This window comes from Microbacterium sp. MAH-37, from assembly GCF_009758255.1.
In the GTDB taxonomy this organism is placed as follows: domain Bacteria; phylum Actinomycetota; class Actinomycetes; order Actinomycetales; family Microbacteriaceae; genus Microbacterium.
This window is the reverse complement of the sequence record NZ_WSEN01000010.1, coordinates 54,402-169,744: the sequence shown is the minus strand read 5'-3', so window position 1 is coordinate 169,744 and position 115,343 is coordinate 54,402. Positions and strand designations below refer to the sequence as shown.

The window sequence follows — 115,343 nt, the reverse complement described above, 5'->3', positions numbered from 1 at the left end:
TGGTCGACGCCGTCAGCGCGTACGACGTGGGCTCGCCGGTGGACGGCTCGAACCGCATCGGCCCGCTGATCGGCCCGGCCGAGGGCAAGCTGCTCTCCGCACTCACCACGCTGCACCCGGGTGAGTCCTGGATGCTCAAGCCCGAGAAGCTCGACGAGGCCGGACAGCTCTGGCGCCCCGGCATCCGTGACGGTGTGAAGCGCGGATCCGAGTTCCACCGTGTGGAGTACTTCGGCCCGGTGCTCGGCATCATGACCGCCGACAGCCTCGACGAGGCCATCGACATCGTCAACGACATCGACTACGGCCTGACCAGCGGCATCCACTCGCTCGACGAGGACGAGGTGCAGCAGTGGCTGGCCCGCATCGAGGCCGGCAACGTGTACGTCAACCGCGGCACCACCGGTGCGATCGTGCAGCGCCAGCCGTTCGGCGGCTGGAAGAAGGCCGCCGTCGGCGCCGGCTCCAAAGCCGGTGGCCCGAACTACCTCGTCGGTCTCTCCGAGTGGACGGATGCCCCGGTGGAGTCCGCGACCGCGCTCGATGAGCTCGGCTCGTCGGCCGTCGCCCTCGTCAACGGGGAGGACGCGGCATGGCTGCGCGGTGCGCTCGCCACCGACATCGACGCTTGGGCGTCGGAGTTCGGCGTGGTGCGGGACGCCACCGGACTGACCACGGAGCAGAACCTGCTGCGGTACCAGGCCGTACCGGTCACGGTGCGCTACGAGGGTTCCCGCGTGGCGGAACTGCTCCGCGTCGCGGCCGCCGGTCGTCGTGCCGGCTCGCGCGTGACCGTGAGCACCGCCTCGGTGCTGCCGGCTGCAGTGGCGACCTGGCTCGGATCTCACGACGTGGTCGTCGCCTACGAGGACGACACCGCATGGGCCGCGCACGCGCAGCGCCTCGCGGCCACCGACGGCCGGGTGCGTCTGATCGGGGCCTCCGCGGCTTCGACGGCTGCGGCCGTGAACGGTTCGCCGAGCCTCGCGCTGTACGCGAACCCGGTCGTCGCGGCCGGTCGCGTGGAGCTGCTCACGTTCCTGCGCGAGCAGGCCGTGTCGATCACCGCGCACCGCTTCGGCACCCCGCACCGCTACGACGTGCCGGTGCTGCAGCCTGTGCGCTGACCCCTCTCACACGACGCCGCCCCGGCATCCTTCGCAGGATGCCGGGGCGACGTCGTATGCGCGCGCGTGCGCGGCCCGCGGGAGCCGGACTCCGGCGAGGTAGTCAGTCCACCGCAGCAGGGATCCCGCGGGAGTTCAGGAGTGCAGTGAGAACGCGAGCGTCTCGCCGGCGCAGCCGGACACGTCGAGCGTGAGGCGTACGCCGTCGCCGTGACGGGCGAGCGAGACCCGTCCGGCATCCGCGCCCTTGACCCGTGACACGGCCGTGCCCGCGACATCGACGACCAGCGTCGACGCCGACTGCGTCGGGTCACTCACCGAAATCCGCGCCATGCCGGGTGTCTTCCGCGCGATCACGCACGCGGCACGGTCGGCGGTGAGATCGCCCGCGGAACCCGCCCGCCAGAACGCGGCGGCAGTGACGAACGACGAGTGCCGGATCGCCTGGGCGACCTCGTCGTTGCGGATCACCTCGGCCTTCGGCGCAGCTGCTGCCTCCTGCGTCGCCGCAGCATCCGCCCCGGGCAGCACAAGATAGGCGTAGCCTCCGGATGCCGCGGAGCCGGTGCCGTGCGAGATGTGCAGAGTGCCGTACGAGCGGCGCTGCACGACCTCGGTGCCTGCGGCGGCGCCGGTGTTGATTCCCCGCCAGCTGCCCTCCCTGGTGCCGACGCCGGCGACCAGACGGGCGTCATCGAGGAAGACGTAGCCGCCGGTGCCGTCCAGGTGCGCCCATCGCGGGTTCGTCACAGCCGTCTCCGAGGCGATCTCGGCGCCGTCGACGACGAGCGTGCGCGCCGCCTTGCCGAGGTTGCGGTGCTCGACGACCGTGCGCACCTCACCGGAGCTGTCTGTGGAGATTCCGGTGCCGAGCGCGACGATCCCGTCGGGCAGGGTGAACCACGCCTTGCGGGCGACGAGACCCGTGCCGCCGGGCGCGACGAGGTGCATCGCCGCGAGGGCGGTGTCCTCGAAGGTCACGCCGCCCGTCCACTCGTTCGCCGGCGTCTGCTCACCCCATTCGCCCTCCGGGTTACGCGGCAGCGGGGTGAGATCCACGGTGGTGCCGGGAGGGGCCGCGAGATCGGATGTCGGCCAGAACTCGTCGTCGAAGTGGTCGTCGTCGTCGCGAAGGTACAGGTAGGTCATGCCCTGGCTGGTCTTCACGCTCGTGAAGTTCTCGGCCTCGGTGCCCTCGTGCCAGGCGATCCGGTTCGAGCACATCGCCACGCACAGCGCCCAGGAACCGTCGGCCGATCGGTGCACCAGCCGGTCCATCGCGGGGAAGAACCGCGGCCCGGTGGGGTCGGCGACGGGTGCCACGTCGGAGCCGAGCAGTTCCGTCACCAGCGACAGCCGCACGATGCTGGTGGTCGCGGTGATGTTCGCAGCCGTGTTGCCCTCGATCCACTGCCGGCACAGCCCGCGCCAGCGTGCAGCCGTGATCGGGTCGGCGGACTGCGCCAGACGCAGTGTGTGCTCGATCAGGTCGTTGCCGTCGGTGACACTGCGCTCCGCGAAGCGGGACACCGCGCGTCCCCGGACGGCGTCCATCATCTGACCGCGGTACATCAGCGGGGCGAACGAGCGCTCCACGACGCCGGTGATGTTGCTTCGGGTGGGATCGGTGACATCGAAGGAGGTGCCCGCCAGCAGCGCGAAGAGCTTCGCGAGGCCGCCCAGCAGCACGAGCCCGTAGGTTCCGGTGTAGCCGATGGTGGAGTGCTGGACGAACGAGCCGTCGCGGAAGAACCCGTTGCCCTCTGTGACGTACTGCCAGGTGTCACTGAGGGCGGTCACCGCACTGTGCAGCAGGTCGGCGTCGGGCTGCACGATCGACCGGACGATGATCCCCTGGCAGATGTCGACGCGGTTGGCGCCGTCGGAGGGCTTCGGGCCGGTGGGATGCTGCTGCAGCCGAGGATCGCGCTCGGGGAGGAAGTGATCGATCGCGCCGCAGTAGGCGTCGATCTCGTCGGCGGACAGGTGCTCGTGCAGGATCGCCATCGTGTTGGCGAGCGGCTGGGGCGCGCCGATGTTCCACGACCACCAGTTGCCCCACCACGTGGTGCCGGTGTTGTAGATCTTCTCGTGCATGTGCGCGAGGCCGCGCAGCGCGGCGTCGCGCACCGTTGCAGACCCCTCGTGCTTCGATCCGGGTGTCGCCCACGATGTCGCGAGCGAGAGGATTCCGACGTAATTCATCCTCATCGCGTTGGACTTCGCGATGTCGGTGGCGCCGATGGCCCAGTCCTGGTCCGAGAAGAATCGGGTGGCGGTAGGGCTGACCTTGGCCAGGAGAGCATCTGCCGCCCTGTCCTGCCTGGCGATGACGCTGACGAAGGCCGCGGGGTTCGCCGCGATGATGCTGCGCCCGGTCAGTGTCTCGACCCAGCGGAGGCGGAGCGCCTCGATCTCGGGCACGTCGACGGCGAGCGGACGGACGGCGGCGGAGGCGGACAGCGGGCCGGACTGCGCGAGCAGAACGGCCGCCGCGGCGAGTCCGCCGAGCTGCAGCACGTTCCTGCGGGAGGGGGTGAACATACGATCTCCTTCGGTCGATGCCAGCGACGCTAGAAGGAGGAGAGACGAGGAATCAATGTTGATTCCTCGTGTTCCCGGCCCGTTGACTGGCAGCGATGAACGAACCCGATGCGAGACCGAACATCCTGGTCGTGATGGCCGACCAGTTCCGCGCCGCGGCGATCGAGCCTGGCGGTGACCCGGTCGCGACCCCTCACCTGGACCGCCTCGCTGCCGCGGGCTGCGTGATGAGCCAGGCGGTCAGCTCTTATCCGGTGTGCAGCCCGCATCGGGCGATGTTCCTCACCGGCTTGCGCCCGGAGCAGAACGGCGTCACCCTCAACGTGCACTCCGAGTCGGCGGAGGACGGCGTGGGCCTGCGTGACGGGCTGCCCACCTGGGCGAGCGTGTTGCGGGATGCCGGCTATCGCACCGGTTACATCGGCAAGTGGCATCTCGAGCCGCCGGCGCCTGACGACGAGCGATTCGGGGAGGGGCGCCGAGACGACGGGAAGGTCTGGGACGCGTGGTCGCCTCCGGAACGACGGTTCGGCTTCGACTTCTGGTACTCCTACGGCGCCGCCGACCGGCACCTCGCGCCGCACTACTGGACGGCGGATGCCGGGCGCGAGGCGCGGATCGACGTGGACGCCTGGTCAGCGGAACACGAGGTCGATGTCGCGCTCGAGTTCCTCGCGTCGCAAGGCGAGGAGCCCTCTGCACTCATGGTGTCGCTGAACCCGCCGCATCAGCCGTTCGACCAGGTGCCGGAGCGCTACCGCCGGCTGTACGCGGGGCGCACCGCGGAAGCGCTGCTGGTGCGCCCGAACGTGCCGCACGGAACCGCGATCGCCGATGAGGCGGCGGTGATCGCCCGTGACTATTTCGCCGCGATCACCGGGGTCGATGAGCAGATCGGACGACTGGCCGACGCGGTCGAGGCATCCGGCCGGCCCACGGTGCTGCTGTTCACCGCGGATCACGGTATGCAGCTGGGCAGTCACGGTCTGCTCTACAAGAACGTCGCCCACGAGGAGTCGGTGCGGCTGCCGTTGATCGTGCATGCACCGGGAATCGTGCCGCCCGGCGTCTGCCACGCGACGATCTCCTCGCTGGACTTCGCCCCGACGATCCTCGGACTGGCCGGTGCGGATGCCAGGGCCTTCCCCGGGAGGGATCGCTCGCCGCACGTGCGCGGGGAGGTCGACGGCGGGGCGGCAGCCGCCGTCTACTACCGGTACGCCTCGCGCAGCGATCCGTCCAGCGCGCGCGGTCTGCGCGGCCCGGACGGCAAACTCATCGCCACGTGGCATCCCGAGCGCGGACTCGCGGTCGAGTTCTTCGACCTCGTCGCGGATCCCTACGAGATGCGCAGCAGCGCGGATGCCCCAGCGGCGGCGGACCTGGCCAGGGCGCTGCTCGCCGAACTGGCCGCCGGCGGCGATGCCTGGGCCGGCCGGGCCGCGCTCGCCGCGATGTACGGGGACTGACTGGCGACCTGATCAGTCCCGCGCCGGCAGTCCGACCTCGGCGCGCCAGCGCTCATGCGCTTCGGCCAGCTCGCGGACGAGGTCTGGTCTGGCATCCGCGAGGTTGCTCGCCTCGCCGCGGTCGGCGGTGAGATCGGTGAGGAACAGGCCGTTCCCAGTCTCGGTGTGCTCGGTCCGGGCCACGTACCGCGCCGTGGGGTCGTCGCCCGACACCGAGAGCAGCTTCCAGTCGCCGCGGCGCACAGCCCACTGCCATCCGCAGTCCCAATGCAGTTCACGAGCAGAGCGCAGTTCACGGTCGGCGTCGCCCGCGGCGTCCGCGAGGGGCCGCCGCAGATCGATCCCGTCGCCGACGTGCTCGGTCCCGGCCGCCGCGGCGAACGTCGCCGCGAGGTCGAGCGCGCTGACGGGATCCGAGACCACCGAGCCGGCCGTGGTGACGCCGGGCCACCGCACCAGGAACGGCACGCGGATGCCGCCCTCCCAGAGCGTGTACTTCGTGCCGCGCAGGTCGCCGTTGTCGCCGTAGTTGCACTGCGATCCGCCGTTGTCGGTGAGGTAGACGACCATTGTGTCCTGGCCCTCGACAGCCGCGAGCAGTCGACCGATCGCGCGGTCCATCAGTTCGAGTTGGGCCAGGTAGTAGGCGCGTCCGTCCGGCAGGTTCGGACTGATCGCGCCGTCGTACCAGTCGAGATACTCGGATGCCCCGGGATGCCAGTCCTCGAAACCCTGCAGACCCCGGGCGGCCAGCTCCTCGTCCGGCAGCTGCCAGCAGAAGTTGTGCACGGCGTTGAACGCGACCATCGCGAAGTACGGCTCGTCACCGGCACCGCCGATGAAGTCGATCGCGCGATCGGCGATCTCGTCCGTGGTGAAGCCGTCGAACTCGGCGGGTTCCTCTCCTGACCAGAACGGCTGAACGCCCATCGGGCCCGCGGCCTCGCCGTACTCCTCGACCGCCGACGCGGAGTGGTGCCGGTAGTGCAGGCGCCCCATCGACTGTCCGGCCAGACCGTAGAAGGACTTCTCGAAGCCGTGATGCGGCGGAGCGCCGCGGTCGGCGGAGGTCTCGTCGCCGTAGTGCACCTTGCCGAAGTATCCGGTGACATAGCCCGCCGTGCGCAGCGTCTCGGCGATCGTCTGAGCGGTGCCGATGTGCGCGGAGTCGAACCACAGTCCGCCCCAGCGCTGCTGGTACTGCCCGGTGATCATGCCCGCGCGCGACGGTGAGCAGATCGGCGCGGTGACATAGGCGTCGGTGCAGGTGGCACCCTCCGCAGCGAGCCGGTCGAGCACCGGCGTCTTCACACCGGGAGTGTCGTGCGCGGAGCGGTCGGCGTAGCCGTGGTCGTCCGAGACGATCAGCAGGATGTTCGGGCGGGTCACGGGGCCTCCTGGGTGCGGGTGCTTCTGTTCAGCGTAGGACCGGCCGGCGGTCGGCCGATGGGAGCCGGACGCGGTTCCGATCGGCGTCGGCGCCGAGTTCTGCTCCCATCCGGGGCGTTCACGCGCCGGCGAGGGCGCCGTCCCACCCCGGCGGGGCGAAGGCACCCACGGGGTCGTCGCCCAGCGGTGTCCGCTGTCCTGCGCCCCAGACCGGCAGCGCGGCGCCATCGGCCTGCCGCGTGGCGTGCTCCGCGAACCAGCCGTGCATCCGCTGCCGCAGCTCGGCCACCTCGCCGGCGCGCGCCGGGGCGTCGATGAGATTCGTGCGCTCGCCGGGATCCGTCTCGAGATCGTAGAACTCATGCGGACCGTAGGGGAAGCGATGCACGTACTTGCGGCACGTCGTGCGGATCATCCGCACAGGACCGTACTCGCTGTGCACCACGACCGCGCGATCCTCGTCGGATTCCCCGGCCGGAGAGTCCGTGAGCAGGGGCGCGAAGCTTCGGCCGGGGCCCTCCTCGAACGCGGCCCGGTCGATCCCGGCGAGCTCCAGCAGGGTCGCCGGGAAGTCGTAGGCGCTGAGGAGATCGTGCACGACCCGCCCCTGTGCCACACGCCCCGGGGCGGAGACGATGAACGGCACCATGACCGACTCGTCGTACATGTTCATCGGGAAGGTGCCGTTGCCCTTGCCCCAGATGCCGTGCTGGCCGCAGTTGAAGCCGTTGTCGCTGAGGAAGACGACGATCGTGTCCTGCTCCAGGCCGTGCGCGCGCAGCCGGTCGAGAACACGTCCGATCGCCGCATCCATCGCCGTGACCGCGGCGAAATAGCCGATCAACGCCTCGCGGGCGTCCGGCTCGCCGCCGATCGGGCCGCCGCCGAGCGTCTGCAGCCAGGCATGCGGCTCCTCCTGAGGACAGCTCTCGAATGCGCAGTCGCGGTACAGCTCGGTGAACTCGTCTGGATGCTGCCCGGCGAAGGGCTTGTGCGGGGCGGTGAAGTTCACTGCCAGGAAGAACGGGGCGTCCTGTCCCGCCTCCTCGTCGAGGAACGAGATCGCGTCATCGGCGATCGCATCGGTGAGATAGCCGGTGGCGACCTCCGGCTCGGCCCCGCGCAGCATCGGGGCGTCGTGGTACGGACTGCCACCGCCCTCGAGCGCGTACCAGTGCACGAATCCGCGCCGCGGCGCGTCGCTCGCACCGAGGTGCCATTTGCCGGAGAGGCCGAGCCGGTACCCGGCATCCGCCAACGCATCCGTGTACGTCGGCTGCCCGGCGAGGAGGTCGACGCTGTCCGGACCGGTGTTCGGACCGTCGAGGTAGTCGTGCACCCCGTGGGTGGAGGGGATGCGGCCCGTGAGCAGACTCGCCCTGGCGGGGGAGCACACGGGCGAAGCGCAGAAGAACCTGTCCAGCCGCGTGCCGCTGAGGGCGAGCGCGTCGAGGACGGGCGTGCGGATCTCCGCGTTGCCGGCGGCGCCGAGTGCCCACGGGCCCTGGTCGTCACTGAGGAAGACGAGGATGTTCGGGTGATCGCTCACGCCGGCACCGATCCGAGCAGGCTCGCGGTACCGGTCTCCGCAGAACGGTAGCTCGCGAGGATCAGCTCGACGACGTGCCGCGCGTGCTCCAGGGGCACCGCCGGCGTCCCGCCGCCGACGACCTGCAGGAAGTCTGCCAGCTGGGCGGTGAATCCGGTCTGGATGTCGTGATCGGTCGGCTCGTGCAGCACACGCGTACGCCCGTCGACCCGCACGGTGGTGCCCGAGCGGGGGTCGGCCTCGACGACGCCGCCCTCGCAGACCACCGTCAGACTGTCGCTGCGCGTCGGAGGGTCGCTCACCACGGCGATCGCGACGCCGACCCCGTTCTCGAGTCGCAGCCGCAGGACGCCGTCGGTCTCCACCGGGGAGCCGAAGCGGTTCGCGACGGAGGCCGAGATCTCGGCCGCGGGTGCTCCGCCGAACCAGAGGGAGCGGTCGAGGCAGTGGGCGCCGATGTTGAACAGCGCTCCGCCGCCCGCCACCTCGCGGGAGAAGAACCACGGGGAGCGCATGCCCGGCCGGTAGTCGGTGCTGCGATTGTCACGGATCAGCTGCACGGCGCCGAGTTCGCCGGACGCGATGAGGGCGTGCGCGGCGGTCTTGTCGGGCAGGAAGTGCTGGATGTGGCCCACCGTCAGAGAGACTCCTGCGCTCGCGCAGGCCTCGGCGATGCGGTCGCAGTCCGCCACCGACGTGGCCATCGGCTTCTCGACCAGCACGTGCTTGCCGGCCTCGGCCGCCTCGACGGAGATCGGAACGTGCAGCGCATGCGGGGTGTTCACGATCACCGCGTCCACGACATCCGCCTCGAGCATCCGCCGATGCTCGGTGAACACCCTCGCCCCGGGGGAGACGTCGGCGGCCCGCCGAGCCGCCGATTCGTCGATGTCGCAGACCGCGGTGAGCTCCGCCCCGGCGAGGACGGCCGCCGCGCGCACGTGGAACGGCGCGACCGCCCCGGCTCCGATCAGACCGATGCGCATACTTCTCCTTGTTCCGTGGCTCGCACTCAGGACTCGCGCGCGCCGCAGGAACGACGGATCACGATCCTGGGCCGGAGCCTGATCTGATGCAGGGGACAGTCGTCGCCCTCGATGAGCCGACGCAGCAGCACATCGGCCGCCATCCGTCCGATGCGGTACTTCGGCGGGGCGACCGCGGTCAGCGGCACCTCCGCCAGGTCGGCCACCTCGTCGTCGTACGAGACGAGCGCGATGTCCTCGGGCACCCTCAGGCCGTCGCGTCGGATGGCGCCTTCGAGCAGGGTCGCCTCGCGGTCGCCGAACACGAGTGCCGCCGTGGCCTCGAAGTCCCGGATGCGCCGGTAGGCCGACTGCGCCGAGTCGGCCACCCAATCGGCCTTGGACTGCGCGAACTCCAGTGAGCCGGCCAGGCCGAGATCGGCCACGGCGTGCCGGTACCCGCGGACGACGCCCGCCTCGGTCGGAGTGCGCTCGCGAGTGAGGAGAGCGATGCGGGTGTGGCCGAGGGCTGCGAGATGCCGCACGGCGTCGTAGGCTCCGCCGCGATGATCCGAGCAGACGTGCTCGGTGGTGTCTGCAGGGCCGAGATCAGGCAGGCTGCGCTCCACCAGCACGACGGGAACCGGGAGTTCCATGAGCTCTCGCGCTCGGGCGGCGGGGTCCTCGATGCCGGTGAGCGTCGGGGCGATCAGCAGGCCGTCGATGCCGCCGTCCAGCAGCGAGGCGATCGCGGGGGCCTCCCGTTCGCGGTCGTAGCGGTAGGTCGACAACTGCAGCGTCGCGCCCGCGGCGGACAACGACTCGTCGATGCCCTGAAGCACGCGCGGGTAGTACAGCTGGGTGTCGGGGAGCAGCACGCCGATTCGCCTGCGAGCCTTCTCGTCGCGAGGGCGGATGTGCGCCACGAAACTGCCTGCGCCCTGACGGCGCACCACGATGCGCTCGGCGACGAGTTCGTCGAACGCCCGGCGGACGGTGGTGAGGGAGAGGCCGGTCTCCGTCGCGAGCTGCTGCTCGGTCGGCAGCTTCTCGCCGGCGGTCCAGGTGCCGGCGAGGATGCCGCGCCGCAGCTGGTCGGCGAGCACCTCGAACTTCAGCGCCTTGGCATCGGCATCGCGCACCACGGATCCTCGTCGATCGGTCATGGCGCCTCCTCTCGTGGCAGTTCTCTCATTCTCCTGTCGCAAAAGAGAGGAATAAAGAGGGATTCATCTGTTTGGTTGCGATTCCTCTGCCTTGTTCGGGGATTGTGGAGGCGGATGCAGAACATTGAAGGGAGGAATCTTCGCAATACTCATTGATTGCTCCTTTCCTGGCGGGCGATAGTCGTGCACGGATCGGCGACGTGGCCGCTCCCGAACGAAAGGAAACCCGATGGCGAAGATCCGAAAGCTCTCCGCACTCGTCGTTGTCGGCGCGCTGGCGCTGACCGCCGCGGGCTGCGCATCCACCCAGGGCGGCGACTCGAGCGAGGGCGGCTCGCTCACCTACTGGTCGATGTGGAAGGAGGGCGAGGCGCAGCAGAAGGTCCTCGCCTCCGCCATCGACGACTTCCAGAAGGAGACCGGCATCACGGTCGACGTGCAGTGGCAGGGACGTGACAACACGAAGAAGGTCGTCCCCACGCTGAACACCAACAAGGTGCCCGACCTCATCGACGGCTCGTTCGCCAAGCTCGCGCCGGTGCTCGCCGAGAGCGGTCAGGCGAAGGCCCTCGCTGACGCCTACGCCGCCGAGGTGGACGGAGAGAAGGCCGCAGACCTCATTCCGAAGGCCTACCTCGCCGGCGACATCCTCACCCGCAAGGGCGAGGATGCGCCGTGGATGCTGCCCTACTCCCTCACCAGCGACGCGATCTGGTTCAATGCGGCCACGCACCCCGACCTCGTCTCGGCCCCGCCGGCCGACTGGGGCTCCTTCATCGCCGAGCTCGACAAGCTCAAGGCGGCGAACGAGGTGCCCATCGCCATCGACGGCGACGTGTCGGGCTACAACGCCTATTGGTACACGGCCGCGATCGTGCACATCGCCGGCCCCGGCGCCCTGAACAAGATCGCCGCCGACAAGACCGGCGAGGCGTGGGATGAGCCGGAGGCGCTCGAAGCTGCGGAGATGGTGCAGCAGCTCGTCGACGGCGGCTACTTCATCCCCGGCTACAACGCCAGCAAGTGGCCTGCGCAGCAGCAGGCCTGGGCGGGCGACAAGGCCGCGCTGCTGTTCAACGGCACCTGGATCCCGACCGAGACCGGGACCTACGCGGCAGACGGCTTCGAGTACTCGTCGTTCCCGTTCCCGACGGTCGACGGCGGCGAGAAGGTCGCGCGCGCCGACTTCGTCGGCTTCTCGGTGCCCGCCAGGGCGAAGAACTCCGAGAACGCGCAGAAGTTCGCGACCTTCTTCCTGCAGAAGAAGTACCAGGACGCGCTGGGCACCGACGCGAAGATCCTGCCCGTCCGCCAGGACGCTGCGACCAGCCCCGAGATGGAGACGGTGAAGGCGGCTCTCGACTCCGCCGACGCGTTCTACCAGCAGAACGACGGCATAAGCTTCCCCGGCTACTCCGAGAAGCTGTTCTGGCCGGCCGCCGACCAGCTCATCCTCGGGAAGATCTCCGCGAAGGAGTTCGTCGAGACGATGAAGTCGGGTCAGACCGACTACTGGAAGCAGAACTCATGACCCAGACGGCAGCAATGCCTGGAGTCGTCGCCGGACGGGGTGCCTCTCGGGCATCCCGCTCCGGCGGCAACGCCATCGACAAGGCGCGCAGGCGGCTGTTCGTGCCCTTCGTCGGGCCGGCTCTGCTGTTCTACAGCGTGCTGTTCGTGGGACCGGCGGTCTACGCGATCTGGATCGGCTTCAACAAGTGGTCCGGAGCCGGTCCGATGGAGTTCGTGGGCCTCGGCAACTACGTCCGGCTGTTCTCGGACAAGCTGTTCCTGAAGTCGTTCGGCAACACTCTGCTGCTGCTGTTCGTCGTGGGCGCCGCGATCTTCATCGTCTCGTTCGGTCTGACCCTCGTGCTGCGCGACATGGCAGGACGCAAGATCGCCCGATCGGTGATCTTCTTCCCCCACCTGGTGAACGCGATGATCTTCGGGGTCCTCGCCGGCTTCGTGCTCAATCCCGGCGGCCTGGTGAACACCCTGCTCGGATGGCTCGGTGTCACCGACCCGCCCGCATGGCTGGCGCAGGACAACCTGTTCCCGTTGATCATGGTGATGCTCACCTGGATCACGACCGGCTACTACACGACGATCCTCATGGCCGGAGTCGACCGCATCCCGCCGTATTACTACGAGGACTGCGCGCTCGCGGGTGCCAACGCCTGGCAGCGCCTGCGGTACGTGATCCTGCCGCTCACCTGGGACGTGTTCGGCACCTGCGCGGTGCTGTGGACGATCTCGTCGGTGAAGATCTTCGAGATCATCTGGATCTTCGGCGGATCCACCGGACAGGGCATCCCGCCGACCCAGACCTGGAGCACGGCGGTGTACACGTACGTCACGGCGTTCTCCGGTGAGTCCATTCCCGCGTACGGCATGGCCAGCGCCTCCGCGATCCTCTCGCTCGCGCTCGTGTCCGTGCTCGTCGTCCTGCTCCGTCGCGTGATGAAGCGCGACGCGATCGAGTTCTAGGAGTGCTCATGACCTCTGCACAGGTGCTTCCCGAAGAGATCACGACCCGCACCCTGGTGACACCGCCGACCGGGCGCCCGCATCGCCCGCGTCGGCGTGGAGCGGCGATCGGCCACGACCGCAGCATCGTCCGTGGCATCGGACTGGTGCTGCTCTGGGCCTTCGTGGTGCTCAACGTCGCGTGGATGGTCTGGATGGTGATCCAGGCGTTCCGTGACACCCGTTCGATCCTCAGCGATCCATGGGGTCTGCCGACCTCGCTCGACCCGACCAACTTCGTGACTGCCTGGACGGTCGGCGACTTCGCCACGGCGACCCTGAACAGTGTCGTGACGACCGGGGTCTCCTCGTTCCTCACCGTCGCGATCGCGGCGCCGGCCGCCTACTATCTCGGTCGTGTCGAGAACCGGTTCACCAGCTCGCTGACTCTCTACTTCGTGCTCGGTCTCGGCATCCCCGCACAGGTGATCCTCATCCCGCTGTTCGTGATGCTGAACGAGATGTATCTGACCGACAGTCTGATCGGGCTCAACCTCGTCTACATCGGTGTCTCGATGCCGTTCACCGTCTTCCTGCTGATCGCTTTCTTCCGGTCGCTGCCGGCGGAACTCGAAGAGGCGGCGGCGCTGGACGGCACCACGGCGTTCGGCACGTTCTGGCGCATCACGCTGCCGCTCGCCAAGGGCGGCATCCTGACCGCCTTCGTGCTGCAGGTGATCTCGCACTGGAACGAGACGCTGCTCGCGCTGACGCTGCTGCAGTCCACCGACAAGTACACCCTGCCCGTGGCTCTCATCTCGTTCATCCAGCAGCAGACCTACTCCGGTGCGGACTGGGGCGGACTGTTCGCCGGGCTCTGCATCGTCGTGCTGCCGATGCTCGCGATCTACCTCTGGCTGGGGCGACGCCTCACCGAGGGGCTCACCCTGGGAATGGGCAAGTGAGCGCTGCGCCGCAGCCGAACATCCTGGTGGTGATGGCCGATCAACTCGGGGCTCACGTCATCGACAGGGACGAGGGATGGGCCGATACGCCTCACCTCGATCGGCTGCGGGCGCGGGCGGCCGAGTTCGGACGCGCCTACGTCACCTTCCCGCTCTGCGTGCCGTCGCGTGCGTCGTTCCTGACCGGACGGATGCCGCACGAACTGGGCATCGCCGGGAACCGGCGTGCGGAGCGGTCGCCCACGGAGACGGGCGCGCGTCCGGACAGCCTCGGACACCTTCTGAGCGCTGCCGGGTACCGCTGCGCCTATGCGGGGAAGTGGCACGCCACCGAGGCCAGCGCTCCGCCGGACGCCGGATTCGAGGTGGTGCGGCCGTTCGGCGATCGCGGGCTCGCCGAGGCGTGTGCCGACTGGCTGCGCGGGCGCCAGGGGGCGGAACATCCCTTCCTGCTGATCGCGTCCTTCGACGATCCGCACACGATCTGCGAGTACGCCAGGCGGCAGCCGATGCCCTACGGCGACGTCGAGCGCTGCGACGTGCGGGACGCGCCGCCGTTGCCGTCCAACTTCCTCCCGGCACCGTTCGAGTCCGAGGCCGTTCGGCACGAGAAGCACGCGGCACAGCACGTGTACGGCACCGCGGCCTACACCTCGGACGAGTGGCGCGAGTACCGAGCGGCCTACCGTCGGCTCGCGGAGCGGGCCGACGCATACCTCGGTCAGCTGCTGGACGCGTTGGACGAGGCAGGCCTGACAGATTCCACCCTCGTCGTGTTCACCAGCGATCACGGCGACGGCGACGCCGCCCACCGGTGGAACCAGAAGACTGCGTTGTTCGAGGAGTGCACCCGGGTGCCGCTCATCGTGAGCGGCCCCGGCGTCGTTCCCGGCGGCAGATCGGGCCTCACGTCGGCCGGACTCGATCTCCTGCCCACCCTGCTGCGCGCCGCAGGAGCAGCAGCGCCGCACGGACTGCACGGCAGGCCTCGTGCGCTGGATGCGGGGGAGGATCCGTCGGATCGCGTGATCGCCGCCGAGACGCGCTTCGAGCGTGCGGATCCGCCGCTCACCCGCGGTCGCGCGATCTGGTGCGGGGATCACAAATACGTGGTGTACAGCTGGGGGCGGTATCGCGAGCAGCTCTTCGATCTGCGGAACGACCCCGGCGAACAGCGCAACCTCGCTGTCGAGTCTCGCTTCGATCGTCTGCGCGACGAGTTGCGTGCGAAGCTGCTGGCCTGGTGCCGGCAGACCGGTGACGAGGAGTTCCTCAAGTTCGTCCCGCTGCCGGCGGATGCTCCGGAATCGGTGCGAGAGGAGATCTTCGCGATTCCGTACTGAGGCGGTGCTCGGCGGTCGCGTGACCGCCGAGCGCTTCAGACCAGCGGCAGGGCGTCGTCATAGGCCGAGGTCGAGACCGGGGGCACGTCGCCGAACACCCGGGTCGTCCCCGGCTCGGTCCGCCAGGTCGGCCAGCCGGGGTCGTCGCCGGTGATGAACGTGACGGCGGCGGCGTGCATGTCGTCCGCGAGCCCCTGCGGCGGACGATCTCCGGCCAGCGCGGCGACGCGCTCCGAGCCCAGGCAGTCCCACCAGAACGGCACGTCGAGGCAGTGGCTCGACCAGCCGGTCTTCGGGGACGCCCACGCGAAGCGGTAGACCCAGGTGGCGGCAGTCGCCCTCGCCTCGGCGACCCGCACGACCAGTGAGCGGAACACGGTGTCGGTGACGAAGCGGCCGAAGGTCGCCGCAGTGCCCTTGCGGCGCTGCGGTCGGTTCGCGACGAGCCAGGAGCGGCGCAGCGCCCTCGCCGGCCGGAGCAGACGCAGCGCGACGGAGGCCGGCACGAACCTCAGGGCGCGGGGCGCGGCATCCATCGCCGGAGTGAACTCGTCGTCCGTGGCGCCCAGCAGCAGCGGCTTGTCCGCACCGACGCCCGCGGCGAGCGAGTCGACGGTGGGGCGCTCGATGAGTTCTCCGTCGACGACGGGACCCCAGGGCAACCCGTCGAAGAGCACGGCCGTCGTCGCCTTGAGACCGGTCTTGCCGAGCAGCGAGGCCTCGTACTGCTTCCGGGTGAGGGCCTTCTCGGTCGCGGACCGGAAGCCGTCGAGCGTGGGCTCCACTCCGACCAGCCCGGCGAGCAGCGCGCTGCGCTTCGCCACGATGCCACGCGGAAGATCTCCCAGGGCGCCGGAGATCGAGATCGCGGAGTGGAACAGGTGCTGCGCCGCCGTCATCCCGAGCAGAGTCAGCACTGCGCCGCCGCCGGCGGACTGCCCGGCGATCGTCACCCTGGCGGGGTCGCCGCCGAACGCGGCGATGTTGCGCTGCACCCACTCCAGGGCCGCCACCCAGTCGCGCACGCCGCGGTTGTCGGGGGCGCCGTCGATCACGCCGAAACCGTCGAAGCCGAGCCGGTACGAGACGGTCACGGTCACGACGCCGTCGCGGGTGAAGGCGCGGCCGTCGTACCAGGGGCTCGCGGGGGAGCCCGAGGAGTAACCGCCGCCGTGGATCCAGACGAGCACGGGCGCCGCACCGTCGAGGGCGGGGGTGAACACGTTGACGTTCAGAGTCGATGAGCCCTTGACCGACGGTTCAGGGATCAGCGCGTTCGGCTCCTCGCGGCGCTGCGGCGTCGCTCCGTAGGCGGTCGCGTCGCGGACCTCGGCCCAGGGCTCGACGGGCTGCGGTGGCAGGAACCGGCGCCGACCGGTCGGCGGCGCGGCGAACGGGATACCGAGGAATGCCGCGTCCTGTGCGCGGCGGATGCCTCGCACAGGACCGGACTCGGTCTGGACGATCGGTGCTTCGCTCATCGCCTCCAGTATGGTCCTCACCGGTATGACACGAAGTGTCGCGGCATCCGAGACGCTGTGCCAGACTGTTCCGGACGAAACGCGAGGATGCACGTTGACCAGACCTCTCGCAGGACCCCAGACCCTGCTGCGGACGATGAACGCACGAGCGATCCTGGAGGCGCTGGCCAGACGCGGCGCGCTCACCAGGGCCGAGCTGATGGCGGAGACCGGACTGTCACGCACCGCCGTCACGCAGGTGCTCCGGATGCTGGAATCACGCGATGCCGTCGCATCCGCCGGTAAGGAGCGTGCGACCAAGGGGCCCGCCGCAACCCGCGTCGGACTGAATTCGCGGCTGGGCGTCGCTGCCGCGATCCACATCGATCACCACGACATCCACGTCGTCCTGCTCGACGCCACCGGAGCGATCCGCGCTGAGGCGCACGGCCCGCTGCCCGTCGTCGTCGATCGCGTCGAGGCGATCGCCGCGCTGCTGGACGAGTGTCGTGCCACCGTGGTCGCACCGGTGCTGGTCGCGGTCGTCGCCGTGCCCGGGATCGTGCGCGCAGACGGCGAGATCCGCGACGACCAGGGCCCGGACGGCGGAGCCTTCCGCGCTGCGCTCGCCGAGCGACTGGGCTGCCCTGTGCGCATCGAGAACGACGTGAACCTCGCGGCGCTCGCCGAACTGTCCGGCCCGATCGGCGCCGAGCAGCAGGGCTTCGCTCTGCTCCTGCTCGACGACGGCCTCGGCGCCGCATACATCGTCGACGGTGCACTGCACCGCGGAGTCTCCGGGATGGCCGGCGAGGTGAACTACCTGCCGCAGTCGCCGCTGCCGGTCGGCGCGCCGGTGCTCGGGCACGCCGTCACCGCCGACCTGGCACTGGTCGCCGGGCGCGAGCCGTCGCTGCCGCTGCCCGCGCATCTCGAGGCCGCAGCATCCGGTGACGAGAGCGCGCGGGTGATGGCCGCCGAGGTCGCCCGCCGGCTGGTGCTCATCGCCGGATCGATCACGCTCGTGCTCGATCCAGGGCTGATCGTCCTCGCCGGCGACGCCGCGCACCCGGTGCTCTTCGAAGCCGTGGGTGCCGCTGCCGAGGAGTTCGACGACCAGCTCCCCCTGTCGTTCGCGCTGTCCGCCTTCGGCGCCGAGGCCCCGCTGGTCGGCGCCGTGCACGAGGCGGCCGATGCGCTGCGCGCCACCCTGTTCACTCGCATCGTCACACCCGAATCCAGCAGAACGTAGAGAACATGCCCGTACCCCTCACCGATCGCCTCGGCCTGCCTGCCGGTGCCAGGGCGATCATCCTCAACGCCGACGACTTCGGCATGTGCCGCGCAGCGAACCGGGCCATCACCGGCCTGCTCTCGGACGGACACCTCGACTCGACCACCCTGATGATGCCGTGCGCCTGGGCGCCAGACGCCGCCGCGTTCGCGGCATCCCGCACCGACCTCGACGTCGGCGTGCACCTCGTGCTGACCAGTGAGTGGACCGGGTACCGGTGGCGGCCGCTCACGGGCAGCGGCTCCTCACTCGCGGACGCCGACGGGTACTTCCCGCACACCTGTCTCGAGGTGGAGCAGCAGGCGGCGGAAGCGGATGTCGCGGCGGAGATCGCCGCGCAGCTCGAGGCGGCGCTCGCCGCCGGCATCGACGTCACCCATCTCGACAACCACATGGGCTCGGTCTACGGCCTCGAGACCGGACGCGACTTCCTCGCACAGGTGCTGCCGCTCGCCGCCGCACACGGGCTGCCGTTCCGGCTGCCGCGCTACGGCACGGGTCTCGAGGTCGACCCGGCCATGCAGCCGCTGATCGATCGTGCGGCGGCCGCCGCGGATGCCGCGGGCGTGGTCATCCCGGATCGCGCGTGGACGCACCCGTTCGAGCTGGCTGGCGAGGGCGCCGACGACGAGGAGACCTATGAGCAGGTGCGTGAGGGATTCCTCGAGCTGCTGCGAGCCGTGCCGGCGGGAGTCACGGAGATCTTCCTGCATCCGATGGTCGATGACGACGAGCTGCGCGCGACGGTCGACTATGCGGCACCCAAGCGCGGATACGAGCTGCGGCTGCTCACCGACCCCGCGGTCGCCGAGGCGATCGCCGACGAGGGCCTGGTGCGCATCGGCTGGCGCGAACTGAGGGACGTGCAGCGGGCATGACCCTCGTCACCGGCATCCGCGACCGCCGTCTCGACGGCGCGCCGACCCGAGCCCAGAGCATCGCCTTCGGAGCATCCGGCTTCCCGATCCAGCTGATGTCGCAGACGTTCTCGGCGTTCGTCGTCTACTTCTACGTCGCGCACCTGGGCGTGCCCGCGGCATGGGTCGCGGTCGCGATGATCGCGCACGGCATCCTGAACGCACTGCTGAATCCGGTGGTCGGGGCGCTTTCCGATCGGCTGCGCACGCCCTGGGGGCGGCGCGTGCCGTGGATCGGACTCGGGATCGTGCCGCTCGTGGTCGCGTTCGCGCTGATCTGGATGCCGCCGGCGCTGCCGGTCGGCGGGCTGATCGCCTGGTTCATCGTGATCGTGGCGGTGTACGACGTGGCGTTCGTCGTGGTGGTGCTGAACGTGTCCGCGCTGTTCCCCGAGATCTTCCGCACCACCGCGGAGCGGGCCTCGGGGAACGTGCCCCGGCAGATCTTCGGCATCCTCGGCATGGTGCTCGGCACGGCGATCGCCCCGGTGATCTACGGGTCGCTCGGGTGGCCCGCGATGGCGCTCATCCTCGGCGCGGTGTGCCTGGGTGTGCTGGTCTGGTCGTTCGCCGGGGGAATGGTGGAGCGGTCCTCCGCCGCTGCGTCCTCTTCGGCGGATGCCGGGATGCCGTGGCGTGACCAGCTGCGGTACACCTTCGCGAACCGCGCCTTCGTGCCGTACGTGCTGGGCTCGCTGATGGTGCAGACCTCGGTCGCGATCATCATCGCGGCGATCCCGTTCTACGTGCGGTACTCGCTGCGTGCGGCCGAGGGGGATGCCAGCATCCTGCTCGGGGCGATCTTCGTCGCGGCGATCCCGTCGATCGTCGGATGGAGCTGGTTCGTGCGACGCACCTCGCCGCGCACCGCCGTGCTCGTGGGGGTGGCGATCTTCGGGGTCGCGGTGCTGTGCTTCCTCTGGCCTTCGTCGGTGCTCGGGGCCGCGCTGGTCGGTCTCGCGGTCGGCGTCGGCGTCGGCGGACTGCTGCAGCTGCTCGAGATCATGCTCGGGCAGATCATCGACGACGACGCGGCCCGCACCGGGCATCAGCGCGAGGGCGTGTACTTCGGCGTGAACGGCTTCGTGGTGCGTGGTTCCGTGGTGCTGCAGGCGATCGTCGCGGCCTGGGTGCTGACCGCATCCGGATTCGACGCCTCGCTGGGCGACGCTCAACCGTCATCAGTCGACGGCGCCGTCCGCATCATGCTCGCCGTCGTTCCGCTGGGCTTCACGGCCCTGGCCTGGCTGTGCTTCTGGCTCTACCCGATCCGCACGCCGGACGCCGTCGCGGCGGCCTGACCTCGAGACGGACCTGTCGGGAGCGCTCCTGCATTCCAGGTTCCGGTCTCACTGGTTGTGGGTGTCCGGGGTCGGTGGACCCGCATCGATTGAGACCGGAGCGTCGGGGTCGCCGCGCCTTCCAGGTTCCGGTCTCAACGGTTGTGGGTGTCCGGGGTCGGTGGACCCGCATCGATTGAGACCGGAGTCAGCGATGCGACTTGCGTGCTGCCAGTGCCTCGCGAACCTCCTGGATCAAGCGGTCCTGGTCGTCAAGAAGTTCAGAGGTGACCTCGATCACGATCCATCCCGCGGCGCGGAGGCGCGCGATCCGCTCCGCGTCTTCCACGGACTGGGCCTCGTGATGCCGGCCCTGGTATTCGATCGCGATTCTCTGCTCCGGATAGCAGAGGTCGACACAGCCCAGGAATCGCCCTGCGTCATCGAAGACATCGCGGTTCAGCTGCGGTTCCGGCAGACCCCACTGCCACAAGACCACACGGAGTATCGACTCGCGAGGTGACCATGAGTCCTCTCGGATGAGGTCGAGTGCTTCGCGGAGTCGGACTACACCCACGCGGCGTCCGGCCTCGGCCTCACGCCGAAGCTCGTTGATCGTCGCGAGGGGTCGACGTCCGGCGTCCGGCCTTCCGACTCCCTCGCGCCAGACTCGGCAGAAGTAGTCGCCCAAGGCGACCAGATCGGGAAGCGCGAGACGACCGAGTGATGCCCACGTGCTGGCCGGTGAGGACACCGGCACGCCATCGACGACGCGCACGTTCGTGAGCATGTTCCGGTCGCGATGCCCGCGAACGCCCCGATGCCGAGGCAGGGGTCGTGCCCCGTAGACGCCGACGTGGATCACGGCGTCGTGAAGGTCGACGATGCCCTCATCGTTCACGACCAGAGGAAGCGGACCGCCATACCAGGCGGCCGCGGTTTCATGCGAGAGGAACTGACCCGGAGTGAGGCGTGGCGCGTAATCACGCGCGCGATTGCGACGGTGCGCCGCCTGCGCCAGGTACGGGTTGTCGTCATTCGTCCCCTCACGCTCGGCGCCGACGACACGGCGGACGCCGATGAAGGGAGCGTCGAGATCGTTCGCTCGCAGACGGCTGGATGTCACTCCCGTTCGTAACGCGAACGGGGCGCTGAAGACGTCTCCAAGAGTGGGCGGCAGTGCGGGCGTTTCGTCATGCGCTCCACCCTGATGCGTAATGTCCTGGCTCGAAGCCGTTCTCCACAGCCTCTTTCGTGGCTCCGGTCTCACTCGTTGCGGGTAGTACCCGGGGGAACACCCGCAACGAGTGAGACCGGAACAGGGGAAAGTCGGACGTCTGTGGAGGACGAGTCCTTCCCGGGACAAGAGGCCGGGCACTCAGCCGAGCTGCTTGACGCGGCGGCGCTCGAAGAGGCGCAGGTGCGGGCGCTCCTCGACCTTCGTCGCGCCGTCGGCGACCCAGCCGTGCCGTTCGTAGAACGTCGCGGCGCGCTCGTTGCCGTCCAGCACCCAGAGGTACGCGACCGGATGTCCGTCGTCGTGCAGCGACTGCTCGACGGCGGTGATCAGGGCGTGGCCGATGCCGGTCCCGTAGGCGTCCGGATGCGCGTAGATTCCCCACAGCTCTCCGGCATCCGCGATCTCGTCCTCGCGGGGCTCGCCGAACGACGCCCACCCGAGGATGCGGCCGTCCACGTCGGCGACGATCGTGCGGGAGTCCGGACCAGTTGCGCGACGGTGAGGTTCCAGCAGGCGTCGCCAGCCCTTCGCGCGTTCGGTGACCGACAGGTCGTCGAGCACCGGCTGCGGCAGCAGCCCGCGGTATGCCGCCTGCCAAGACCGCACGTGCACCACCGCGATGCCGTGCGCGTCGTCGGGGATGGCGGGGCGGATCAGCATCCCGCCATCCTATGGTCGCTCACCTCTCGGTTCCGGTCTCAATGGGTGCAGGTGTGGCCGGGCAGGCACCCGCAACGAGTGAGACCGGAGCTGCGGAGGGACGGCGCCGGATGGGTCTCGATCAGGCGTCGCGGCGCGGGCCGGCGGAGGGGCCGACGGTGAAGATGTGCGGGGCCAGGTATCCGGCATCCGCGAAGGCCGCCTCGACGGCGGAGGTCGCGGCGGCGACGTCCGCGTGTGCGACGAGCGCGATCGCAGCGCCGCCGAAGCCGCCGCCGGTCATCCGAGCGCCGATCGCGCCGGCCTCCAGCGCCGCGTCGACCGCGGTGTCGAGCTCGGCGACCGAGATCTCGAAGTCGTCGCGCATCGACGCGTGCGAGGCGGTGAGCAGGTCGCCGATCGCGCGCGGACCGTCGGCACGCAGCGCGGCGACGGTGTCGAGCACCCGCTGGTTCTCGGTGACGATGTGCCGCACCCGGCGGAAGGTCACGTCGTCCATCAGCTCCGCCGCCCGCGGCAGGTCGTCGACTGTCACGTCGCGCAGCGCGGGCACGCCCATCAGTGCGGCACCCCGCTCGCAGGCATCCCGCCGGTCGCGGTAGCCGCCCGTGGAGTGCGCGTGCTTCACACGCGTGTCCATCACGAGCAGCTCGAGTCCGGCATCCGTGAAGCCGGTCGGCACCGACTGCGTCTCGAGCGTGCGGCAGTCCAGGAACGTCGCCGCATCGGCGACTCCGAGCATCGACGCCATCTGGTCCATGATCCCGGTCGGTGCGCCGACCGCCTCGTTCTCGGCCCGTCGGCCGGCGCGCGCGAGCGCGACCGGATCGAGGCCCAGATTCCAGAGGTCGTTCAGAGCGGATGCCACGGCCCCCTCGATCGCCGCGGAGGAGGACAGCCCCGCACCGACCGGCACATCGGACGCGATCGCGATCTCCACGCCCCGGATGCCGGGGGTGGAGGGATCCAGGTCGCGCAGTGCCCATGCGACACCCAGCGCGTACGCCGACCACTCGGGCACGCGGAGGTCGCCCTCCGACGGGAACAGCGAGGTCAGGTCGCCGAGTGCGACCTCGACCGGCTCGTCGGCGAACGTCGACGAGACCCGGATGCGGTCGTCCTCGCGCAGTCGCGCGGCAGCGTAGGTGCGGTGCGGGATGGCGAAGGGCAGCACGAAGCCCTCGTTGTAGTCGGTGTGCTCGCCGATGAGGTTCACCCGGCCGGGGGCCGACCAGATGCCGGCGGGCTCGGCGCCGGTGAGGTCGCCGAACAGGTCGCGGGCTTCGGTGAGTGCGGTCATGAGGTTCTCCTTCAGGCGGAGATCTGCAGTATTTCGGAGGCGGATGCCGGGATCAGTCCGAGATTCTGCAGAACTCCGAGATTCTGCGACGGGTCGGGCGCGGGCAGGCGTGGGTCAGGGGGCGGGAACAGAAGCGATCGCGTCGCGCAGGCGCGCGGCGGCGTCCTCCGGGAGGATCTCCGCGGTCCAGGCCGACATCGCGGCCTCGGATCCGGCGAGGAACTTCAGCTTGTCAGCGGCGCGGCGCGGGCTGGTCAGCTCCAGGCGCATCCGGATCGCGTCGCGACCGACGCGCACCGGGGCCTGGTGCCACGCCGCGATGTACGGCGTCGGCGTGTCATAGAGCGCGTCGACGCCGCGCAGCAGGTGCAGGTAGAGCGGGGCGAGCTCGTCGCGCTCGGCGTCGGTCAGCTCCGAGAAGTCGGTGGCATGCCGGTGCGGCATCAGCTGCACCTCGAGCGGCCAGCGCGCGGCGAACGGGACGAACGCGGTCCAGTGCTCGCCCTGCAGCACGACTCGCGACGATGCCTGCTCGGACTCGAGGATGCGCGCGAACAGATCGGGCGAAGCGACCTCGAGCAGTCGCTGCGTGCGCGGCGTCACGTAGGGGTAGGAGTAGATCTGTCCGTGCGGATGCGGCAGCGAGACACCGATCGCCTCGCCGCGGTTCTCGAACGGGAACACCTGCTCGATGCCGGGCAGCGCCGACAGTGCGGCGGTGCGGTCGGCCCAGGCCTCGATCACGGTGCGGGCGCGCGTCGGCGTCAGTGTGCCGAAAGACCCGGCGTGCTCGGGGCTGAAGCAGACCACCTCGCAGCGTCCGACGCTGGTGCGGGTGCGGCCGATGCCGATCGAGGTCAGGTCATCGAGCCCCCGAGGCGGATCGATCGCGGCCGGGGCGCCGCCGACGGCGGATGCCAGGGCGGGGCCGAAGGCGGGGGAGCGGTTCTCGAACACGGCCACGTCGTAGAGCGACGGCACCTCGGAGGGGTTCGTCGGCGACTGCGGCGCGAGCGGATCCGCGTCGGCACCGGGCATCAGCACCCGATTCTGGCGCTTGGTCGCGAAGGTGATCCAGTCGCCGGTGAGCACGTCCTGCCGCATGGTCGCGGTCTCGGGGCGGGGGTCGAGGTCGCGGGTGTCGATGCTGCGCTCGGCGGGGAGCGTCGTGCCGGGGTCGTCGTAGTAGATCAGCTCGCGGTCGTCTGCGAGGCGGGTGTCGCGCGCGATGACGCCGGCGCCGAGAGTGCGGATGTTCACGTCAACACGGTAGCGCGCCGCCGTGGTAACGTCAACATCGGAGGGAAGGGAGTCGGATGCCGCAGCAGCAGCGCGTCTCGATGGCCATGGTCGCCGCCCGCGCGGGCGTCTCGGGGCAGACCGTCTCGCGCGTCGCGAACGACAGCCCGAAGGTCGATCCCGAGACCCGTGCCAGGGTCGAGCGGGCGATGGCCGACCTCGGCTACCGTCCCAACCGCGCCGCGCGCGCCCTGCGCACCGGCCGCACCCACACTCTCGGCCTGGTCGCGCAGACGCTCGCCACGGTCGGCAACTCCCGGATGCTGCAGGCCGTCGCCGAGTCCGCGGCATCCCGCGGGTACGCGCTCACGGTCGTGACCCTCGGCGCCGACGGCGACATCTCCTCGGCGTTCGACCGGCTGCACGACCAGGGCGTCGACGGCGCCGTGGTGCTGAACGAGGCCACCGCGCTCGCCCGCGATGCAGCATCCGCGGGGCTCCGCCTCGTCGTCGTGGACTCCCCGCCTGACGAGCGCTTCACGATCATCGGCACCGACCACGCCGCCGGCGCCCGTGCCGCCACCGAGCATCTGCTCGCCGCCGGGCATCCGGTCGTGCATCACCTCGCCGGCCCCGCCGGCTCGTACGCGGCATCCGAGCGCGAACGCGGCTGGCGCGAGGCGCTCGCCGCCGCCGGCGTCGAGGCGCCCGCGGTCGCGCGCGGCGACTGGTCGGCGGCGTCCGGCCACGCGCAGACGACGCGGCTGCCGGGCGCGACCGCGATCTTCGCCGCCAACGACCAGATGGCGCTCGGCGCGCTGCGCGCGCTCCGCGAGTCCGGTTGCCGGATCCCCGACGACGTCGCGGTGATCGGCTTCGACGACGTCGCGGATGCCGCGGACTACAGCCCTCCGCTCACGACAGTCCGCCAGGACTTCGACGCTCTCGGGGAGCAGGCCGTGCAGGCGCTCGTCGCCGCGATCGAGGGCACCGATGCATCCGCTCCCGCTCTCGCGACGCCCGAGCTGATCCTGCGCGCGAGCGCCTGACCGGCTTCGGCTCAGAACTCGAGCAGCACCTTCGTCGCGCGGCGCTCGTCCATCGCCCGGTAGCCCTCTGCGGCCTCGTCGAACGGGAGGGTCAGGTCGAAGACCGTGCCGGGGTCGATCCGGTCGGTCATGATCAGATCGATCAGGTCGGGCAGGAAGCGGCGCACCGGCGCCGGCCCCCCGTGCAGGTGCACACCGGAGTAGAACAGTTCGCGGCCGTCGATCGTCACGCCGTGCGAGACACCGACGAAGCCGACGTGGCCGCCGGCGCGCGTCGCTCGCATCGCCTGTTCCATCGATTCCTGCGTGCCGACGGCCTCGATGGTGGAATGCGCGCCGTACCCGCCGGTCATCTCTTTGATGCGCGCGACGCCGGCGTCGCCGCGATCCTCGACGATGTCGGTGGCGCCGAAGCTGCGGGCGAGCGCCTGCCGGTCGGCATGCCGCGACATCGCGATGATCCGCTCGGCGCCCAGCTCGCGCGCGGCGAGGATTCCGAGCAGCCCGACCGCGCCGTCGCCGACGACGGCGACGGTCTTCCCCGCTCCTGCCTCGGCGGCGACTGCTGCGAACCACCCGGTTCCCAGCACGTCGGATGCCGCGAGCAGGCTTCGCATCTGCGCATCCGACGGGGTCCCATCCACGCGCACAAGGGTGCCGTCGGCCCAGGGGATGCGGGCGTACTCGGCCTGCGTGCCGATCGAGCCCATGCCGACCACGTGGATGCACCGCGACTGGTATCCGGCCTGGCAGATCTCGCAGACACCGTCGGAGGCCATGAACGAGCCGACCACGAAGTCGCCGACCTTGATGTCGCGGACCTCAGTGCCGATCTGCTCGACGACGCCGATGTACTCGTGGCCCATGCGGGTCGGCCGCTTCTGCTTCTCGATCCCGCGGTACGGCCACAGGTCCGATCCGCAGATGCAGGCCGCGGTGACGCGGATGATCGCATCGGTGGGCAGGATGATCTCCGGAACCGGGACGTCCTCGATCCGGACGTCGCCGGGGCCGTGCATGATGACTGCGCGCATGGTTCTACTTCACCACTTCCCGGGCCGCTCCGAGCGGGAAATCTGAAACGAACATGATCGTTCACGTTAGAACGCAAATCGCCTTGAACTGAACAATTTCGGTTGCTAATCTCCTGAACTAGACGCCCGCTAGCCCGGGCCGGTACGACGTTCGAAGGAGATCCCGTGACCAGTTCCTCATCGCCCTCGCCCAGCGCTCTGCGCAGCGGGTCACGTGATGCGCTGGTCGCCTTCGCCGACCGGCTGCTCAGCGGTGCCGCAGCCTGGGCCTCACCGAACTTCGCCCGCATCACCCCGCCAGGAGACGCCGGCGGCTACGGCACTGCGGTCGACGGTCTCGAGGGCTTCGCCCGCACGTTCCTGCTCGCCGGATTCCGGATCGCCGGTGCCCGTGGCGAGGGCGTCGACCACCTCATCCGGGACTACTCGCGCGGCATCGTCGCCGGGGTCGACCCCGAGGCGGAGGACCGCTGGGTACGCCTCGACGAGCACCCGCAGGCCAAGGTCGAGGCGGCATCCATCGCCGTCATCCTCGACATGACCCGCCCGTGGATCTGGGACCGTCTCGACGCGACGACCCAGCAGCGCGTGATCGACTACCTCGCTCCTGCGGTCGGCGACGACACCTACCCGCGCAACAACTGGCTCTGGTTCCGCGTGACCGTGCAGACGTTCCTGCGCTCGGTCGGCGGACCGTGGAGCGCCGACGACATCGCCGCCGACCTCGCCCTGCACGAATCCTTCGTGCGTTCCGGCGGCTGGCTGTCCGATGGTGACGACCGCGGCTACGACCACTACGTCGGCTGGGCGCTGCACCTCTATCCCGTGCTCTGGTCTCGGATGCAGGGAGCCGGCGAGCTCGGCGCAGCCGAGCGCATCGGCCGCGACATCGCCGCCCTCGACCGCTATCTGCAGGACGCCGTGCACCTGGTCGGGGGCGACGGTGCGCCGCTGTTCGAGGGCCGCAGCCTGATCTACCGTTTCGCCGCGGCCGCGCCGTTCTGGGCGGGTGTGCTCGCCGGCGTGCCGTCCACTCCGGCCGGAACGCTGCGCGACACCGCGATGGGCATCGTCGCGCACTTCGAGGAGCACGGCAGCCCCGACGACGACGACCTGCTGACGATGGGCTGGTTCGGCCCGTGGCGCCGTCTGGCGCAGAACTACTCCGGTCCTTCGTCGCCCTACTGGGCTTCGAAGGGGCTGCTCGGCGTGGCCCTTCCCGCCGACCACCCGGTGTGGTCCGAGCCCGCCGGGCCGCTGCCGACCGCCGTCGCCGACGACCTGCGAGTGGTCGAGGCCGCGGGCTGGATCGTCTCCGGCACCGCCTCGGACGGGATCGTCCGCGTGATCAACCACGGCGCCGACCACGCCTCGCCCGGCGCGGAGGTGGGGGACTCCCCGATCTACGCCCGGCTCGGGTACTCCACGGTCACCGCCCCGCTGCACGACGGCCGCGCCTGGGGCGAGCCCCTCGAGCAGTCCGTCGCGCTCGTCGACGCCGCCGGCCGCGGCACGCACCGTGCCGGGATGACACTTCTCGCCGCGCACTCCGACGGCGAGACCGCGATCGCCGGCTCCCGCGCGCACGCGCATTGGATCGCCCCCGACGCCGCCCAGGTGCGGCACGGCTCCGGCATCACGGGAGAGGTGGCCTTCGCCGGGCGCCTCTCCACCTGGTCGATCGTGCGCGGCGCCTGGGAGGTCCGCATCGCGACGGTGCACGACGTCGAGCCCGGCGCCGAGCCCCGCGAGCTGCGCGTCGGCGGATGGCCGGTCGCGGCCGACGCCGTCGAGGGATCCACCACGGATGCCTCGGCCGCGGCATTCGCCGACGGAGTGGCGAGCACCCTCATCGCGCTGTCCGCCGACGGCGTGCCGGGCCTCGTGCGGCGCGACGGCGCGAGCCCGCTCGGAGCGCAGGCACTCGTCCCGGTGCTGCAGTTCCCGGTCCGCATCGGCGAGCCGGTCATGACCGCGGTCCACCTCGGGGCCTCCGCTCCGGCATCCGCTCCGGAGGTCGCGGTCGACGGCGTGCAGGTGACCGTCGCCTGGCCAGACGGCGCGCGCAGCGCGCACGCACTCGTCGCCGCATCCGTCGACTGAATCGCCGCATCCGGCACCCCGAAAGAACCCTCACCCGAACACCGAATCCCTCGCGGAACATCCGCCATCGCAAAGGAGCACACAGCATGAACCGCAAGATCCTCGCCGTGGGCAGCATCGCCGCTGTCGCGGCACTCGCCCTCACCGGCTGCAGCGGGTCCTCGGACACGCCGGCCGAGCCGTCCGGTCCGGTCACCCTCAGCCTGTCGGCGTGGAGCATCGACACGACGCCGGAGTTCCAGGCGCTCGCCGACGCGTTCCACGAGAAGAACCCCGACATCACGATCAAGCTCAAGGAGTACGACGCGGCCGAGTACAACACTCTCGTCACCGCCGACCTCGCCGCCGGTTCCGGCCCCGACATCATCACGCAGAAGGAGGTCAAGGCGCTGACCACCTTCCAGGAGGGCGGCCAGCTGCTCGACGTCTCCGACGTGAAGCTGCCCGACGGCATCGGCGGCGCCGACTCGTACAAGGTCGACGGCAAGGCCTACGCGGTGCCGTACCGCCAGGACTCCTGGGTGCTCTACTACAACAAGGCGCTGTTCGACGCTGCCGGCGTCGCCCAGCCCGACGGCAGCTGGACCTGGGACGACTACGCCGACGCCGCGGCCAAGCTGACCAAGGGCGACAGCAAGGGCGCGTATCTGCACCGCTGGCAGTCGACCGTCCAGGGCTTCGCCAACGCGCAGGACGACGTCAGCCCCCTGGACGGCGAGTACGAGCACATGGCGCCGTACTACGAGCGGGCACTGAAGATGCAGAAGGAGGGCGCGCAGGTCGACTTCAACACCTCCAGCGCCAACCAGCTCACCTACCAGGGCGAGTTCGGCAAGCAGAAGGCCGCCATGATGCTGATGGGCACCTGGTACACCGGCACGCTGATCGCGCAGCAGGCCTCCGGCGAGGCCGACACCTTCGAGTGGGGGATCGCCCCCGCGCCGCAGAAGGACTCCTCGACGACGGGAACCGACAACACCCCGGTGACCTTCGGCGACCCGACCGGCTTCGGCGTGAACGCCGCGCTCGACGGTGACAAGGCCGCCGCCGCGAAGAAGTTCCTCGGGTTCGCCGCCAGCGCGGACGCCGCGAAGGTGCTGGCCGGCATCGGCATCACCCCGGCGCTGATCGACGACTCGATCGTCGACACCTACTTCGGTGTCGAGGGCGCTCCGACCGACGATCTGTCCAAGTTCGCCTGGTCGACCCACAAGGTCCTCGCCGAGAACCCGACCTCTTCCCAGACCGCGACCGTCCAGGGCATCCTGAGCGACATGCACACCGCGATCATGTCCGGCTCCACACCCGTGGACGAGGCCATCAAGGAGGCGCAGGACCGCGTCGCCAACGAGGTCGGCTGACCGCAGCCGACGACCCGGGGCCGGCTCGCCAGGGCCGGCCCCGCACCACGGCTCCCGCACTACCCGAAAGAGTCCTCATGACCGCCACAGTCACGCCGGACACCGGCCAGGCCGCGCGGCCGAAGCGCCGGTCGGCGCTTCGCCGCCGGAACACCCTGATCGGCTGGAGCTTCATCCTGCCGAACTTCGCCGGGTTCGCCGCCTTCACCCTCGTCCCGGTGATCGTGCTGTTCTACATGGCGTTCACGAACTGGAACATCTTCGGCAAGGCCGACTGGGTGGGCTTCGCCAACTTCCAGCGCCTGTTCGGCGACGGCAGCTTCCGGACCGCGTTCTGGAACACCATCTACTACTCGGTGATGCACATCCCGCTCACGATCGTCGTGTCGCTGGGACTGGCACTGCTGCTGAACAACAAGCTCCGCGGTGTCGCGTTCTTCCGCACCGCCGCCTTCTTCCCCTACATCACCTCGATCGTGGCGATCGCCGTGGTGTGGAACCTGCTCTTCAGCCCCGACTACGGCCCGATCAACGCCGTGCTGCGCGCGATCGGCATCGACAACCCGCCCGGCTGGCTCACCTCCAAGGAATGGGCCATGCCCGCCGTCGTGATCGTCAGCACCTGGCGCGACATGGGCTACTACATGATCCTGTTCCTGGCGGGCCTGCAGACGGTGCCGCGCGAGCTGCACGAGGCGGCGAGGGTGGACGGCGCGAACACCTGGCAGCGCTTCACCCACGTGACGCTGCCGAGCCTGCGTCCCACGATGTTCTTCGTCACGGTCATGCTGACGATCAACTCGCTCAAGATCTTCGATCTGATCCTGGTGATGACCGACGGCGGACCAGGTCAGGCCACGCTCGTGCTCTCCCAGTTCATCTACCGCAAGGGATTCGAGGAGAACCAGTTCGGCTACGCCTCCGCGGCGGCGGTCGCCCTGTTCTTCATCTGCATCCTCGTCACCGTCGCGCAGTTCCTCTGGAACAAGAGGAGGAACTCCTGATGACCGAGACCCAGCTCATGGTGACCGGGCAGCGCAAGCTGCGCCGGCTGTCCGACCCGGCCCCCGCACCCGCCCCCTCCCGGCGGGTCGGCGAGCCGGCGACCGGCCGCCGCATCGGCAGATTCTTCGGATACGTCGCGCTGATCCTGTTCGCGATCGGCCTGCTCACGCCGTTCGCCTGGATGGTGCTGAGCTCGCTGAAGAACGCCAACGAGGTGTTCTCGGTTCCGGTGGTGTGGTGGCCCGAGACATTCGTCTGGCAGAACTACATCGACATCTGGTCGAAGTCCGACATGCTCACCTGGATCCGCAACACGCTGGTGCTGTCGGTCGTCGTGACGTTCCTGCAGGTGCTCACCGGATCGTTCGCCGCCTACGGCTTCGCCAGGATGCGCTTCCGCGGCCGCGACATCCTGTTCCTCGCCTACATCGGGACCATCGCCGTGCCGTGGCAGTCGTACATGATCCCGCAGTTCATCCTGCTGTCGAACCTCAAGGTGTCGAACACCCTGTGGGCGATCATCCTGATCCAGGCGTTCAGCGCGTTCGGCGTCTTCCTGATGAAGCAGTACTACGAGACGATCCCCGAGGAGCTCAGCGAGGCGGCACGACTGGACGGCCTGAGCGAGTACGGCATCTGGCGCCGCATCATGGTGCCGCTGTCGGTGCCCGCGATCGCCAGCCTGGCGCTGCTGACCTTCGTGAACACCTGGAACGACTACCTGGGGCCGCTGATCTACCTGCGCGACCCGAACCTGTGGACGATCCAGCTCGGCCTGAAGAGCTTCGTGTCGAACCTGTTCGACACGAACTACGCCCTGCTGTTCGCGGGGCTGACGATCTCGGTCATCCCGATCGCGGTCATCTTCCTGCTCGGGCAGAGGTACTTCGTCGAGGGCATCGCGACCAGCGGCATGAAGGGATGAGCGCATGAAGAGGGTCGTGCACGACACCTGGGCGTCCATCCTCGGGGTGCTCTACCTCGGGCTGATGGTCAACCTGCTGGTGCTCGTCGCGGCCGCGCCGCTCGTCGTGCTGCTGATGACCACCGATCCGGTGCATTCCTGGCCGCTGCTGGCCGTCGCCGCCCCGCTGGCGGCGCCGGCACTCGCCGCGGCGTTCGGCACGTTCCGTGCCCACGACGAGGGCGAGACCCAGGTGGTGCGCGCCTACTGGCGCGCCTGGCGCGCCACGGCCAGGCAGGCGCTGCTGATCGGCCTGATCGTCGTCGCGCTGGCCGTCGTGCTGCTCGTCGACGTGCGGATGCTGGCGGAGACGGATGCCGCCGTGCTCGTCGTCCCTGTGCTGCTCCTGCTCGTCGTGCTGGCCGCGATCACCGGGCTGCTCGGCCTCGCCGCGATCGCCGAGGTGCCGGAGGCCCGGCTGCGCGACGTGCTGCGCGCGTCGGCGGTGCTCGGCGTCAGGCGCTGGTACTTCCAGCTGCTGTCGTTCGCGGTGCTGGGGGTGCAGTTCGGCGTCTTCACGACGATGCCGGCGATCGCGATCGGCATCACCGCCGCGCCGGCGCTGTACGTCGTGTGGGCCAACAGCAGGCACTGCCTGCGGCCCGTTCTCGACCTCGACCAGGAGCCCGCGGCGGCCGTCGCTGTGCGCGGCTCCTGAGCGGGCGTCCATCGTCTCGTCGCCGGCGCCCCTCGCTCAGGAGCCGGGCGAAGGGCGTCAGGCGCTGCGCGCCAGGTCTGCCGCGCGTACCGGGTCGAGCGGCTCCGCGCCGGAGATGTACGCCTGCAGCTCGTCGAGTGCCGCGTCGGTCAGGCGACGGGTCTCGGTGCCGAGCGATCCGGCCAGGTGGGGAGTGATCGCCACGTTGGGCAGGTCGCGCAGCCCGGAGTCCGCGGGCAGCGGCTCGGGGTCGGTCACGTCGAGGATCGCATCCAGGCGTCCGGTGCTGCACTCGGCCAGCAGCGCGTCGTGGTCGAGGATGCTGCCGCGGGCGGTGTTGATGACGGTGGCGCCGTCGGGGAGCAGCGCGAGCTGCTCGGCGGCGATCATGTGGAACGTGGACGGCAGCGACGGGGCGTGCAGCGAGAGCACGTCGGCCTGCGGCAGCAGCTCGTCCAGCGGAACGAGCGTCGCCCCCGCCGACGCGACGGCCTCGGCGTCGGCGAAGGGATCGGCGACGAGCACGCGGACGCCCTCGAGCGAGCGGAGCAGGTCGACGACGCGGCGGCCGATGCGCGAGTACCCCACGATGCCGACCGTGCGATCGAGGTTGCCGATGGACCGCTGCCGCAGCTGATCTCCCCAGGCGGCGTCGCCGGGGGCGGGAGCGCACAGCCCTGGCAGCACGCGCTTGCCGGCGAACACGACGGCGGCGAGGGTGAACTCCGCGACCGGCACGGCGTTGGCCTCTGCGGCCGTGGTGATGAGGATGCCGCGGTCCCAGAACTCCTCCGAGATGTGGTGGCGCACGCTGCCGGCGGCATGGAACACCGCACGGAGACGGGGGAGGCGTTCGAGCATGGCGGCGTCGAAGCGCGGAGCGCCCCACGAGGTGATGAGCACCTCGACCTCGGCGAGCTCGGCGCCGAGCGCGGGGTCGGAGAGGTCGGCGATGTGCATCGGCGACGGGACGTCGGCAAGGGCCGCGAAGCGTTCGCGCCTGCTGTCGTCGAACAGCAGCTCGAAGGCCTCAGTGCTCATGACCGCGTGGGCCCGGGGCCGGGAAGTGGCCATGTGTGTCTCTCCATCGAGGGCGTGAGGAAGCCGCTTGCGTTGTGCGGTGTTCTCAGTGAAGACTGATTCTCGAACATTTGCAACCTGTTCGAACGTGATAGTTCTCAATCGAACATTCCTGATCATTACGGGAGACGCATGCTGATCCGACGCGGGACTCTGCTCGATCGGCATCCTGGATCGACACGATGTCGCGCATGTTGTTCGCTTCCGCATTCGGGAGCCGGTGGCAGATGAGAGGGGAGATCCGATGACCGACGACGCATCGAAGCCCGTGTTCGGCATCGCCAGACGCGAGCGGATCATGGACGAGCTGCGGGTGTCCGGAGCGGTGCGGGTGGCCGACCTGGCGCGCGAGTTCGACGTGTCCGAGCTGACCATCCGCCGCGACATCGGCGAACTCGCCGACCGCGGGCTGGTGACTCGCGTGCACGGCGGCGCGACGCTGCGCAGCCGGCTCGACACGACCGTCACGCCGCGCGCCACGATCGAGGCTCCCCGATATCGGGTGGGCATGGTGGTGCCGTCGCTGAGCTACTACTGGCCCCAGGTCGTGATCGGCGCGCGTGCCGCGGCGACCGAGCTCGGCGTGCAGCTGGTGCTCCGCGGGGCGAGCTACGAGGCAGCCGATCAGCGCCGCCAGATCGCGTCGCTGATCGATTCCGGCGGGTTCCACGGCCTCATCGTCGCGCCCGAGAACCAGGGCCCGGACGGATACGCGCTGCTGAACTGGCTGGAGAGCCTGCCGATCCCGGTCGTGCTCGCCGAACGCCGTGCTCCCACCTCGCTGGCGCTGACCAGCCTGGAGTGGGTCACCACCGACCACGTCTTCGGTGGCGCGCTGGCGGCGTCGCACCTGGCAACCCTCGGGCATCGGAGGGTCGGCATCCTGACGTCGCGCCAGTCGCCGACCTCGTGGCAGCTGCGCCGGGGCTGGGCCAGGGCGGTCGAGGAGCTCGGTCTCGAGTCGGTGATCGACCTCGATGCCTCGCTGGACTACATGGAGGGTCCCGAGCGCATCGACTTCGCCGACGACCTGCTGAAGCGGGTCATAAGCGAGGGGGTGACCGGCATGCTGATCCATTCCGATCCCCAGGCCCTGCTCGTCGAACAGCACGTCATCGACAACGGGCTGTCCGTTCCCGGCGACCTGTCGATCATCGCCTACGACGACGAGGTGGCCGAGAACGCGTCCCCGCCCATCACGGCGCTGGCCCCGCCGAAGCCGCATGTCGGTCGTCGCGCGGTCGAGGTGATGCTCGCGCGGCTCACAGAGGGGGCGGAGCGACCGGTCGAGCGTGTGCAGGTGGTGCCCGTGCTGCATCAGAGGGAGTCGACGGCGCCGGCAGCGCTCTGAGGGGATCCGGCACGCCGGATTGGTTGACCTGTGGCAATAGTTGAGAAAAAGCAACGATTGATGTATCGTTGACGCAGATCAACTTTCTATGCAGGAGAATCCCCTTTGAACTCCACACCACACTCCACGGCCGAGAAGCGCTCGGCCCGCGAGATCTTCACCGCGATCTCCGGCCTCATCGTCGGAATGTTCGTCGCCGTGCTCTCGGGCACGGTCGTGTCGACCTCGCTTCCCGTCATCGTCGCCGACCTCGGCGGCACCCAGGCCCAGTACACCTGGGTCATCACCGCGAGCCTTCTGGCGACCGCGATCTCCACCCCGATCTGGGGCAAGCTCTCCGACCTGCTCGACCGCAAGGTGCTCGTGCAGCTGTCGCTCGTGCTGTTCACGGTCGGCACCGTGATCGCCGGTTTCTCGACCGACATCAACATGCTGATCGCCATGCGCGTCGTGCAGGGCATCGGCGTCGGCGGCCTCATGTCGCTGGTGATGGTCGCGGTCGCGCTGATCATCTCGCCCCGTGAGCGCGGCAAGTACATGGGCGTCGTCGGCGGCATCATGGCCTTCGCCACCATCGGCGGGCCGCTGCTCGGCGGCTTCCTCACCGATGTGTGGGGCTGGCGCTCCAACTTCTGGATCGGCGTGCCGTTCGCGATCGTCGCTCTGATCCTGCTGCAGTTCACGCTGCACCTGCCGAAGCCTGCCGCCAAGAAGGTCTCCATCGACTACTTCGGCGTCGTGCTGCTCGCGGTCGGCGTCGCCGGCCTGCTGATCTGGGTCTCCATGGGCGGCCAGCAGTTCGACTGGGACTCGATGACCAGCTACGTCCTCGCGATCGGTTCCGCCGTGGTGCTCGTCGCGTTCGTGATCGTCGAGTTCTTCGTCAAGGAACCGATCGTCCCGATGTCGCTGTTCCGCAACCGCACCTTCACGCTGTCGGTCCTCGCGTCGATCGCGATCGGCGTCTCGATGTTCGCCACCTCGGTGTTCCTCGCGCAGTACTTCCAGCTGGCGCGTGGCGCCACACCGACCGAGTCGGGTCTGATGACGATCCCGATGATCGTCGGCCAGATGGGCACGTCGATCATCATCGGCCAGCTGGTCAGCCGGTTCGGCAAGTGGAAGAGCTGGATGATGCTGGGCTCGGTGCTCACCCTCATCGGCGTGTACCTGATGTCCACCCTGAAGTACGACACCCCGTACACCCTCGTGGCGGTCTACATGTTCGTGCTCGGCGCCGGCCTCGGCATGGTGATGCAGAACCTCACCCTGATCGTGCAGAACGACACCCCGCCGCAGCAGCTGGGTGCTGCCTCGTCCGGTGTGAACTTCTTCCGCACGATCGCCGGCACGATCGGCGTGACCATCATGGGCTCGGTCCTGGCGACCAACGTCACCCAGTACATCAAGGACGGCTTCGCCGGCTTCAAGCCCACCTCCCCGGAGGAGCTCGAGGCGCTGAAGCTGCTCGGCTCGGGCGACGTCCCGAAGATGGCGGACCTCCCGGACTCGATCCGCAACATCGTCGAGTCGGCGTACGGCAGCGGCATCGCCGACGCGTTCTTCCTGGCCGTCCCGCTGGCCGTGGTCGGCATCATCGCGATCGCGTTCATCAAGAACAAGCCGCTGTCGACCAAGAACGCCGCCGAGGAGCTGCGCGAGCGGGCCGAGGAGTCGGCGCTCGAGGTGGCCGAGGCCGAGGTCGGGTCATACGCCCCCACCGGCAGCATCCGCACGGTCTCCGCCGAGGATGCGGCGCCGTCCACGGGTTCTGTGGCCGTCCTCGAACGCGAGGACGAGGAGCGGAGCCGCTGACATGGCCATCCGCACCGCGGATCCGGCGGACGTCGACGAGGCGCTCGCGGAGTTCCAGGGTCAGCTGAACCTGATGTTCGCGAAGGCCCGCACGCTGTGGAAGGAGTCTGCGGCTCGGGTGCATCCCGAGCTGCAGCCCTCCGGCTACAAGCTGCTGACGTTCGTCGCCCGCTCCGGCGGCACCAACGCGCACCAGCTCGCGGAGTGCTTCGAGATGGACAAGTCCGTCGTCAGCCGTCAGGTGCGGATGCTGGAGGACCTGGGCCTCCTGGAGTCCCGCGCCGACGAGCACGACGGCCGGCTGCGGGTGCTGACGGCGACGCCGGAGGCGACCGCCGCGCTCGCTCAGGTGCGGGCCGACCATGCGCAGCGGATGCGTGCGGCGATGATCGAGCTGGACCCCGGCGAGATCGAGGTCGCCTCGAAGGTGTTCCGCATCCTCGCGGAGGCCTGAACCGCACAGGACCCCGTCATCCCCTCGGGTGGCGGGGTCCTGGCGTACCCGGCGAAATAGACTGGCGGCATGAGCGCCCCGTCCGATCTCGACCTCGCCGTCTCCCGCGTGGAGCAGGAGCTGGGGCGACTCTTCGCCCGCATCCGGGTGAGCTGGCGCGAGGCCGCGGCGACGGTGCATCCCGACCTGCAGCCCGTCGGCTACCAGGTGCTCGCCGCGATCGAGAGCGGCAAGGCGACATCGGCGGGCGCGATCATCGAACGGCTGCAGACCGACAAGTCCGTCGTGAGCAGGCAGGTGCGGCAGCTCGAGGAGCTCGGCCTCGTCGAGAGCGTGCGCGACCCGGAGGACGGACGGGCGCGGCTGCTCGTGGCGACCGACCTCGCCCGTGAGCGGGTCGCCGCGGCCCGTGCGGCGTACGAGGCGCGAATCGGCGAGCGCCTGCGCGACTGGTCGGCCGAAGACCTCGACCTCTTCGCGGACCTGCTCGACGCGCTGGCCAGCTGAGGTCTCAGGAGGAAGCCGGCACGTACAGGATCAGCTCCAGATCGGGGAACTCGCTGGGCACGACCCCGTGCTGCTCGTAGACGGTCGTCCCGAGCAGCGGATGCCGGAACGTGCGCTCGCGCGACACGAACCCGGCCACGTCGCGCTCCTGCCAGATGCGGGCGAAGTCGGTGGACGCCGCGCTGACCCGCGTCACGATGCCGTCCTCGCGGGAGGCGGCCAGCCATCGGCGCGCCTCCGCGCGGAACTCGCCGACGAACCGGCGGCTCTGCTCTGCCCAGTCCGGCAGCATCCGTCGCAGCGACTCGTCTGTGAAGAGCAGCCAGAGCAGGTTGCGATCATCGGCATCCAGCGTCTCGATGCGCGGGTACAGCTGCGCGTACGCCGGGTTCCAGCCGATGATCGACCAGTCCTCCGCCAGCAGGAACGCGGGGAACGGGAACGACTCCAGCAGCCGGCGCAGTCGCTCCGGGGCGCGCTCCGTCGACTCCGCCGCCGGGGTGAGCTCGCCGTGCCCGCCCAGCGTGCGCAGGTAGGTCAGCTCCACCGGGCGCAGCCCGAAGAGACGGCCGAGCGAGTCCAGCACCTGCCGTGACGGGTTGATGTCGCGAGCCTGCTCCAGCCAGGTGTACCAGGTGACGCTCACACCGGCGAGAGTCGCCACCTCCTCACGGCGCAGGCCGGAGACGCGGGATCGTGCGGCGACCGGCAGTCCCAGGGCCGCGCGGTCCACCCGGGCACGCCGGTCGCGCAGGAAGGCCGCGAGCTCCTCGCGGCGCCGCTGGTCGGCATCCATCGTGGTCCTCCTGACTGGTGGTACCACTACTAGTATCACCGCCGTCTGGCACCGCCGGGCGCCCTGTGGCGGAATGGGAGGATGCCCGCTCTTCGCTCCCGCACTGTCACCCACGGCCGCAACATGGCCGGCGCCCGCGCTCTGCTGCGCGCCGCCGGCGTGAACGGCTCGGACTTCGGCAAGCCGATCATCGCCGTCGCCAACAGCTTCACCGAGTTCGTCCCCGGTCACACCCACCTGCAGCCGGTCGGCCGCATCGTGTCCGAGGCCATCTCCGCGGCCGGCGGCATCCCGCGCGAGTTCAACACGATCGCCGTCGACGACGGCATCGCGATGGGCCACGGCGGGATGCTGTACTCGCTGCCGTCGCGGGATCTCATCGCCGACTCGGTGGAGTACATGGTGCAGGCGCACTGCGCCGACGCCCTGGTGTGCATCTCGAACTGCGACAAGATCACTCCCGGCATGCTGATGGCCGCGCTGCGGCTGAACATCCCCACGGTGTTCGTCTCGGGCGGGCCGATGGAGTCCGGGCGCGCCACGCTCGTCGACGGCACGATCCGCACGCTCGACCTGGTCGACGCGATCTCCGAGGCCGTCAACGAGAACATCTCGGATGCCGACATCCAGCGCATCGAAGAGGCGGCCTGCCCGACGTGCGGCTCATGCTCGGGCATGTTCACGGCCAACTCGATGAACTGCCTCACCGAGGCGATCGGCCTCTCGCTGCCCGGCAACGGCTCGGTGCTGGCCACCCACACCGCCCGCAAGGCGCTGTACGAGGACGCCGGCCGCCTGGTCGTCGACATCGCGCACCGCTACTACGACCAGGACGACGAGTCGGTGCTGCCGCGCTCGATCGCCACGCCCGCGGCCTTCGGCAACGCGATGGCGCTGGACATCGCGATGGGCGGGTCGACCAACACGATCCTGCACCTGCTCGCCGCCGCGCACGAGGCGGGCGTGGAGTTCGGGCTGGACGAGATCGATGCCGTCTCGCGCCGAGTGCCCTGCCTGGCCAAGGTGGCGCCGAACGCCGCGGGCGCCGGGAAGATCTACTACATGGAGGACGTGCACCGCGCCGGCGGCATCCCCGCCATCCTCGGCGAGCTCCGCCGCGGCGGTCTGCTGGACGAGCAGGTGCACACCGTGCATGCCGCGACCATGGGCGAGTGGCTGGACGAGTGGGACATCCGCAGCGGCTCCGCTTCGGAGCAGTCTCGCGACCTGTGGCACGCCGCCCCGGCCGGCGTGCGGTCGTCGAAGGCGTTCTCGCAGTCCGCACGCTGGGAGACCCTCGATGAGGACGCTTCGGAGGGCTGCATCCGCGACGTCGCGCACGCCTACTCGGCCGACGGCGGCCTGGCGGTGCTGCGGGGCAACATCGCGCTGGACGGCGCGGTGGTGAAGACCGCGGGCGTCGACCCGTCGATCTGGTCGTTCTCCGGCCCCGCCGTGGTGTGCGAGTCGCAGGACGAGGCGGTGGCGAAGATCCTGAACAAGGAGGTCGGCGCCGGCGACGTGGTGGTGATCCGGTACGAGGGTCCCAAGGGCGGGCCGGGGATGCAGGAGATGCTGTACCCGACCTCGTTCCTGAAGGGGCGCGGACTGGGCAAGAGCTGCGCGCTGATCACCGACGGCCGGTTCTCGGGCGGCACCTCGGGCCTGTCGATCGGTCATGTCTCGCCGGAGGCGGCGTCCGGCGGCACGATCGCCCTGGTCGAGGACGGAGACATCATCACGATCGACATCCCGACCCGCGGCATCACGCTGGAGGTCTCGGAGGACGAGCTCGCGCGGCGCCGCGACCGGCTGGTCGCGGCGGGTGGCTACCGCCCGCGCGACCGCGAGCGCGTGGTGTCGCCGGCGCTGCGCGCGTACGCCGCGATGGCGCTCTCGGCCGACAAGGGTGCTGTGCGCGACGTCGACCGCGTCGAGCGCGCGGTGGCGGAGTACGACGCCCGGCAGCAGGACAGCCTGCTCGGCGTCTGACGCCTCGCGTCGGAGGCCCTGTACGCGTGACGCGCGCCCCGTGTACGGCCTGCGACATCACTGCTCTGGTCGCACGGTTTGCGGGTGCCGGGACCGGTCGTCCTTGCAGATGGCGGACGGACCTGCGGATGGCGGACCCGCACGCGGCGTGTCGTCCGCCGGATGCGAATCGGTCCGCCGCGTGAAAGGGCACCCGCAACGAGTGGGACCGGAGCAGCGGGAAGTCCGCCCGCACAGGTCAGGTCGACTCGCGGACGTTGATCGTCGGCGTGAGCTGGATGCGCTGCGCCGGGGCCTCGTCGCGCTGCTCCAGGCGCAGCCGGCAGGCCTCGAGCGCGCGTCGTCCGACCTCGCGCTTCGGCGGCGCGATCGCCGTCAGCGGGACCCCGGCGAACGAGGCGATCTCGTCGTCGTAGGCCACGATCGCGAAGTCGTCCGGCACGCGCAGGCCGCGATCCTCGACGACTCCGAGCAGCGCGACGGCGAGATCGTCCGGCAGCACGATCGCCGAGCGGATGCCGTGCGACAGGCAGTCCTCCAGAAAGGTGCGCAGCACCTCGGACGTCGATCCGTCGCCCCACCGCGGAGACGGCGCAGTGGCGACGGGCGCCGTCCGCATACCGTGCCGGCGGGTGGCGCGGGCGTGCCCGAGGGCGACCCACGGTGCGGTCGCCGTCTCGCGCAGGAGGAGCCCGACGCCGTCGTGGCCGCGCTCGGCGAGGTGATCCACGGCCAGTTCCGCGCCGAAGCTGTGGTCTGAGCGGACCGAGTCGATCCGCAGCGCCGTCGGCGCGCCCTCGGTTGAACGCTCGACGAGGACGACGGGAGTGCTGATGCCGGAGATCGCGTCCCAGGTCGTGCTGTCGTCCACGCCAGGCCGGGCGGTGATGAGCATGATCGCGTCGACATCTCCGGCCGCCAGCCGGGTGAGTTGATGCACCTCCTCGCGAGGGTCGTAGTTGGTGGTGCCCAGCACTATGCGGATGCCGGCGGCGTGCGCGGCCTCGCCGGCGCCGCGGATCATCGGCGGGAAGTAGTAACCGGCATCCGGCACGATCAGCCCGACGGTCGCGACGGGCCGCGAGGAGCTGCCGATCCCTCGAGACCCCACGACCGGTGCCTCGGCCGTCTCCGGTAGCACCGCGCCGCCGTGCACGCGGCGGATCAGACCGCGCTCGGCGAGTACGGCGAGGTCGCGACGGATCGTCATGCCGCTCAGTCCGGTGCGACGCGCGAAATCCGCGACCTCGAAGCGGCCGCGGAGCACGATCTCCCGCAGGATCCGCTCTCTGCGTTCCTCGGCGATCATCGGCTCACCCTAGCGTCTTTCCTCCCCGCATACGGGTGGGGGCGGCCCCGGCAGGAGCCGCCCCCACCAGTGCATATCAGCGGCAGTCGATCCCGGAATAGGGGACCGCCGTCGTCGTGCGCGCCCCCGAGCCGGTCGACGCGACCACCGACGCCTCGCCGTCTGCGAGGGCGCCGTGCACCTTGAACGATGCACGCGTGTCCTTGCCCGGGTTCAGCTTGACCTTCACGTCATCACCGAGCACGGTGTCCACCGCGACGGCGATCGGTCCCTCGGCACCGTTCGCGACGGTGACGTGCACCCACGCGTTGGGCCCGCGGCACTCGGTGAGCACCCCTGCCGTGGTCGGTACCGCGCTCCCGGCGAGCTGCACCGAGAACAGGCTCAGGCCCTCGCCGGTGACCGGGCTGCCCTCGGGCAGGGTCACGCTCGCCACCGGCTTGCCCGACAGTGGGATCCGCTGCGCGAAGACCGAGGCCGCGCCCGGCACGGTGGAGAGCGTGCCGCCGATGTAGGGCTTCGAGCGCTGCAGGTACGACGTGCCGCTCGCGAGCAGCACCGTGTCCGCGGCATCCGTGGCCTGCGCGTTCCACGACGGCAGCGCGACGGCGACCTGCTCGCTGGTGCCGTCCTGGTAATGCACGGTCGCGGTGCCCTCGGCGGCAGTGCCGGCCGAGAAGCCGGTGATGACGAGCGAGTCGCCCTCGCCGTTCAGCGCGACCTGCTGTCCTGCGGACTTCACCGCGTCGGGCGTGCCGACGGCGGTGGGATGCCAGTCGATCTCCGTGCCGAACGCCGTGGCCTTCTCGCCCACGACGAGTCCGGCGTCGGCGAGAGCCTCGGCGGAGAACGCCTTCAGGTCGGCGGTCACGGCACCGTTGCGCGGGTTCGCCTTCGCCGCCACCGCGGTCTGGTTGACCAGCTCGCCGAACGGCAGCGGCGCCACCTCGACGCCCTCGCCCTGGTACGCGCCGATGTTCGGCGTCGCAGGGATCGGGTTGCCGAAGAAGTCGCGCTCGCCGGCATCCGCTATCGGCGTGCCGGCGCCCAGCAGAGGCGAGCCGACGGCCAGGCGATAGCCGGGCAGCGCGCGCGTCTGCTGGCCGCTGCCTGCGGCGATCAGCTGCGGGTCGCCCACGATCGGGTTCGCCTCGGTGCTCGCCGGCTGGATGCCGCCGAAGTAGGCGTTGCTCTCGTACACGGCGTTCGTCGTCTTCAGCGTGCCGCCCTGGGCGATGATGATGTTGTTCCTCACCTCGCGCGGCGCGTTCATGTCGTCCTCGAACGGCCTGTTCAGGCAGGAGAACGTGTTGTTGTAGATCAGGTGCAGACCGGGGCCGCCGCTGGAGCCGGCGAGACGGCAGTCGTCCTGCGAGACGTTGTAGCGCAGGATGGTGTTCGTGGTGGTCGAGGCCGTGCCGCAGCCCGAGATGCAGTCCAGGTAGAACCCGCCGGCGTTGCCGTAGGAATAGTTGTACTGGAACGTGCAGCTGCCCTTGATCTTCATGTCGCAGTCCCACGCGGTGGAGTCGTAGGTCGAGCCGACGCTGTTGCCCACCACGTTGTACTGGAACAGCGGGTCCACCGAGTTGTACGGCCACATGCCGGCGAAGTTGCCCTTCAGGAACGGATACTCGCCGTGGCCAAGGTCGATCGCGGAGTTGTACTCGATGACCGGCTTGTCCGAGTTGTGGATCACGATGCCGTCGCCGCCGACAGCACGGATGTCGTTGCGTGCGACGTAGACGTCCTCGTTGTAGTGCCGGGTGGTGTCGGGCGCGGAGAGCTTGATGCCGCCCGCGGCGGTGTCGTTGACGACGTTGTCCGTGACGGTGATGCCGTCGAACCAGCCGATGCCGTCGCCGAGCACCGAGATGCCTGCCGACCGCGAGAACGCGTTGCCGAGCGTGGTCTTGTCCGACCATCCCGCGACCTTCTCGACGTGGTTTCGCGTCAGGACCGCCCCGCTGCGCTTGGTGCCGTCGTTGATCTCGTACAGGATGCCGACGCGGCGCTGATCCGGCGTGCCCGGGTTGATCACGTGCATGCCGTCGACCGTCCAGTTGCTGACGTTCAGCAGGTGGATGCCGGCGAGCGCGCCGTCTCCGTTGATCGTCGCCTCGGCGTCACCGTCGCCGTACGGCGAGACGGTGATCGGTGCGGTGGCGAGACCGGATCCGGTCGGGGCGAACGTGCCGACGCACTCCGCGCCGCGCTTGAAGCGCACCGACTGCCCCGGCTGGAACGGCTGTACTTCGGCGAGCTGTGCGAGCGAGGTGAAGGGCGACTCCGCGGTGCCCGTTCCGGTGCCCTCGGCGGTGCAGTCCACGTAGTAGACCGTGTCCGAGACCTCGACGACGTGCGCGGCGATGCTGCCCTCGGCGATCGCGCCGAACAGGGATTCCGCCCGTGCGGTGATCGCGTACTCCCCGGCCGCGGTCCCTGCCGGCACCACGAAGGATGCCGTGGCGCGGCCCGTGTCGTCCGCGTTGACGACGACCTCGGAGCCGGCGAAGCCGACCGTGACGGGCACCTGCGGGTTCGCGCCTTCGACGGTCACCTCGACCGGCGCCCCGGGGGCCAGCAGCGACAGATCGACGTCGCCTGGCGTGATGGTGAGCGGCTGTGCGAGGTAGGCGTCGGTGCAGTTGATGCGCAGGTCGGCCCAGTCAGCGTGGTCGTTGCCGTTGCCCTCGGGGCCGGGCTCGACGATGAGCTCGACGGTGCTCGCGCCCTTCAGGTCGAGGTTCAGTCGTGCGGCGGGATCGGTGCCCTTGCGCTCCATGCGGTACTTCTCGGCGCCGTCCACCTTCACGATGAAGTCCACGCGGCCCTTGCCGGACTGGCTGTCGTCGATGCCGAGGTATCCCAGCAGCTGCGTGCACTGCTGGTCGACGTCGTACACGATGCGGGCCGGGGCGTGCGTGCCCAGGCCCTTCGGGTACTGCACGCCGCGGATCGACTGGACGGCCCGCGCTGTGTCGGGCTCGGCCTTGGCGCCGTTGTTGTAGTCGCGCTCGACGGGGCCCCAGCCGTTGGTGGCGGAGACCCAGTCGAGATCACTGGCGTAGTGCACGTCGCCGGCGAGTCCGTCGGCGCCGGTCTCGCCGGCGGCGAGAGCGGCGGTGGCGGGGGCGGCGGTCAGACAGAGCGCGCCGACCGCTGCGGCGGCGAGCAGCCGCATCCGTTTCCTGGGCACGGGATTCCTCCTCGAATCACGATCCGCGGTCCGGATGACAGCGGATGCCGCCATCGTGACAGCGGCTGTGTGTATTCGGGGGAGAGGTGAACACAAGTGAACACGTCTGCGCGGCGTGCCCTGGTGCTGCTCAGCGCAGCAGCGTGTGGATGCCCGTCAGATAGCGCTCCTCGTCGAAGTCGTCGAACATCGTGCGCTGCAGCGCGAACCCGGGGATCAGCGCGATCACCACGGGCGTCACCTCGCGGGCCCAGTGCGCGGGATCGACGCCGTCGGGCAGCCGCTCCGGGTGTGCACGGGCCCAGGGCTCGAGCGTCGCGGTGATCGTCGCGCGCATGCCTCCGATGGTCTCCTGGATGAGCGCGCGCAGCTCGGCGTCGACTGTCGCCTCAGACCAGACCTGCACGAGCGCCTGCACAGGGGCGTGCTTGCGCACGCCGTCGATGAGCAGAGTCGCGATCTCGGCCGGGCTGATCGGATGCTCGGATGCTGCGGCCGTGAGCTCGGTCTGGCGGTCGCCGATCACGAGTGCGGCCACACCCCGGATCAGCTCGCGCTTGCTGGGGAAGTAGCTGTAGATCGCGCCCGTCGACAGGCCTGACTCGGCGATGATGTCGGCCATCGAGGTCTGCTGGTATCCGGTGCGGATGAAGCAGCGCAGGGCGGCCTCGAGGATCGATCGACGTCGCTCTTCGCGCCTGCTGTCGCTGATCTTCGGCATCCCGACCTCCGTTGACAAGCCTAGGGCAGGGGGCGCATCATAAAAAGAACGAACATTCGTTTTAGGAGGAATCATGTCCACGGCATCCGCTTCGTCCCGCACCCCGTGGGTGCGTGCGATCGCCCTCGGGATCGGGCTCTCGCTGATCGTCGGTGGCATCCTGCTCGCCTTCGCGTGGCCGTCTCTCACGGCGTCGGCGAAGGACCTCCCGGTCGGGATCGTCGGGCCGGAGGCCTCGGTCACGCAGGTCGAGAAGGCCATCGACGAAAAGGCCGATGGAGCCGTCGAGCTGATCCGCTACGACGACCGCGAGGCTGCCGTCGCCGCGATCGGGCAGCGCGAGGCCTACGGTGCGATCGTGCTCGGCGACGCCCCGACCGACACCCCCGAGGTGCTCAAGGCCACGGCGGCGAGCACGCAGGTCGCAGGAGTGCTCGACGGCCTGGCCGCCCAGCTCCAGAAGCAGATCGACACGCAGATCCGCGCGCAGGTCGAGCAGGGGGTTCAGCAGCTGCAGACCACGATGGGGGAGGCGCTGAAGGCCGCGATGGCCGGCCAGGCGCCGCAGCTGCCGCCGTCGCAGGGTGCGTTCGAGATCCCGACCGTCACCGTGGTCGTCACCGATCTCGCGCCCTACGCCGACGCGGACCCGCAGGGCATCGGCCTGACCGTCTCGGTGTTCCCGCTGGTCATCGGCGGCGTCCTCGGCGGGGTGCTGCTGTCGCTCACCGTCACCGGCGCCTGGCGCCGGATCGTCGGCCTGCTCGTGTACTCGGCCTCGGCCGGGCTCGTGCTCACCGGCATCCTGCAGAGCTGGATCGGGGCGCTGCAGGCGGACTTCTGGACGGACGCCGCGGCCATCGCCCTCACGATCGGGGCGATCGCCTCGACGGTCGTGGGTCTGTCGTCGCTGCTCGGAAAGGCGGGCATCGCCGTCGGGGCGGTCACCATGATCCTGTTCGCGAACCCGCTGTCCGCGGCGAACGTGCCGGTCGAGTTCCTGCTCGCGCCCTGGGGCACGATCGGCCAGTGGATGCCGCCGGGCGCCGGTGCGACGCTGCTGCGCGACCTGTCGTACTTCCCCGACGCGGACGTCTCGTTCCCGTGGCTGCTGCTCGGATGCTGGATGCTGGCGGGCCTGCTGCTCGCCGCACTCGATCCTGCCGGACGCCGTGTCGCACAGGGCGGCGCGGTTCCGGCATCCGTCGCCGCCTGATCACGGGTCGTCTGGGTGGTCAGCGAGGCGACTGACTGAACTGCTGAACCCCTTCCCCCCAATCGGGATGAGGGGTGTCCGGACCGTTGTACGGAAGGTCCCCGTAGTGCGCCTGGAGCTGCCCGAGTCGCTCGCGCAGCTCCAGGACGATGCCGGAACGGTTCGGATCGTCGATCACGTTGTGGACCTCCTGCGGGTCCTCGGCCAGGTCGTACAGCTCCCATTCGACGGGGAACCTGCGGTCGGAGGCGCCGGGGACGCCGAGCGGGTCGTTGTAGTAGCAGATCAGCTTGTGGGTCCGGGTGCGGATCCCGTAATGCGCCGGCACATGGTGATTCGGGTCGTCGTGCTCCCAGTACCGGTAGTACATGGCATCGGGCCGATCGGATACCGCCTCGCCGCGCAACTGAGCGGCGAAGCTGTGTCCCTGTGAAGCAGGCAGGGCGGACGCCGCGTCGATGCCGCACAGATCGAGCAGCGTCGCGGCGATGTCGACGTTGGTGAGGATGTCCGGCACGGTCGTCCGCGGGGCGATGCCGGCGGGCCAGCGGATCAGCGCCGGCATCTGGAGCGACTGCTCGAACATCAGCCGCTTGTCGTACCAGCCGTGGTCTCCGAGGAAGAACCCCTGATCCGACATGTACACGACGATCGTGTTCTGCTCCTCCTCGGTGGCGGCGAGCCTGTCCAGCACGCGACCGACGTTGTCATCGACCGCCTGGATCACCTGCAGGTAGTCGCGCATGTAGCGCTGGTACTTCCAGCTGGCGCGCTGCTCGCGCTGCTCGGGGCCCATCAGCTCGGGCGGCAGCGGCTCCTTGATGTGACGCTCCTGCAGATCGTCGGCGACGCTCATCGTGGTGCGCTCGGACCACGCTCCGAGCGTGCGGTGGTCATCGTGCAAGGTCGCGGGTTCAGGGATGCTTCCCGCGGGATACATGTCGAGATGCTTGTCATCGGGGATCCACGGAGCGTGCGGCGCCTTGTGGTGGATGAACAGCGCGAAGGGTCGTTCCGCGTCGCGTCGCGACATCCAGTCCAGCGCGAGATCCGTGACGATGTCGGTGGCGTAGCCGCGCATGGTCCGCTCGCCGTCCGGCCCGATCATCGGGGGATCGATGTACGCGCCCTGACCGGGGAAGACCAGCCAGTCGTCGAAATCCCGCGGCCGAGCTGACGCCGACTCGCCGAGGTGCCATTTGCCGTACAGCGCAGTGGCGTATCCGTGTTCCCGGAGACCGGCGACGAAGGTCGGCACGCGATAGTCGAACTCCGCGAAGATCCCCGGCGTCCCGTTGACGTGGGAGTACGTACCGGTGAGGATCGACGCGCGCGACGGGGTGCAGATCGAGTTCGTGCAGAACATCGATTCGAGGAGCGCGCCCTGGTGCGCGATGCGATCGATGTGCGGAGTCGTGTTGACGCGGCTTCCGTACGCGGAGATCGCGTGCGGGGCATGATCGTCCACGAGGATGAAGATGATGTTCGGCTTCGTCATCGGTGTGTCCCTGCGTGGTTCCGGTCAGGATCCGGCGCCTGCGTCCACCCAGGTCGGCGAGCTCCAGGCGTACTGGTCGTTCGCCTGACGGACGCGGGTGTAGTACCAGTCCGTGCCCTCGTCGCCGCCGACATCCTCGAAGTCCATCCGGACGGTGCGAGCCGACTCGTCCACCGCGCGGTGCAGCAGGATCGCGGGGCTGACGAAGCCGCCGGTGTAGGCGGTCTTCGAGCCTTCGCGCAGTTCTGCGACGGTCGCCTGGACGGTGCGACCGTTGGCGATGACCTCGAGCACGGTGTTCCCGTCGCCGACCACCTGCAGGCCGAGCTGCTGAGTGGCGTCGGTGAGCACCGTCGGATTGCCGCGCGTCCTGGTGGCCATCGTGATCGTGTGGTCGTCCGCCTGCACCCACCGCGTCGTCGGGCCTTCAGCGTCGGAGCCCTTGCGCAGCGGGTCGACGATGTCCTCGCCGTGCAGCCTCGGATCGACGGAGAGGATGCGGCCCCCGCGGACCCGGATCGACACGTCCCAGTCCACTTCCACGCCGTACTCGCCCCACCCGAAGCTGACTGCCAGAACGCCGTCGAAGTCCGACTCCTCCGAGGATGCCGTGGGCCGTCCGACCGCGATGACCTCGTTGTTCCGAAGCACCTCGACGAAGTCGATCCGGTCGCCGCCCAGGACGTCGACCTCGATCCGTCGCGTGCCGGATGCTCTGACCTCGGAGCCCATCGGCATCCCGTCCACCGCCGTTGCGAGCATGATCCTGTCGCCGGTGACGGCGTAGGTGCGGCGCGCCTGGATCGCGTCCCAGATGCCGGTGCGCGTCAGCGAGTCCGCCCAGACCATCGCCTTGCCGTAGCCGTAGCTGCCGGGGTGGGCGCTGTGGTGATCCGTGGACCCGATGAAGCCGAAGCGGTGCCCCTGTGTCAGTCCGTGCTGTGCGGTGCTCGCGCCGTCGCGCGGCCCCATCGTGTGCAGATACTGTCGCAGACCGGGCTCGGCCTCGCCTGAGCCGTGCATCGACACCAGCTCGACCACGGGGGACAGCTCCTCCGTGTACGTCGACCAGTTGATGCCGCGGTGTCCGGTGCCGTAGCCGATGTGATGCGGGAGGACCATGGAAGGCAGGCCGGCCGCGTCGAGGTCTCGGAGACGTACTCTCAGTTCTTCGAGGGACTGGGACCGCGCCACCTCCAGCGGGCCGTGGTCGGACTGGTAGTAGACGCAGTGATCGCCGTAGGTGAGGCTGTGCCACTCCAGGGACAGGAGGCTGACGAACTCGCCGTCCTCATGGGCGGCGGCAGTCACGTCCTGCACGTGGCCCCACTGGGATTCCAGCCGTGCGAAGCCTTCGATGTGGTAGTCGTGCACGTCGCGGGGCTCCGCCGGGATGTCGTGCCAGGCCGCATGCCCGGTGACGCTCGCGAAGTCCAGCTGCTGCTTCGCGTTGGCGAAGGCGGTTTCGATCGAGCCGTGGCCGTAGCTGATCCCGCAGTGGTTGTGCAGATCTCCGGCGTAGGCGGTGAGTCCGGCGTAGCTGTCGAGATCGGTGGCGGGGCGGAACAAGGTCATGTCAAGGGTCTCCTTCGACTGAGAGGACCGTGAGGCCTCGTCGGACCACTATACGCTAGATCGATCTACCAGATGAAGAATCTTCACGGGATCTGCTTCTGTCGCACTATGGCCGACTTCGTCCGACCGCATCCGGTCGGGGACTTTCGCCCGGATATACTCGGCCCATGCGCCGCGTGACTCTGCAGGATGTCGCTGCCGACGCCGGTGTCTCACGGGCTGCAGCCTCCATGGTGGTGCGCGGAACGGGCCGGCTCAGCGACCAGACCCGCGAGCGGGTTCGGCAGTCGATGGAGAAGCTGGGCTACATCTACAACCGCAACGCGGCCTCGTTGCGCAGCAACCGGAGCTGGACGCTCGGCTTCATCGTCACGGACTTCTCCAACCCGTACTTCTCCGCGATCGCGCTCGCTTTCGAGAAGGCCGCGTCGGCTGCCGGTTACATGACGCTCATCTCGAACACCTTCGATGATCCAGGGCAACAGGATCGCCTGGTCACGACGATGCTGGAATCACCGGTCGCGGGTCTCGCCTACGTGCCCGCGCTGGGCGCGGCCGCTGTGGATCTTCCGATTCCGACGCTCGCGCTGACGCGGCCCGCGGCGGACGAGGGGCCGGCCCTCAGCAGCGACGCGTACGCCGCCGGCGAGATGGCGGCAGAGCATCTGGTGGGAGTGCACGGCTTCCGCCGGATCGCATACCTCGGCGGCGCGGCGGCCGCGGTGCCGACCCGAGAGCGCATCGCCGGTGTGCGCGCGGTGATGTCGCGACACGCGGATGCGACGCTGGCCGCAGTCGTGCACGGGCAGACCAGCATCGACGGCGGTGCCAGGCTGGCCGAAGAACTGCTGCAGTCCGGTGCCGAGTTCGATGCGGTGATCTGTCACAGCGATGTGATCGCCTACGGTGTGCTTCGTGCTCTGCATGATGCAGGGCTCGGGCTCGGCCGAATCGGAGTGACCGGGTTCGACAGCCTCGCGGCATCGGAGGTGTTCATTCCCAGCATCACCTCGGTCTCTGTCGGAACGGCGGACCTGGGCCGGCTGGCCGCCGAATGGCTGATCCGCGCGGTTGACGACGACACGATTCAGGCGCCGCTGCCGCTCGCCCCGTACCTGGATGTCCGCGAGTCGTGCGGATGCACGGTGTCGCGGGAGCATCCGGCGCTGATCACGGCGTAGGGCTCGTCTCGACGGCGCCCTCTCGGCATCCGCCCGGTCGGCGCGCCTCGGTACGGGACGGTCGTCAGATCCGCCGCGATGAAGGCGGGTGCCGTCCGCTGCTTGCATTCGGGATGCCCATGACTGATACTGATCTCCGATGCTGTATCGATCTACCACGATGCGGCCGCACCCGAACTCGTAGTCGACGAAGCAGTGACTTGCGGAGGAACAATGACGTCCAGTGCACCCCCGATGCCCAGAATCGCGGCCCGTCCGCGCCGTCGTCACCGGCGAATGCTGCTTCCGACGGTCGCCCTGGCGCCCTTTGTGCTGTTCTGCCTCGCGATGGCGGCCTTTCCCTTCGCGCATGTGGTGCAGATGGCGTTCTCCGAGGTCACGCTGACCGCAGCAGGCTTCGAGTTCCGGTGGACGGGGTTCGAGAACCTCGTGGCGGTGTTCGCCGATCCGCTCGCCGCGCAAGCGGTGATCAACACCGTGGTGTTCACGATCCTCAGCGTCGTGGGGAGCCTGATCTGCGGGATCATCGTCGCGATCCTCGTGGACCGGGCCATCGCACTGCTCCCGCTGGCGCGGAACGTCATCATCTGGCCCGCGATCATCACGCCCGTGGTCGTCAGCGTGATCTGGCTGCTCATCCTCAGCCCGACCGCCGGTGGTCTGAACAAGGTGCTCGAGACGATCGGTCTGCCCGCTCAGAACTGGCTGAACTCCGGCGCCGGAGCCATGGCCAGCCTGGTCGTGGTCGATGTGTGGCACTGGTCGCCCATCGTGTTCCTGTTCGTCTACGCAGCGCTGAAGGCGCTCGACACCGAAGTCCTCGAGGCCGCCAGGGTGGACGGGGCCTCCGAGGGCGCGATCGTCTTCCGGATCGTGCTGCCGCTGGTGATGCCCGCGATCGCGGCCGTATCGCTGATCCGGATGGTGATGGGGATCAAGGTCTTCGACGAGATGTACGTGCTGACCGCCGGCGGTCCGCTGGGAGCCACCACACTCGTCTCGCAGCGCATCCAACTGTGGTTCTTCAAGGATCTGAACTTCGGGGAGGCGGCTGCCTTCGGACTGCTCATCATCGTGGCGGTGGTGCTCGTGCTCACGGTTGCCCTCGTTCTTCGAGGAGCACGGCGATGAGCGCGCGGAGTGGCCGGATCCGGACGAGCGCCAGGCCGAAGGTGGCCGTCGAGATCGCACTGCTGATCGTGGTGGTCATCGTGGTCCTTCCGATCGCCTGGCTGGTGCTGCTGTCGTTCCTCCCCAACAGGGCGATCACCAGTCACGACTGGATCTTCCCGTTCTGGCTGGGGAACTTCGCCTCGATATTCGAGGATGGGACGTTCGCGATCCAGCTGCTCAACAGCGTCGGGATCGTGGTGGGCACCGTCGCCGTGTGCATCCTCATCGGCAGCATCAGCGGGTACGCGCTGGCGCGGCTTTCGCCCCCGAGGTGGATCAGCGTCCCGACTCTCGCCCTCGCCGCCATCATCCCGCTGATCCCGCCGGCGACCCTTGTGCCCGGCCTCTACGAGCTGCTGAACGATGTCGGCCTCCTCGGGTCGGTGGCGGGACTGGTTCTGGTGAACAGCCTGTTCAACCTGCCGTTCGCGACACTGCTGATGGCGTCCTATTTCTCTGGCATCCCCGTGCAGCTGCGAGAGGCGGCTCTCGTCGACGGCGCGAACGAGGCGAGCGTCTTCACCCGGATCATGCTGCCGCTGGTCCGGCCCGGCCTCGCGGCGACGAGCATCTTCGTCGGGATCATGGCGTGGAACGAGTTCCTGATGGGTCTCACTCTCACCTCGGGAGGACCGACCGCGCCGATAACCGTGGGTATCGCCGGGTTCGTGCAGGAGTTCGCCGTGACCTGGGGGCAGCTCGCAGCGGCCGGAACCGTGGCGGCCGTGCCGCTGATCATCCTCGCGGTCTTCGCGAACAAACAGATCATCGCCGGCCTCACAGCCGGTGCCGTCAAAGGGTGAGCTGCGGCCCACCCCTGAGTATGAGGAGGACATCATGACTGGTTCACATCTTTTCCGGGTCCGGCGCGGGATCCGCCCCCTGGCTGCCGCGGTGGCGGTCAGTGCCGCACTTCTCGGCGTGACCGCGTGCAGCAGCAGCAACAAGGGGTCGTTGGGCGGGGGAGGCGGGACCGACGAGTCCGGGTCCGTGACGCTCGTCGTCCCCACCAGCCAGGCGCCGTGGAACCCGGCCTACGCGAAGCTGGTGAAGGCGTACGAGGAGGAGACCGGCAACAAGGTCGAGCTGCGGCCGTTCCCGAACCCGGACGTGAAGACGCAGGAGATCAATGACATCCAGAGCCAGAAGCACACGTTCGACGTGTTCCAGGTGAACGGCGCGGATCTCGGGCAGTTCAACGAGAGCGGTCTGCTGCAGCCGCTCACGGACATCGATCCGTCGTACGAGATGGACTCGCACATCTACAGCTTCGGCAACCTGGCGCGGTGGGATGCCGATAAGAAGAGCTTCGCCGAGTCCGGCGAGGTTGTCGACCTCCCGTTCTCCGGCAACCTCGACATCTTCGTGTATCGCAAGGACATCTACGACAAACTCGGGCTGGAGGTTCCCACGACCTGGCCCGAGGTCATCGCGAACAGTGAGAAGATCGCGAACGCGAAGGCAGCGAAGTACCCGATGGTGTTCCGCACGCAGGGCATTCCCGGTTCTTCGGCGAACACGTTCGACTTCCAGGCTCTTCTCGGGGCGGCCGGCGGCTCCTGGTATGCCGATCCCGGTACCGACTGGAAGCCGACTGCCGACACCGAGGCGGGGGTCCAGGCAGCGACGTGGATGAGGAAGTTGGCGGAGTACGGGCCGGAAGCGGTGTCGACGATGGGACAGGCGCAGGTGATCGCCGAACTGCAGAACGGCGACGGCGCACAGAGCTTCCTCGTCGCCGCGGCTGCGTCTCAGCTGGAGGACCCGGCGAACTCGGGTCAGGCCGGCAAGTTCGGGTACGCCCCGCTTCCGCTGGCGCCCGACGGCAGTGCCGCGCCCGGTACCGGGATCTGGTTCCTCGGTGTTCCGGCGGGTCTTCCCAAGGAGCGCGCCAAGGCGGCACTCGAGTACATCACGTGGATGACCTCTGAGAAGGCCCAGTCGATGTTCGCGCAGAACGGCGGCATCCCGATCCGCGACGACTTCTCCACCGACGGAGTGGACCCGGCGCAGAAGGAGGCGCTGGCCGCGTACGACGAGACCGCGAAGAAGCTCCCGGGGGCTTCCACGTCGATCTGGTATCCGTTCGCGTCGGAGATGCTGAACATCACCGAGCCGGGGCTGGAGAGCATCGCAGCCGGAAAGGTGACGCCCGAGGCAGGCATGAAGCAGATGCAGGCCGCGCTGGAGGAGATGGTCACGAAGCTGGATCTCCCGCAGAAATAGCCGGAGCGTGCGGATCCTGCGACGATTCACGCCGCAGGATCCGCACCCTTTCGCCGGGCTGGCCTGGCGATGATCTTGACGTCGATCGAAGGACCTGTGAGATGCAACCGGACATTATTCTCTTCCACTGCCACGACCTCGGAAGATGGCTGCCGACGTACGGGATGCCCGCTGTGCCGGCGCCGCAGATCTCAGCGTTCGCCGATCAGTCCATCGTCTTCGATGACGCGCATGCCGCGGCGCCGCTGTGCTCGCCGTCACGGGGTGCGCTGTTCACCGGCATGCAGCCGTACCGCAACGGCATTCAGGGCCTCGCCCATGACGGATGGCGCTACCGTGCCGGCGTTTCCACGCTCCCCGAACGTCTTGAGCCCCTCGGCTATCACACCGCGCTCATCGGGCTTCAGCACGAGAACGTCGACCCCACTGTTCTGGGTTTCGCAGAATACCCGGGGCAGGGATTCCTCCCGCGAACCGCTCAGGTCGTGGAGGCCGCGTCCTCATGGCTCGGGGGGCTGCCTCCTCGATCGGAGCGGAAGCCGATATTCCTCACCGTCGGCGTGTGGGAGGTGCATCGGCCCTGGCCGGCCAGCGACTACGCAGCGGCGGACCCTGCGAGCGTGGACGTCCCGGGCTATCTCCCGGACAACGCCGACACCCGTGCCGACATCGCCGACTTCTACGGATCGATCGCGCAGCTGGATGCGGGGTTCTCGGTGCTCCTCGATGCGATTTCGTCGACCATCGGCGATGAGAACACGATGATCGTGTTCACGACAGATCATGGCGCGGCCTTCCCCCGCGCGAAGAGCACGCTTTACGACGCCGGGACCGGCGTGGCATTGATCGTGCGACCACCCACCGCGTGGCAGGTCAGCCCCCGCAGGGTACCGGACCTCGTCATCCATCAGGACCTTCTGCCCACATTCCTCGAGATCGCCGGAGACGCGGGGCCTCACGATGCCGAGCTCGAGGGGCGGAGCCTTCTGTCCCTGATCACGACCGGACACGTCGATGCGTCGCAATCGGAGCGCATGGTCTTCACCAGCAAGACGTACCACGACTCGTATGATCCCAAGCGCGCCGTGCGTACCTCCGACTACGTCTACATCCGCAACTACAGGGAGGGGCCCAAGCTCGAGCTTCCGGCCGACCTCGAGGCGAGCCGCACGCGACAGGGGTTCGGCGACGGGCATCTCGCTCCTCGGCCGCAGCAGGAGCTCTACGACCGCAGGGTCGACCCGCTCGAGCTCGTCGACGTCGCGGGACAGGATGCCTATGCCGACGTACAGGCAAGACTGTCCGCAGCGTTGCACGAACGCCTGGTCGCCATCGCAGATCCCGTCGAATCTGAACCCATTCCCCGCGCACCGTGGCGTTCGCGCCATGTGGACGATCTGCCGAGCCTGCCGAGCCTGCCCGGATCCGTCGCCTGAACAGAGGCAGGCGCTGAGAAGACCCCAGCGTGACGCCGTCGGGCGAGCGTCATGGCCTTGCTTCTTGCACTCAGCGGAGAAACCTGCTTTCATATCGGAAAGCGCTTACCCAGTCATTCCGACGCAGCGCACGACTTCCACTGAAGACAGGACAGACACATGGCGACTCGCGAGATCGGCATCATCATGAACGGCGTCTCCGGACGCATGGGCTACCGGCAGCACCTGGTGCGCTCGATCCTCGCGATCCGCGACCAGGGCGGCATCGAGCTCTCGGACGGCACGCGCGTCACCGTCAAGCCGATCCTCGTCGGCCGCAGCGAGGCCAAGCTCGCCGAACTCGCCGCGAAGCACGGCATCGAGGACTACACCACCGACCTCGACGCGGCCCTCGCCGATCCGAAGTGGGAGATCTACGCCGACTTCCTCGTCACCAAGGCCCGCGCCACCGCCATCCGCAAGGCGATCGCCGCAGGCAAGGCGATCTACACCGAGAAGCCCACCGCCGAGTCGCTGGAGGAGGCCGTCGAGCTGGCCCGCCTCGCGGACGAGGCCGGCGTGAAGACCGGTGTCGTGCACGACAAGCTCTACCTCCCCGGCCTGCAGAAGCTGAAGCGCCTTATCGACTCCGGCTTCTTCGGTCGTATCCTCTCCGTCCGCGGTGAGTTCGGCTACTGGGTGTTCGAGGGCGACTGGCAGCCCGCGCAGCGCCCCAGCTGGAACTACCGCACCGAGGACGGCGGCGGCATCATCACCGACATGTTCCCGCACTGGAACTACGTGCTGGAGAACCTGTTCGGCGAGGTCAAGAGCGTCTACGCCCAGGCTGCCGTGCACATCGCCGATCGCTGGGACGAGAAGGGCGAGCACTACACCGCCACCGCCGAGGACGCCGCATACGGCATCTTCGAGCTCGAGGGCGGCGTCATCGCCGAGATCAACTCCTCGTGGACCGTGCGCGTGAACCGCGACGAGCTGGTCGAGTTCCAGGTCGACGGCACGCACGGCTCGGCAGTGGTCGGCCTGTTCGGTGCGAAGATCCAGCCGCGCAACGCCACCCCGAAGCCGGTCTGGAACCCCGACCTCGAGGACACCCACGACTACGACGCCGACTGGCAGAACGTGCCCACCAACGACGTGTTCCTGAACGGCTTCCGCCAGCAGTGGGAGGAGTACCTGGAGTCGTACGTGCTGGGCACCGATTACCCGTTCGACCTGATGGCCGGCGCCCGTGGCGTGCAGTTCGCCGAGGCCGGCCTGGCGTCCAGCGCCGAGGGCCGCAAGGTCGCGATCGAGAAGCTGTCGCTCTGATGACGACGCTTCGCCTGCTCGCCGCCGACGGCGCGACGTCGGATGCCGCGCTGAACGACTCCGGCGGCTACCAGCGCCCGACCGCGCCGCTGCGCAGCCGCGTCGCGTACGCCGCCGCGCACGTCGTGCCGAAGGTGCACGCCGACAACACTCCTGGTCAGCCGGCGGACATCGACTGGGACTCCACGCTGGCGTTCCGCCGCAACGTGTACTCCTGGGGTCTCGGCGTCGCCGACGCCATGGACACCGCGCAGCGGAACATGGGGCTGGACGCCGCGGCCACCCGCGAGCTCATCGCGCGCAGCGCCGAGGTGGCCCGCGAGGAGGGCGGCTCGGTCGTGGTCGGCGTCAACACCGACCACGTCGACGAGACGAACATCTCGCTCGACCAGGTGATCGACGCCTACGTCTCGCAGCTCGAGTACACCGAGGAGCAGGGCGCGGGCCCGGTGCTGATGGCGTCCCGTCATCTGGCACGGGTCGCGGCATCCGCCGACGACTACCGCCGGGTGTACCGGGCGGTGCTGTCGCGCGCCACGTCCCCGGTCGTGCTGCATTGGCTCGGAACGGCGTTCGATCCGGAGCTGGCCGGCTACTTCGGAGCCGACGACTGGCAGACCGCATCGGCCGTGCTGCTCGACATCATCGCGGAGAACCCTGACAAGGTCGCGGGTGTGAAGATGAGCCTGCTGAACGCCGAGAGCGAGATCTCGGTGCGTGAGCGGCTCCCCGAGGGCGTGCGCATGTTCACCGGCGACGACTTCAACTACGTCGGGCTGATCGGTGGCCTTGAGGATCCGGTTGCTGAGCGAGGCGGCGGAGCCGCGGAGCCGAAGCACTCCGATGCGCTGCTCGGTGCGTTCGCGGCGATCACGCCCGTCGCCTCCGCCGCCATCCAGGCGCTGGATGCCGGGGATCACGCCGCCTACCAGCGCATCCTCGGCCCCACCGAGGAGCTGAGCCGGCAGGTGTTCGCCGCACCGACCTTCTACTACAAGACCGGTGTCGCGTTCCTGGCCTGGCTGAACGGCCACCAGCCTGCGTTCCAGATGGTCGGCGGCCTGCACTCCGCGCGCAGCCTGCCGCACCTGTCCCGCATCGTCGAGCTGGCCAACGCCTCGCTCGCGCTGGAGAACCCCGAGCTGGCGCGCGAGCGCTGGCACGGCATGCTGCGACTGAACGGAGTGTACGCATGACCGTCGACCCCCGCCTGTCGATCAACCAGGCCACGATCAAGTACGCCGACCTCGCGACCGCGCTGAAGGTCACCGCGGATGCCGGGGTGCAGTCCATCGGCCTCTGGCGCGAGCCGGTGAACGAGGTCGGCCTCGACACCGCCGCGAAGATGCTCGCCGACTCGGGGCTGCGGTTCTCGACGCACTGCCGTGGCGGGTTCTTCACGTTGCCCGAGGGGTCCGAGCGCCGGGCATCCATCGACGACAACCGGCGGGCGATCGACGAGACCGCCGCGCTCGCCGCGGCGGGTGCCGAGGGTTCGACCGCGGTGCTCGTGCTCGTCGCGGGCGGGCTGCCGGAGGGCTCGCGCGACCTCGTCGGCGCGCGCTCCCGGGTGCACGACGCGCTCACCGAGCTCGCGCCGTACGCCCAGGAGGCCGGCGTGACGCTGGCGATCGAGCCGCTGCATCCCATGTTCGGGTCGGACCGCTGCGTCGTCTCGACGCTCGGTCAGGCGCTGGATCTGGCGGCCGACTTCGACCCGTCCGTCGTGGGCGCGGCCGTGGACACCTTCCACATCTGGTGGGACCCGCAGGTGTACGAGCAGATCGCCCGCGCCGGCCGCGAGGGCCGGATCTCGACCTACCAGGTGTGCGATTGGAAGACCCCGCTGCCCGCCGATGTGCTGCTCTCGCGGCACTACATGGGCGACGGCGTGATCGACTTCGCCTCGCTCACCCGCGCCGTGGTCGAGACCGGCTACGACCGCGACATCGAGGTGGAGATCTTCAACCAGGAGGTCTGGGACACGGATCCGGCGACGGTCGTCGCCCGCACCGCGGAGTCCTTCGCCGAGACGGTCTCGCCGTACCTCTGAACCACCTTCGAATCGCGCAACTTGCTGCATCTCAAGCCAGAATGCAGCAAGTTGCGCGATTCGAAACAGGATAGGAACATGACCATGCGACCAGGACTCTGCTCCGTGACTTTCCGGCAGTTGACCGCCGAGCAGGTCGTCGAGGCGACCGCCGCCGCCGGCCTCGAGGTGATCGAGTGGGGCGGCGACGTGCACGTGCCGCCCGGCGACACAGCGCGCGCCGCCGAGGTGGTGCGCGCGACGACGGATGCCGGGCTCGCGGTCTGCTCGTACGGCTCGTACTTCCGCCCCGGCGTGCAGGACGACCTCGAGCCCGTGCTCGACAGCGCCCAGGCGCTCGGCGCGGACCGCGTGCGCATCTGGGCCGGAGGCACCGGTTCGGCGGAGGCGACGACCGAGCACTGGGCGTTCGTGATCGGTCGGCTGCAGGACGCCGCGGAGCTGGCCGCCGCCCGCGGGATCACCCTCGCTCTGGAGTACCACTCCCGCACCCTCACCGACACCGCAGCGACCACGCGTCGCCTGCTCACCGAGGTTCCCGGCCTGTCCACCTATTGGCAGCCGAACGTCGCGGCATCCGACGAGTCGGCGCTCGCCGACTACGCGGCCCTGGAGGATCGCGTCAGCGCCGCACACGTCTTCTCATGGTGGCCTCAGACCGAACGGCTGCGTCTGCACGAGCGCGACGCGCTCTGGCGTGGCTTCTTCTCGGCGGCATCCCGGGCGGCCGTGCCGCCGCGCGACGCGCTGCTGGAGTTCGTCCTCGACGACGACCCAGGCATCCTCGCCGCCGAGGCGGCGACCCTGCGCGGCTGGATCGCGGACGCGGCGTGAGCGTCGTCCGCATCGGCGACCACTCGGGTCGCAGTTCATCTCGCTTCGCGTCGCCGGCATCCGTTCGGGTCGCAGTTGGTCCCGCTGCGGCGCGATCTTTCCGGGGCGAAGTGCGACCTGAACAGGCCGGTGCGGTTCCGGGGCCCGGCCGCCGCTCGGGTCGCGATTCGTTCCGCTTCGCGCCGCGGGCATCCGTTCGGGTCGCAGTTCGTCCTGCTACGACGCGATCTTTCCGGGGCGAAGTGCGACCTGAGCTGGTCGGCGCCCGGCTTTCGACGACGAATCGCGACACGAGAAGACGAGCGGATGCCGCAGAGGCGGCCGATAGGCTCACCCCATGACCTCCGCTGAGACCCGGCGCGCGGGGCGCGCTTCGACTCCCACGCTGCATGACGTCGCACGGGCCGCGGGGGTGTCGCTGGCCACGGCGTCCCGTGTGCTGAACGGCTCGGAGCGCAAGGTCGCCGACTCGTTCCGCGAGCGCGTCGAGCAGGCCGCCGCCGAGCTCGGGTACACCGCGAACATCTCCGCGCAGTCGATCGCGCGCGGCACCTCACCGGTGATCGCGCTGCTGGTCGCCGACATCGCCGACCCGTTCTTCGGCCTGATCGCCTCCGGAGTCGCCCGCGGTGCGGACGAGCACGGACTCGTCGTCACGATCGCGATCACCGAGCGCGACCCCGAGCGCGAGAACCGCATCCTGCGCGCACTGCGCGGGCAGCGTCCGCAGGGCGTGATCCTCGCCGCATCCCGCAGCGAGGGCGGCGAGCAGGAGCGACCCGACGAACTGGCGGCGTTCTCCGCACTCGGCGCACGCACAGTGACGTTCGGGCCCGGCGGCGATCGTGGCGTGCAGATCGACAACCGCGGCGGCGCGGAAAGGCTGGGTCGTGAGATGGCTGCGCACGGCTACCGCAGGGCGATCGTGCTCGGCGCGGCCGAGGGTGTGCGCACCTCTGACGATCGTCTCGCCGGTTTCGAGGCGGGTTTCGGAGCCGGAGGAGGCGCGGTGGAGCGCACCTACCGTGGTGGTTTCGCCCGCGAGTCCGGCACGGAGAGCATGACCGCGGCGCTCGCAGACGGCGTCGAACCGGGCACCCTGGTCTTCGCGCTCAGCGATGTCGTGGCGGTCGGCGCGATGACCGCCATCCGCGACGCCGGTCGCACGGTCGGTGCCGACATCGCGGTGTGCGGCTTCGACGACGTGCCCGTCAGCCGCGACGTCACCCCGCAGCTCACCACCGTGCGCGTGCCGCTGAGCGAGCTCGGCTATCAGGCGTTCCGCGCCACGGTCGATGCCGAGTGGCAGCAGCCCGACCTCGACCTCGAGGTCGTCGTGCGCGGCAGCACCCCCGGACTCGCGTGATGCGCGTCGTCCTCGCCCCGGACAGCTTCAAGGGCACGATCACGGCAGCGGATGCGGCATCCGCGCTCGCCGACGGCTGGGGCGACGCTGCCGAGTTCGTGATGCGCCCGATGGCCGACGGGGGAGAGGGCACGGTCGCCGCGTTCGCGGCGGCGGTGCCCGGAGCCGTGCGGATGCCGGTCACGGTGGACGGCCCGGCCGGCGCACCTGTCGACACCGCGTGGCTGCTGTTGCCCGCGACGGCGGAGGCGCCCGAAGGCACCGCCGTGATCGATCTCGCGTCGACTTCCGGCATCGAACTGCTTGACCAGCTGCGCCCCTTCGACGCCGACTCGACCGGGTTCGGCCAGGCGATCGCCGCCGCGCTGGACCACGGGGTGTCGCGGCTGGTGCTCGGAATCGGCTCGAGCGCGTCCACCGACGGAGGCACCGGGATGCTGCGCGTCCTGGGAGCGCGGTTCGCAGACGCATCCGGTTCGGAAGTCGCGCAGGGGGCCCGCGGACTGCCGTCGATCGCGCACGCCGACCTCAGCGGGCTGCTCCCGGCGCCCGAGACGCTCGTCCTCACCGACGTCACGAATCCGCTGACCGGACCCCGAGGCGCGGCCGAGGTGTTCGGCCCGCAGAAGGGCCTCACCGGCGCCGCCGATCGCACGAGGACGGATGCCGGTCTCGCGGCGCTCGCCGCGCTGCTGGGGCTGGATCCGGAGACACCGGGCGCCGGGGCCGCCGGAGGCGTCGGTGGCGCGCTGGTCGCGTGGGGTGCGCGGCTGCTCCCGGGGGCATCCGAGGTCGCCCGCCTCATCGGACTGGCCGAGGCGATCGCCGATGCCGACCTCGTGATCACCGGTGAGGGCTCCTACGACGGGCAGTCCGGCGACGGCAAGGTGCCGTCGTTCGTCGCCGGACTCGCAGCGGATGCCGGCGTGCCGGCGGCCGTGGTCGCCGGCCGGATCACGGCGGATGCCGACACCTCGATCTTCGCGGCATCCGTGTCGCTGACGGAGCTGTCAGGGGCGTCGGAGGCGGCGCTCGCGGAGCCGGCGCGCTGGCTCCGCGCCGCCGGGGCCGGGCTGGCCGCGAAAACCGAGGCCTGAGCGCCCTTCCGCTCGCTTTCCGCGCGGATCCTGAGCGAGCGAAGCGAGACGAACGGCGCTCAGGATCAGCGCGGTGGTGAGAGGCAGGCTGTGACAGCCACGCCCTTCGTCTCGTCGCTGCGCTCCTCGCTCAGGACCCGGGATGGGTGAGTTCGGGCGCTCGTCGCCCGGGTGGTCAGCCGCCGAGCGCCGCGCTGACCACGGCCCGCGCCTCCTCCTGCACCTGTGCGAGGTGCTCGGGGCCGCGCAGGCTCTCGGCGTACAGCTTGTAGACGTCCTCGGTGCCGGACGGGCGTGCGGCGAACCAAGCGTGCTCGGTCTGTACCTTCAGTCCGCCGATCGCCGCGCCGTTGCCCGGCGCATGCGAGAGCTTCGCGGTGATCGGCTCGCCGGCGAGCTCCGCCGCCGAGACGGCTTCGGGGGCGAGCTTCGACAGCGCCGACTTCTGCTCCGGCGTCGCCGGCGCGTCCACCCGCTGGTACGCGGATGCGCCGAACGCGTCCTCCAGCTCGGCGTAGCGCTCCGACGGGCTCTTGCCGGTCACGGCGATGATCTCGGCGGCGAGCAGGCAGAGCAGGATGCCGTCCTTGTCGGTCGACCACACGGAGCCGTCGCGGCGCAGGAAGGACGCACCCGCGGACTCCTCGCCGCCGAACGCGACGGTGCCGTCGAGCAGGCCTGGTACGAACCACTTGAAGCCCACCGGCACCTCGAGCAGCCGGCGGCCGAGCGACTCGGCGACGCGGTCGATGATCATCGACGACACCAGGGTCTTGCCGATCGCAGCATCCCTCGGCCACTGCTCGCGGTGCGAGAACAGGTAGTCGATCGCGACGGCCAGGTAGTGGTTCGGGTTCATCAGCCCGGCATCCGGGGTGACGATGCCGTGCCGGTCGGCGTCGGCGTCGTTGCCGGTGAGCACGTCGTAATCGCCCTTCTTGGCGACCAGCGACGCCATCGCACTCGGCGACGACGGGTCCATCCGGATCTTCTCGTCCCAGTCCAGCGTCATGAAGCGCCAGGTCGGGTCGACCTCGGGGTTGACGACGGTGAGGTCCAGGCCGTGCATCTCGCGGATCAGCGCCCAGTACTCGACGGATGCCCCGCCCAGAGGGTCGGCGCCGATGCGGACGCCCGCGCGCTTGATCGCCTCGACGTCGATGATCGAGGGCAGATCGCGGACGTAGGCGTCGCGGAAGTCGTAGGTGCCGATGGTGGAGTCGTCGATGTCGGCGTGCCTGATGCGCTTCACGTCGGCAAGGCCGCCGGCGATGAGCTCGTTGGCGCGGTCGGCGATCCAGCCCGTGGCATCCGTGTCGGCCGGTCCGCCGTTCGGCGGGTTGTACTTGAAGCCGCCGTCGCGCGGCGGGTTGTGCGACGGCGTGACGACGATGCCGTCGGCGCGGCCGGAGTCGGATGCTGCGCGGCCGCGGTTGTAGGTGAGGATGGCGTGGCTGAGCGCCGGCGTCGGCACCCACGACTCGCGGGAGTCGACGCGCACGTCGACGCCGTTGCCGATCAGGACCTCGACGGCGGTGCGCTCGGCGGGCAGCGAGAGGGCGTGCGTGTCGCGGCCGAGGAACAGCGGGCCACTGATGCCCTGCCCGTTGCGGTAGTCGACGATCGCCTGCGTCGTCGCGAGGATGTGGTCCTCGTTGAAGCTGGAGGTGAGAGCAGAACCGCGATGGCCGCTGGTGCCGAACACCACCCGTTCGGCGGAGACGTTCGGATCGGGGTGGCGATCGTAATAGGCGGCGATCAGTTCGTCGACGTCGATCAGGTCGCTTTCCTCCGCGGGGAGGCCGGCACGGCTGCTCATGTGCATAGTCTGCCCCGCACCGCGGACTTGTGCACGTTCGGTGACGATCGGTTCTCGGCGACGCGCCCGGGACTAGGCTTGCCGGGTGACCGATCGCCGCACCTACAGCTACCTGGGCCCTGCCGGAACCTTCACAGAGGCGGCGCTCGACCAGGTGCCCGAGGCGCGAGGGCACCACTGGAAGCCGGTGCACAACGTCGGCGAGGCGCTCGGAGACGTGCTGTCCGGGGTCTCGGATGCCGCGATGATCGCGATCGAGAACTCGATCGAAGGCGGCGTCTCCACGACTCTCGACGCCCTCGCCACGAAGCCCGGTCTGCGGATCGTCGGTGAGTACCTGGTGAACGTGAACTTCGTGCTGGTCGCGGCGCCCGGCACGACCCTCGATGACGTCTCGGTGATCGCCGCGCACCCGGTCGCGTACGCGCAGTGCCACAGCTGGCTCGGCGCTCACCTTCCGAAGCATTCGCACGTGCCGGCGGCCAGCAACGTGGCATCCGCCATCGGCATCCTCGACGGGAGCCTGCCCGCGCAGGCCGCGATCGCGGCCCCTGGCATCGTGCAGCATCACGAGCTCGAGGTGCTGGCCGAGGACATCGGCGACAACGCGAGTGCGCAGACCAGATTCGTGCTGGTGACACGAACCACGACCCCCGTGCCGCCGACCGGCGCGGACAAGACGTCCCTCATCGTGGAGCTGCCGGAGGACCACGCGGGTGCCCTGCTCGAGCTGCTCGAGCAGTTCTCCACCCGCGGGATCAACCTGTCGCTGCTGCAGTCCCGCCCGATCGGCGACGAGCTCGGCCGGTACCGCTTCGTGCTGGACGCCGACGGCCACGTCTACGACGAGCGGATGGCGGACGCCCTGCTCGGCATCCGCCGGTTCAGCCCGCGCGTGGTGTTCCTCGGGTCGTACCCCCGGGCCGACCGCAAAATCGTGCAGTACCCGGAGCGCTACGCCGACGACGTGTTCGTCGAGGCGCGCGACTGGCTGCGCGGCCTGATCGGCGGCGAGCCGGAGGCCTGACGCGCCCCCGCCCCCCGCGAGCCCGTCCGCCGAGGGATGGCTTTCACGGGCTGTAGGCGGCACGGCGAGGGATGGGTTTCTGCGGCACCAGGGCGCGTCACCGGCGAAAGACATCTCTGAGGATCGCTGCTCAGCGGGCGCGGGATGTGATCGCGCGACGAACCCGGGCGAGGAAGTCCTCCTGGCCCGACGGCTTCAGATCGGCCTGGGTCAGCCGGATGACGATCCAGCCGCGATCCTCGAGATCCCGTTGCCGGCGGATGTCGGCGCGCCACTGATCCTTGCTCGTTCGATGGCCGTCACCCTCGTACTCGATCGCGATGCCGAGCGCGGGGTAGGCGAGATCGACGCGGGCGATGAACCGCCCGCAATCGCGCACCTCATGCTGAACCACGGGTTCGGGCAGCCCGGCATGCACGAGTAGGAGTCGCGTTTCGGTCTCCTTCGGCGACTCGACTCCGAGCCGAGCCAAGGGCAGCGCGGAGCGCACCTTCCCGCATCCCGTGAATCCGGCCCACTCCAGGAGCCGCCGCTCGATCTCGGTGATCGTGACCAGGGGCTTCTGGGTGTGGAGGCCGGGATAGTTGCCACAGGTAGTGAGGATCGCATCGAGCGCGGTGACGATCTGTACGACAGTCAGCTCGGGGGCCGTGCTGAACACGGCGGCGATCGGGTCGACGACCGGCATCCCGTGCACCCGCGAGGTGCGGGCACGGTGCTTGTCCAACCGCCGTCCTTTCATGCCCGTGACTTTCGGTGGTGTCATTTCGCGAGGCACGGCGACGTGGAGCAGTTCCTTCGTGGTCCAGCGCTTCGGATGCGGGAGGCCCCAGAGGCGCATTGCGGTACGTCCGACGAATCGGTGACCCGGACGCATCCGTAGCGAGTAGCACGCCGCCGTCGCAAGGAAGGTCTCCGGAGCTTCGGTGGCTCGGACGCCGCGGAACGGGCGCGCGAGGTCAGGCGTGCTGCTGCGCCAGGCGCCGATGCCCGCATCCTGGGCGTCGCGCAGGCTGAAGTGTGTGCCGAGGTGTGCGGGGAGCTGGATTCGGTGGCGCATTCTGACCATCGTGCTCCGCGCTCTCGCTGTCGCTTCGCGTCGTCTCAGTCGGTGTGGATGGCTCGTGCCGGTTCTTCGGTTGTGGAGGACCAGTCGCCGTCCTCCAGGCGGCTGCGGGCGAGCCGAGCAGGGCACGTCCAGGGATGCGTCTCGGCGCTCGACGGACCTCCGGCCGCCGAAAGGCATCTTTGGAGCGGCGGGGCCGGCAGGAGTGACCGCCGAAAGGCATCCCGAGGCGTCAGTCCGGTGTGCAGCCCCTGGAACTGCTCGCCGGGTGAACCGCCCGCCCTGCGCGTCAGCCCGCGAGCAGCTCCAGCGTCTGGACGCGGCCGGGGGCGGCATCCGTCGGCTCGGCGGCGAACGAGCCCGCGACCGGCGAGACCATGATCTCGTCCACGCCGTGCTCGGCCGCGAAGGCAGTGAGTGACTCGCGTACGTCAGGGCCGGAGCCGACGAACCAGCCGGCGCCGGCTGCGGCGAGCTGCTCCGCGGAGCCCACCTCGTCGGCATCCGCCACGCCCTGCTGCGCCTGCTCGACGGTCTCGAGCAGCGTCAGCGGACGGCCGGAGCGGATCCGCGCCATCGCCCGCAGCTGCGGCAGCGCGCGGGCCTCCGCCTCTTCCGCGGTCGGTGCGACGACGACGTTCGCGGTGAGGAAGGTCTGCGGCGAGTCCAGCCACTCCGAGGCCGTGAATCCGCTGCGGTACAGATCGAGCGCGCGCTGCAGGCCGTGCCCCGAGAAGTGGTTCGCGAAGACGTACGGCAGGCCGAGGGACGCCGCGAGCTGCGCGGAGTAGTCGCTCGATCCGAGCAGCCACACCTGCGGGGTTCCGGATGCGGCCGGCGTCGCGCGCACGGCGTACTCGCCGCCGCTCGTGAAGCGGACGGTCGCGCCGTCGCGCTGCAGCATGAGAGCGATGTCCTGCACGTGCGAGGGGAAGCGCTCCACGTCGCCGGTGGTGCCGGACTGCCGCAGCAGCTGCGTGATCACGGGGTCGCTGCCGGGAGCCCGGCCGATGCCGAGGTCGATGCGGCCCGGTGCGATGGCCTCGAGCGCGCCGAACTGCTCGGCGACGATGAGCGGCGCGTGGTTGGGCAGCATCACGCCGCCGGATCCCACGCGGATGTTCTTCGTGCGGGATGCTGCCGCAGCAATCAGCACCGGGGGAGTGGTGGAGGCCACGGCCGGCATGTTGTGGTGCTCGGCGAACCAGTACCGCCGATAGCCGAGCTCGTCGGCGCGCTGCGCGAGCGCGAGCGAGGTGCCCACCGCCTCGGCGCTGGTCTGCCCGGTGCGCACCGGGACGAGGTCGAGGACGGAAAGCGCGGGAGTACTCATCGAAGGGTGCAACCCGGCATCGGTCCCCGGCATTCCTGCGCTTCTGATTCCGGGGAATGCCGCCGATGGTCGCTTCCCGGCCCCGGATGCGGCGCATTGCGACATTCCTCGCGAACCCCACGCCCTTGACCGTGCGCGCCGAGCGGCGTAGGCCGGAGGACATGGATCGTTTCCAGGACAGACGTGAGGCCGGCAGGATGCTCGGCCGGCGACTGGCCGAACGCCCGCGACAGGATGCCGTGGTGCTGGGGCTCCCGCGCGGCGGCGTGCCTGTGGCCGCGGAGGTCGCCTCGATTCTGCACGCTCCGCTCGACGTGCTCGTCGTGCGGAAGCTCGGCGCGCCAGGTCATGCCGAGTTCGCGATCGGCGCGGTGGGGGAGGACGGCGCGAGGGTGCTGAACGACGACGCGCATCTCTACGCCGATGAGGCCGCAATCGCCGAGAAGACGGAGCGCGAGGAGGCCGAGGTCGAGCGCCGTGTGGTTCTCTTCCGCGAGGGCGCGCCGGCAGCAGCCCTGGATGGACGCACCGCGATCGTCGTCGACGACGGCGTCGCGACCGGCGCCACCGCCCGCGCGGGCTGCGCGATCGCGAAGGCGCGTGGCGCGGCATCCGTCGTTCTCGCGGTGCCGGTCGCTGCGCCGGACTCCCTGCAGAGCATCCCCTCCGACGAGGTCGTCTGCCTGAGCGCGCCGGCCGGATTCATGGCGGTGGGCATGCACTACTTCGACTTCCCGCAGACGTCCGACGCCGAAGTCGTCGCGCTCCTGCGCGCCGCGCGGAACTGATCCCGCGGCCGCGGGATCAGCGGCCGTAGCCTGAACGGCATGGATGCCGAGGTCTTCTACGTGCTCGTCGGCGCCGTGCTGGTCGCGGCGATCGCCCGATGGAAGGGTTGGCCCGCCCCGCTGCTGGTCACGGTGGTGGCGCTCGCCGCGTCGCTGATCCCGCAGGTGCCCGATCTCGACATCGACGGGCACGTGCTGTTGATCCTGGTGCTGCCGCCGTTGCTCTACTCGGCCGCTCTCGACGTCTCGTTCGTGAGCTTCAAGCGCAGCCTGCCGCAGATCCGGCGCCTCGGCATCGGGCTCGTGCTCGTCACGACCGCCGTGGTGGGGCTCGTCGCGTGGTGGATCATGCCCTCGCTCACACTGTGGGGTGCGTTGCTGCTGGGCGCGATCGTCGCCCCTCCCGACGCCGTGTCCGCGGCATCCATCGGCCGCAAGCTCGGTCTGCCGCGCCGCATCATGTCGGTGCTCTCCGGAGAGAGCCTGATCAACGACGCGACCTCGCTCACCCTGTTCCGCATCTTCGCGGCGGTCCTCGCCGGCTGGACCGTGACGGTCTGGGACGGCATCTGGCAGTTCGCCGTCGCCGTGATCGTCGGGGTCGCGATCGGCCTGGTCTTCGGAGCCGTGTTGCACCTCGTCCGCATGCGCAGCGACGATGCGGTCATCAACGGCACCCTCGGCCTGCTCGCACCGTTCGGCGCCTACGCGATCGCGGAGCACCTGAACGGCTCCGGCGTGCTCGCCGTCGTCGCGATGGGCCTGTACGTCGGGTTCAACGCGCCGCGCACCAGCTACACGACCCGGCAGCAGGAGAAGCCGCTGTGGCTGTCGGCCGACTTCCTGCTCGAGTCGTTCGTGTTCGCCTACATCGGCCTGCAGCTGCCGCGCGCGATCGCGGAACTCGGCTCGGGGAGCGTCGGCGGCGTGCTCTGGCTCTCCGCGGCCGTGCTCGTCGCGGTGCTGCTCGTGCGCCCCGCGTTCGTCTACCCGGCGAGCATGTGGGGGCAGTGGTGGCAGCGGGTGCGCATCCGGCGCTGGGAGAACATGCTCGAGTCGGGCCGCTTCGCGGAGATGCAGCGCAGAGCGGATATCGCCAAGGAGCGGGCGGATGCCACAGCCGCGGGCACCGGGCGGCCCTCCCGCCCTGTGCGCCCGATGAAGTCGCCCGAGCAGATCCGCGCCGAGCTCACCGAGCCGGCGCTGTCGTGGCGGGACAACGCAGTGGTCTCCTGGGCCGGCATGCGCGGGGTCGTCACGCTCGCGACGGCGGCCGCCGCCGCGGATCTCGCCGGTCTCGAGCCGGATGCCGCGCACGCGATCGTCGTGGTCGCCTTCGTCGTCACCGTGGGGACGCTGCTGCTGCAGGGGCTGACGCTGCCCTGGCTGATCCGCCGTCTCGGCGTCGCCGACGGCACCGAGGCGGAGGAGGATGCCGCCGAGATCGCCGCCGTCCGCGCGCGCAGCCGTGAGGCGGGCAAGGCGTACCTGCGCGGCATGCGGAAGACGTGGGCGCAGCAGCACGGGCAGGACAGGGTCGACGCGTTCGACGCGTTCGCGCAGCGTCTGGTGCGCGTGGAGAACAGCACTGAGCAGGCGCAGGTCGAGATGGTCCGCCCGACGTATGACGAGTTCATGACCCTGTCGAAGGGCTGGCTCGATGTGCGCAGGCAGCTGCTGATCGCGGAGCGGGACGCAGGCAACCTCAGCGAGGAGGTCATGCGTGAGCTGATCACGGCGATCGACGCAGAGGAGCTCGCGCTGGACACGAGGGCGGACACCTCGGGGCGCTGACGCGCCTGTTCGTCGTGCCCTCCTCGGCGTGCGGACGTTCCGCGCGTCCCCTGACCTCCCCCGCGCCGCGCCGCGAGGGATGCCTTTCGCAGGTCCCGCGAGCCTTGTGCCGCCGAAATGCATCCCTGCGCGCTCGGATCGGTCGGAGTGGGCGTCGTGGTCGTCGCGCCGGTCGGGTCAGGGATGGGTTTCGTGGTTTCGCGGGCGCTCTGCCGCGGAAAAGCATCCTTGCGCGGGCGGGGATCAGGTGGGGCGGGCCAGGCCGACCGGGCGAGGGATGGGTTTCGTGGGTACTCGGGCGTCTTACCTCCGAAAGGCATCCGTGGGGCGGCGGCGCGGATCGAAACGAGAGCGGCGCCCCGGATGCTCCGGGGCGCCGCTCTGTGTTCAGTCGGACGCGTCAGCGTGCGGACGCCGGCTCGGCAGCATCCGTGTCGTCGGCGGCCTTCTCGGCTTCCGCAGCCGCTTCGGCGGCTTCGTGCTTCGCGTCTGCGAGCGCCGCGTGTGCGGCGTCCTCGCGGTCCGCGGCATCCGAGTCGTCCAGGTCCTCTGCGAACGGAAGTCCCTCACGGGGCGCGTTGTAGAGGTCGAGGTCGAGGATGCCCTCGCGCTTGGCGACGATGGTCGGCACGAGTGCCTGACCGGCGACGTTCACTGCGGTGCGGCCCATGTCGAGGATCGGGTCGATGGCGAGCAGCAGGCCGACGCCCTCGAGGGGCAGGCCCAGGGTCGACAGGGTCAGCGTGAGCATGACGACCGCGCCCGTGGTGCCCGCGGTGGCGGCGGAGCCGACGACCGAGACGATCACAATCAGCAGGTACTGGAAGAAGTTCAGGTCGACGCCGAAGAACTGTGCGACGAAGATCGCGGCGATGGCCGGGTAGATGGCGGCGCAGCCGTCCATCTTGGTGGTGGCGCCGAGCGGCACGGCGAACGAGGCGTAGGCGCGGGGCACGCCGAGGTTGCGCTCTGTGACACGCTCGGTGAGCGGCAGGGTGCCGATCGACGAGCGGCTGACGAAGCCGAGCTGAACCGCGGGCCACACGCCCGAGAAGTACTGCTTGATCGACAGCCCGTGGGACTTGATCAGGACCGGGTAGACCACGAAGATCACCAGGGCGAGTCCGATGTAGACGGCGCCGGCGAACCAGGCGAGCGATGCGAGCTTGTCCCATCCGTACTGGACGACCGCGGATCCGATGAGTCCGAAGGTGCCGATCGGGGCGATGCGGATGATCCACCACAGCACGCGCTGGATGACCTTCAGCAGCGACTCGGTGAAGGCGAGGAACGGCTCGGCCTTCCTGCCCGCCTTCAGGGCGGCGATGCCGACGACGGCGGCGACCACGATCACCTGCAGGATGTTGAAGCCCACGTTCGAGGTGAACGTGCCCTCAACGGCGCCGGGGCCGGTCGAGACCGTCAGGCCGAGGAAGTTCTGCGGGATCAGGCCGAGCAGGAAGTTCCACCAGGTGCCCACGGCGTAGGGATCGCCGGTCTCGAGGTCCTGCCCGGCGCGCGCGCCGGGCTGGATGACGAGGCCGAGCACGATGCCGATGATCACGGCGATGAACGCGGTGATCGCGAACCAGAGGATGGTCTGACCGGCGAGGCGGGCTGCGTTCTGCACGCGGCGCAGGTTGGAGATGCTCGCGACGATCGCGGTGAAGATCAGCGGAACGACCGCGGCCTTCAGGAGCGTGACGTACGAGCTTCCGATCTTGCCGAGAGTGTCGGAGAGAACTGTCGGGTTCGTGGCGCTGGCGCCGAGGTTCACGGCGATGAGACCGGCCACGACGCCCAGGACGAGTGCCGCGATGATCTGGAAGCCGAACGAGGTCAGCAGCTTGCGGACCGGGCCTCGGGTGTCGGGCGCCTTCTCGCGGCGCGTCGTCGTGGTGCTCATGAAGACTCCAAGTCGGGTGCGCGCCGGGTGCGCGCCATGGGAGTCAACGTTAGGGGCGGGATTCCATTCCCGCCGGTTTTTGACGCTGAATGACGGATGCCGCAGACTGGTGCCCGCTTAGTCGGTTGTCACGCAGGTCTTCGCCGCGTCGTCGAGTTCCTTGGTGATGAGCTTCTGATCCTCGGCGCCGGTGGGCTCCTTGCCCTCGGCGATGGTGGCGAGGGCGCCGTCGGAGATCTTCGAGTCGACGAGCTGCTTCGCGATGCAATCCGAGATCTCGTCGGTGAAGACGCTCTCGCTGCCCGCGGTCTTCGCGATCTTCTGGATGCCTGCGGAGACGTCGTCGACGCTCGGCCGCGGCGTCGGCGCGCACGCGGCCAGGGACACGGCGACGGCCACGGCAGGCAGGGCGAGAAGAAGGCGCTTGAGGCTCATGGGCACCAGGGTACGTAACGACGCTGGACGGCGCCTCCCAGGCAGGGTGACCCCAGTCGGTGGGTGAACGAGAAACGATCGAGACGAAACGCGTTCGGGGCGGTGATCAGCTCGCGCGTCGCCGGGGTCGAGTGATGATTCCGGTGTCGCTTCCCGGTAGTCCTGTTTCCCCCGACTCTCCCGATAGGCTCCCAGGCGTCGCCTTCCGACGACCCGCGAACAGGAGGCCGCGATGACCACCCCCGCCGACCTGGCCGACCTTGCAGCGCGCTGGAACGCCGCCCTCGACGCCGAGCTCCCCGCCGCGCGCACCCTGCGCCGCGAGCTGCATGCCGATCCGCGCGTGTCCGGCGCGGAGGCCCCCACCCGCGATCGCCTCGTCGCCGCGCTGAGCGACGTCACCTCGTTCGAGCCGATGACGGATGCCGGTGCCGTGGGCCGCCTGGGCCCGGCATCCGGCCCGTCGATCGCGCTGCGTGCCGAGCTGGACGCCCTGCCGGTCACAGAGCAGACCGGAGCATCCTTCGCCTCGCAGAACGGCGCGATGCACGCCTGCGGACACGATGTGCACCAGGCCGCTCTTGTCGCGCTCATGCGCGCCGCGCAGCGCATCGACCTGCCGCTCGGCCTGGTCGGACTGCTGCAGCCGCGCGAGGAGACGTCCCCTCCCGGCGCGCAGGAGATGATCGAGGCGGGCGTCATAGAGCAGCACGGCATCGCGCATGTCATCGGCGCCCACGTGCATCCCGGTGTCACGACGGGAGCGGTCGCCTCCGCCGGAGGGTTCATCAACGCCGCCGCCGACGAGATCGACATCCGCGTCGAGGGACGAGGCGGGCACGGCGCCTATCCGCACCTCGCCGGCGACACGGTCGCGGCCATCGCGCACATCGCCGTCGGCGTCCCCGAGGTGGTCCGCCGCACGATCAGTCCGGTGCGACCGGCGCTGATCAGCATCGGCACGTTGAACGCCGGGCTCGGGGTCGCCAACGTCCTTCCTGCCCACGCGCACATCCGCGCGACGATGCGCACGACGGATGTCGGTGACCGCGCTGCGCTCTTCGCCGCCGTCAGCACGATGGCCGAGCGGACTGCTGAGGCATACGGCACGATCGCGACGGTCGCGCTCGTCGAGGGGCAGCCGGCACTCATCAACGACCACGACCTGGCGTTCGGCATCAACGGATGGCTCACGAGACTCGGCATTCCCGGTGATGATCCGATGCGGTCGCTCGGCGCGGACGACTTCGCCTATTTCTGCGAGGCCGTCCCCTCGGCCATGCTCTTCGTCGGCGTCGAGACCGCGGGCGAGGACCCGCAGCCGACGCTGCATCACGCGCGATTCCTGCCCGACGAGGGTGCCGTCGACCTCACCGCACGCGCGCTGCTGGCCGGCTATCTCGCCGCGGCAGAAGGACTGCTCGCAGCCGAATAGTGCTCACGCCTTCGGCGCAAGCACCAGCAGCTCCCCGACCTCGCACTCCAGCGCGTCGCAGATCGCGCGCAGCGTCGAGTATCGGATCGCCCGCGCCCTGTCGTTCTTCAGCACCGACAGGTTCACCACGCTCACGCCGACGCGCGCGCTCAGCTCGGTGAGCGTTATCCCCCGTGCGGCGAGCAGCTCGTCGAGCCGGCAGTGGATGCCGGTGTCCTCGTCGTCGGTATCGGCGGGGCTCATACCAGTCCCTCCGTCTCCTTCTGGAGGACCGCGCCACGGCGGAACGCATAGGTGATGAGGCTCAGCGCCGCGAAGATCGCGAAACCCATCCAGTAGCTCAGCGGCGTCGAGCCACCCACTTCGTCGAGGCCGACAGCGGCGCGCACGCCGCGGCCGATCGCCGAGTCGAGCAGATAGCAGGCCACGGTGCCCACCAGGACGATCGTCGCCATCCAGGTCAGCATCCGAATCGCCCGGCGCGAGAACGTGCGTCCGCGTGAGATCTCAGTGGTCAGCACGAGGTAGCAGGCGATCGCGGCGATGCCGGAGAGCGCCGCGACGACGACCGTCAGGATCATCAGCGAGAGCAGTCCGGTCCCGGCATCCGGCACCGTCACGATCCCCTGAGTCACCTGCACGGATGTCCCGTGCGGGGCCGCGGGGGAGTCGTAGCTCTCCGGCAGCGTGACCTCCCATCTCACGCCGTCGCCGAACGCGATCATCAGCCTCGTCACGGCGACCGACACGATCCCCAGGACGGCCAGCCCGCCGACGATCGCGGTCCAACCGAGGTGGGCGCCACGAGATGAGCGATCCGCGGTGCTCATACCAGCCCCTCCGTCTCGCGCTGCAGCCGCCGCCCCACCTCGAATGCGCTGACCACAAGGGCGAGAGCGATGCCCCAGCCGATCGGCGCAGGGTCGAGTTCGTAGAGGAAGGCGTAGAACTGGTCGGCGGATGCCGGGAGCAGTTCGACCGCCTGGGCTCGCGCGATCGTTCCGAGGAACGGACCGACCATCCCCGCGACCACCAGTGCGATCGCCGCGGTGCCGAGCACCGGCACCATCGACTTCCGGAACGTCCGCTGCCGGATCAGCGACAGCCCCAGCCACCACAGCGACATGCACACGATGATCGTGGCCACCGCGGGCAGCGCCCGCTCGCCGAACAGCAGCCAGCGGGTCCCGGCATCCAGAGTCTCGAACGACACGACCGATTCGGCGTAGGAAGCGGATGCCACGCCCGCGACATCCGCGAGGGAACCCATCGGTGCATCGTGCACCGGCAGCAGGACGGGAACCGGCGAACCGAAGATCTCGGCCGCGGCGCCGATCGTGCCCATCACGGCGGCGATCGCGATGCTCACGGCGCCTGTGGCGACGAGGCCCAGCGTGATCGCCTCTGCCATCGAGGGCCTTCCGGTGCGACTGATCATGATGACTCCATAACGACTATCGTTGTTATCGACTTTCGTTAACATAACGACTCTCGATATGGTCGTCAAGAGCCCCTTCCGACGGGCTCAGGGGCCTATGCGGTATGCCGACGGCGAACACGGGCTTACGGGCATCCTGCGGTCGTTACTCTCGGAGTACCGGCATCAGCAGGGGAGTATCAGCATGTTCGAGAGATTCACGGACCGAGCCCGTCGTGTGGTCGTCCTCGCCCAGGAAGAGGCGAAGATGCTCAACCACAACTACATCGGCACCGAGCACATCCTGCTCGGTCTCATCCACGAGGGCGAGGGCGTCGCCGCCAAGGCTCTGGAGAGCCTGGGCATCTCGCTCGAATCCGTGCGCGAGCAGGTGCAGGACATCATCGGTCAGGGCCAGCAGCAGCCCACCGGTCACATCCCCTTCACCCCGCGTGCGAAGAAGGTTCTCGAGCTCAGCCTCCGTGAGGCGCTGCAGCTCGGGCACAACTACATCGGCACCGAGCACATCCTCCTCGGCCTCATCCGTGAGGGCGAGGGCGTGGCAGCCCAGGTGCTCGTCAAGCTCGGCGCCGACCTGAACAAGGTGCGCCAGCAGGTCATCCAGCTGCTCTCCGGTGCCCCGGGTCGCGAGCCCACCGCCGTCGGCGCCCCGGCGCACGAGAACCAGCAGGCCCAGGGCGGTTCGCAGGTGCTCGACCAGTTCGGTCGCAACCTCACCCAGGCCGCGCGTGACAACAAGCTCGACCCGGTCATCGGGCGCGAGAAGGAGATCGAGCGGGTCATGCAGATCCTCTCCCGCCGCTCCAAGAACAACCCGGTCCTGATCGGTGAGCCCGGCGTCGGCAAGACCGCCGTCGTCGAGGGCCTGGCCCAGGCGATCGTCAAGGGCGACGTGCCCGAGACGCTCAAGGACAAGCAGCTCTACTCGCTCGACCTCGGCTCGCTGATCGCCGGCTCCCGCTACCGCGGTGACTTCGAAGAGCGCCTGAAGAAGGTCACCAAGGAGATCCGCACCCGCGGCGACATCATCGTCTTCATCGACGAGATCCACACCCTGGTCGGCGCGGGCGCCGCCGAGGGCGCGATCGACGCGGCCAGCATCCTCAAGCCGCTGCTCGCCCGCGGCGAGCTGCAGACCATCGGTGCGACCACGCTCGACGAGTACCGCAAGTACTTCGAGAAGGATGCCGCGCTGGAGCGCCGCTTCCAGCCGATCCAGGTGGCCGAGCCGAGCCTCCCGCACGCGATCAACATCCTCAAGGGCCTGCGCGACCGCTACGAGGCGCACCACAAGGTGCAGATCACCGACGGCGCCATCGTGGCCGCGGCGAACCTCGCCGACCGGTATGTCGCCGACCGCTTCCTGCCGGACAAGGCCATCGACCTGATCGACGAGGCGGGCGCCCGCCTGCGCCTCTCGATCCTGTCCAGCCCGCCCGAGCTGCGCGAGTTCGACGACAAGATCGCCGCTGTGCGCGAGGCCAAGGAGCAGGCGTCCGAGGAGCAGGACTTCGAGAAGGCCGCGTCGCTGCGCGACCAGGAGAAGGAGCTGCTCGGTGAGCGGCTGCGCCTCGAGAAGCAGTGGCGCTCTGGTGACGTGGCCACCAAGGCCGTCGTCGACGAGGGTCTGATCGCCGAGGTGCTCGCCCAGGCCACCGGCATCCCCGTCTTCAAGCTGACGGAGGAGGAGTCGAGCCGGCTCGTCTTCATGGAGAAGGCGCTGCACCAGCGCGTCATCGGTCAGGAGGAGGCCATCGCGGCCCTCTCCCGCACGATCCGCCGCCAGCGCGCCGGCCTGAAGGACCCGAAGCGTCCCTCCGGCTCGTTCATCTTCGCCGGCCCCACCGGCGTCGGAAAGACCGAGCTGGCCAAGGCGCTCGCCGAGTTCCTGTTCGACGACGAGGCCGCGCTGATCTCGCTCGACATGTCCGAGTTCGGCGAGAAGCACACCGTCTCGCGGCTGTTCGGTGCCCCTCCCGGGTTCGTCGGCTTCGAAGAGGGCGGCCAGCTCACCGAGAAGGTGCGCCGCAAGCCGTTCAGCGTGGTGCTCTTCGACGAGATCGAGAAGGCCCACCCCGACATCTTCAACTCGCTGCTGCAGATCCTCGAAGAGGGTCGCCTGACCGACGGTCAGGGCCGCGTGGTCGACTTCAAGAACACCGTGATCATCATGACGACGAACCTCGGTTCGTCGGCGATCGCCGGTGGCCCGGTCGGCTTCCAGGTCGAGGGCAACTCGCAGACGACCTACGAGCGGATGAAGGGCAAGGTCGACGAGGAGCTCAAGCGCCACTTCAAGCCCGAGTTCCTGAACCGCGTCGACGACATCATCGTCTTCCCGCAGCTGAACAAGGACGAGCTGCGCCAGATCGTGGGCCTGTTCACCAAGCAGCTCGGCGACCGCCTGCTCGACCGCGACATGACGGTGGAGCTGTCGGATGCCGCGAAGGACAAGCTCATCGAGATCGGCTTCGACCCGTCGCTCGGCGCCCGCCCGCTGCGCCGCGCCATGCAGCGCGAGATCGAGGACATGCTGTCCGAGAAGATCCTGCACGGCGAGCTGAACGCCGGTGACCACGTGAAGGTCGACGCGGTCGACGGCAAGTTCACCTTCGACGCCGCCCCGCGTGGCGAGAAGGTCTCGGTCGGCGTCAACACCGGCGGCGGCATCTCCGCCACGCCGGACCTGGCGGCCACCGGCACGGACTGACGGTCACGCACCACGAAGGGACGGATGCTGCGGCATCCGTCCCTTCGTTGTATCCGGACCGACACGGCGTCGCAGGGCCCGCGCGGAGGTTCGGTCACGATGCGCGAGGTCCTTCGCCGCTGCGGCCAATAGGCTCGACTCCACGCCGACGCCCGAGGAGCGCGATGACCGCTGCGACCAGGATTCTCGACACTCTGCTGGCATGGGAGGTCGGGCACGTCTTCTGCTGTCCCGGAACGAGCGAGATCCCGGTGCTCGATGCCATCGCCGAGCGCGGCGAGGCTGCGGCGCCGGAGTTCGTTCTCACCACGCACGAGGCCGTCTCGGTGTCGATGGCCGACGGCTACGCCAGGGCATCCGGCGGTGTCGGCGTCGCCTACCTGCACACCAACGTCGGGCTCGCCAACGGCCTCGCCCACCTCTACGCCGCGCAGGTCGCCCGCAGCAGCGTCGCCGTGGTCGTCGGCGTGAAGAGCACGGCGACGCTCCCGCAGCGCGCGCTCACCACCACGCCGCGTCTGCTCGTGACAGCGGCGCCCTATGCCGGTCACACCTGGCTGAACCTGCGGCCCGACGCGGTGCGCGACGACCTCGAACGCGCCCTGCGGCGCAGCCGCGTGGTGCCTGAGCAGCCAGCGGTGCTCGCCATCCCGCAGAACCACCTCGTGCAGCACGGCGGCGAGGGCGAGATCACCGGGATCACGGCGCAGCTCGGGCAGCGCCCGGCGGCGGAGGCGATCTCCGCCGCCGTACGGCTGATCACGCGCAGCCGGCGTCCGGTGATCGTCGCTGGTTCGGACGTCGCCCGCCGCGGTGCGTCCGCGGCGCTGGAGCACATCGCGGAGCGCATCGGGGCGCCGGTGTACGTCGAGTCGCGCCGCGATCTCGAGCGATGGCCGATCCGCACCGACCATCCGCAGTACTGCGGGCTGTTCGATATCCGCGCTGCCGCGGTCGCCGGCAGCGACCTCGTGATCCTCGCCGGCATGCCCACTCCGCTGGAGTTCTCGGCGGAGGTGCCCGTGCTGCCCGCCGGCGTCGCCGTGCTGCACATCACCGAGGATCCGGCAGAGGCCGAGCGCCGCTCCGCCCCGGCCGGCGCCTTGGTCGGCGACACGGCCGCCGCGCTCTGCGACCTCGACGATGCCCTGGCCGCCGCGCCCTGCCACGGTGCAGGCAGCGGGCACCTCGGCAGAGCGCGCGCCGAGCACGAGCGGATGCTGCAGCGCTGGCGGGCGGAGGTGCCTGATGACGCCGAGGGCGAGGCGTTCAGCGCGGCATCCGCGATGCGGGTGCTTGCAGACATGCTCGGCACACGGCGCACGCTCGTGCTCGACGGCGTCACCTCCACGCTGCCCCTGCTGCGGTTCCTGCAGCGCGCGGACGACGACTCGCTGTTCGCGACGGCGAGCGGATCGCTGGGCTGGGGGATGGGAGCCGCCGCCGGCGTCGCCCTCGCGCGCGGGGAGCGCGTGCTGGCGGTGGTCGGAGACGGTGTCGTGCAGTTCGGCGTGCCGGCTCTCTGGACCGCGGCGCATCGCCGCATCCCCGTGACCTACGTGGTGGTGAACAACGGCCGGTACCAGGCGGTGATCTCCGGGCTGCGCAAGAGCGGCGGAGCCGCGAGCCGCACCGGGGTGTTCCCGCTCACCGACATCGGCGGGGTGGACATCGCCGCGCTGGGCGCGGTCTACGGCATCGCCTCCGAGCAGGTGTCGGGCGCCGCGGGCTTGCGGGCCGCGCTTGACGGCGAGCTCACCCGTTCAGCGGACGACGGCCCTCGCATCGTCGAGGTCATGGTGAACGGGGAGTTGTGGCCGTGACCCTGCGCATGCGACATGGTGTCGCGCCGCGCACGCGCCGTTCACGACGCAGCGCGGAGGCTGCGCAGAGCGCCGGCCGCTAGCATCGCAACGACTTCGGAACGGACAGGAGGGCGTGATGACGCGCTGGGAGCGGGAATCGGCGGACGGACGCATCTACTCCGACGGGTGGCGAAGCCCCGGCGGTGGCGTCCAGGAGGTGCGTTCGCCCGGTGACAACGGGCTGCTCGGCACCGTCGGCATCGCCGATGAGGCCGACGTCGAGCGCGCCGGAGCTCGTGCTGTCCAGGCACAGGCCGAATGGGCGCGCGCCTCGTACAAGGTTCGCTCCGCTGTGCTCACCAGGGCGGCCGACGCGCTGCGGGAGATCCGCGACGAGGCCGAACATGTGCTGGTCCGCGAGAGCGGATCGCTTCCGTCCAAGGCGACGCACGAGGTGAACAAGGCCATCGACGAGCTCGACGAGGCCGCCCGCCTGGTGACGCTCTCGCAGGGCGACCTGCTGCCGGTCGAGGACCCGTCCACCCTGGGCATCGCCCGTCGCATCCCGGTCGGCGTCGTCGGCGTCATCTCGCCGTGGAACGCTCCGCTCATGCTCGCGATCCGCTCCGTCGCCCCCGCGATCGCCCTCGGCAACGCCGTGATCGTCAAGCCCGATGTGAAGACCGCGTTCTCAGGCGGCGCTCTCATCGCCGAGATCTTCGCGCGAGCCGGCCTTCCCGACGGCCTGCTGCACATCCTGCCGGGCGGCCCGGAGACCGGTGAGGCGGTCGTGCGCTCGCCGCACACCTCGGTCATCGCGTTCACCGGATCCTCCGCGGCGGGCAGGCGCGTCGGCGAGGTGGCCGGCGGCCTGCTCAAGCGCGTCATCCTCGAGCTCGGCGGCAACAACGCCTTCGTGGTGATGGCCGACGCCGACCTCGACCTCGCCGTCGCGAGCGGCATCGGCGGCTCGTTCCGGCACCAAGGGCAGATCTGCATGGCGACCGGCCGGCATCTCGTGCACGAGAGCGTCGCCGACGAGTACGTCGAGCGCCTCGCCGCCGCCGCGGCAGGGATGCGCCTCGGCGATCCCCTCGCAGAGGGGACGACGCTCGGCCCGCTGATCACCGTCGGCCAGGCCGAGCGGGTGCAGGGCATCGTCGACCAGGCGGTCGTCGACGGAGCAAGGATCGTGCAGGGCGGCACCCACGACGGCGTCTTCTACACGCCGACCGTCCTGGACGGGGTCGCGGCCGACAACGCGGCCTTCCGCACCGAGATCTTCGGCCCGGTCGCCCCGATCACCCGGTTCTCGACCGAGGAGGAGGCCCTCGCCCTGGCCAACTCCAGCGACTACGGTCTGTCCGCCGCGATCCACACCCGCGACATCGCCAGGGGACTGGGCTTCGCATCCCGGCTGCGCGCCGGGATGGTCGCCCTGAACGGGCAGACGATCTACGACGCCGCGCATATCCCGATGGGAGGGCTCGGGGCCTCCGGCAACGGCGGGCGGCACGGCGGGCACTGGAACCTGGATGAGTTCACCTACTGGCAGTGGGTGACCGTCCCGACGATCTCTGGCTGAGACCCGGTCCGGAGAGGAGGAGGGCGTGCTGCTCCGAGGGGGACGGCACGCCCTCCTTCGACGTGCCGACAAGGGCTCGGACCTTGCGACATCGTGTCGGATTCCCGTGCGCAGTTTCACGCCGCGGTCACGTATCGGCGCCGTTCGAGTGATTTCTAGCCTGGGATTCCCGTAGTCGAGGAGGAGTCCGTGTCCGCATCCGAGAAGAGCACCCACGTCGCGTCGCCGCCGATCGGCGAGGACGAGTGGCCCGCCGCCACTCAGGTCCTCATCATGGGCGGAGGGCCGGTCGGGCTCTCCTGCGCGATCCTGCTCGCCCAGCGCGGCATCGACGTGCTGCTGGTCGAGCGCCGTGACTTCGTGTTCCGGTTCCCCCGCGCACACCTGCTGAACCCGCGCACCATGGAGGCGTTCAGCGACATGGACGTCGCCGCCGACATCTATGCCGCCACGCCGACCCACGACCGCTGGCGCAAGGCGGTCTGGTACACGACCGCCACCGGCCCCGGCCGGTTCGACGGGATGAAGATCGGCGAGGTGCCCGCCTGGGGCGGCGGCCCCGACGCCGAGCGCTACCGCGCGGCCAGCCCGCGCACGTTCGCGAACATGCCGCAGATCCGGCTCGACCCGCTGCTGTACCGTCACGCGCTCGCCGCCGCGCCCGGCCGCATCCGCAAGCTGCAGGAGGTCGTGTCGATCGACCAGGACGCCGAGGGCGCTACCGTGGGCGTGCTCGACGTCGAGTCGGGTGAGGCGCGCAGCATCCGCGCCCAGTACGTGATCGCCGCCGACGGTGGGCGCGACAGCGCCGACCTGCTCGGCGTCGAACTCGAGGGGCCGCGCGACATGCGCGAGGTGGTCAACTACCACGTCAGCCTCGACCTGTCCGCGTGGTCGGAGCCCGACGCGCTGCTCGGCCACTTCCTGCACCCGGCCGGCGGCGCGCGCCGTCGTGGCACCATCCAGGCACTCGGACCGACGCACTACAACCGCAACGCCGAGGAGTGGCTCGTCTCGGTCGCCGGCTGGATGGTCGAGGGCGATCCCGACGACGAGGCCGCGCTGTTCGAATCGATCCGCCGGATGCTGGGGCTCGCCGCCGATCACCCGATCACGATGCACTCCATGACGCGCTGGAGCTACAACGGTCTCGTCGCGGAGCAGTTCCGGGTCGGCCGGACCTTCCTCGCCGGAGACGCTGCGCACAAGCATCCGCCGACAGGAGGACTGGGTCTGAACAGCGGCATCCAGGACGCGCAGAACCTGTGCTGGAAGCTCGCCGCGGTGCTCGACGGGCAGGCGCCCGACGCCTTGCTGGACAGCTACCAGGCGGAGCGCCGGCCCATCGTCGCCTGGTACACGGCGCACTCGCTCGAGAACGCCAACAGGCACCCTCCGATCGCCGCGGCGCTGGGCTTCAGCGAGGACGAGGAGGCCGGCTTCCGCAGCCTGGAGACGTTCGTCAGCGACACCCCCGAGGGGGCGGCCATGCGCGAGCGGGTCGCCGCCGAGGTGAACCACAACGCCCACGACTACAGCCAGCTCGGCGTCGAGGCCGGGTTCCACTACTCGGCCGGTGCGCTCGTGCCGGACGGCACACCGGTGCCCGGCGACCCCTCCGACCCGATCGCCTTCCACGCCACATCTCGGCCCGGCCATCACCTGCCGCACGTCTGGTTGGACGGGGCGAAAGAGGGGGACACCGGGCGGCGCTCGTCGCACGACCTCGTCGCGCGAGAGGGGCTGACGCTGATCACCTCGGAGTCCGCCGCGCCGCGCTGGCGGGATGCCGTGTCCCTCGCCGGCGGTGCCATGCCGATCACTGTCGCCGCCGTCGCGGACGACGACGTGGCCTGGCGGGAAGCCAGGCAGATCGCCGACGACGGAGCGCTGCTGGTGCGGCCGGACCGCAAGGTGGCGTGGCGCACGGCGAACCTGCCGACCGACGCGGTCTGCGCACTCGACGACGCTCTGGCGACGATCCTGCGTGGTGGCGACACCCCGGGGCAGGACCCCGCCGAGCCTTATCTCGTGCGCATCCGCGCCGCCGCGAACGTACTCGTGAAGTGAGCCCCGCCGACGGCGATCCGGCGTCCTTCGTACACCGTGTCGGATCGCCGTCGGCGAGATTCCCCCAGCCCGCCGATCCCCCTCATCCGGCGCTCTCGTAGCGTCGAGACAACGCCGCGCCGGCCCGCCGGGCGGCCAGAGACAGAGCACTGAGGAGCCCCCGTGATCATCGACGTCCACGGCCACATGACCGCCCCGGATTCCTACTACGCGTGGAAGGCCTCACTGCTGGCCGCGCGCGGTTCCCACGGCGGCAAGCCCCCGGTGATCAGCGACGACGAGCTGATCGCCTCGTACCACGCGCCGCACCCCAGCTTCGGCAACGTCTCGCACATGACCCACATCGACGGCGCGGGGATCGACCTGCAGCTGATCTCGCCGCGTCCGTTCCACGCCATGCACTCTGAGCGCCCGACGAAGATCGTCGAGTGGTTCACAGCCGAGACGAACAACATCATCCACCGCACCACCGAGCTGTTCCCCGGACGCTTCAAAGGCATTGCCGGCATCCCGCAGAGCCCGTACATCACCGTCGAGCAGTGGCTGCCCGAGCTGCGGCGCGCGGTCACAGAGCTCGGCTTCGTCGGCGCGATGGTCAACTCCGACCCCTACGAGGGCACCGAAGTGCCGCCGGCGATGGGCGAGCGGTACTGGTACCCGCTCTACGAGGCGCTCTGCGAACTCGACGTGCCGATGCTGCTGCACTCCGCGGGCTGCAAGTTCCCCGCCCGCGAGCCGTACAGCCTGCACTTCATCCAGGAGGAGACGGTCTCGGTCTGGAGCATGATCCAGGCGAACATCTTCGCCGACTTCCCCGACCTCAAGGTCATCGTCGCCCACGGCGGCGGAGCCATCCCCTATCAGATGGGCCGCTTCCTGCCGTCGGTGGTGCGCACCGGGGTCTCGTACCTCGACAAGCTGCGCAACTTCCACTTCGACTCCTGCCTGTACACCAAGGACAGCCTGGAGCTGCTCATGAAGGCCGTCGGCACCGACCGCGTGCTCTTCGGGTCGGAGAAGCCGGGCACCGGCTCGCAGATCGATCCGGAGACCGGGCGCTGGTTCGACGACATCCATCTGCTCATCGACGACATCGACTGGCTCGACGCCGACCGCCGCGCCGACGTGCTCGAGAACAACGCCCGCAGCCTGTTCGGGCTCTGAACGGCGCATACGAGAAGGGATCCACCATGACCGAGATCGTCGCAGGATTCGGCACCTCGCACGGACCTCAGCTGAAGGCCGCGCCGCCGGAGGCCTGGGAGACCCGCGGGGTCGCCGACCGCCGCAGCAAGGGCCTCAAGTTCCGGGGCGGCACGTACAGCTTCGACGAGCTGCGCGCGCAGCGCGAGGACTTCTCCGCCGAGATCACCCACGACGTGATGCGGCGGCGCTGGGACAGCTGCCAGTCGTCGATGGACGACCTCTCCCGCTTCATCCGCGAGCAGGACGTGGACGTGCTCGTGATCGTCTCGAGCGACCACAAGGAGACCTACGGCGACGAGTGGCTCGCCCCGTTCTCGGTGTTCTGGGGCGACGAGGTCGCGCACGTGCCCTTCACCCAGGCCCAGCTCGACGAGATGGCGCCCGGACTGGCCGAAGCCGCGATGGGTGACGTGCCCGACCACACGATCATGCGCCCGACGCACCGCGCGCTCGGCAGGCACATCATCCAGTCCACCCAGGCCGACGACTTCGACACGGGCGCGACCGAGATCGTGCCTGCGGGGCGCTACGAGAACCACTCGATCCCGCACGGATTCGGGTTCATCTACCAGCGCTTCATGGGCGAGGACTCCGTGGTGCCGATGGTGCCGATCTTCATCAACACCTTCTGGGAGCCGAACCCGCCGAGCGCCAAGCGCTGCTACGACTTCGGACGCGCGGTCGGCCGCGCCATCCAGTCGTTCCCAGGCGACCTGCGCGTCGGCGTGGTCGCCTCCGGAGGCCTCAGCCACTTCGTCATCGACGAGAAGCTCGACGGCGAGTTCATCCAGGCGATGCGCGACCACGACGCGGGGTACCTGTCGTCGGTGCCCGCCTCCGAGATGATGTCCGGCGCTTCCGAGCTGCGCAACTGGATCGCTGTCGCCGGCATCGCCGACGAGGTCGGGCTGAGCGTGACGAACGTCGACTACGAGCCCTGCTACCGCACCGAGGCCGGCACCGGCAACGCGATGGGCTTCGTCACCTGGGAGCGCGCCTGAGATGTCGACGGCAGAGATCGTCGCGGCGCTGCGGATGCTCGACAGCTGCGCGGTGTCGGACGCCCTGGACACCCTCGGGCTGCCGGGCGCCGTGAACGGCCTGCCGCCGATGTGGCCGGCCGGCCGGCCGGTCGCCGGCCGGGTGCGCACGGTCACGGCGGCGCCCAAGGCGGCAGCCGGACCGGCCACGCACATCGCGACGCCACTCGTCGCGATCGCCGAGCCCGATGACGTGGTCGTCATCGACAACCACGGCCGCGCCGACGTGTCGTGCTGGGGCGGCCTCCTCGCCGAGGCGGCCGTGCAGCGCGGCATCGCCGGCGTCGTGGTCGACGGCGCCTGCCGCGACGTGCAGGAGAGCGAGGCGCTCGGGCTGCCCGTCTTCGCCAGGACAGCCGTTCCGATCAGTGCCCGCGGCCGCATCGTGCAGCAGGCGATGGACGAGCGCATCCAGGTCGGCGGGGTCTCGGTCGCCGCGCACGACTACGTCATCGCCGACGTCAACGGCGTGGTCTTCGTCGCCGCCGATCAGGCCGAGCGCGTCGTCGCACTCGCGCAGCGCATCGCGGATCGCGAGGCGCGCATGGCGGAGGCCGTGCGCAGCGGCCGCGACGTCAGCGAGGTCATGCACGACTCGCAGTTCCCCAGCGTCACCGCGGAGTAGACATGTCAGACACCCTCATTCAGCGTTTCGCCCAGCTCGGCACGGCCACCGTGTCGGACGCCCTCGACAAGCACGCCAGGCCAGGCAGTCTGCTCGGCATCGCCCCGCTCGCCGACGGACAGCACATGGTCGGCAGGGCGTTCACGGTGCGCTACGTCAGCGCGCAGGTGCCGGCCGGCACGGTCGGCGACTTCATCGACCAGGTGCAGCCGGGACAGGTGGTCGTGCTCGACAACGACGGCCGCGTGGACTGCACGGTGTGGGGCGACATCCTCACCGCCGTCGCCCACCACCGCGGCATCTCCGGCACGGTGATCGAGGGGGTCTGCCGCGACACGCACCGGGCCCTGTCGATCGGCTACCCGATCTACAGCCGCGGACGCTTCATGCGCACCGGCAAGGACCGGGTCGAGGTCGCGGAGGAGCAGGGGCCGATCACGATCGGCGGCGTCACGGTGCGACCCGGTGACATCCTGCTGGGCGACTCCGACGGCGTCGTCGCGATCCCGCAGGACATCGAGGAGCAGGTGCTCGAGACCGCCGAGCTGATCCACGCCAGGGAGGAGTCGATCCTCGAGGCGGCCCTCGGCGGCGCGACGATCGCCGAGGCCAGGGCGCGGTACGGCTATCACGATCTGCAGAGGGCGGACTCGTGATCGACCTCGATCGAGATGCCGCGGAACTGCTGCGGCTCGGCTCGGCGACGCTCTACGAGGCCTCGCGAAGCGACTGCTTCCTGGACGCCGCCTTCCGACCAGCCTGGGACGGCGCGCAGCTCGTCGGCAGAGCCGTCCCGGTGACCGCGCAGCAGGGCGACAACCTCGCCCTGCACCACGGCATCGAGGCAGCCGGGCCCGGCGACGTGCTCGTGGTCGACGGCGGCGGCGCCCCGTTCGGCTACTGGGGCGAGGTCATGGCGGTGGCGGCGCAGGCGCGCGGCATCCGCGGGCTGATCATCGACGGCGGGGTGCGCGACACCGCGCAGCTCGCCGCACTCGGCTTCCCCGCGTTCAGCACCTCGATCTCGATCCGGGGCACCATCAAGAAGTGGCCGGGCACGATCGGGGTGTCGATCACGCTCCGCGGCCGGATCGTGCAGTGCGGCGACGTGGTCGTCGCCGACCGCGACGGCGTGGTCGTGCTGCCCGCGGGCCGCTACGACGAGGTGCTGTCCGCATCGAGGGAGCGGGCCGACAAGGAGGACGCCTACATGGAGCGTCTCCGCACCGGCGAGGTGACGCTCGACGTGTACGACTTCCGGCGCCTCGGCGCGCCGATCACCAGCTGAGAGGGAGAGCATGACCCAGCAACCGGACGCGGACGTCCTCATCGTCGGAGCAGGCCCGGTCGGGCTCGTCGCCGCACTCGACCTCGCCTCGCGCGGCGTCTCCGTGATCGTCGTCGAGCAGCGCGCCTACCTCGAACCGCCGAACGTGAAGTGCAACCACGTCGCCTCGCGCACGATGGAGAGCCTGCGTCGCCTCGGCATCGCCGCGGAGGTGCGCGCCGCAGGGCTCCCGTCGGACTACCCGCAGGACGTCGCCTTCCGCACCGCCCTGACCGGCCGCGAGTTCGCCCGGATCGCCATTCCGGCCAGCGGCCAGCGGTACACGTCGCACACCGGACCGGACACCTCCTGGAACACGCCGGAGCCGCCGCACCGCATCAACCAGACCTTCCTCGAGCCGATCCTCGCGCGGCACGCGGCCGCTGCCCCCGGCGTCATGCTGCTGAACGAGACGCTGTTCCACAGCCTCGCGCAGGACGACGACGGCGTCTCGATCGTCGTCTCGGACCTCGACGGCGGCGACGAGCGCGCCCTCCGCGGCCGCTACCTCATCGGCGCCGATGGCGGACGCTCGAACGTGCGCAAGCAGATCGGCGCGAAGCTCAGCGGCGACCCGGTGCTGCAGCACGTGCAGTCCACCTGCATCCGCTCCGCCGACCTGTACGACCGGATGTCCGCTGACGAGCCGCGTGCCTGGGGGTACTACACGTTCAACGCGCGCCGCCTCGGGCACGTGTACGCCATCGATGGTCGCGAGACCTTCCTCGTGCACACCTATCTCTCGCCGGACGAGGCCGCGACTCCTGGCTCCGTCGACCGGGATGCCGCGATCCGGGCGATCCTCGGCGTCTCCGACGACTTCGCGTACGAGGCCGTCTCGAAGGAGGACTGGATCGCGCGGCGCCTGCTCGCCGACCGGTTCCGCGACGGCAGGGTCTTTCTCGCCGGTGACGCGACTCACCTCTGGGTGCCGTTCGCGGGGTTCGGGATGAACGCCGGCATCGCCGACGTGCTGAATCTCACCTGGGCGCTCGGCGCGCACCTGGACGGCTGGGCCGACGAGCACATCCTGGACGCCTACGAGGCCGAGCGCCGGCCGATCACCGAGCAGGTCTCGCACTTCGCGATGAACCATCAGCAGAAGCTGGCGAAGCCGTCGCTGCCGGCTCACCTCGAGGAGGACTCGGCAGAGGGCGAGGCTGCGCGCGCCGCGTTCGGTGCGGCCGTCCACGCGCTGAACGAACCGCAGTTCGCCGCCGCAGGTCTGAACTACGGCTACGTGTACGACGCGTCGCCGGTCATCGCCTACGACGACGAGCCGGCGCCGGGCTACACGATGGGCGAGTACACGCCGTCGACGGTGCCCGGATGCCGCGCCCCGCACTTCCGCCTTGCCGACGGCACGTCGTTCTACGACCTGCTCTCGCCTGGCTACACGCTCGTCGCCCGGCCAGGGAGCGAACCGGCGGAGCTCGCCTCCGAGGCCGAGCTGCGCGGCATCCCGCTCAGCGTGGTCGAGGCTGACGACGATGTGCTTCCCGCCGAGTACCGCTTCCCGCTCACCCTGGTGCGCCAGGACCAGCAGGTGGTCTGGCGCGGGGAGCAGGCGGATGCCGCGACGGCGGCGGAGCTGTGGGAGCTGCTGCGCGGCGCACGGGTCGCCGCCGCGGTCTGATCCGGGGACGCCTGAGGGCCGGTCGCCGATGCGACCGGCCCTCAGGCATGTGTGCGGGTGACCGCCTCAGCGGCGGATGACCTTCGTGGCCGCCATCGCCTTCAGTCCCTCGACGCCGAACTCCAGACCGTAGCCGGACGCCTTGGTACCGCCGAACGGGATGGACGGCTCCACGCCGCCGTGCTGGTTGATCCACACGGTGCCGGCCTCGAGCCGCTGGGCGATCTCGGCGGCGGCATCCGCATCGGGACCCCAGACGGACGCGCCGAGTCCCTGCTCCGTGCCGTTCGCGCGGCGCACCGCGTCGTCGATGTCGGTGTAGCGGATCACAGGCAGCACCGGACCGAACTGCTCCTCGTCGACCACGGCGGCGCCGTCTTCGACGTCGGCGATGATCGTGGGCCGGTAGAACAGTGGGCCGAGGTCGGCGGCGGGCTCGCCGCCGGCGACGATGCGCGCGCCGCGCTCTCTCGCGTCTTCGACGAGACGCGACACGATGTCGAACTGCGAGGGGTTCTGCACCGGGCCGAGTCGGTTGTCCTTGTCGTGCCCCGATCCCATCGGCGTCGACTTCGCGCGCTCGGCGAGGGCCTCGACGGTCTCGTCGTACACCGAGTCGTGCACGTACAGCCGCTTGAGCGCGGCGCACACCTGCCCGGTGTTCCCGAACGCGCCCCAGAACAGCTTGTCGGCGAGGGCGTTCACGTCAGTGCCCGGCAGCACGATCCCGGCGTCGTTGCCGCCGAGCTCGAGGGTGAGGCGGGCGAGGTTCGACGCCGAGCTCTCCACGATGCGGCGGCCGGTCGCGGTCGAGCCGGTGAACACGATCTTCGCGATGCCGGGGTGCGCGGCGAGGGCCGCACCCACCTCGCGGTCGCCGGACACCACCGTTGCGACGCCCTCAGGCAGGTGACGGTGCAGGATCTCGGCGAGCGCGAGCACGCTGAGCGGCGTGTACTCGGAGGGCTTGATGACCACGGTGTTGCCCATGCGCAGTGCGGGCGCGATGTGCCACACGGCGATCATCACCGGGAAGTTCCAGGGACCGATCGAGGCCACCACACCGAGCGGCACGTAGTGCAGTTCGGCGCCGTCGCCGAGCTGCTGCGGCTCGAGCGCGGTGTCCGCGGCCGCGCGCAGCCAGTGCGCGGCACCGTGCACCTCTCCGGCGCCCGCGACCTTGCCCTGCTCCTGGGTGATGATCTGCCCGAGCTCCTCGGCGCTGGCATCGAGGTCATCCGCCACCAGGCGCAGCAGCCGCGAGCGTTCGGCGTGCCCGAGTGCGGCCCACGCGGGCTGCGCGGCGGATGCCGTAGCGATCGCGGCATCCAGCTCGGCGACGGTCTGCTCGGGGGCGTAACCGATCACCTCCCGCGTAGCGGCGTCGAGGATGGGGCGGCCGTTCCCGGCCTCGGCGGAGACCGTGGCGAGGAGTGCGTTCATTGCGGATCCTTCCGTGATCGGCGGGTCGGACCCGAGGGGCGTCCGCACTATGAGATCAATTCAATATATTTAATTGCGAGCGACACGGCCAGGCGGCCGGAACGCGTGAGGTCAGCGCAGGCCGGCGAGGGTCGCCACGCGCAGCGCCGTGTGCAGCTCGCGCCGCACATGCCCGTCGGCCAGGTCGACATCGGTGATCGCGCGCACGCGATCGAGGCGGTAGTACAGGGTGCTGCGGTGCACGTGCAGCTCCTGTGCGGTGCGCTGGGCGTCGCAGCCGCAGTCCAGGTAGGCCTCCAGGGTCTCGGCGAGGTCCGGGCCTGACTGGTTGTCCAGCAGTCGCTGGATCGGGGCGGGCAGGTCGGAGGCGCTCAGCTCCTCGATGGGCAGCTGCAGCAGGATGCGGTCGAGCCCGAGCTCGTCCCAGTGCACGACGCGTCCCCTGGCCGGGTCGACGGCGGCGCCGCGTGCGGCGATCCCGGCCTCGCGTCGCGAACGGTGGGCGTCGGCGAGGGGGGAGTGGGCGCCGCCGATCCCGGCCCGCAGCTCGGCGAAGGCGGGGAGGTCGAGTAGCGCGTCGAGACGATCCCGGTCGATCTCGTACGGGACGACGATGACCGCCTCGCCCTCGATCACCGCGCCGACGGCCTTGAGCCGGGGAAAGACCGGAATGACCGAGAGCGCACGGTCGAGCACGAGGCGGAGCGTGGCGGTGTGGGGATCCGCGGGGGCGGGCGCGGAGAGGGTGATCACCGTGTAGTGCGGCACCGGTGAGACCAGTCCTCCGGTGAGCAGTTCGTCGGCGGCCCTGGCGCGCTGCGCCGCGTCACCGTTCACCAGTGCGGTCACCAGCCGGAGTGCCCGGTCCTCGTCCTCACGGTGGCCGAGCGCCATCGCGGCGAGGATCACGCCGAGTTGCTCGCGCCCCTCGCGGATGGTGTCGTCGTCGAGGAGCTGCTCGTCTGGCGTCTCGTCAGGGATCGTCGAGGAGACGTATCCGACCAGCTGGCCCTGGTGGCGGACGGGGGCGACGTGCCGGGTCATCCCGCCGTCGATCGGGGGGATGCGCACCGGGCCGTCGGCCTGTCCGACGCGGTACTCCCGGATCGAGTCCCGCGCCCTGGATGAACCCTTGTGTGACAGGATGATCGCGAGCCGCGCATGGTCGACGTCGCGGTCGTGCACGCTGAACGCGATCACGTTGAACTCCACGTCGAACACGATGATCGGTCGTCCGAGCCGATCAGCGTAGGCCTGCACCTGTGCCTCGAGATTCATCGTCCACCTCACTGTGCGCGACGGCGCGCACGTCGACCGAGTCTAGGCCGCCCTGCCTGACGTGTCCGGACAGGATGGCGGCGACTTGTGAGGCCTGCGCCAGTAGAACTATATTCAATATAGTCATTTCAGAGAGAGGCGGCCACACATGGCGAAGATGACAGGCGGCGACGCACTCGCACAGGCACTGATCACCGAGGGGGTCGAGACCGTCTTCGGCATCCCCGGCGTGCAGCTCGACGGGCTCACCGACGGGATGTACCGCAAGCAGGACGAGGTGAACCTGCTCGTCCCACGGCACGAGCAGAGCACCACGTACATGGCCGACGGCTACCACCGCGTGACAGGACGCCCCGGCGTCGCCATGGTCGTGCCTGGCCCCGGCGTGCTCAACGCCGGCGCAGGAATGGCCACCGCCTACGCCTGCTCCTCGCAGGTGATGCTCCTCGCCGGCACGATCCCGTCGACCCTCGTCGGCTCCGGCCTGGGCGCCCTGCACGAGATCCCGAAGCAGAGCGAGACGATCGAAGGACTCACCAAGTGGGCGGCGCGTCCCACCAGGGTCGAGGAGATCCCGGAACTCGTGCACGAGGGCTTCCGGCAGATGCGCACCGGCCGGCCGCGCCCCGTCGCACTCGAACTGGGGCCCGATCTGCTGCACGCCGTCGCCGACCTCGAGGTCGGCGACCCTTTCCCTGTCCCGGCGCCGGTCGCCCCCGAGGACTGCATCGCCGAACTCGTCGCGATGCTCGCGGCCAGCCGTCGTCCGGTCATCCACGTCGGAGGCGGAGTCCGCGGGCAGCGGGCGTTCGACCTGCTCTCCCGGCTCGCCGACCTGCTCGACGCACCCGTCGTCATGAGCGAGAACGGCCGCGGTGCCCTCGACGCCCGTGATCCGCATGCGCTGCCCGCGTTCGCGCTGTGGGAGCTCCGCGACACCGCCGATCTCGTCGTCTCGTTCGGCAGCCGGTTCCTCACCCCGTTCGGTCAGCAGCTCGGCATCGGCGACGCGCGTCTGGCGCTGGTGAACATCGACCGCACCGACTTCACGCCGCCACGCCGCCCCGACCTCGCGGTGCACGCCGACGCCACCGCTGTGCTGGAGGCGCTCGTCGAGCGCGTGCAGCGTCGCAGCGGATGGGGCGACGAACTCGCGCGCCTGCGCGCGGACGGCGAGGCGCGCGTGCGCGCCCAGGTCGCCCCCCAGATGGCGTTCGTCGATGCCATCAGGGCGGCGCTGCCCGAGGACGGGATCTTCGTCAACGAGCTCACCCAGATCGGCTACGTGTCGACCTACGGGTATCCGGTGCACGCGCCGCACTCGTATGTCTGGCCCGGCTATCAGGGCACCCTGGGCTACGCCATGCCCACCGCCCTCGGCGCCGCGGTCGGCGCGGGGGAGCGCCCGGTCGTCGTGGTCACCGGTGACGGCGGCATCGGCTGGTCGTTGCAGGAGTTCGCCACGGCGAAGAAGTACGGCATCCCGCTAATCACCGTGCTCTTCGAGGACAACCGATTCGGCAACGTCTGGCGCATCCAGCGTGACACCTACGGCGGCCGCTTCATCGGCTCCGACCTGACGAACCCCGACTTCGAACTGCTCGCGCAGGCGTTCGGCATCGACTTCGCGCTGGCTGACGATGCGGATGCCGTGCAGCGCGCGATCGGGAACGCCATCGCGGCCCGGCGCCCGGCGGTCATCAAGGTGCCGGTGGGGGTCTTCCCCTCGCCGTGGTCGTTCATCCACGAGAAGCACTGACCCGCTCCGCGGCGGGACCGGCATCCGTCATCCCGCCGCGGAATCGTGTAGATCTGATGTAGACACGCCCGCCTCCGTGGCACGTCGTCGACGGAACCGAAGGAGAGCTATGACGATCACCAATGCCGCTGCCGCGGTCCAGGTCGCGAGAGCCCTGGAGCAGGAGATCACCTCCAGCGGGTGGAAGCCCGGTCATTTCGTCGGCCGGCGCCAGGAGCTGGCGGCCCGGTTCACGGTGGCGCCGGCGACGCTCAGTGAAGCCATCCAACTGCTGCGCTCCCGCGGCGTAGTGGACGCCAAGCCTGGTCCGGGTGGAGGGATCTTCGTCGCGGCCAGGTCACCGTTCATGCAGCTCAGCGATCAGCTCCTCCAGCTGCGCGAGGAGAAGACGACGGTGGCGAACTGCCTGCGTGTGCTCGATGCGCTGGACGGCACCGTCCTGCACGACGCCGTCGAATTCGCGTCGGAGGGTGACATCGCGGATGTGAGGGAGCGCGCCGCCCGGTTGGAGGCCGAGTGGGACACGCCGCAGGCGGCTGCGGCCATCTGGGCGCTGCACGCGCGCATCGCGCGGATCACGCCGAACGAGCTGTTGCGCAGCCTGTACACGAACCTCGTCGACTACATCATCGCCGAGGAGCTGGAGGGTGCCACGGCGCCCAGCACGCCGGAGCGCCTCCGCACCCACCTCGACTTCGCGGAGGCGGTCGTGGGCCGCGATCACGCCCTGGCTGCCTCCGCCGTGGAGCGCCACCGCGGTGCCGCCTGGGTCGCGCAGCATCCGTCCTGATCGGTGCGGGGTCGCCGGTTTGACAGCGAACCGTCGCGGGCATATTGTTCATATTCAATATTGACAATTGTTGCCCCTCAGGAGGAACCGCAATGGTGCTCGAGTTCCGCAGCGTGATCGATGAGATGCTCGCCGCCCCCAATCGTCCGGCAGGTGCGACGCCCCCGCCGATCCGCCTCTCGCAGAACGAGATGCCGTGGGGTCCGAGCGAGCCGATCCTTCACGCGATGTCCGCCGCCGCCCGGTCGGCGCACCGCTATCCCGACTACCACCGCACGGCGGCGCGCACCGCGGTGGCCCAGTCGATGGGGATCGATACCGAGCGCATCGCGATCGACAACGGCTCCGGCTCACTGCTGCACGGTCTGGCCAGGCTGGTGTGCGAGCCGGGCGTCGACGGCGTGTACTGCTGGCCGTCCTTCGAGGCGTACTCCGCCGCGCTCGGACTCGCCGGGGCCGAGCGCACGCCGGTCGACCTGGCTGAAGACGGTGCGATGGACATGCCCGCCATGCTCGCGGCCATCGGCCCGGCCACGCGGATCGCGTACCTGTGCAACCCCAATAACCCGACCGGCGGCTTCGTCGGTGTGGAGGCCATCCGCTCCTTCCTCCGTGAGGTCCCGGCGAACGTGCTCGTCGTCCTCGACGAGGCCTACCGGGAGTTCGTCACCGCCGAGCCGTTCGACGCGACGGAGGCGCTCCTGGACGAGTTCGACAACCTCGTGATCCTTCGCACCCTGTCGAAGTCGCACGGCCTGGCCGGCCTTCGTGCCGGTTATGCGGCAGCGGCACCGCGGGTGGCCGAGGCGCTGCGTCGCACTTCGGTGGGTTTCGCGCTCAACGGCATCGCGGAGGCAGCCGTGATCGCCGCCTTCGGATCGGAGGCACAGGCCATCGCCGCGGAGCGCATCGCCGTGATCGTCTCCGAGCGGGAACGGATGGAGGTGGCGCTCCGCGACGCCGGCGTCTCGTTCCTGCCCAGCCAGTCGAACTTCCTCTTCGTGTACGGCGACGCGCTGCAGCTCATGGAGCGGTTCGCCGCGCAGGGCGTGCTGGCCCGGTCGTTCCCGGCATCCGGAGGCGTTCGCGTCACCGTCGGTCTCCCCGAGGAGAACGACGCCGCACTGGCCGCGTTGAGATAGCCGGCCGCCCTCTCGAGGGCGACCTTCAGCCCCGGTCGGACGGTGTCCGACACAGTGTCGGATGGGGCACCGAGGACTTAGGAGCGACTACTGAAGATCGCTCATATCCTCGGTTCGTACGCTGGCACACACCAGGACGAAGCCGTCCTCACCCGATTCAGAACCGACGACGCCTGACAGGCGCGAAGGGATGTGGCAGTGGCTGCGACGATCGATTTCGAGCGCGACCGGCGTGCGTCGCTGCGCCGCTCCGTGACCGGAGCCGGCGGATGGACCATCTTCGCGGCGGCGCTCACCCTGGTCTTCGTGTTCCCCGTCACGATGATCGTGATCGGCGCGTTCCGTGACGGACTCCCGTCCGACAACCTGCCTTTCACGCTCGGCGGTCTCATCGCGGCGTTCCAGGACGAGGAGACCTGGACCACGATGTGGAACTCCGTCGTGCTGGTGCTCGTCTGCGGGACGATCTCGGTGGCCGGCGGCGGGCTGTTCGCCTGGATCGCCGCCAACACCAACGTCCCCGGCCGCCGGCTGCTCACGCCGCTGATGGCGATCAACCTCTTCGTCCCCCCGCTGTTCCACACCCTTGGCTGGATCATGCTGGGCAACCCGCAGAACGGGCTGCTCAACCAGTGGGCGCGGATGCTGGGCGCGACCGGTTCGTTCATGAACATCCAGACCTGGGGCGGACTGATCCTGCTCATGTCGCTGGGCTACATGCCGTTCGCCTACTTCCTGATGCTCGGCGCGTTCAAGAACCGCGACCAGTCGCTCGACGAGGCGGCGGCGATCAGCGGAGCCGGCGCCGTGCGCACCTTCTTCACGATCACGCTGCCCTCGGTCGGACCTGCGATCACCGGCGCCGCGATCCTCGTGGCCGTCCTGGTGTTCCAGTCCTTCGACAGCCCTCAGCTGATCGGGAGGCAGGCCGGCATCTTCGTCTTCTCCACGCAGATCTACCACTACGTCCGCGACCAGGCGCCCGCCGAGTACACGAAGGCGTTCGCGCTGTCGCTGGTGCTGATCATCCTGGTGCTGCTGCTGTTCCTCGCTCAGCGGTGGCTGCTCCGGGGTCGCAGCTTCACGACCCTGACCGGCAAGACGTCGCGGCGCGAGCCGCAGGAGCTCGGTCCTGTTCGCTGGGTGCTCGCGGCGCTGGTCGTGCTGTTCGTGCTGCTGAATCTGGTGCTGCCGCTGTTCGCCATGATCCTCGGCAGCCTGCAGCCCATCTTCGGCGTGATGAGCACGGGGCTCACGTTCGACAACTACGTGCAGATGCTCACCGACCAGGAGTTCAGCTCCAGCCTCGCCCTCACGGCGTGGCTCGCCGTGATCGGCGGCTTCGGCTCCATCGCGATCGCGCTGCTGACGGCCTACGTGACCGCGCGTCGCTCGGGCTTCATCCGCTCGTACACCTCGTTCGCGGTGTGGGTCCCGTGGGCGCTGCCTGGAATCGTGCTGGCACTCGCCTACATGTTCGCGGTGCTCTACGTGCCGGCATTCCGCGGCCTGTACGGATCAGCGTTCCTGATGACCCTGGTGCTCGTGGTCGCGACGATTCCGGTGTCCAGCCGTATCGCGGAGGGTGCTCTCGCTCAGCTGTCGCCCGAACTCGAGGAGGCTGCCCGCACCTCGGGCGCCGGGTCGGTGCGGGTGCTGCTGAGCATCGTGCTGCGGCTCGTGATCCCCAGCTTCCTGGCCGGCTGGTTCCTCTCCGCGCTGTTCATCTCCGGCAACCTTGCAGTGCCGATGCTGCTCGCGCCTCCCGGGCTCCAGCCCGTCTCGCTGACCGCATTCCAGGAGTTCCTGCTCGGGAACATGTCCCAGGGCGCGGCGCTGTTCATGATCATCCTCGTCGCCGCGATGTCGGTCCTCGGCCTCGCCGCGCTCGCGATGAAGTTCGGTCCTCGCGTCCGCGGACGCTCGGAACGGGCCACCACTGTCCCCCTCACCCGCATCACACCCTGACAATCCGAGAGGAAGAATGATGACGTTCTCCCGCAAGACACTCCGCATCGGCGCGGCGATCCTCGCCGCCGGTGCCATCGCAGCCCTCACCGCGTGCTCCGGCGGAGGCGCCGCAGCCAAGCCGGACAAGCCGATCGAGGTCCCTGGCGCGTCCGCCGATGCGAACAAGTACATGAACGAGCTGTACGACAAGGCCATGGAGGACGGCAAGACCGACCTCGTGCTCTACGGTCCGAGCGTCTCGGCGCAGAAAGCGCTGTTCAAGGTCTTCACCGACCGGTTCCCGGGCATCAAGGTGATTCCGCAGGATCAGCCGGACGCGCAGAGCATCACGAAAATCCAGGCCGAGGCGGAGAGTGGCAACCGCATCGCCGACGCCTATGACGGCGGGGAGTCCCCACAGGTCGCGGCGCAGCCGGGGCTGTGCACCAAGGCTGATGTGCGCACCGGGCCGGAAGGCTTCGAGATCCCGACGAACTTCGACGGCAAGCTCACCTACTACGCACTCCGCTACTTCGGATTCGTCTACAACACCGACATGGTGAAGGACGACGAGGCGCCGAAGAACTGGGAGGACCTGCTCGACCCGAAGTGGAAGGGCAAGCTCTCGATGGGCGACCCCACGGTCCCCGGCGGCATCCGCTACATCCTCACCTCGCTGATGGTCCCGGAGAGCGAGGACACCTGGGGCAAGCCCTACGTCGAGAAGCTCGCCGACCAGGACGTGCAGTTCGCCCAGTCCGAGCCGAACGTCGCCTCCGACGTGGCCAGCGGTCGGTTCCCGGTCGGGATCGCGGTGTACCAGGGCTTCTACGAGGACACCAAGGCCAAGGGCGGTCCGATCAAGATGGTGTTCCCGGTGGATGACGGCGGCAACTTCATGTCGCGTACCGGCATGTGCCTGATCAACGACGCACCGCACCCGGACACCTCGCAGCTCTACATCAACTGGCTCTACTCGCCCGAGGGACAGCAGGCCCTGGCCGAGAAGAACCGCTCCTACGGATGGACGCCGGACGCACCCGGTCCGGAGGGCACGCCGTCGCTGGACAAGCTCGAGCGACTGCCGTTCTCCAACCCCGACCCCGCGTTCAACCAGCCCTACTTCGACTTCATCGACGAGCAGTTCAAGAAGTAGGAATCCGCCCTCCAACTCCCCGACGGGAAGGCATCGACTGACATGACTGAGGTTCTGGTCTCCGGGCTCACCAAGCGGTACGGCAGCAAAGCGGCGCTGCACGGACTCGATCTGCGGATCGGCTCCGGCGAGTTCGTCACCCTGCTCGGCCCCTCCGGCTGCGGCAAGACGACGACGCTGCGCTGTCTCGCAGGTCTCGAGCGGCCCACCACGGGGCGGATCACCATGGGTGATCGCATCGTGGTGGACACCGATCGGCGCACCTTCGTCCCCGCGGACAAGAGGCGCGTCGGCATGGTGTTCCAGAGCTACGCGCTCTGGCCGCACATGAGCGTCGCCGAGAACGTGGCGTACCCGCTCAAGGTGGCGAGACTCGGCAGCCAGGACCGTCAGAACAGAGTGCGCGAGATGCTCGACGCGGTCGGCCTCGGGGAGTTCGAGAAGCGGCCCGTGACGGCCCTGTCAGGCGGCCAGCAGCAGCGTGTGGCTCTCGCGCGCGCTCTGGCCGCCCGACCGGGGATCATCTTCTACGATGAGCCGCTGTCCAACCTGGACTCCAAACTGCGATACCAGATGGGGCAACAGGTGCGAGCGCTGCACAACCAGTTCGAGACGACCTCGGTTTACGTCACGCACGACCAGGAGGAGGCGATCACCCTATCCGATCGCATCATCGTCATGAGCGAGGGCGAGATCATGCAGGACGGCGCGCCGGTCGAGCTTTACGATCGTCCACGGTCCGCGTACGTGGCCGACTTCATGGGATTCCAGAACATCCTGCCCGGTGAGGTCATCGCCGTCGATGACGGCGTCGCGGACATCCGCGTCGACGGCACCTCGCTCGTCATCGCCGGAACCGCCACCACCGGCGTCGCTGTGGGGGATCGTGCCGACCTCGCCTTCCGCGCCGCGCATGTGCGTATCGATCATCGAGACGGGTTCGACGTCGGGCGCTTCACCGGTGTCGTCGAGCGCACCACCTACCTGGGCAGCGCCGTCAACCTGCTCGTCCGTGCCGACGGGCTCCCGCTGCGCGTGCGGGTGGAGACGTCCGACCTGAGCATCGATGAAGTGCCGCGCGCGGGGGACGAGCTGAGGTTCGCCGTGAATCCCGCCCGCGCCGTCGTGATCTCCCGCAAGGCGCAGGAGGACGCCTTCCTGACGACCGCGACCGACGCCATCGTGGCGCCTCGCTGACGAACCCGACCCCCTGAGAGGACGAAAATGACCGACCTGCCCACGCCGCGATCCGACGCGCCGCGCATCCGCGAGCTCGCCGAGATCGGCGGACGATCCGATACCCGCGATGTGCTCGCCCATGCGACCAAGCAGGCGAAGGAGAACTACGACGACTACTTCATCGTCGACATCGACGCGCACGTCTCGGAGGATCACTTCTGGGGCGAGGTGCTCGAGCTCATCGACAACGATGTCTGGCGCGATCTCGGCATGAGCCAGTACGCCGGGTTCGCCGGCAACAACGCTCTGCTGAACATCCAGCCGGGTATGTCCCACCAGAGCGTCGGCGGGCGCATCGGCCACCAGGGGCGCAAGGAGCCCGTCGAGGGCACCGAGGGGCATCCGTTCGTGACCGCGGCGCGGCGCGGCATGGACGCTATGGGACTGGACTACCAGGTGGTGTTCCCCAGCGCGATGCTGCTGCTGGGCATGCACCCGCAGGACGAGGTCGAGGTCGTCCTCGGCCGCGCGTTCAACCGCTGGCTGACCGAGGTTATCCTTCCGCCGAACCCTCGCCTGAAGGGCATGCTCTACCTGCCGTACAACACCCCCGAGGTGTGTGAGGAGCTCGTCGAGAAGTATGCGGACAACGACGGGATCATCGGCTACACAGTGTGCTCGACGCGCAACAACCCGGTGCACTCCGACGTGTACACCCGGCTGTACAAGCTGATTGAGGACAGCGGCAAGCCGCTGGCCTTCCACTCCGGATACCACTGGGGAGACCCGTCGTTCGCCCAGCTGAACCGCTTCCTCTCCATGCATGCGCTGTCGTTCACGCACTACAACCAGATCCATGTGACGAACTGGATCATCAACGCGATGCCAGAGCGCTTCCCGAAGCTGAAGATGGTGTGGGTGGAGAGTGGCCTGGCCTGGATCCCGTTCCTCATGCAGCGGCTCGACCATGAGGTGCTCATGCGGCCCAGCGAGGCGCCGGGGCTCAAGAGGCTGCCGAGCGAGTACATGAAGGAGATGTGGTACACGACGCAGCCGATGGAGCGCACCAACATGGAGTTGCTCGAGGCGACCATGAAGTCGTTCAACGCCGAGACCCAGCTGCTGTACTCCTCGGACTGGCCGCACTGGGACTGGGACGCCCCGTCCACGATCACTCGCCTGCCGTTCCTCTCCGAGCAGGCCAAGCGCAACATCCTCGGGCTGAACGCCGCCCGCGTGTTCAACCTCCCCACCGAACGACAGAAGCCTTCCGCCGAGCAGGTGCTCGCGGACCGACCCGGGATCTCCTGACATGACTGCTGACACCACCGCCACCACCACGCCCGAGCTCGCAGAGCTCGACGCCGTCATCACCCGCCTCGGCGAGCTCACGCGGCACGTCACCGCAGAGGAGCTCGGCGCGAGCATCACGGACGAGCAGATCGCCGACGTGCTCTACGCCGCCGCCCGGCTGTTCTCGGCCAAGACCGATCGGGTGGGGAAGATCTCCTGGCCCATCAGGGAGGACGCCCTCAATGCGACGGAGACGGTCGTGCTCGTCACCGCCCTGCTGGACGCCGCCGACGTGAACCTGTTCGACATGGCCATCTGGTACCGGAGGGCGGAATGAGTGCCGCCATCGTCCGCCGCGACGTCGCGGTCGCGAGTCTCGCGGATCTGAAGGCACGGGAGCGGATCGTCGTCGACGTCGACGGCACCGAGCTCGGTCTCTACTTCTACGCGGGAGAGGTGCGCGCCTGGTACAACGTCTGCCCGCATCAGGGCGGTCCGGTGTGCCAGGGCAAGATCATGCCTCGCACGGTCCAGCTCGTGCGCGGAGAGGACGGGCTGAAGAGCGGCGGACCCGGGTTCCACCCGACCGATCGGAACATCGTCTGCCCGTGGCACGGCTTCGAGTTCGACATCCTCACCGGTAGGCATCCCGCCGATCAGAGCGTCGGCCTTCGGCCCATCCCGGTCAGGGTCGACGGCGACGACGTCATCGTGACGATCTGACGGACGAAGGGACGGATGCTGCGGCATCCGTCCCTTCGTCGCATCGGGGATCGTCGAAAGTGATTGCCTGGGGCAACTAAATGGCGTAAGATGCCAATATGAGCAGTCCGGAGCAGATCCTGCTGGCGTCGCTCACCCACCTGATGGCGCGGTGGTCGTCCGCAGGCACACAGGCGGCTGTCGCCGCCGATGCCGGCGTGCAGGTCGATCCTGTCGATCTGCCGCCGCTGTACATGCTCGGCCTGGAGGGGCCGTCGCGGGCCAGCGACCTCGCAGCAGCCCTGCGCATCTCGCGCCCCACTGCGACCAAGCAGCTGAACAGGCTCGCCGCCGCCGGATACATCGAACGCGTTCCCGATCCCGCCGATCGCAGGGCCAGCATCGTCCAGCTGTCGCCTCAGGGCATCGAGGTGCACACGCGACTGGTGGACCAGGGCATCGTCATGGTCACCGGCGCGCTGACCGGGTGGTCGCCGGCCGAGTCCGCAGCCTTCGCCACGCAGCTCGCACGTTTCGTCAGCGCCCTCGGCGCTTCCCCCTCCGAGCGCGAACCCGCGCCCGGGTCAGCGCGATCCGCATCCGGATCGCAGAACGGAGATTGAACATGACCCGTACCTACGTCGTGACCGGCTCGGCCTCCGGCATCGGTGCGACCACCGCGCAGCTGCTGCGCGACCGTGGTGACCGTGTGATCGGCATCGATCTGAAAGGTGCCGACGTCGAAGCGGACCTGTCCACCTCGCACGGGCGCAAGGATGCCGCCGCGGCGGCGACCGAGCTCGCCGGCGGCACGGTCGACGCCGTGATCGCCTGCGCAGGCATCTCGGCACCGATCGCGAAGACGATCTCGGTGAACTACTTCGGCGTGACCGAGCTGCTCGAAGCTCTGCTTCCGGCGCTGGCGAAGTCGGATGCTCCGCGTGCGGCCGTCGTGTCGTCGATGGCATCGCTGCAGCCGAACTCGCCCGAGATGGTCGAGGCGGCGCTCGCGGGTGACGAGGCGATGGCCGTCGAGATCGCCGAAGGCCTTGCCGCACAGGGGCCCGAGGTCGGATACGCCGTGTACCCGTCGTCCAAGCGCGCACTGGCGCGCTGGGTGCGCCGTGAGTCGATCACCCCGGCCTGGGCAGGCGCGCACATCCCGCTGAACGCCGTGGCCCCGGGTACCGTGATCACGCCGATGACGGCCCCGCTGCTCGCCACCGAGGAGGGGCGCGCGATGGTCGACGCCAGCGTGCCGATGCCGCTGAACAGCCACCAGCCGCCGGAGTCGATTGCCAACCTGCTGATCTGGCTGACCAGCGTCGAGAACACGCACATGGCCGGTCAGGTCATCTACGACGACGGCGGAGCCGACGCCACGCTGCGCGGCGACGACATCTGGTCCTGGAACGACCCGAGCTGACCTCTTCCCGTGTGCGCGAGTTCGGAGCGCACCCCCCGAAACGCCGGGCGGATGCCGCATCCGCCCGGCGTTTCGCGCGCGGCATCCGAAGTTGCGCACGGCGTACCCTGGATCCGTGAGTGATTACGCGGTCCGGTCGGCGCGCAGCGGCGACGTCCTCGGCATCCATCGCCTGCTCGAGCCGCTCGTGGACCAGCGCATCCTGCTCGGCAAGGACCTCGCCGTGCTCTACGGCGCCGTGCAGGAGTTCGTCGTCGCCGAGGCCGACGGCGAACTGATCGGATGCGGTGCACTGCACGTGATGTGGGAGGACCTCGGCGAGGTGCGCACGCTGCTCGTCCGCGACGACTGGCTGCACCACGGCGTCGGCCGCGGCATCGTCGAGCAGCTGGAGGCGAATGCCCGCGCGCTCGGGCTGTCACGCCTGTTCTGCCTCACCTTCGAGACCGAGTTCTTCACGCGCCGCGGCTTCGAGCCGATCGGAGAGCAGGTCGTCGACGCCGACGTGTACTCCCAGCTGCTGCGCTCCGGCGACGCCGGCGTCGAGGAGTTCCTCGACCTCGCGCACGTCAAGCCCAACACGCTCGGCAACACGAGGATGCTCAAGCGGCTCAATTAGCCTGTAACCATGCCCCGCCAATCCGCCGCCGTGTACCGACGCCGGCGACTCGTCGTCATCCTCCTGGCGATCGTGCTGATCGCCGCGATCGGCGGCGGCGTATGGCTCGCGATCGCACAGCCCTGGTCGAAGAAGGCGGATGCGAAGGCGGGCCCCTCGCCGTCGACGTCCGCCTCTGTCGAGGTGGATGCATCTCCCTCCCCCAGCGGCGACGCGCCGAAGGTCGAGCCCACGCCGGGCGAGACGCCGATCATCGTCGCGTGCACGGCCGCGGATGTCACGGTCGACGCGCTGACGGATGCCTCGACCTATGCCGCCGGGCAGAACCCGCAACTGTCCATCCGCCTGAAGAACACCGGCGCCAAGGACTGCACGATCAACGTGGGGTCGACGACGCAGAAGTTCACGGTCTCCAGTGGCAGTGACGTCTGGTGGCGGTCGACCGACTGCCAGAAGGACCCCAGCGACATGATCGTCACGCTCAAGGCGGGGCAGAGCGTGGACAGCGCGCAGCCGGTGGTCTGGGACCGCACGCGGTCCTCGGTGAACACCTGCGGAGACAAGAACCGGCCGAAGGCCCCCGGCGGCGGCGCCTCGTACCACGTGTCGGTGTCGATCGGCGGGTTCGACAGCGCCCAGTCCGAGCAGATCCTGCTCTACTGAGCAGCCTTTGGACGGAGTGGAGAAACTCCTGCAGAAGGGGTGACGACGTCCGATGTTTGGGATACCATTAACCGTGGTCTTGAGATTCATTCAAGCCGGACATGCCATCCCCAGTGGCGTCGATATAAGTGTCCCCAGCGCTTCGACATCGGCTTGATCAAGACCGCGAGGGCCCTCTCGAGTACCCCAGTCCCCAATGGAGGATTCGAGAGGGCCCCATCTCTTTCCCGCCCGCCGCCGCCCATAAGCTGGATGCATGGCGAAGAAGGGTCGGAAGAAGCCGGCGCCCGAGGAGTTCCGCTCCGAGGCGCTCGCGCAGGCGCTCGAGAAGCAGGACATGGCTGCGGTGGCTCTCGCGCTGCGCAACGGCACCACGATCGTGCCGTTGATCCGGCCCGGCGCCAGGGACAATCCGCTCGACGGCGGCGAGGTGTGGACCTACCGCGACCAGAACACCGGCGAGATCGCGCTGCTGCTGTTCAGTGACGCGAAGAACAAGCCGGCGAACCTTCCGCCCGGAGTCGGCATCTACTCGGCGGCCTGGCTGAAGGCGTTCCTCACCACGCATCGCGAGCGCATCACGACCGTGTTCCTCGACATCGCGGGGCCGCACCCGATGCAGGCTCCGCCGGATGAGCTGCTCAGGGCGCTGAACGCGTGAGCCCCTACCGAGCCGTCTTCGACGCCGAAGTCACCTTCTCGAACGGCGGTGGCCTGCAGGCACAGGGATTCCGCGTCGATCTGCCCGGGCCGGATGCCACGGTCGAGCAGATCGGAGAACTGTTCCTCACCTCCCTCGATCTGCTCATGGCCGAGACGGTGACCGTGCACGACGTGCGCATCATCGAGGAGGCGCACAAGGGCACGCGCGGCGGGCCGAGCGATCCGCGTGCGGATCGCTCCTGATCAGAACGCCGGGATCTCGTCCTCGCTCCGACGGGAGGCCGCCCGCGACCGCACATCGGTCAGCGCGGCGCGCAGGGACTTCGACCGGTCGTCGATGACCTGCTCGTAGCCCAGCCGTGTGGCCTCCGAGCGCCGCTGCGCTGCCTGCGTGACGGGACGGACCTCTCCCGCCAGTGAGAGCTCTCCCACGGCGGCGACCGTCCGCGGCACGGAGAACTGCTGGATCGAGCCCGCCACGGCGATCGCGATCGCCAGATCTGCTGCCGGTTCGGTGAAGCGCACCCCGCCGACCGTCGACACGTACACGTCGACCTCGCCGGCTTTGATGCCCGCTCGCCGCTCCAGGATCGCGAGCACCATCGCCACGCGCGACGAGTCCAGGCCGTGCACGACGCGGCGCGGGTTCGGGCCCTTCGCCGCGATCGTCAGCGCCTGCACCTCGACGGGGAGCGCGCGGCGCCCCTCGAGCGAGATCGCCACGCAGGTGCCGGGCTCAGCTGCGCCCTGAGACAGGAACAGGCCGCTCGGGTCGGGCACCTCGGCGATGCCGCTGCCCGTCATCTCGAAGCATCCGACCTCGTCGGTGGGGCCGAAGCGGTTCTTCAGAGCGCGGATGAATCGCAGGGACGTCTGCCGGTCGCCCTCGAAGTGACACACGACGTCGACCAGGTGCTCCAGCATCCGCGGGCCGGCGACCTGACCGTCTTTCGTGACGTGCCCGACGATGACGATCGGCAGGTCGCGCTCCTTGGCGACCCGGATGAGCGTGGAGGCCACCTCGCGCACCTGACCGGGCATGCCGGCCGCGCCGTCCGACAGCGACGACGACACGGTCTGCACGGAGTCGACGATCACGAGTTGGGGCTGCACCTCGTCGATGTGGCCGAGGATCGTGGCCAGATCGGTCTCGCTGGCGAGATAGAGCTCGTCGTGCAGGGCGCCGGTGCGCTCGGCGCGCAGCCGGACCTGTGCGGCGGACTCCTCGGCGCTGGCGTACAGCACCCGGCGGCCACCGCGGGCCGCACGTGCGGCGACTTCGAGCAGCAGAGTCGACTTGCCCACACCGGGCTCGCCGCTGAGCAGGATCGCGGCGCCGGGCACGATGCCGCCGCCGAGCACCCGGTCGAACTCGCCCACGCCGCTGGAGCGGCGCGGAGCATCCGTCGTGGTGATCTGCGTGATCGGGCGCGCGGCCCGCGCCGCCGTCGGCGCCACCGCGTCGACCCGGCGCAGGATGCCGGTCTGCGCGGCCTGCTCGATCACCGTGCCCCACTGCTGGCACTCGCCGCAGCGACCCACCCACTTCGCCGTCGTCCACCCGCACTCGGTGCAGGCGAAAGCGGGGGGAGCGGAGCGCTTGGATGCCATGTCGTAAGGCTATCCGGGGGATTGGACATGTCGGGGAAACCGGGTCCTGAGCGAGGGAGCGAAGCGAGTGAGACGAAGGACGGGGGAACAGGACGGGAGTAGGTCCGGGGCGCGGGACGGGATGATCCCTTCGCTCTCGCGGTGGGACCCTCCGCCAGGAGGGCCGGGCAAGCCCGTCCCTCCTGGCGGCCCCTCCCAAGGTTCGCTCCGGGATCATCCCGTCCCGCTGATGCGTCGGGGGAGGCGCATGGCCTCTGGGAGGGAGGTAGGGGCCCGGTGCTTCTGGAGAGCGAGCGCATGCGCCTGTGCTCGAGCCTGCTGGCGCGGCATCCTGGCGCGATATCTGACCTCGCGACATGCGGCTGCGCACGGGACGGATGCTGGCGCGCGGCGGCGCGGGCGGGGATAGTGGGGGCATGACCGGAGCGATCAGGCTGGAACGGCACGCCGACGTGGTCGCGGCGGCGACCGATCCGGAGCGGTTCTCGAGCCGCACCTCCACGCACCTGCACGTGCCGAACGGCATGGACGGCGCCGAGCACGCTGCCTTCCGCGCGGTGATCGAGAAGTACCTGACGCCGGAGGCAGTCGCCGCCCTCGAGCCGATGCTCACCGACGTGGCGGACGAAGCCGTGCGGGAACTCGCCCGCGACGAGCCGGTCGAGATCATCGCCGAGCTCGGTGAGGTGTTCGCCGTGCGCGCGCAGTGCCGCTGGCTGGGCTGGCCGGAGGTCGTCGAGGACGAGCTGCGGATGTGGATGGCGGAGAACTACGCCGCCGTGCGGCAACCGGACCTGGAGCGCAACGCAGACGTCGCCGCAGCGTTCGACGAGATCGTCCGCCATGAACTGCACCGGGCGCGACCGGGGACGGTCACGGCGCGCCTCGCCGACGAGCATGTGCGAGGGCGCCGGCTGACCGAACCGGAGATCGTCTCGATCCTGCGCAATTGGACCGCCGGCGACCTGGGGTCGCTGGCCCGCTGCGTGGGGGTCGTCGTCCGCCGGCTCGCCGACGACCCCGCGCTGCAGCAGCGGATGCGGGACATCGGCGACGATCCGGAACGGCGGGCCGAGGTCGACGCCATCCTGGACGAGTGCCTGCGCATCGAGGATCCGTTCGTGGCGAACCGCCGCGTCACGACCTGCCCCGTCACCACCGCGAGCGGCCAGGAGCTGCCGCAGGGCGCGACCGTGCTGCTGGACTGGGCCGTCGCGAATCGCGACCCCGGCGTCTTCTCGGACGCCTTCGCCCCCGAGGCGCACGCCGCGGACAACCTCGTCTTCGGCATCGGCCCGCACGTGTGCCCCGGGCGTGATCTCTCGCTCACCGAACTGCGCGCGGTGCTCGTCGAGCTGCTGCGCGCCACGACCGTGATGGAGCCCGCTCCGGAGCATCCGCCCGTGCCGCACGACGCGCCGATCGGCGGCTGGCGCACCGTGCACGTCGTGCTGCGCTGACGAGACCGGCGCGAGACCCGCGCGAGACCCCGACCTCTGCGTGAGACCCATGTGCAGAACTGGGGTCTCACGCAGAACTCGGGGTCCCGCAGGAAACTCGCGTGGATCTCGCGGACGGATGCCGCGGGCGGCCAGCCCCGCCTTACTTCTTCTTGCCGACGTCCTTCAGCATGCCGGCGACGACCAGCGCGAACGCGCCGACCAGCACCAGGAACCACAGGCCCAGCTGGTACGAGTTCGTCTCGGCGTTGTAGGTGGCACCCATGACCAGCGGCGGGAAGTAGCCACCGAGGCCGCCGGCGGCGGCGACGACACCGCTGACCGCGCCGACCTTGTCCTTCGGGGTCGACGGTCCGATCCACGCGAACACCGCACCCATGCCGAGGCCCATCGCTGCCGCCATCATGATGAAGGTGGCGCCGGTGACGATGCCCTCCGGCGGCTGCTGGCCCACCACGTACGCCAGCGTCACGATGCCGCCGAGCGAGATCAGCGCGATCACCTTCGGCCCGAACCTGTCGGCCAGCACACCGCCGATCGGCCGGGCGATCACCGCGGCGACCGCGAACAGCGCGGTGCGGGTGCCGGCACCCACCGCGTCGACCTCGTCGGGATAGATCGTGGTGAGGTACTTCGGCAGGAAGGTCGAGAACGCCACGAACCCGCCGAACACGATGCCGTACAGGAACGACATCTCCCAGGTCACCGGCAGCTTCAGCGCGCCGATCACCTTCGGGATCAGCTTGGCGTCGTTCGCCTGCCAGGCCGGCGACTCCCGCAGGAAGAACCAGCTCAGCACCGCCATCAGCAGCAGCAGCGCCGCGATGAGCAGGTGGGTCGGGAAGTATCCGATGGCCTCGGCGAGGCGCGGCGTGAAGAACGCCGACACCGCGGTGCCGATCATGCCCATGCCGAACACGCCGTTCGCGAATCCGCGACGCTCCGGCGGGAACCAGGCGCTCGAGAAAGGCACGCCCACCGCGAAGATCGTGCCGGCGACGCCGAGGTAGAAACCGGCGATCAGCAGCAGCGGGAAGCTCTTGATCGATCCGGCCAGCGCCACCAGCAGCACCGCGGGGATCGAGAGCAGCAGCACGAACGTGAACATCTTGCGCCCGCCGAACCGGTCGGTCATCGCTCCGACGACGATGCGGCCGAGCGCGCCGACGAGCACCGGGGTGGCGAGCATCAGCGAGATCTGGCCCTCGTCCAGCCCCATCTCGGTGGCGTAGGTCTTCTGCAGCGGGGCGATCGCCATCCACGCCCAGAACCCGACCGTGGAGGCCAGCGTGGCGAGGACCACCTGGGTGAATCCGCCCTTGAGCGATGTTTCGGTGGACGGCACAGTCGTGGATTGCGCGCTCATCGAGGAGTCCCTTCCCGAGGTCTTGTGCCAGAGAGTAGCGGGGCCGGGACCACCGCACCACCACTTCCACCGTGTCTAACCGGGGTGAAAAGTCCGGCGTGGGAATAAAACCGGTGAGCCCTTGCCACGATCTTGGGCCGCGGGCAGGATGCTGAGTACAGCGTGACCTCCCCGGGAGAAGGAGCAGCGATGACCCCCGCCATGCGCACCGAGAGTGAACCTGCGACAGACGGGGCCCTCGCGGACGCCCTGCTGAACATGGGGCGGTTCCTCCGCCCCGGCGAGGTCTCCGAAGACCTTCGAGCGGTGTTCCTCGAGGGCGGCAGGTCGGGCGACGTGTTCTACCGGGACCGGTGGTCGCACGACAAGGTGGTCCGCTCCACGCACGGCGTGAACTGCACCGGATCCTGCTCGTGGAAGGTGTACGTCAAGGACGGCATCATCACGTGGGAGGCGCAGCAGACCGACTATCCGAGCGTCGGCCCGGACTCCCCGGAGTACGAGCCGCGAGGCTGCCCCCGTGGCGCGGCGTTCAGCTGGTACACCTACTCGCCCACGCGGGTCCGCTACCCCTACATCCGTGACACGCTCGCCCAGCTGTACCGGCAGGCCAAGGCACAGCATCCGGATCCTGTCGACGCCTGGGCGTCGATCGTCGAGGATCAGGAGAAGGCCCGGAAGTACAAGCGCGTCCGCGGCAAGGGCGGTCTGGTGCGCACCACCTGGGACGAGGTGATGGAGATCGCCGCCGCCGCGCACGTGTACACGGTCAAGCAGTACGGGCCCGACCGTGTCGCCGGCTTCTCGCCGATCCCGGCGATGTCGATGGTCTCGCACGGTGCCGGGTCCCGGTTCATCAACCTCATCGGTGGCACGATGCTGTCGTTCTACGACTGGTACGCCGACCTGCCGGTCGCCAGCCCTCAGGTGTTCGGCGACCAGACGGATGTCCCGGAGTCGGCCGACTGGTGGAACGCCGGCTACCTGATGATGTGGGGCTCGAACGTCCCCGTCACCCGCACGCCGGACGCGCACTTCATGACCGAGGCCCGCTACCGCGGCCAGAAGGTCGTCACCGTCTCTCCGGACTACACCGACAACACGAAGTTCGCCGATGAGTGGATGGCTCCGCACCCCGGAACGGATGCGGCGCTCGCCCTCGCCATGGGCCACGTCATCCTGCGGGAGCACTTCGTCGAGAAGCGCACCGAGCGCTTCCAGGACTACATGCGCCGGTACACCGACGCGCCGTTCCTCGTCGAGCTCGAGCAGCGCGACGGCGGCCTGGTGCCGGGCAAGTTCGTCACGGCGTCCGACCTCGGCGGCGACACCGCCGCGCAGTCGCGCGCGGACTTCAAACCGGTGCTGATGGATGCCGCGGGCAATGCCGTCGTGCCGAACGGCTCGCTCGGCCACCGCTTCAGCCCCGAGGACGAGGGGCGCTGGAACCTCGACCTGGGCGACGTGGTCCCGCCGCTGTCGGTCACTGACCTCGCGAGCTGGGCGGGGGATGCCGCTGAGGTGCGGCTGCCGCGGTTCGACCTCGACCCTGAGCCGGGGCAGGAGCACGCGGGCGGTTCCGGCGTGGTCGTGCGAGGCGTCCCGACCCGTCGGATCGCGGGCAAGACCGTCACCACGGTGTTCGACCTGATGCTCGCGCAGTACGGCGTGGGCCGGGAGGGCATCCCCGGTGAGTGGCCCACCGGCTACGACGATGCGGCCAGCCCCGGCACGCCGGCCTGGCAGGAGGAGCACACCTCGGTGCCGGCTGCGCAGGCGATCCGCGTGGCCCGCGAGTTCGCCGACAATGCCGACCGCTCCGGCGGCCGGTCGATGATCCTGATGGGTGCGGGAACCAACCACTGGTTCCACTCCGACACCATCTACCGCACGTTCCTGGCGCTGACGACCATGACCGGATGCCAGGGCGTGAACGGCGGCGGCTGGGCGCACTACGTCGGCCAGGAGAAGGTGCGTCCGATCACGGGCTACCAGCAGTACGCGGCCGCCGCCGACTGGGGGCGCCCGCCGCGGCACACCATCGGCACCGCGTTCTTCTACCTCGCCACCGACCAGTGGCGCTACGACGGCCTGCCTGCCGACCAGCTGGCATCCCCACTGGGCCTCGGCCGTTTCGAGGGCCGCACCACGGCGGACTGCCTGGTGGAGTCTGTGCAACGCGGCTGGATGCCGAGCTACCCGACCTTCGATCGCAACCCGCTCGACCTTGTCGACGAGGCCGAGGCGGCGGGCAAGGAGCCCGCGCAGCACGTCGTGGACAGCCTGAACGAGGGGTCCCTGCGCTTCGCCGTGGAGGACCCGGATGCGCCGGAGAACTTCCCGCGCGTCATGAACATCTGGCGGGCCAACGTGCTCGGCTCGTCCGGCAAGGGCAACGAGTACTTCCTCAAGCACCTGCTCGGCACGGATGCCGCGGTCCGGGCATCCGAAGCGGCGCCGGACTCGCGTCCGGTGAACATGACCTGGCGCGACAAGGCGCCAGAGGGCAAGCTCGATCTGCTGATGACGGCCGACTTCCGCATGACCAGCACCACGCTGTTCAGCGACATCGTGCTGCCGGCTGCCACGTGGTACGAGAAGTACGACCTGTCGTCCACCGACATGCATCCGTTCATCCACGCGTTCAACCCGGCCATCGCACCGCCGTGGCAGACGAAGACCGACTTCGAGTACTTCCGTCTGCTGGCGGAGAAGTTCAGCGAGCTGGCGCGCACCCACCTCGGAGTGCGCAAGGACATCGTGGCCGCGCCCCTGCAGCACGACACCCCCGACGTGATGGCGACGCCGCACGGCCGGGTGGAGGACCTGCCGCGGGTGCCCGGCGTGACCATGCCGAAGCTGGTCGTCGTCGAGCGCGACTACCCGAACCTCGCCGAGCGATGGAAGGCCCTGGGCCCGCTGACTGAGAAGCTCGGTCTCACGACGAAGGGCATCACGTACCACGCCGAGCCCGAGATCGAGCGGCTGAAGCGCGTGAACGGCGCCGTCGAGTCGGGGCCGTACGCCGGGTCTGTTCGGCTGGACAGCGATCAGCGCGCCTGTGAGATGATCCTGGCGATGTCGGGCACCAGCAACGGCCGACTGGCCGTGCAGGGGTTCAAGGCGCTGGAGAAGCACACCGGCCAGGAGATGGCCTTCCTCGCCGACGAGCACGAGGGCACGCACCTCACCTTCCAGGATGTGTCGGTGCAACCGCGCAGCGTCATCACCTCGCCGGAGTGGTCGGGGTCGGAGCACGGCGGGCGGCGCTACACGGCGTTCGCGATCAACGTCGAGCATCTCAAGCCCTGGCACACGCTCACCGGCCGGCAGCACTTCTACCTCGACCACGACTGGATGGATGAGCTGGGCGAGTCGCTGCCGATCTACCGGCCGCCGCTGGACATGCATCGTCTGTTCGGCGATGTGGTGCCCGGGAAGAGCACGCACACCGAGGTGCACGTGCGCTACCTGACGCCGCACTCGAAGTGGTCGATCCACTCCGAGTACCAGGACAACCTGTTCATGCTGTCGCTCTCGCGAGGCGGCCCCACGATCTGGATGAGTCCGCAGGACGCCGCGAAGATCGGGGTCCGCGACAACGACTGGATCGAGTCGTACAACCGCAACGGCGTCGTGGTCGCGCGGGCCAACGTGTCGCACCGGATGCCGGAGGGAACGGTGTACATGTACCACGCGAAGGACCGCACGGTGGATGTGCCGATCTCCGAGATGAGCGGCCAGCGCGGCGGCATCCACAACTCGCTGACGAGGATCCTGCTCAAGCCGAGTCACCTCATCGGCGGGTACGCGCAGCTCGCCTGGGCGTTCAACTACCTCGGCCCCACCGGGAACCAGCGTGACGAGGTGACGACCATCCGTCGCCGCAACCAGGAGGTGCAGTACCGATGAGAGTCATGGCGCAGATGTCGATGGTGATGAACCTCGACAAGTGCATCGGCTGCCACACCTGTTCCGTCACGTGCAAGCAGGCGTGGACGAACCGCACCGGCGTCGAGTACGTCTGGTTCAACAACGTCGAGACCCGCCCCGGCCTTGGGTACCCGCGCGGGTACGAGGACCAGGAGAAGTGGCAGGGCGGCTGGGTGCGCGACAAGCGCGGCCGGCTGCGGCTGCGCTCGGGCGGACGCCTCGCGAAGATCGCGCGCATCTTCTCGAACCCGAAGCTGCCGGGCATGGAGGACTACTACGAGCCGTGGACCTACGACTACGACATGCTCGTGAACGCCCCCAGCGGTGAGCAGCACACCCCGGTGGCCCGGCCGAAGAGCCTGATCACCGGGAAGGACATGAAGATCGAGTGGTCCGCGAACTGGGACGACGACCTGGGCGGGTCGATCGAGACCATGCAGGACGACCCCATCCTGCAGAAGATGAGCCAGGAGGTCTCGGCCGAGTTCGAGAAGGCCTTCATGTTCTACCTCCCGCGCATCTGCGAGCACTGTCTGAACCCCTCCTGCGTGGCGTCGTGCCCCTCCGGCGCGATGTACAAGCGGGCCGAGGACGGCATCGTGCTCGTCGACCAGGACGCCTGCCGCGGCTGGCGGATGTGCGTGAGCGGATGCCCGTACAAGAAGGTCTACTTCAACCACAAGACCGGCAAGGCCGAGAAGTGCACCATGTGCTATCCGCGCATCGAGGTCGGGCTGCCGACCGTGTGCTCCGAGACCTGCGTGGGCCGACTGCGCTACCTGGGCCTGGTGCTGTACGACGCGGACCGCGTGGCCGAGGCCGCAGCGACCGAGAACGAGCACGACCTGCTCGAGGCCCAGCGCTCGGTGCTGCTCGACCCGAACGATCCAGCGGTCATCGAGGCGGCGCGCCGGGACGGCATCGCCGAGGACTGGATCACCGCCGCCCAGCGCAGCCCGATCTGGAAGCTCATCCAGAAGTACAAGGTGGCACTGCCGTTGCACCCCGAGTACCGCACCATGCCGATGGTCTGGTACATCCCGCCGCTGTCTCCCGTGGTCGACGTGGTCACCGGTTCGGGCAACGACGGCGAGGACGCCCGCACGCTGTTCGCCGCGATCGAGA

94 protein-coding genes (2 of these 94 cut by a window edge) are annotated in these 115,343 nt (G+C 69.5%); 64 read left to right on the top strand and 30 right to left on the bottom strand.

The annotated features are described in order from the left end of the window. Window positions 1-1,127 carry the end of a bifunctional proline dehydrogenase/L-glutamate gamma-semialdehyde dehydrogenase gene (locus tag GON06_RS15055; protein ID WP_157313136.1) on the top strand. 2,314 nt of this gene lie to the left of the window's left edge, so 1,127 of the gene's 3,441 nt are visible here — the last part of the coding sequence; its start codon lies off the left edge, out of view; it ends in the stop codon at window positions 1,125-1,127. 135 nt (window positions 1,128-1,262) lie between these two features. Here the strand turns inward: GON06_RS15055 and GON06_RS15050 are convergent, their stop codons facing one another. After that, a complete protein-coding gene (locus tag GON06_RS15050; RefSeq protein ID WP_157313135.1) occupies window positions 1,263-3,671 on the bottom strand; it encodes a polysaccharide lyase 8 family protein in 2,409 nt (802 codons plus the stop codon). A gap of 95 nt (window positions 3,672-3,766) precedes the next feature. Here GON06_RS15050 and GON06_RS15045 point away from each other — a divergent pair, with 95 nt between their 5' ends. Next, complete coding sequence (locus GON06_RS15045) at window positions 3,767-5,140, top strand: sulfatase family protein (protein WP_157313134.1); 1,374 nt, start codon at window positions 3,767-3,769, stop codon at window positions 5,138-5,140. A 12-nt stretch (window positions 5,141-5,152) separates the two neighbouring features. Here GON06_RS15045 and GON06_RS15040 read toward each other — a convergent pair whose 3' ends face one another. The 4 genes from GON06_RS15040 to GON06_RS15025 form a co-directional block, all read right to left on the bottom strand. Beyond that, window positions 5,153-6,529 (bottom strand): sulfatase family protein, encoded by a 1,377-nt coding sequence (locus GON06_RS15040; protein WP_332837605.1) that lies wholly within the window; start codon window positions 6,527-6,529, stop codon window positions 5,153-5,155. Window positions 6,530-6,647: 118 nt separating this feature from the next. Next, the gene (locus GON06_RS15035; protein ID WP_332837604.1) at window positions 6,648-8,078 is read right to left on the bottom strand and encodes a sulfatase-like hydrolase/transferase; all 1,431 of its coding nucleotides are present in this window, start codon (window positions 8,076-8,078) and stop codon (window positions 6,648-6,650) included. Continuing rightward, window positions 8,075-9,064 carry a Gfo/Idh/MocA family protein gene (locus GON06_RS18840; RefSeq protein WP_157313132.1) on the bottom strand — a complete coding sequence of 330 codons (990 nt, stop codon included), beginning with the start codon at window positions 9,062-9,064 and terminating at the stop codon, window positions 8,075-8,077. The genes GON06_RS15035 and GON06_RS18840 overlap by 4 nt, the downstream gene beginning before the upstream one ends. A 26-nt stretch (window positions 9,065-9,090) precedes the next feature. Further along, a complete protein-coding gene (locus GON06_RS15025) occupies window positions 9,091-10,209 on the bottom strand; it encodes a GntR family transcriptional regulator (protein WP_157313131.1) in 1,119 nt (372 codons plus the stop codon). A gap of 229 nt (window positions 10,210-10,438) precedes the next feature. On the opposite strand from GON06_RS15025, the gene GON06_RS15020 reads away from it, so the two are divergent. From GON06_RS15020 to GON06_RS15005, 4 genes are read left to right on the top strand one after another with little or no spacing between them, the layout of a single operon-like run. Continuing rightward, window positions 10,439-11,740 (top strand): ABC transporter substrate-binding protein, encoded by a 1,302-nt coding sequence (locus GON06_RS15020; RefSeq protein WP_157313130.1) that lies wholly within the window; start codon window positions 10,439-10,441, stop codon window positions 11,738-11,740. Further along, window positions 11,737-12,699 (top strand): carbohydrate ABC transporter permease, encoded by a 963-nt coding sequence (locus GON06_RS15015; RefSeq protein WP_232528507.1) that lies wholly within the window; start codon window positions 11,737-11,739, stop codon window positions 12,697-12,699. Before GON06_RS15020 ends, GON06_RS15015 begins: the two co-directional genes overlap by 4 nt. Window positions 12,700-12,707: 8 nt before the next feature. Beyond that, the gene (locus GON06_RS15010; protein ID WP_157313129.1) at window positions 12,708-13,643 is read left to right on the top strand and encodes a carbohydrate ABC transporter permease; all 936 of its coding nucleotides are present in this window, start codon (window positions 12,708-12,710) and stop codon (window positions 13,641-13,643) included. Beyond that, window positions 13,640-14,986 (top strand): sulfatase family protein, encoded by a 1,347-nt coding sequence (locus GON06_RS15005; protein WP_157313128.1) that lies wholly within the window; start codon window positions 13,640-13,642, stop codon window positions 14,984-14,986. The genes GON06_RS15010 and GON06_RS15005 overlap by 4 nt, the downstream gene beginning before the upstream one ends. A gap of 35 nt (window positions 14,987-15,021) precedes the next feature. On the opposite strand, the gene GON06_RS15000 is transcribed toward GON06_RS15005, so the two are convergent. Next, window positions 15,022-16,467 (bottom strand): carboxylesterase/lipase family protein, encoded by a 1,446-nt coding sequence (locus GON06_RS15000; protein WP_157313127.1) that lies wholly within the window; start codon window positions 16,465-16,467, stop codon window positions 15,022-15,024. Window positions 16,468-16,561: 94 nt separating this feature from the next. On the opposite strand from GON06_RS15000, the gene GON06_RS14995 reads away from it, so the two are divergent. The 3 genes from GON06_RS14995 to GON06_RS14985 are packed head-to-tail and all read left to right on the top strand — an operon-like array spanning window position 16,562 to window position 19,958. After that, complete coding sequence (locus GON06_RS14995; RefSeq protein WP_157313126.1) at window positions 16,562-17,698, top strand: ROK family transcriptional regulator; 1,137 nt, start codon at window positions 16,562-16,564, stop codon at window positions 17,696-17,698. Between the two features lie 5 nt (window positions 17,699-17,703). Then, window positions 17,704-18,618: a ChbG/HpnK family deacetylase gene (locus GON06_RS14990; protein WP_157313125.1), complete on the top strand. Its 915-nt coding sequence runs from the start codon at window positions 17,704-17,706 to the stop codon at window positions 18,616-18,618. Continuing rightward, complete coding sequence (locus tag GON06_RS14985; protein ID WP_157313124.1) at window positions 18,615-19,958, top strand: MFS transporter; 1,344 nt, start codon at window positions 18,615-18,617, stop codon at window positions 19,956-19,958. The genes GON06_RS14990 and GON06_RS14985 overlap by 4 nt, the downstream gene beginning before the upstream one ends. A 187-nt stretch (window positions 19,959-20,145) precedes the next feature. Here the strand turns inward: GON06_RS14985 and GON06_RS19120 are convergent, their stop codons facing one another. From GON06_RS19120 to galT, 4 genes are all read right to left on the bottom strand, one after another. Beyond that, window positions 20,146-21,207 carry a DUF559 domain-containing protein gene (locus GON06_RS19120; RefSeq protein ID WP_157313123.1) on the bottom strand — a complete coding sequence of 354 codons (1,062 nt, stop codon included), beginning with the start codon at window positions 21,205-21,207 and terminating at the stop codon, window positions 20,146-20,148. A gap of 108 nt (window positions 21,208-21,315) precedes the next feature. Then, window positions 21,316-21,837: a GNAT family N-acetyltransferase gene (locus GON06_RS14975; protein WP_157313122.1), complete on the bottom strand. Its 522-nt coding sequence runs from the start codon at window positions 21,835-21,837 to the stop codon at window positions 21,316-21,318. A 121-nt stretch (window positions 21,838-21,958) separates the two neighbouring features. Beyond that, window positions 21,959-23,137 (bottom strand): galactokinase, encoded by a 1,179-nt coding sequence (galK, locus tag GON06_RS14970; RefSeq protein WP_157313121.1) that lies wholly within the window; start codon window positions 23,135-23,137, stop codon window positions 21,959-21,961. Between the two features lie 114 nt (window positions 23,138-23,251). Further along, window positions 23,252-24,397 carry a galactose-1-phosphate uridylyltransferase gene (gene galT / locus GON06_RS14965; RefSeq protein WP_332837603.1) on the bottom strand — a complete coding sequence of 382 codons (1,146 nt, stop codon included), beginning with the start codon at window positions 24,395-24,397 and terminating at the stop codon, window positions 23,252-23,254. 56 nt (window positions 24,398-24,453) lie between these two features. On the opposite strand from galT, the gene GON06_RS14960 reads away from it, so the two are divergent. Then, on the top strand, window positions 24,454-25,425 hold the full coding sequence (locus GON06_RS14960; RefSeq protein ID WP_232528506.1) for a LacI family DNA-binding transcriptional regulator: 972 nt from the start codon (window positions 24,454-24,456) through the stop codon (window positions 25,423-25,425). An 11-nt stretch (window positions 25,426-25,436) separates the two neighbouring features. Here GON06_RS14960 and GON06_RS14955 read toward each other — a convergent pair whose 3' ends face one another. Further along, window positions 25,437-26,459, bottom strand: a complete 1,023-nt coding sequence (locus tag GON06_RS14955) for a zinc-dependent alcohol dehydrogenase family protein (RefSeq protein WP_157313120.1) — start codon at window positions 26,457-26,459, stop codon at window positions 25,437-25,439. Window positions 26,460-26,624: 165 nt separating this feature from the next. Between GON06_RS14955 and GON06_RS14950 the strand changes: the two genes are divergently transcribed. The 5 genes from GON06_RS14950 (at window position 26,625) to GON06_RS14930 (ending at window position 32,550) form a co-directional block, all read left to right on the top strand. Then, window positions 26,625-28,562, top strand: coding sequence for a DUF2264 domain-containing protein (locus GON06_RS14950; protein ID WP_332837602.1), 1,938 nt, complete (start codon window positions 26,625-26,627; stop codon window positions 28,560-28,562). An 86-nt stretch (window positions 28,563-28,648) separates the two neighbouring features. Beyond that, complete coding sequence (locus tag GON06_RS14945) at window positions 28,649-29,923, top strand: ABC transporter substrate-binding protein (RefSeq protein ID WP_157313119.1); 1,275 nt, start codon at window positions 28,649-28,651, stop codon at window positions 29,921-29,923. 77 nt (window positions 29,924-30,000) lie between these two features. Next, window positions 30,001-30,927, top strand: a complete 927-nt coding sequence (locus GON06_RS14940; protein WP_157313118.1) for a carbohydrate ABC transporter permease — start codon at window positions 30,001-30,003, stop codon at window positions 30,925-30,927. Then, window positions 30,927-31,853: a carbohydrate ABC transporter permease gene (locus tag GON06_RS14935; RefSeq protein ID WP_232528505.1), complete on the top strand. Its 927-nt coding sequence runs from the start codon at window positions 30,927-30,929 to the stop codon at window positions 31,851-31,853. The genes GON06_RS14940 and GON06_RS14935 overlap by 1 nt, the downstream gene beginning before the upstream one ends. Window positions 31,854-31,857: 4 nt before the next feature. Next, a complete protein-coding gene (locus tag GON06_RS14930) occupies window positions 31,858-32,550 on the top strand; it encodes a DUF624 domain-containing protein (RefSeq protein WP_157313117.1) in 693 nt (230 codons plus the stop codon). A gap of 57 nt (window positions 32,551-32,607) precedes the next feature. On the opposite strand, the gene GON06_RS14925 is transcribed toward GON06_RS14930, so the two are convergent. Next, window positions 32,608-33,624, bottom strand: a complete 1,017-nt coding sequence (locus GON06_RS14925; protein WP_157313116.1) for a hydroxyacid dehydrogenase — start codon at window positions 33,622-33,624, stop codon at window positions 32,608-32,610. 250 nt (window positions 33,625-33,874) lie between these two features. On the opposite strand from GON06_RS14925, the gene GON06_RS14920 reads away from it, so the two are divergent. The 4 genes from GON06_RS14920 (at window position 33,875) to GON06_RS14905 (ending at window position 37,757) form a co-directional block, all read left to right on the top strand. Next, window positions 33,875-34,981 carry a substrate-binding domain-containing protein gene (locus GON06_RS14920; RefSeq protein ID WP_157313115.1) on the top strand — a complete coding sequence of 369 codons (1,107 nt, stop codon included), beginning with the start codon at window positions 33,875-33,877 and terminating at the stop codon, window positions 34,979-34,981. Between the two features lie 105 nt (window positions 34,982-35,086). Further along, a complete protein-coding gene (locus GON06_RS14915; RefSeq protein WP_232528504.1) occupies window positions 35,087-36,796 on the top strand; it encodes an MDR family MFS transporter in 1,710 nt (569 codons plus the stop codon). A gap of 1 nt (window position 36,797) precedes the next feature. Next, window positions 36,798-37,250, top strand: a complete 453-nt coding sequence (locus GON06_RS14910; protein ID WP_157313114.1) for a MarR family winged helix-turn-helix transcriptional regulator — start codon at window positions 36,798-36,800, stop codon at window positions 37,248-37,250. A 69-nt stretch (window positions 37,251-37,319) separates the two neighbouring features. After that, complete coding sequence (locus GON06_RS14905; RefSeq protein WP_157313113.1) at window positions 37,320-37,757, top strand: MarR family winged helix-turn-helix transcriptional regulator; 438 nt, start codon at window positions 37,320-37,322, stop codon at window positions 37,755-37,757. A 4-nt stretch (window positions 37,758-37,761) separates the two neighbouring features. Here GON06_RS14905 and GON06_RS14900 read toward each other — a convergent pair whose 3' ends face one another. Continuing rightward, window positions 37,762-38,553: a helix-turn-helix transcriptional regulator gene (locus tag GON06_RS14900; protein ID WP_157313112.1), complete on the bottom strand. Its 792-nt coding sequence runs from the start codon at window positions 38,551-38,553 to the stop codon at window positions 37,762-37,764. An 81-nt stretch (window positions 38,554-38,634) separates the two neighbouring features. Here GON06_RS14900 and ilvD point away from each other — a divergent pair, with 81 nt between their 5' ends. Beyond that, complete coding sequence (ilvD, locus tag GON06_RS14895; protein ID WP_157313111.1) at window positions 38,635-40,545, top strand: dihydroxy-acid dehydratase; 1,911 nt, start codon at window positions 38,635-38,637, stop codon at window positions 40,543-40,545. A gap of 238 nt (window positions 40,546-40,783) precedes the next feature. On the opposite strand, the gene GON06_RS14890 is transcribed toward ilvD, so the two are convergent. The 3 genes from GON06_RS14890 to GON06_RS14880 form a co-directional block, all read right to left on the bottom strand. After that, window positions 40,784-41,854 carry a LacI family DNA-binding transcriptional regulator gene (locus GON06_RS14890; protein WP_157313110.1) on the bottom strand — a complete coding sequence of 357 codons (1,071 nt, stop codon included), beginning with the start codon at window positions 41,852-41,854 and terminating at the stop codon, window positions 40,784-40,786. A 76-nt stretch (window positions 41,855-41,930) separates the two neighbouring features. Further along, window positions 41,931-45,053 (bottom strand): NPCBM/NEW2 domain-containing protein, encoded by a 3,123-nt coding sequence (locus tag GON06_RS14885; protein WP_198346718.1) that lies wholly within the window; start codon window positions 45,051-45,053, stop codon window positions 41,931-41,933. A gap of 130 nt (window positions 45,054-45,183) precedes the next feature. After that, window positions 45,184-45,774: a TetR/AcrR family transcriptional regulator gene (locus GON06_RS14880; RefSeq protein WP_157313108.1), complete on the bottom strand. Its 591-nt coding sequence runs from the start codon at window positions 45,772-45,774 to the stop codon at window positions 45,184-45,186. Between the two features lie 73 nt (window positions 45,775-45,847). Here GON06_RS14880 and GON06_RS14875 point away from each other — a divergent pair, with 73 nt between their 5' ends. Continuing rightward, window positions 45,848-46,990, top strand: a complete 1,143-nt coding sequence (locus tag GON06_RS14875; protein WP_157313107.1) for a hypothetical protein — start codon at window positions 45,848-45,850, stop codon at window positions 46,988-46,990. 19 nt (window positions 46,991-47,009) lie between these two features. Here the strand turns inward: GON06_RS14875 and GON06_RS14870 are convergent, their stop codons facing one another. Further along, window positions 47,010-48,488 (bottom strand): sulfatase family protein, encoded by a 1,479-nt coding sequence (locus GON06_RS14870; RefSeq protein ID WP_157313106.1) that lies wholly within the window; start codon window positions 48,486-48,488, stop codon window positions 47,010-47,012. A 24-nt stretch (window positions 48,489-48,512) separates the two neighbouring features. Beyond that, window positions 48,513-50,063, bottom strand: coding sequence for a DUF3604 domain-containing protein (locus tag GON06_RS14865; RefSeq protein WP_157313105.1), 1,551 nt, complete (start codon window positions 50,061-50,063; stop codon window positions 48,513-48,515). Window positions 50,064-50,230: 167 nt separating this feature from the next. On the opposite strand from GON06_RS14865, the gene GON06_RS14860 reads away from it, so the two are divergent. The 11 genes from GON06_RS14860 (at window position 50,231) to GON06_RS14810 (ending at window position 62,740) form a co-directional block, all read left to right on the top strand. Then, window positions 50,231-51,244 (top strand): LacI family DNA-binding transcriptional regulator, encoded by a 1,014-nt coding sequence (locus tag GON06_RS14860; RefSeq protein WP_157313104.1) that lies wholly within the window; start codon window positions 50,231-50,233, stop codon window positions 51,242-51,244. 276 nt (window positions 51,245-51,520) lie between these two features. Then, window positions 51,521-52,375: a carbohydrate ABC transporter permease gene (locus tag GON06_RS14855; RefSeq protein ID WP_157313103.1), complete on the top strand. Its 855-nt coding sequence runs from the start codon at window positions 51,521-51,523 to the stop codon at window positions 52,373-52,375. Beyond that, window positions 52,372-53,220, top strand: a complete 849-nt coding sequence (locus tag GON06_RS14850; protein WP_157313102.1) for a carbohydrate ABC transporter permease — start codon at window positions 52,372-52,374, stop codon at window positions 53,218-53,220. The genes GON06_RS14855 and GON06_RS14850 overlap by 4 nt, the downstream gene beginning before the upstream one ends. A 34-nt stretch (window positions 53,221-53,254) precedes the next feature. Continuing rightward, window positions 53,255-54,643, top strand: coding sequence for an ABC transporter substrate-binding protein (locus GON06_RS14845; RefSeq protein WP_157313101.1), 1,389 nt, complete (start codon window positions 53,255-53,257; stop codon window positions 54,641-54,643). Between the two features lie 101 nt (window positions 54,644-54,744). Continuing rightward, window positions 54,745-56,079: a sulfatase family protein gene (locus GON06_RS14840; RefSeq protein WP_157313100.1), complete on the top strand. Its 1,335-nt coding sequence runs from the start codon at window positions 54,745-54,747 to the stop codon at window positions 56,077-56,079. Window positions 56,080-56,238: 159 nt separating this feature from the next. Continuing rightward, the gene (locus GON06_RS14835; protein ID WP_157313099.1) at window positions 56,239-57,390 is read left to right on the top strand and encodes a Gfo/Idh/MocA family protein; all 1,152 of its coding nucleotides are present in this window, start codon (window positions 56,239-56,241) and stop codon (window positions 57,388-57,390) included. Beyond that, window positions 57,390-58,586, top strand: a complete 1,197-nt coding sequence (locus GON06_RS14830) for a dihydrodipicolinate synthase family protein (RefSeq protein ID WP_157313098.1) — start codon at window positions 57,390-57,392, stop codon at window positions 58,584-58,586. Before GON06_RS14835 ends, GON06_RS14830 begins: the two co-directional genes overlap by 1 nt. Then, window positions 58,583-59,443 (top strand): sugar phosphate isomerase/epimerase family protein, encoded by an 861-nt coding sequence (locus GON06_RS14825; protein ID WP_157313097.1) that lies wholly within the window; start codon window positions 58,583-58,585, stop codon window positions 59,441-59,443. The genes GON06_RS14830 and GON06_RS14825 overlap by 4 nt, the downstream gene beginning before the upstream one ends. A gap of 78 nt (window positions 59,444-59,521) precedes the next feature. Beyond that, window positions 59,522-60,277: a sugar phosphate isomerase/epimerase family protein gene (locus tag GON06_RS14820; protein WP_157313096.1), complete on the top strand. Its 756-nt coding sequence runs from the start codon at window positions 59,522-59,524 to the stop codon at window positions 60,275-60,277. A 337-nt stretch (window positions 60,278-60,614) separates the two neighbouring features. Next, the gene (locus GON06_RS14815) at window positions 60,615-61,643 is read left to right on the top strand and encodes a LacI family DNA-binding transcriptional regulator (protein WP_157313095.1); all 1,029 of its coding nucleotides are present in this window, start codon (window positions 60,615-60,617) and stop codon (window positions 61,641-61,643) included. Beyond that, window positions 61,643-62,740 (top strand): glycerate kinase, encoded by a 1,098-nt coding sequence (locus GON06_RS14810; RefSeq protein ID WP_157313094.1) that lies wholly within the window; start codon window positions 61,643-61,645, stop codon window positions 62,738-62,740. The genes GON06_RS14815 and GON06_RS14810 overlap by 1 nt, the downstream gene beginning before the upstream one ends. Window positions 62,741-62,915: 175 nt before the next feature. Here the strand turns inward: GON06_RS14810 and pgm are convergent, their stop codons facing one another. Next, a complete protein-coding gene (gene pgm, locus GON06_RS14805) occupies window positions 62,916-64,559 on the bottom strand; it encodes a phosphoglucomutase (alpha-D-glucose-1,6-bisphosphate-dependent) (protein ID WP_157313093.1) in 1,644 nt (547 codons plus the stop codon). A gap of 85 nt (window positions 64,560-64,644) precedes the next feature. On the opposite strand from pgm, the gene pheA reads away from it, so the two are divergent. Further along, window positions 64,645-65,586 carry a prephenate dehydratase gene (gene pheA / locus GON06_RS14800; RefSeq protein WP_332837601.1) on the top strand — a complete coding sequence of 314 codons (942 nt, stop codon included), beginning with the start codon at window positions 64,645-64,647 and terminating at the stop codon, window positions 65,584-65,586. Between the two features lie 130 nt (window positions 65,587-65,716). On the opposite strand, the gene GON06_RS14795 is transcribed toward pheA, so the two are convergent. Together GON06_RS14795 and GON06_RS14790 are read right to left on the bottom strand one after the other, a co-directional pair. Next, window positions 65,717-66,313 (bottom strand): endonuclease domain-containing protein, encoded by a 597-nt coding sequence (locus GON06_RS14795; RefSeq protein WP_157313092.1) that lies wholly within the window; start codon window positions 66,311-66,313, stop codon window positions 65,717-65,719. 628 nt (window positions 66,314-66,941) lie between these two features. Continuing rightward, complete coding sequence (locus GON06_RS14790; protein WP_157313091.1) at window positions 66,942-67,985, bottom strand: LLM class flavin-dependent oxidoreductase; 1,044 nt, start codon at window positions 67,983-67,985, stop codon at window positions 66,942-66,944. 161 nt (window positions 67,986-68,146) lie between these two features. On the opposite strand from GON06_RS14790, the gene GON06_RS14785 reads away from it, so the two are divergent. Both GON06_RS14785 and GON06_RS14780 read left to right on the top strand, forming a co-directional pair. Beyond that, the gene (locus tag GON06_RS14785) at window positions 68,147-68,773 is read left to right on the top strand and encodes a phosphoribosyltransferase (RefSeq protein ID WP_157313090.1); all 627 of its coding nucleotides are present in this window, start codon (window positions 68,147-68,149) and stop codon (window positions 68,771-68,773) included. Window positions 68,774-68,812: 39 nt separating this feature from the next. Continuing rightward, the gene (locus GON06_RS14780) at window positions 68,813-70,567 is read left to right on the top strand and encodes a cation:proton antiporter (RefSeq protein WP_157313089.1); all 1,755 of its coding nucleotides are present in this window, start codon (window positions 68,813-68,815) and stop codon (window positions 70,565-70,567) included. 400 nt (window positions 70,568-70,967) lie between these two features. Here GON06_RS14780 and GON06_RS14775 read toward each other — a convergent pair whose 3' ends face one another. Then, entirely contained in the window at window positions 70,968-72,473 is a 1,506-nt protein-coding gene (locus GON06_RS14775; RefSeq protein WP_157313088.1) for a dicarboxylate/amino acid:cation symporter, read from the bottom strand. 117 nt (window positions 72,474-72,590) lie between these two features. Further along, window positions 72,591-72,908 (bottom strand): hypothetical protein, encoded by a 318-nt coding sequence (locus GON06_RS14770; protein ID WP_157313087.1) that lies wholly within the window; start codon window positions 72,906-72,908, stop codon window positions 72,591-72,593. 232 nt (window positions 72,909-73,140) lie between these two features. Between GON06_RS14770 and GON06_RS14765 the strand changes: the two genes are divergently transcribed. Beyond that, window positions 73,141-74,343 carry a M20 metallopeptidase family protein gene (locus GON06_RS14765; protein ID WP_157313086.1) on the top strand — a complete coding sequence of 401 codons (1,203 nt, stop codon included), beginning with the start codon at window positions 73,141-73,143 and terminating at the stop codon, window positions 74,341-74,343. 3 nt (window positions 74,344-74,346) lie between these two features. Here GON06_RS14765 and GON06_RS14760 read toward each other — a convergent pair whose 3' ends face one another. From GON06_RS14760 to GON06_RS14750, 3 genes are read right to left on the bottom strand one after another with little or no spacing between them, the layout of a single operon-like run. Beyond that, entirely contained in the window at window positions 74,347-74,586 is a 240-nt protein-coding gene (locus tag GON06_RS14760) for a helix-turn-helix domain-containing protein (protein ID WP_157313085.1), read from the bottom strand. Further along, on the bottom strand, window positions 74,583-75,173 hold the full coding sequence (locus GON06_RS14755; RefSeq protein ID WP_157313084.1) for a DUF2975 domain-containing protein: 591 nt from the start codon (window positions 75,171-75,173) through the stop codon (window positions 74,583-74,585). The genes GON06_RS14760 and GON06_RS14755 overlap by 4 nt, the downstream gene beginning before the upstream one ends. After that, complete coding sequence (locus GON06_RS14750; protein WP_157313083.1) at window positions 75,170-75,781, bottom strand: hypothetical protein; 612 nt, start codon at window positions 75,779-75,781, stop codon at window positions 75,170-75,172. The genes GON06_RS14755 and GON06_RS14750 overlap by 4 nt, the downstream gene beginning before the upstream one ends. A gap of 184 nt (window positions 75,782-75,965) precedes the next feature. On the opposite strand from GON06_RS14750, the gene GON06_RS14745 reads away from it, so the two are divergent. The 10 genes from GON06_RS14745 to GON06_RS14700 all read left to right on the top strand — a co-directional run bounded on the left by GON06_RS14745 (window position 75,966) and on the right by GON06_RS14700 (window position 89,785). After that, window positions 75,966-78,491: an ATP-dependent Clp protease ATP-binding subunit gene (locus tag GON06_RS14745; RefSeq protein WP_157313082.1), complete on the top strand. Its 2,526-nt coding sequence runs from the start codon at window positions 75,966-75,968 to the stop codon at window positions 78,489-78,491. Between the two features lie 164 nt (window positions 78,492-78,655). Next, window positions 78,656-80,314, top strand: a complete 1,659-nt coding sequence (locus tag GON06_RS14740; protein ID WP_157313081.1) for a thiamine pyrophosphate-binding protein — start codon at window positions 78,656-78,658, stop codon at window positions 80,312-80,314. A gap of 118 nt (window positions 80,315-80,432) precedes the next feature. Then, window positions 80,433-81,881 carry an aldehyde dehydrogenase family protein gene (locus GON06_RS14735; RefSeq protein ID WP_157313080.1) on the top strand — a complete coding sequence of 483 codons (1,449 nt, stop codon included), beginning with the start codon at window positions 80,433-80,435 and terminating at the stop codon, window positions 81,879-81,881. Between the two features lie 189 nt (window positions 81,882-82,070). Further along, a complete protein-coding gene (locus GON06_RS14730; RefSeq protein ID WP_157313079.1) occupies window positions 82,071-83,951 on the top strand; it encodes an FAD-dependent monooxygenase in 1,881 nt (626 codons plus the stop codon). 162 nt (window positions 83,952-84,113) lie between these two features. Next, entirely contained in the window at window positions 84,114-85,115 is a 1,002-nt protein-coding gene (locus tag GON06_RS14725; protein WP_332837599.1) for an amidohydrolase family protein, read from the top strand. Window positions 85,116-85,141: 26 nt separating this feature from the next. Continuing rightward, entirely contained in the window at window positions 85,142-86,158 is a 1,017-nt protein-coding gene (locus GON06_RS14720; RefSeq protein WP_157313078.1) for a hypothetical protein, read from the top strand. Window position 86,159: 1 nt separating this feature from the next. Beyond that, window positions 86,160-86,822 (top strand): RraA family protein, encoded by a 663-nt coding sequence (locus GON06_RS14715; RefSeq protein ID WP_157313077.1) that lies wholly within the window; start codon window positions 86,160-86,162, stop codon window positions 86,820-86,822. Between the two features lie 2 nt (window positions 86,823-86,824). Beyond that, on the top strand, window positions 86,825-87,478 hold the full coding sequence (locus GON06_RS14710; RefSeq protein WP_157313076.1) for an RraA family protein: 654 nt from the start codon (window positions 86,825-86,827) through the stop codon (window positions 87,476-87,478). Then, on the top strand, window positions 87,475-88,110 hold the full coding sequence (locus GON06_RS14705) for a 4-carboxy-4-hydroxy-2-oxoadipate aldolase/oxaloacetate decarboxylase (protein WP_332837597.1): 636 nt from the start codon (window positions 87,475-87,477) through the stop codon (window positions 88,108-88,110). The genes GON06_RS14710 and GON06_RS14705 overlap by 4 nt, the downstream gene beginning before the upstream one ends. A 10-nt stretch (window positions 88,111-88,120) precedes the next feature. Continuing rightward, on the top strand, window positions 88,121-89,785 hold the full coding sequence (locus GON06_RS14700) for an FAD-dependent oxidoreductase (protein ID WP_157313075.1): 1,665 nt from the start codon (window positions 88,121-88,123) through the stop codon (window positions 89,783-89,785). A 66-nt stretch (window positions 89,786-89,851) separates the two neighbouring features. On the opposite strand, the gene GON06_RS14695 is transcribed toward GON06_RS14700, so the two are convergent. Together GON06_RS14695 and GON06_RS14690 are read right to left on the bottom strand one after the other, a co-directional pair. Next, window positions 89,852-91,228 (bottom strand): aldehyde dehydrogenase family protein, encoded by a 1,377-nt coding sequence (locus GON06_RS14695; RefSeq protein WP_157313074.1) that lies wholly within the window; start codon window positions 91,226-91,228, stop codon window positions 89,852-89,854. A gap of 111 nt (window positions 91,229-91,339) precedes the next feature. Continuing rightward, window positions 91,340-92,506 carry a PucR family transcriptional regulator gene (locus GON06_RS14690; protein ID WP_157313073.1) on the bottom strand — a complete coding sequence of 389 codons (1,167 nt, stop codon included), beginning with the start codon at window positions 92,504-92,506 and terminating at the stop codon, window positions 91,340-91,342. A 148-nt stretch (window positions 92,507-92,654) separates the two neighbouring features. Here GON06_RS14690 and GON06_RS14685 point away from each other — a divergent pair, with 148 nt between their 5' ends. The 15 genes from GON06_RS14685 to GON06_RS14615 all read left to right on the top strand — a co-directional run bounded on the left by GON06_RS14685 (window position 92,655) and on the right by GON06_RS14615 (window position 106,091). Next, window positions 92,655-94,265, top strand: coding sequence for a thiamine pyrophosphate-binding protein (locus GON06_RS14685; RefSeq protein ID WP_157313072.1), 1,611 nt, complete (start codon window positions 92,655-92,657; stop codon window positions 94,263-94,265). 109 nt (window positions 94,266-94,374) lie between these two features. Then, on the top strand, window positions 94,375-95,055 hold the full coding sequence (locus tag GON06_RS14680) for a FadR/GntR family transcriptional regulator (protein ID WP_157313071.1): 681 nt from the start codon (window positions 94,375-94,377) through the stop codon (window positions 95,053-95,055). Between the two features lie 92 nt (window positions 95,056-95,147). After that, on the top strand, window positions 95,148-96,197 hold the full coding sequence (locus GON06_RS14675) for a pyridoxal phosphate-dependent aminotransferase (protein WP_157313070.1): 1,050 nt from the start codon (window positions 95,148-95,150) through the stop codon (window positions 96,195-96,197). Window positions 96,198-96,395: 198 nt separating this feature from the next. Further along, complete coding sequence (locus tag GON06_RS14670; RefSeq protein ID WP_332837596.1) at window positions 96,396-98,165, top strand: ABC transporter permease; 1,770 nt, start codon at window positions 96,396-96,398, stop codon at window positions 98,163-98,165. A gap of 19 nt (window positions 98,166-98,184) precedes the next feature. Next, on the top strand, window positions 98,185-99,303 hold the full coding sequence (locus GON06_RS14665) for an ABC transporter substrate-binding protein (protein WP_157313069.1): 1,119 nt from the start codon (window positions 98,185-98,187) through the stop codon (window positions 99,301-99,303). Window positions 99,304-99,345: 42 nt separating this feature from the next. Continuing rightward, window positions 99,346-100,500 (top strand): ABC transporter ATP-binding protein, encoded by a 1,155-nt coding sequence (locus tag GON06_RS14660; protein WP_157313068.1) that lies wholly within the window; start codon window positions 99,346-99,348, stop codon window positions 100,498-100,500. 27 nt (window positions 100,501-100,527) lie between these two features. Then, window positions 100,528-101,793 carry an amidohydrolase family protein gene (locus GON06_RS14655; protein WP_157313067.1) on the top strand — a complete coding sequence of 422 codons (1,266 nt, stop codon included), beginning with the start codon at window positions 100,528-100,530 and terminating at the stop codon, window positions 101,791-101,793. Between the two features lies 1 nt (window position 101,794). Next, on the top strand, window positions 101,795-102,112 hold the full coding sequence (locus GON06_RS14650) for a hypothetical protein (RefSeq protein WP_157313066.1): 318 nt from the start codon (window positions 101,795-101,797) through the stop codon (window positions 102,110-102,112). After that, on the top strand, window positions 102,109-102,498 hold the full coding sequence (locus GON06_RS14645; RefSeq protein ID WP_157313065.1) for a Rieske (2Fe-2S) protein: 390 nt from the start codon (window positions 102,109-102,111) through the stop codon (window positions 102,496-102,498). Before GON06_RS14650 ends, GON06_RS14645 begins: the two co-directional genes overlap by 4 nt. Window positions 102,499-102,596: 98 nt before the next feature. Continuing rightward, entirely contained in the window at window positions 102,597-103,100 is a 504-nt protein-coding gene (locus GON06_RS14640) for a MarR family winged helix-turn-helix transcriptional regulator (protein ID WP_157313064.1), read from the top strand. 2 nt (window positions 103,101-103,102) lie between these two features. Beyond that, window positions 103,103-103,903, top strand: coding sequence for an SDR family NAD(P)-dependent oxidoreductase (locus tag GON06_RS14635; RefSeq protein ID WP_157313063.1), 801 nt, complete (start codon window positions 103,103-103,105; stop codon window positions 103,901-103,903). Between the two features lie 115 nt (window positions 103,904-104,018). Continuing rightward, a complete protein-coding gene (locus GON06_RS14630; protein WP_332837595.1) occupies window positions 104,019-104,522 on the top strand; it encodes an amino-acid N-acetyltransferase in 504 nt (167 codons plus the stop codon). Between the two features lie 9 nt (window positions 104,523-104,531). Next, window positions 104,532-105,185 carry a hypothetical protein gene (locus tag GON06_RS14625; protein ID WP_157313061.1) on the top strand — a complete coding sequence of 218 codons (654 nt, stop codon included), beginning with the start codon at window positions 104,532-104,534 and terminating at the stop codon, window positions 105,183-105,185. Between the two features lie 256 nt (window positions 105,186-105,441). Continuing rightward, window positions 105,442-105,846, top strand: coding sequence for an SseB family protein (locus GON06_RS14620; protein WP_157313060.1), 405 nt, complete (start codon window positions 105,442-105,444; stop codon window positions 105,844-105,846). Beyond that, window positions 105,843-106,091 (top strand): hypothetical protein, encoded by a 249-nt coding sequence (locus GON06_RS14615; RefSeq protein ID WP_332837594.1) that lies wholly within the window; start codon window positions 105,843-105,845, stop codon window positions 106,089-106,091. Before GON06_RS14620 ends, GON06_RS14615 begins: the two co-directional genes overlap by 4 nt. Here GON06_RS14615 and radA read toward each other — a convergent pair whose 3' ends face one another. Next, window positions 106,092-107,459: a DNA repair protein RadA gene (gene radA / locus GON06_RS14610; RefSeq protein WP_157313059.1), complete on the bottom strand. Its 1,368-nt coding sequence runs from the start codon at window positions 107,457-107,459 to the stop codon at window positions 106,092-106,094. It abuts the gene before it with no gap. 416 nt (window positions 107,460-107,875) lie between these two features. On the opposite strand from radA, the gene GON06_RS14605 reads away from it, so the two are divergent. Continuing rightward, entirely contained in the window at window positions 107,876-108,919 is a 1,044-nt protein-coding gene (locus GON06_RS14605) for a cytochrome P450 (RefSeq protein WP_232528503.1), read from the top strand. Window positions 108,920-109,061: 142 nt separating this feature from the next. Here the strand turns inward: GON06_RS14605 and GON06_RS14600 are convergent, their stop codons facing one another. Then, on the bottom strand, window positions 109,062-110,285 hold the full coding sequence (locus tag GON06_RS14600; RefSeq protein WP_157313058.1) for an MFS transporter: 1,224 nt from the start codon (window positions 110,283-110,285) through the stop codon (window positions 109,062-109,064). A 189-nt stretch (window positions 110,286-110,474) separates the two neighbouring features. On the opposite strand from GON06_RS14600, the gene GON06_RS14595 reads away from it, so the two are divergent. Together GON06_RS14595 and narH are read left to right on the top strand one after the other, a co-directional pair. After that, a complete protein-coding gene (locus tag GON06_RS14595) occupies window positions 110,475-114,197 on the top strand; it encodes a nitrate reductase subunit alpha (protein ID WP_198346717.1) in 3,723 nt (1,240 codons plus the stop codon). Next, window positions 114,194-115,343, top strand: the 5' portion of a protein-coding gene (gene narH / locus GON06_RS14590; RefSeq protein WP_157313057.1) for a nitrate reductase subunit beta. 500 nt of this gene lie beyond the right edge of the window; the window shows 1,150 of its 1,650 coding nt (coding positions 1-1,150); the start codon lies at window positions 114,194-114,196; its stop codon lies off the right edge, out of view. Before GON06_RS14595 ends, narH begins: the two co-directional genes overlap by 4 nt.

What these genes read in the sequence shown, in the direction of transcription:
- GON06_RS14935 (WP_232528505.1), top strand. Translation starts at nt 30,927, where the DNA reads ATGACCGAGACCCAGCTCATGGTGACCGGGCAGCGCAAGCTGCGCCGG.
- GON06_RS14860 (WP_157313104.1), top strand. Translation starts at nt 50,231, where the DNA reads ATGCGCCGCGTGACTCTGCAGGATGTCGCTGCCGACGCCGGTGTCTCA.
- GON06_RS14815 (WP_157313095.1), top strand. Translation starts at nt 60,615, where the DNA reads ATGACCTCCGCTGAGACCCGGCGCGCGGGGCGCGCTTCGACTCCCACG.
- GON06_RS14695 (WP_157313074.1), bottom strand. Translation starts at nt 91,228, where the DNA reads ATGAACGCACTCCTCGCCACGGTCTCCGCCGAGGCCGGGAACGGCCGC.
- GON06_RS14985 (WP_157313124.1), top strand. Translation starts at nt 18,615, where the DNA reads ATGACCCTCGTCACCGGCATCCGCGACCGCCGTCTCGACGGCGCGCCG.
- GON06_RS14770 (WP_157313087.1), bottom strand. Translation starts at nt 72,908, where the DNA reads ATGAGCCTCAAGCGCCTTCTTCTCGCCCTGCCTGCCGTGGCCGTCGCC.
- GON06_RS14920 (WP_157313115.1), top strand. Translation starts at nt 33,875, where the DNA reads ATGACCGACGACGCATCGAAGCCCGTGTTCGGCATCGCCAGACGCGAG.
- GON06_RS14675 (WP_157313070.1), top strand. Translation starts at nt 95,148, where the DNA reads ATGGTGCTCGAGTTCCGCAGCGTGATCGATGAGATGCTCGCCGCCCCC.
- GON06_RS18840 (WP_157313132.1), bottom strand. Translation starts at nt 9,064, where the DNA reads ATGCGCATCGGTCTGATCGGAGCCGGGGCGGTCGCGCCGTTCCACGTG.
- GON06_RS14775 (WP_157313088.1), bottom strand. Translation starts at nt 72,473, where the DNA reads ATGAGCACCACGACGACGCGCCGCGAGAAGGCGCCCGACACCCGAGGC.
- GON06_RS14750 (WP_157313083.1), bottom strand. Translation starts at nt 75,781, where the DNA reads ATGATCAGTCGCACCGGAAGGCCCTCGATGGCAGAGGCGATCACGCTG.
- GON06_RS14700 (WP_157313075.1), top strand. Translation starts at nt 88,121, where the DNA reads ATGACCCAGCAACCGGACGCGGACGTCCTCATCGTCGGAGCAGGCCCG.
- GON06_RS14925 (WP_157313116.1), bottom strand. Translation starts at nt 33,624, where the DNA reads ATGGCCACTTCCCGGCCCCGGGCCCACGCGGTCATGAGCACTGAGGCC.
- GON06_RS14765 (WP_157313086.1), top strand. Translation starts at nt 73,141, where the DNA reads ATGACCACCCCCGCCGACCTGGCCGACCTTGCAGCGCGCTGGAACGCC.
- GON06_RS14910 (WP_157313114.1), top strand. Translation starts at nt 36,798, where the DNA reads ATGGCCATCCGCACCGCGGATCCGGCGGACGTCGACGAGGCGCTCGCG.
- GON06_RS14960 (WP_232528506.1), top strand. Translation starts at nt 24,454, where the DNA reads ATGCCGCAGCAGCAGCGCGTCTCGATGGCCATGGTCGCCGCCCGCGCG.
- GON06_RS14680 (WP_157313071.1), top strand. Translation starts at nt 94,375, where the DNA reads ATGACGATCACCAATGCCGCTGCCGCGGTCCAGGTCGCGAGAGCCCTG.
- radA (WP_157313059.1), bottom strand. Translation starts at nt 107,459, where the DNA reads ATGGCATCCAAGCGCTCCGCTCCCCCCGCTTTCGCCTGCACCGAGTGC.
- GON06_RS14790 (WP_157313091.1), bottom strand. Translation starts at nt 67,985, where the DNA reads ATGAGTACTCCCGCGCTTTCCGTCCTCGACCTCGTCCCGGTGCGCACC.
- GON06_RS14845 (WP_157313101.1), top strand. Translation starts at nt 53,255, where the DNA reads ATGACTGGTTCACATCTTTTCCGGGTCCGGCGCGGGATCCGCCCCCTG.
- GON06_RS14865 (WP_157313105.1), bottom strand. Translation starts at nt 50,063, where the DNA reads ATGACCTTGTTCCGCCCCGCCACCGATCTCGACAGCTACGCCGGACTC.
- GON06_RS14835 (WP_157313099.1), top strand. Translation starts at nt 56,239, where the DNA reads ATGGCGACTCGCGAGATCGGCATCATCATGAACGGCGTCTCCGGACGC.
- GON06_RS15020 (WP_157313130.1), top strand. Translation starts at nt 10,439, where the DNA reads ATGGCGAAGATCCGAAAGCTCTCCGCACTCGTCGTTGTCGGCGCGCTG.
- GON06_RS14655 (WP_157313067.1), top strand. Translation starts at nt 100,528, where the DNA reads ATGACCGACCTGCCCACGCCGCGATCCGACGCGCCGCGCATCCGCGAG.
- GON06_RS14685 (WP_157313072.1), top strand. Translation starts at nt 92,655, where the DNA reads ATGGCGAAGATGACAGGCGGCGACGCACTCGCACAGGCACTGATCACC.
- GON06_RS14900 (WP_157313112.1), bottom strand. Translation starts at nt 38,553, where the DNA reads ATGGATGCCGACCAGCGGCGCCGCGAGGAGCTCGCGGCCTTCCTGCGC.
- GON06_RS14975 (WP_157313122.1), bottom strand. Translation starts at nt 21,837, where the DNA reads ATGCTGATCCGCCCCGCCATCCCCGACGACGCGCACGGCATCGCGGTG.
- GON06_RS14740 (WP_157313081.1), top strand. Translation starts at nt 78,656, where the DNA reads ATGACCGCTGCGACCAGGATTCTCGACACTCTGCTGGCATGGGAGGTC.
- GON06_RS14690 (WP_157313073.1), bottom strand. Translation starts at nt 92,506, where the DNA reads ATGAATCTCGAGGCACAGGTGCAGGCCTACGCTGATCGGCTCGGACGA.
- GON06_RS14840 (WP_157313100.1), top strand. Translation starts at nt 54,745, where the DNA reads ATGCAACCGGACATTATTCTCTTCCACTGCCACGACCTCGGAAGATGG.
- GON06_RS15025 (WP_157313131.1), bottom strand. Translation starts at nt 10,209, where the DNA reads ATGACCGATCGACGAGGATCCGTGGTGCGCGATGCCGATGCCAAGGCG.
- pgm (WP_157313093.1), bottom strand. Translation starts at nt 64,559, where the DNA reads ATGAGCAGCCGTGCCGGCCTCCCCGCGGAGGAAAGCGACCTGATCGAC.
- GON06_RS14890 (WP_157313110.1), bottom strand. Translation starts at nt 41,854, where the DNA reads ATGATCGCCGAGGAACGCAGAGAGCGGATCCTGCGGGAGATCGTGCTC.
- GON06_RS14875 (WP_157313107.1), top strand. Translation starts at nt 45,848, where the DNA reads ATGTCCACGGCATCCGCTTCGTCCCGCACCCCGTGGGTGCGTGCGATC.
- GON06_RS14635 (WP_157313063.1), top strand. Translation starts at nt 103,103, where the DNA reads ATGACCCGTACCTACGTCGTGACCGGCTCGGCCTCCGGCATCGGTGCG.
- GON06_RS15000 (WP_157313127.1), bottom strand. Translation starts at nt 16,467, where the DNA reads ATGAGCGAAGCACCGATCGTCCAGACCGAGTCCGGTCCTGTGCGAGGC.
- GON06_RS14780 (WP_157313089.1), top strand. Translation starts at nt 68,813, where the DNA reads ATGGATGCCGAGGTCTTCTACGTGCTCGTCGGCGCCGTGCTGGTCGCG.
- GON06_RS14660 (WP_157313068.1), top strand. Translation starts at nt 99,346, where the DNA reads ATGACTGAGGTTCTGGTCTCCGGGCTCACCAAGCGGTACGGCAGCAAA.
- GON06_RS14710 (WP_157313076.1), top strand. Translation starts at nt 86,825, where the DNA reads ATGTCAGACACCCTCATTCAGCGTTTCGCCCAGCTCGGCACGGCCACC.
- GON06_RS14650 (WP_157313066.1), top strand. Translation starts at nt 101,795, where the DNA reads ATGACTGCTGACACCACCGCCACCACCACGCCCGAGCTCGCAGAGCTC.
- GON06_RS14825 (WP_157313097.1), top strand. Translation starts at nt 58,583, where the DNA reads ATGACCGTCGACCCCCGCCTGTCGATCAACCAGGCCACGATCAAGTAC.
- GON06_RS14645 (WP_157313065.1), top strand. Translation starts at nt 102,109, where the DNA reads ATGAGTGCCGCCATCGTCCGCCGCGACGTCGCGGTCGCGAGTCTCGCG.
- GON06_RS14715 (WP_157313077.1), top strand. Translation starts at nt 86,160, where the DNA reads ATGTCGACGGCAGAGATCGTCGCGGCGCTGCGGATGCTCGACAGCTGC.
- GON06_RS14745 (WP_157313082.1), top strand. Translation starts at nt 75,966, where the DNA reads ATGTTCGAGAGATTCACGGACCGAGCCCGTCGTGTGGTCGTCCTCGCC.
- GON06_RS15050 (WP_157313135.1), bottom strand. Translation starts at nt 3,671, where the DNA reads ATGTTCACCCCCTCCCGCAGGAACGTGCTGCAGCTCGGCGGACTCGCC.
- GON06_RS14880 (WP_157313108.1), bottom strand. Translation starts at nt 45,774, where the DNA reads ATGCCGAAGATCAGCGACAGCAGGCGCGAAGAGCGACGTCGATCGATC.
- GON06_RS14955 (WP_157313120.1), bottom strand. Translation starts at nt 26,459, where the DNA reads ATGCGCGCAGTCATCATGCACGGCCCCGGCGACGTCCGGATCGAGGAC.
- GON06_RS14720 (WP_157313078.1), top strand. Translation starts at nt 85,142, where the DNA reads ATGACCGAGATCGTCGCAGGATTCGGCACCTCGCACGGACCTCAGCTG.
- GON06_RS14595 (WP_198346717.1), top strand. Translation starts at nt 110,475, where the DNA reads ATGACCCCCGCCATGCGCACCGAGAGTGAACCTGCGACAGACGGGGCC.
- GON06_RS14830 (WP_157313098.1), top strand. Translation starts at nt 57,390, where the DNA reads ATGACGACGCTTCGCCTGCTCGCCGCCGACGGCGCGACGTCGGATGCC.
- GON06_RS14760 (WP_157313085.1), bottom strand. Translation starts at nt 74,586, where the DNA reads ATGAGCCCCGCCGATACCGACGACGAGGACACCGGCATCCACTGCCGG.
- GON06_RS14600 (WP_157313058.1), bottom strand. Translation starts at nt 110,285, where the DNA reads ATGAGCGCGCAATCCACGACTGTGCCGTCCACCGAAACATCGCTCAAG.
- GON06_RS14625 (WP_157313061.1), top strand. Translation starts at nt 104,532, where the DNA reads ATGCCCCGCCAATCCGCCGCCGTGTACCGACGCCGGCGACTCGTCGTC.
- GON06_RS14810 (WP_157313094.1), top strand. Translation starts at nt 61,643, where the DNA reads ATGCGCGTCGTCCTCGCCCCGGACAGCTTCAAGGGCACGATCACGGCA.
- GON06_RS14905 (WP_157313113.1), top strand. Translation starts at nt 37,320, where the DNA reads ATGAGCGCCCCGTCCGATCTCGACCTCGCCGTCTCCCGCGTGGAGCAG.
- GON06_RS15010 (WP_157313129.1), top strand. Translation starts at nt 12,708, where the DNA reads ATGACCTCTGCACAGGTGCTTCCCGAAGAGATCACGACCCGCACCCTG.
- GON06_RS14850 (WP_157313102.1), top strand. Translation starts at nt 52,372, where the DNA reads ATGAGCGCGCGGAGTGGCCGGATCCGGACGAGCGCCAGGCCGAAGGTG.
- GON06_RS14870 (WP_157313106.1), bottom strand. Translation starts at nt 48,488, where the DNA reads ATGACGAAGCCGAACATCATCTTCATCCTCGTGGACGATCATGCCCCG.
- GON06_RS15015 (WP_232528507.1), top strand. Translation starts at nt 11,737, where the DNA reads ATGACCCAGACGGCAGCAATGCCTGGAGTCGTCGCCGGACGGGGTGCC.
- GON06_RS14945 (WP_157313119.1), top strand. Translation starts at nt 28,649, where the DNA reads ATGAACCGCAAGATCCTCGCCGTGGGCAGCATCGCCGCTGTCGCGGCA.
- GON06_RS14620 (WP_157313060.1), top strand. Translation starts at nt 105,442, where the DNA reads ATGGCGAAGAAGGGTCGGAAGAAGCCGGCGCCCGAGGAGTTCCGCTCC.
- ilvD (WP_157313111.1), top strand. Translation starts at nt 38,635, where the DNA reads ATGCCCGCTCTTCGCTCCCGCACTGTCACCCACGGCCGCAACATGGCC.
- GON06_RS14940 (WP_157313118.1), top strand. Translation starts at nt 30,001, where the DNA reads ATGACCGCCACAGTCACGCCGGACACCGGCCAGGCCGCGCGGCCGAAG.
- galK (WP_157313121.1), bottom strand. Translation starts at nt 23,137, where the DNA reads ATGACCGCACTCACCGAAGCCCGCGACCTGTTCGGCGACCTCACCGGC.
- GON06_RS14640 (WP_157313064.1), top strand. Translation starts at nt 102,597, where the DNA reads ATGAGCAGTCCGGAGCAGATCCTGCTGGCGTCGCTCACCCACCTGATG.
- GON06_RS14735 (WP_157313080.1), top strand. Translation starts at nt 80,433, where the DNA reads ATGACGCGCTGGGAGCGGGAATCGGCGGACGGACGCATCTACTCCGAC.
- GON06_RS14990 (WP_157313125.1), top strand. Translation starts at nt 17,704, where the DNA reads ATGCCCGTACCCCTCACCGATCGCCTCGGCCTGCCTGCCGGTGCCAGG.
- GON06_RS14665 (WP_157313069.1), top strand. Translation starts at nt 98,185, where the DNA reads ATGACGTTCTCCCGCAAGACACTCCGCATCGGCGCGGCGATCCTCGCC.
- GON06_RS14930 (WP_157313117.1), top strand. Translation starts at nt 31,858, where the DNA reads ATGAAGAGGGTCGTGCACGACACCTGGGCGTCCATCCTCGGGGTGCTC.
- GON06_RS14855 (WP_157313103.1), top strand. Translation starts at nt 51,521, where the DNA reads ATGCTGCTTCCGACGGTCGCCCTGGCGCCCTTTGTGCTGTTCTGCCTC.
- GON06_RS14755 (WP_157313084.1), bottom strand. Translation starts at nt 75,173, where the DNA reads ATGAGCACCGCGGATCGCTCATCTCGTGGCGCCCACCTCGGTTGGACC.
- GON06_RS14785 (WP_157313090.1), top strand. Translation starts at nt 68,147, where the DNA reads ATGGATCGTTTCCAGGACAGACGTGAGGCCGGCAGGATGCTCGGCCGG.
- GON06_RS14820 (WP_157313096.1), top strand. Translation starts at nt 59,522, where the DNA reads ATGACCATGCGACCAGGACTCTGCTCCGTGACTTTCCGGCAGTTGACC.
- GON06_RS15045 (WP_157313134.1), top strand. Translation starts at nt 3,767, where the DNA reads ATGAACGAACCCGATGCGAGACCGAACATCCTGGTCGTGATGGCCGAC.
- GON06_RS14605 (WP_232528503.1), top strand. Translation starts at nt 107,876, where the DNA reads ATGACCGGAGCGATCAGGCTGGAACGGCACGCCGACGTGGTCGCGGCG.